The organism is Bacillus sp. MHSD_36 (assembly GCF_030757775.1).
Taxonomy (GTDB): domain Bacteria; phylum Bacillota; class Bacilli; order Bacillales; family Bacillaceae_G; genus Bacillus_A.
Window position 1 is genome coordinate 1,382,257 of sequence record NZ_JAVBIS010000001.1, and the last position, 115,343, is coordinate 1,497,599.

Here is a 115,343-nt window from a genome sequence, read left to right on the forward strand (position 1 = left end):
CTGTCGTTAATACCAGCTAAAATTACTGCTTGGTTTCCAACTGGAACACCAGCATTCGCTAACATTTCACATGCTTTTTTCGACTCTTCAGTAATTTCAATAGAAGTATTGAAATGTGTATTTAACCATACTGGATGGTATTTTTTAATAATGTTACATAAGTTTTCTGTAATACGCTGCGGGAATACTACTGGCGCTCTCGTTCCGATACGAATAATCTCAACGTGCGGAATCTCACGTAAATTTTTTAATACATATTCTAAAATTTTATCGTTAATAAGAAGACCGTCACCACCCGAAATTAATACATCTCGTACTTGTGGTGTTTCGCGAATGTAAGCAATTGCATCATCTAATTGTTTCTTCGGTACACCCATTCCAATTTGTCCACTAAAACGACGACGTGTACAGTAACGACAATACATCGAACATTGATTTGTCACTAAGAATAATACGCGGTCTGGATAGCGATGTGTTAACCCTGGAACTGGTGAATCTTCATCTTCATGAAGCGGATCTTCTAAATCGTATTTTGTTTTATATAACTCTTCCGAGATCGGTACAGATTGCATCCGAATCGGACAGCGTGGGTCATCAGGATTCATTAACCAAGCATAGTACGGTGTAATATTTAACGGGATCGTTTTCGTTGAAATTTTAACACCTTCTTCTTCTTCAGGTGTTAAGTTAATCACTTTCTTTAAATCATCTAACGTTTTGATCGTATTCGTTAATTGCCAAACCCAATCATTCCATTGCTCTTCAGTAACCTCTTTCCATAATTCGATATCCTTCCAGTGACGATTTGGTTTGTATACATCATGTAACATTGCTATTCCCCCTTTTTATACGCTCATCCTTTATATAAGCAATAGTTATGCCAACTTTACTTTATTGATAAGTAAATGTACGGCGAACCCTATTACATAAACGAAAAAATATTTTTGAGCACTGCATGAAAGCCATACATACTATCATATTCATTACTTTTTATATATGTAAACGCTCTTTTATTGGTGCAAACACACAAAAACCGCCAATTATTCGGCGGTTTTGTCGTACTTACTCAGTTTATATTGAAGCGTCTGTCGAGGGATACCTAACATTTTTGCAGCTTGTAATATATTCCCTTCCGTTTCAATTAACGCTTGATCTATTAATTCTTTTTCCGTTTGATGAAGTGCTTCTCTAAGTGGCAATATACTCTTCTTCTGCGGAAGACTCTCTTTCCGAAATGTACGCGGTAAACAATTGGCTGTTAATGTATTCCCTTCTGCAATTATGACAGCATGTTCAATCGTATGTTTTAGCTCCCGAACATTTCCAGGCCATTGGTAACCTTGTAGTCTTTCTTTCGCTTCCTTATCCATTTGAAGTACACCTTTTTTATAACTTTTATTATATTCTTTCAAAAAATAAGATGCTAATAATAATACATCCTCCGTTCTTTCACGGAGCGGTGGAATATATAATGAAAAGACATTTAATCGATAGTATAAATCAGTGCGAATTTTATTCTCTTTTAAACATATTTCTGGTGGCTGATTCATTGCGGTAATAACGCGAACATCTACTTTTCTCGTCTTATTATCACCAATACGACGAATCACACCATCTTCTAATACACGTAGCATTTTCGCTTGTAAATCGAGTGGCATTGAATTCAGTTCATCTAAAAATAATGTCCCTCCATCTACAAGTTCAAATAATCCCGCTCGTTCAATTGCCCCAGTATAGCTACCTTTCGTCGTTCCAAACAATAAACTTTCTAATAGAGACTCTGGCAATGCTGCACAGTTTTGTGCAATAAACGGCTTGTTCTTCCGTTTAGAAGCTTCATGAATCGCTTGTACAAATAACTCTTTCCCAGTCCCCGTTTCCCCATATATTAAAACATTCGCATCAGTTGGGGCTACTTTTTGTGCTAATTCTTTCGTCTGTTTAAAACGAGCATCATTCGTCACAATCGTCTCAAATGCAACATCCTTTTTAATTGCTTTCTTTCTAGATGATCGCTTTATTTTCGACTGCAAATCGACTATTGTATCGGTAAGTTTTTGTACTGTGGAATAATCTTTTGCAATTTCAACAGCTCCAGCAATATTTCCATCTATAAAAATAGGTAACGTCGTATTTACAGTACAAATGTCTTCTCCATTTAAATTTTGATAATGCTGCACTTGATGAACGATTGGTTTTTTTGTATCTAACACTTTCATCAATGTACTTGTTTCCCTAGATAAAGAAGGAAACGCTTCTAACAAATGTTTACCTAACACTTTTTCAATTTTTGATCCATCGTGTTTTGCAGCTACAGTATTATAGAAAATTGTAATACCATTTTCATCTACTGCGTGTATAGCCTCATCAATACTGCCCAAAATCGCCTCAATGACTTCTTGTGTCGAAACTGCTAGCAATGTCATCCCCCCTCTTGCCGAAAATTCAGCAAATACCGTGCCGAATTTTCGGCATACCTATGTGCGATTATAAGCATGACGATTCCGTTCTATTTTTATACCGTGCTATTTAGACAAATCTTTCACCCAAATATTCATGTCTTCCAACTTATCAAAAATGTAGCAATTGTTCGCCAGTCGCCCTGAATACGTATAACCTAACTGATGAAAGGCCGCATTCATTCCGAAAGAAAGAGATCGAGCAATTGTATAAGAGCAGAAAATCGATCTTTCTTGCAGTTCTTCTTCTAACCTAATCAATAAACTTTTCATAAACCCATGTTTACGATATTCGGGTAAGGTAGCACAATTCGTTAATTCTGCATTGCCTTCTTTTATATTCATTTCTGCAGATGCTGTACTAATTATTTTCCCCTCGAATTCATACACATAGTAAATTGTATCGTCTTCTCTCATCGTTTGTTTTACATAACTCGCTTCGTTTAAAGGAGTCGGATACACTTCAAATACTTTCCCAAATACAATTGCTAATTCTTCTGCATCCTCTTCTGTCGCTTTTCTTAATAGAAATCTCTCTGGGACTATTTTTTCTTTTACTTCTTTTGCTTTTACACCGCTTAAAATGGTATCTTCCTCAGCCCAATGAATACTATTTCGTCTTTCATCATTATTAAATTTCACGAAGAAGTATGCATCGTGACCTTGAAAATAATGTGGTATTGTTGCTTCTAATAAAAAACCGAAAGAGAGCCATGTTGAAACATGCTCTCCCTTTCCTTTAACAATACATTTAGTGAAAGAATGTTTCTCTGCTAATTCGTCAATTGTTTGGATAATCCTCTCAATATTTCCGGTGTAGTGGTCTACTCGAATACGTTTATTAAAGTAATCTAAAACACCTTCTACTGTATAGCCGTTCGTCTGCTCTCTAAAAGATTCATAGTATTTCATTTTTTCACCTCACACCAATCTAGTAATGTACATGCAATAATTTTTGCGGCAGCTATCATTTTATCAACTTCTATATATTCGTTTGGATAATGTGCTACTTTCGTTTCTCCGGGACCAAATACTATCGTTGGTACACCTGCGATTTTTGTAAATAAACCTCCATCAGTCCCCCACGGCGATGCTTCAATAATCGGTTCGTTCCCTTCGATTTCAACAAAGTTATGTCCAAGTGTTGTAATTAACTCATGATTTTCTTCTAGTTCACCAGGAACCCATCTCGCACCAAACCATTCTACTTCTACGGGATTTTCAACAAACCAATTGTCCACATCATTTAATTCAGCGATCCAATTCTCGAATTCTTCTTTTGCTGCCTCTATAGTCTCATTCGGCGCAATACCACATCTTCCTTCTAAAATTAACGAATCAGGAACAGAACTTGGCCAGCTCCCACCTTCTATTTTCCCAATATTAATTGGAATTGGAATTGGGATTCCTTTAAATAACGGGTCTGTAATTCGGTCATTTCTCTTCGCTTCCAGCTTTCTTAGATGCTCTACAACAAACATGCTTTTTTCAATTGCACTTACTCCTTCATAACGTGTTCCACCGTGTGCTGCTTTCCCTTTCACATGTAGACGAAACCACATAGAACCTTGTTGTTTCGGGAAAAACTTCATATTTGTCGGCTCTGGAATAATGACACCATCCGCTTTATATCCTCGTAATATAGTCGCTAATGTTCCTGCTCCGCCGCTTTCTTCTTCTATTACACTTTGAAAATAAATATCTCCTTTTAATTCAATACGAGATTCAATAATTGCTTCCATTGCAAGCATTAGCGCAACATTGCCGCCTTTCATATCCGTTGTTCCACGGCCGTATATACGATTTCCTATTCTCTCACCACTATAGGGATGATGGTCCCACTGGTCCACATCTCCTTCTGGTACAACATCAATATGTCCATTTAATATCATAGATTTCCCGTCGCCACTTCCTTTAAGCGTCGCTACAATGTTCGGGCTATCCGAAAAACTTGTACGTGGTGATACAAAATAAGGATGATCTTTCATTTTAGAAAATGAAGGTTCCCAAATATCAAGATTTAAACCTAGCTCACGCAATTTTTCAATCACAATTGCCTGCGCACCACTTTCATCACCAGATACGCTCTTTTCTTGAATCAATCGTTTTAAAAATTTTACGCTCTCTTCTTCTTGACTCTCAATATAATCACAAACTTGTTTTTTTAATTGCTCCATATATTACATCTCCCCTCATTCAATTACTAGTAAGTTAGAGCCAATTTCAAACTCCGCTTCTGTATGTTGTCTTATATCTTCCACTGTGTATGGGCTCATTAATTCTTGTAAAATAAGTCCACTCGACGTCACTTCCATAACCGCCATATCCGTAATAATTAAATCTACACAATTCTTTGAAGTTAATGGTAACGTACACTCTGAAACAATTTTTGCATTTCCGTATTTATCAACATGATTCATAACAACAACTACACGCTTCGCTTTTTGTGCTAAATCCATCGCTCCCCCAATACCTGGAACGCGTTTTCCTGGTACAATCCAGTTCGCCAAATCACCATTCTCACTCACTTGTAATGAACCAAGAATCGTAATATCTAGTAAACCTTTCCGAATCATCCCAAATGCTGTGCAACTATCAAAATAACTCGCTCCAGTAATAAGAGATGTCGGCAAACCTGCTGCGTTACATAAATTTTCGTCTTCATTTCCTTTGCTTGGTGTAGGGCCCATACCTACAATTCCGTTTTCCGCATGAAACATAACGTTTATATCATCAGGCAAATGGTTTGGTACAAGCGATGGTATACCAATACCTAAATTTACAATCATGCCATTTTGTATTTCTTTCGCTGCACGTCTAGCAATTTTATCTCTCACTTCTACGCCCATACCCATTTCCAATTCACTCCTTCCGACGGTACGATATAATTTACAAATACTCCTGGGACAACAATTTCTTCTGGATCTAAACTTCCAAGTGGAACAATTTCTTCTGCTTCTACAATCGTTATATCCCCGGCCATAGCAACGTGAGGATTCATGTTACGAGCGCTCTTATCAAACACAAGGTTACCGAACGGATCCGCTTTTTTTGCATATACAATCGCAACCTCAGCAGTTAATGCTGTTTCAACTAAATATGTCTTACCATTCATTTCAACAGTACGTTTTCCTTCTTCTACAATTGTATCAACACCTACATCAACTAATACGCCACCAAGCCCTACACCACCAGCACGAATACGCTCTGCTAATGTTCCTTGGGGAGAAAACTCAATTTGTAATCTTCCTTCGTTTAGCTGTCTTCCTGCATTTGGGTTTGAACCGATATGAGAAGTAATTAATGATTTTACTCTTTCATTCGTAACGAGACGACCGATTCCTACATCAGGAAATCCTGTATCATTTCCTATTAAATTTAAATTTGTAACTCCTTTTTCTAAAATCGCCTGTATTAAAGAAGGAGGGGATCCAATCCCCCCAAATCCTCCAAACATTAATGTCATATCATCGTGAAACAAAGAAATTACTTCCTCTATCTCTTTTAATTTATCGAATGTATTTGTAATAGTTGTCATACGATACTATGCCCTCCTTTTTGCATCATTTCTTCTACACTTTTTGCAAAAATTGAAAGTAATTCATCTAACTCGGAATATGTAGTTGTCATTGGCGGTGCCACAAGCAGTGCACTATCTTCTTTTCCTGCTTGCCCTGAAACAGCTTGATATAAAAGAAGACCATTTTTAGCTGCAACTGAAATAAGTTCCGACGCCTTTGTAAACGGTTGCAATTCTACTCCAATTAGCAAACCTTTTCCGCGCACATCAGCAATGATTGTCGATTGTTGCTGAACTTTCTGCAATCCTTTTATTAAATACTCTCCCTTTTCCGCTGTTTTTTCAGGTAGATTATGTTTCTCCATATATTCAATAACAGCTAAAGCTGTTGCTGCAGATAATGGATTTGCACTTAACGTATGCCCACTCATAACAGAACGTGTTCCCCGTAAAATCGGCTCCATTACACGGTCACTTACAACCGTCGCTGCCATCGGTGTGTATCCAGCTCCTAACCCTTTACCAAGGGTCATAATATCCGGTTCTACCCCCCAATGCTCCATCGCAAACCATGCGCCAGTACGACCAAGCCCAGTCATTACTTCATCAGCAATAAATAAAATATCATAATGACTACAAATATCTTTAATAACTTTATAATATTCTTTCGGTGGAACGACTGCTCCTCCAGCTGCTCCGATAATCGGTTCAGCGATAAAAGCTGCGATATGTTCTGCACCAATTCTTTCAATTGATCTTTCTAGTTCAGTTGCACAAGCAAGTTGACAAGTTGGATATACCTTTTGCACCGGACATCTAAAACAATATGGAGCTGGAATAGTTGGATAATCTTCTAAAATTGACACGAAACGTTGTCTACGTAGTGGATGCCCAGACATTGATAAGGCTCCCATCGTAATACCGTGATAACTCATCCATCGTGACAAAATTTTATGTTTCCCTTGAATACCTCGCTCTTGAAAATGTTGAATTGCAATTTTCATAGCTGTTTCATTTGCTTCCGTACCACTATTCACAAAAAAGCTCCAGTTCAAATCTCCTACACTTAAATCGCTTAATTTCTTCGCTAATTTTTCAGCTGGTTCACTCGTAAACTGTGATCTATAAACGAAAGCAATCTCCTCTGCTTGCTTTTTGATAACGTCCGCAATCTCCTTTACGCCATGCCCAATACCTGCCGTAATTGCCCCTGACGACCCATCAAAATATTTATTTCCGTTTTGATCATACAAATACACACCTTTTCCATGTGAAATCATTGGATACGGCTGACCAACAAGTGGTTTAATTAAGTAATCGCGCATAGCGCTCCCCCATTTCTCCAATTTGTATATATATATGAAGAAAATTGACGTTTCTTTCATAAAAAAGAACCCTCTGCGAAAGCAGTGAATTTATCAAAAAACTATTATAAAATATACAAATGAGTGCTAAATATTATTTTAAAAACAGAAAATTCAGAACTTAAAATATAGACCAACCCTTATCTATACGCTCAAATAACCCTCCCTTATATAAAATTAACTCTCCACTAAAAATTTTTCTAACATAATGCCAGCTTCCCTCAAATGCCGACATTGTGTAAACTTCGACGAAACTCCCTTTAAACTCCTTCCTATTCTCCTACTTTATATTGCATATTTTTAAACAAATCTCGACAATTAATCCTACTAAATGCATAGCAATTATTTTTATAGAAACCAATATTTCACATACATTTCGCTCTATTTTATACAAAAAAAGAACCGATTAACCACATTAATCAGTTCGGCACGACGCTCTTTTATCGATTAATACCGTCACTTGCTAACGTAAATAGAAACAATAGTATTACAAAATCAAAATTCATCCTACAGCATAAAGCACAAAACCATCCATAACTCCATTCACAATTCCTTGCGGGATATCCCCATCCCAAGATTTCATTCCTTTCCTCAAATTCAAACTACCTTTCCTTTATAATTTATGTAGGACAATTATCACTTTGTATGTGTATTTGCCTATAATTAAAAAAATCCCTAGTTTTCTAAGGATTTGGGACATGTTTTCGATATTTCACTTGTTTCACTCTTACGTTTTCATTTCGAAATACAAACTGCATCAGCTCATTTGGAGGGAATTTTTTTGTCCGCTAGAAATTTATAACTCGCGTTCCCCCAAACTACACTTATCCGTAAAAATACTTATTATTAATTTCCTACCTTACTCTTTTAAAAACAATTTTCTTGCATAACCCCTTTCTTACTAAGCATATAGTTTTAATGATGACAAAGGAGGAATGTTCATGTCTCAATCTGAAATCGAAAAATATGGACAAGAAGCTGCACGTTACGAACAGCTCGCTCGATACTATCAATTTCATAATCCGAAAAAATATGTAGAACTATATATGAAATATTACGATGCGCTTACGAAACTTGTACAGGCATATGAAAAAAGAGATTCACAAGAAGCTGCTTTACCATCACATATAAGGTTTTTTCACTCTGCTTCAAATACACCTGCGGTTGACATTTTAGTAAATGGACAAAAGGTTATTAAAAATATTTCATTTAAACAATTTAGTCCCTATTTAACATTAGTACAAGGTAAGTACCGTATAGATATTGTTCCTGTCGAAAGTGAAACTCCCATCTTTTCAGCTTTAGTACCGATAATGGGAAATCACTCTTATACTTTTGCTGCAATAAATAGTGATCATCATCTACAATTACAACCTATTCTCGATAATACTCATTTACCATCAGGTCAAGCAAAAATACGGTTTGCGCATTTTTCTACAGATACCCCTGTTGTAAATGTAAGTTTAAAAGGTGGAGATCATTTATTTGAAAATGTACTTTTTAAACAAATAACAGATTTTTTAGAAGTTAGCCCAGGTACAGCAGATATTGAAGTTTCACTCGCAGATAATTCAAGTGTTTTGCTGACTATACCGAGTTTCAAAGTAGAACCGAATATTATTTATACCATTTCACTTTTAGGTTATTCAACGAAAGACCCTAAATTAGAAGCCGTTATACTTACGAATTAAAACAGTCTACACCATTCATTTGGTGTAGACTGTTTATTTTTGAAATGCAATTTGAAATTCTGTCCAATCGTTATCTGAACGACACATGATGGACCCATTATGTTTTTCTACAATTTGTTTACATACAAATAACCCAATACCGGTTCCTAACTTTTTAGTAGTTACAAATGGTTCAAAAATCGTTTCTACATTTTCAGCCGGAATCATTGGTCCGTTATTTTTTATTACAATTCGAATCGATTGATCTTCTTCAAATACATCAATGATAATTTTTCGTTCTTCTTTCATTGATTCAAGAGCGTCAATTGAGTTCATTAATATATTTAAAAATACTTGTCTCACTTCACTGCGATAACCTGTAAGAGGAATTGGATATGGCAAATTCTTTTCAATCGAAACATTTGCATTGACCAAACTCGGATATAAGAACTGTATAATATCTTGAAATAAGTCATTAAGCCAAAATCGTTCTGATTCAGTCCACATTTCTTTTTTCGATACGAGTAAAAATTGCGAAATACGAAAATTTAATTGGTCTAATTCATGCGAAATAATATCTAAATACGATAAACTAGGATGATCTGCCTTTAATAGTTTGACAAATCCCATAATGGACGTAAGCGGGTTACGGAATTCATGTACAAAACTAGCTGACATTTGCCCTAAAATTGTCAGCCTTTCCTTATGTGTTTCGTTAATATACTGCTGTTTTTCCTCTAAATTTCTTGATATAATTTCCGAATATTTCAAAACAGTGTAATAAATTAATTTGTCAAAACAAGTATGTATTTGAGCCATAATTGGTTTCAATTCACGTGCGCTAACATCTAACTCACACATCGCTTCGAAAAGCTCATTTCTTCCCACATTTGCGTTATAAACAAAATCACCTATATTCGCATCTGCCCCTGCACGTTCAATTGCTATTTTCTCGCATAATGGCTGAAGATAATTTATATCTTTTTCTTCCATAGTAAGTTCGATAATAAATTCTAATAAATCCACTCCATTTTGAACTGCTTCTAGTCTAAATGGATCTTTATCGGAAATTATCATTTTGTTTTTCCAGTTCTCAACGAATTGGTGCCTGTTGTTTTTCAAGTGCGAACAAAATACTTCTTTAATATCCTTATCGATTGGAAAAACCTCCATTCCTCCATTTCCATGCGACGAACACCCTTTATATTTTGAATATTAACACAAAAATCATGATTCGTTAATAGATTATTGTCACATTTTGTTAATATGTGTTGATAAAATTTTTATAACTTTATTAATTGTTTAGATTGATACATTCCATTTTCCTTCCTTTCATTCAAAGTTTTTTATATTCAATGCGACTTTTTTTGCATCCTGCTCCATTCTTTCGTACAATAGAAAATGAAAGGTGTGAAAAATATGGTAAATAAAAATGTGGAAGATTATCTCCAAGAAGGCATTTATGGCCAAAAGCAGAACAAACCAGAAGAACGTAATATGTATTTAACTACATTACGTGAGCGTGTAGAAATCGCTTTAACTATCGGTCAAGTAATGCAAAGTAATGTATATTCTGAAGTAGCTAGTAGCATGCGCTCTTCTCAATCATTACAAATATTCCTAAATGGTGGCATTGCTTACCCACATTTATCTAAATACATTAAATTAGCAAATGAAAAAAATGTTCCTTTTACAATTGTTCAAAATAAAGGTATAGAAACACCAATCGGTTTAGTATTATCTCATAGCACTGCTGTCGACAAAGAACAAATTTATGTAGAAGATGCTATTTTCAAACAAGAAATGAAGTAAAAAGTACACTTGATTAAATGAAATCATTCTAAGAAATGTAAAATAAACAAAAAAACGAGTATGGAATCGTAAACATTTCCTACTCGTTTTTTTGCGATGTTTAAGTTCTATTTACTTTATTTTTTAATACATACTAATTTCATTTCTGTCATTTCTTCTATTGCATATTTAATTCCTTCACGCCCCGTACCACTTTCTTTCACACCACCATAAGGCATATGGTCTACCCTGAACGTTGGAATATCATTTATCATGACACCACCAACTTCAAGCTCATCAATTGCACGCATAGCTTTAAACAAATTATTTGTAAATACGCCTGCTTGTAGACCATAACGTGAATGATTTACTTGCTCTATGGCCTCATCAAATTCTTTAAATGTATTTACGGTCATAAGTGGACCGAATACTTCTTGGCACTGTACAGATACATGCTCTGGAACATTCGTTAATACAGTTGGTTCAAAAATCCTTTCATCACGTTTGTTACCACCATATAAAACATTCGCTCCTTCTTTAACTGCTTCTTGCACCCAGTTATCGATACGCTCGACATCTTTTTTCGAAATTAAAGCTGATACATCCGTTTCCTCAAGCAGCGGATCACCAACAACAACTGTTTCCATCGCTTTCTGTAACTTAGATAAAAATTCATCCATTCTCTCTTCATGTACAAAAACACGTTGCACCGAAATACAAACTTGTCCATTATTAACAAATGCTCCCCATTTTACTCGTTCAATTAATTCATCTGTTAATTCTACATCTTCATCAATAATAACAGCGGCATTCGATCCTAGTTCTAACGTAACTCGCTTTAACCCAGCCTTTGCCTTAATGCCAATTCCAACTTTCGGACTTCCCGTAAAAGTAATGGAAGCAACATCATCATTTGTAACAAGCGCTTCCCCTACAGTCGAACCAGGACCAGAAATAATATTTAAAGCTCCTTTTGGCAATCCCGCTTCTTCAAATAGTTCAACTAAAGCGTAAGACGATAGAGGCGTTTGATCAGCTGGTTTTAATACAACTGTATTTCCGGCAGCAATTGCAGGGCCGACTTTATGTGCCACTAAATTTAATGGGAAATTAAATGGTGTAATAGCCCCTATAACTCCGATTGGCTTTCGCATTGTGTATGCAATACGCCCATCTGCACCAGGTGCTGCATCAAGCGGCAATGTCTCGCCATATATTCGCTTCGCTTCTTCCGCTGCAAATTTATATGTCTGAACGGTACGGTCTACTTCTCCCCTCGCAGCACGAATTGGTTTTGCAGCCTCTTTTGCAATAATCTCTGCAAATTCTTCTCTTCTTTCATCCATTTTTTTGGCAACCTTCTCTAAAATAGTCGCACGGTCATATGCAGATAATGTATTCATTTCTTTCATTGCATTTTTTGCAGCAGTAACAGCCTCTTGTACATCTTCTTCCGTTCCTTGTGCAATTTCTGCTAATGTCACTTCAGAATATGGTGCGTATAATGGTTTATACGTGTTTACAGACTTCCAATCTCCATTTATATATAAATGCTTTTTCATAATTCTTCCCCTTTCAAATATATGTATACAACAATACTTCACCTAGTGAAAGGTCTGGCTTATGTCATTGTATCATAGCCTTTATTCTGCCAAAAACATTATGCTCAAAAAAACTCTGCCATCTAGCAGAGTCTACGAACTAATTTGTTCTTGTAATGAAATTTGTTTTTCATCTTCTAAAATAACAATTGATTCTACAGTTTTTGTAACTTCTAGTCTTTTTATATAATGTCCATCTAATTCTTTCACGCAAAACTTATAATTTTCAATTTCAATGAAGTCCTCTTCAGCAATGTCTATATTCTTCGTTAAAATCCATCCACCTATTGTATCAACACCATTATCATCAATCGTTAAACCTAATAACGTATTTACTTCACTAACAAGTACTTTCCCCTCTAGTATCGTTTTCGTTTCACTAACTTGTTGAATTTCTGGCTGTTCATCTGTATCAAACTCATCTTGAATATCTCCAACTATTTCTTCTAAAATGTCTTCAACAGTAACAAGTCCAGATGTACCACCATATTCATCTATTAATATAGCAATATGTGTTCTTTCTTTTTGCATTTTTAAAAACAGGTCGTGTATTGGAATAGAGTCGATAACTAAAATGATCGGTCTCATATATTGCTCTACTTTCTTATTACTAACCGCATTATACTGCACAAAATCTGTAAAAATATCTTTAAAATTTACAAAGCCTATTACGTGATCTTTGTCACCATCAACAACTGGATATCTCGTATATTTTTCCCGGGACATTTTTTGCAAAGCTTCTTGAGCAGGCATTTCTTTGCTTATTATATGCATCTCTGTTCGGGGTACCATTATTTCTTTTGCAATACGATCATCAAATTCGAAAATTTTATTTACATATTTATATTCAGACTGATTAATCTCTCCATTTTTGTAACTTTCTGATACTAATAACCGTAATTCTTCTTCTGAATGGACTTCATCGTGCCCTTTCGGCGGTTTCAGCCCTAGCAACTTCGTAATCATTCGGGCTGATCCATTTAGGACCCAAATAAACGGAAACGCCATACGATAAAAGAAAATTAACGGTTTAGCAACAAATAAACTCACTTGCTCAGCTTTTTGAATCGCAAATGTTTTTGGGGCCAATTCCCCTATTACAACATGTAAAAATGTAATAAACAAAAACACTAAAATTACAGCAAAAACATCTGCTAGTTGAGTAGAAATGTTCAAATTTACAAAAAGCGTGTCAAACATTTGCTTTAACGCAGGTTTACCAAACCACCCAATTCCTAGAGCTGTAACTGTTATTCCTAGCTGACAAGCAGATAAATATTCGTCTAAGTTTGTAATGACTGTTTTCACAGATGCTGCGCGATTATTTCCTTCTGCAATTAAATAGTCAATTCGTGAACTTCGCACTTTAACAATTGCAAATTCTGCTGCAACGAAAAATGCCGTTATCGCAATTAAAACAATCACTATACTTATACTATATATGTCCAAATACTTTTCCTTACTTACATTGTAAGCAAGGAAGCCACCTCCTACTTAATTTTATTCAAGTGAAGTAAGCATTCTAATACTCTAACAAAATTCTACATTAGCAACCACCTTTTTATATATTATATGCATACATAAAAAAGATATTTATCATTATGATAATCTAATTCATTTCCCTCCGTCAAATGATTCTAAATCTTAAGATAAAAGGTTTTTATATTCACGATATATTCTTCCTAGCTTCATTTCGTGAAAAAACACTTTCTTTGCCGATTCCACACTTCTTTTGTCACACTAGAAGGTAACTTACTTCATAGATCGAAATCATTCAACAGGATATATATAGGAGGGATTATTTTGGAATATAAAACACCATTTATCGCAAAAAAATTAGGTGTTAGCCCTAAGGCTGTTGTCCGGATTGCACAACAATTAAATCTTACGATAGAAAAAAATAAATATGGTCACTTTATTTTTACACAAGATGATTTAGATCAAATGTTAGAATATCACCTTTCACAAATAGAGCAGTCCCAAAACTCTCACCCTACTCAAAAAACATCATCAACCGATGTTGAAGAATTAAAAACACAAGTAAGTACAATCGTTCAAAACATATCATCACATGATTTTGAGCAATTAACAGATCAATTAAATACAATTACGAGAAGGCTAGATCGAATGGAAGAACAAATGCAGGATAAGGCAAATGATGTTGTTACGTACCAACTTTTACAACATCGCCGTGAAATGGAGGAAATGTTAGAGCGAATTCAAAAGCTAGAATCTGCCCTCAAGAAAGAAGAACCAATATATATTACTCCTGATACAAAACCAACATATGAGCGTGAAAAGAAACCGAAGCGCCGTAAAATGATTTTTAGTATTTTTGGATTATAATTTTTAGACCCTTATTAAAATAATAAGGGTCTTTTTCATGAAGAATGATTTCATTTTAAAATAGTATTCTCTTTATCATACATATTCATTTCTTTTTATTTGGTTAACATAATATTCTTACTGTATTCTGCGATTAATGCCTGTGCATGAGCATTTCCTTGAATTACATCTCGAAATTCTTTTAAAGAATACAAATGCGTAGCCCCTTTCCGGGCATGGATTCGTACTGGTACACCTTGTAAATTATCATGAAACTGAAATGGCTTATCTATCGGTTCAATTGGAAAACCGAGTGTTAATAAATACATATACATTCTTTTTGTAACTGCTGCAATATACCATTCTGCTTTCGTTTCTAATGCATGCATAAATAAAATAGCTGTTAAACGTTTGAAATGTCCTCTCCCACGAGACGTTTTCGCAATACTTAACTTACCTATTTCATATACATTTTTCAAATCTTTCACTAAATCATTTTTAGAAAACGGATAGAAAAACTCAGAATTCGACTGCTCTGGTACCGTATACTTAATACATTCTACTGTACCGATATGATGTTCATCTTCTATTAATAAAAATCGTGATGGATTTAAATTACGTTCTACAAACATTAAGTTTCTTTCTTCACAAAAATCTCCCCACAGTTGCTCGAACCAAAAATGTTCTTCCTTTGTTTGGACACGCTGGAACATATTTACCCGCCTTTCCCATCGCCGCTCTGTTTTGATAACGCTTTCACTATCTATCATATAAGAACAAATCTTCGTATGCAACTAAAAATATTTATGACTTATTATATTCTGCAAAACGAATTAAATTCCATCTTAATCGTCTTTTATCCCTCATGTACGGTTCTTCTAACAACATATTTATATTACTACCAAATTCATACCGTATGGAACTTTATTCCACACTGCATATAATTCTTCTTAATCTAAAAAAATCCTTTATAAAAAAGGATTTCTTTTACTTCTTCATGCTTTTTAACCACTTCTCAAAAATTTGTACCATTCCATGTTTTCCAGCTAATTTCTCTTCCCCTTGTTTCGTTTTATATGGATATAATTGCAAGAACACACCACATCCAGACTCAATTTTTTTACTATGCATATGACTTCCAGGATATACACAAATAACTTCATAAATGGCCCTTCGATGATATACCCGCTTTCCATCTTGTTCTTCTACATATTTTATAGACCAGTACTTATACATTTGCTCAGTTGCTTTCGTATTTCCAACGTGCTGAAAAATATTGTACATTGGGCTATACTTCACTTCAATAATAATAGAAGATTGATATACATATTTCTCTTCTTCCTTTACATAGCAGTCTAAGCGAATATCCGGCTTCTTCGTGTCTTCTCCATTATAAAAATTACTCCCTTTACTTAATGCTATAAGAGGATGTGTTTCAATTAAATCATTAAATGCGACATGTACTCTCATATCATCACGTTGTAAAACTACTGTCGTGCCATCTTGTAATCCATCTACATAAAAATGTTCTTGTATTTGTTCACGAATGGATTTTCTAGCTTCAAAACCAATTTGCTCTAACATGGAAATAACGATAAAAAAAGCGTAATATTCATACACTAAAAATGTTGGCTTATAAACAAATAATAAAGATGGAGATTGATCTGTATATTGTGGAAGTAAATCTAAATGCTGTAGTAGTTGTTGATGTGGTATCGGTAAATTATGTGAGTTCATCTTACCCGTTTCTGCAACCTCTCTCCAAAATGGAGAATGCATTAAAGTTTGAAAGTATTGTACACTTTCATGTACAAAATGCGCTAGTATTTTATATTCTTGTATCTTCATGGAACTTTTTCGTAAATCCGCCTCTTTTAGTAAATGAATATTTTTATATTTTTGTTTCTCTCTATCTGTCACTGATCCATTACGCTCTATTGTTTGTATAATCGTTTTTACAGCTTGAAATTCTTCTGATTTTTTCTTCTTTGCTCTTTCTAATATATCAATTGTTTGACGTAAAAAACTTTCAGCTTCAAGTAAATAAAGATAGAATTGCATCGCTTTAAATTTAAGAAATGCATTCTCCTTACTATTTTTTTGTTCTATGAATTTACGATTATAATATTTTGCATACGGTTTTCTTTCCGCCACTACGGCTCCCTTTCCCGTTACTTTCCGCTCCTTTTCTTCCCATTTATATTCATGTATAAACTTTGAACTCGATTCTATTTTCTTAAAAATTTGCTTTATCTTTTTCATTTTTTGTGGCAACTTTCTAAGTAACACTAAATAAGAAGAATCTTCAATATCACTAAGAGCAGAGAAAGTCTTTTTATAATAGCCTCTATCTAAAATCAACTCATTTAAAATTGACTTCACATAGTTTTGAATCATTTCAAATTGATCATCGAAAAAATTTTTTGGTACGACTTGAAAAGCGCCATAATACGTTTGATCTTCTATATTTACCTCAAAATGATACAAACCACAACGCCATGGATAAAAGAATTCTGTTTTTCCATGTTCATATATTAATACCTTTTGTTTTTTATCATTTATTTCATATTTTGTCTCTTTTATATTCTTCTGTCCCTCATAGACTTTATTCCATATAAAAGTTATATTCATTGGGTTTTCATAATGGTACTGCAATCTGATTGGTTTTAATTCTTGCACTTTATAAATACATTGAGCTATCGCTGTTGCAGATGTACAAAGACGATTTAATAAAATATAGTCTCCTTTTGACTCCGTTCCAATAATTATCTTTAATACAAAAGGAAGCGTTTCTTTCGTATCAACGATTTCTGTTTCATATCGCCCATCATTTTGCATACCCATACAACTCCAGTTCTCTACGCTTTTCTCTTATATATGCTATAGAGTGTTCAAATGTAGATACTCTGTTTGCAAGTGGAGATTGCAAAAGAGGTACTAATGTCGCTCCCCTTTTTACTTCTTCAGAAAGTAAAGAGCCTACCATCATTTCAGTCCCTCTTATTTTCGTCAATACACGTTGCTTTATTTGTAAATCAAACCCCTCTTCTCTACTTATCATATAGGAATGATTATTTTGGAACGGTATATTTTGCAAGTAAGCAGCTATTGCGGTTGCACATCGAAAAGAAATCCCCTTTGACGCATCATGTGATGACAATGCAGCATGTAACTTATCTAATAGCTCTAACTCTTCCCCAGAAAACACCTCAATCATCGTTTTATTCCTAACCCAGTTTATACGAAATTCTCCTGCAGTTACTTGCAGAGGTGGTTGTAATACGACTTTCTCTTGTTCCATACACATCTCACAAAACGGAATCTTTTGTAATGTTATTACATTCGTCCGATCTAATAATCGATCTGAGAGCTCTTTCGTTGTTTCATCAAAATTTATAGTACCTACAAATATAATATTTTCTCCAATTTCAATTGTTGGTGGAATTGGATTTTCTTTTTCTTGTACACCTTCATATAAATTTAAAATACGATTTTGCTTTTCAAGTTGAAGAACAGATAGAAATGGAGTAAACCAATGCTCAATATGTGACATATTCATTTCATCAAAAACGATTATATACAGCTGATTTTGATTTTCTTTTGCCTTCATTAGCGCCCTAACTAATTTTGTTTCACTTTCAATATAAGTACCATTTGGGTGAAGATAACCGAGTAAATCCTGCGGTTCTTGATACGATGGCGAAATTGGGATCCAAACCAATTCTTCCCCATATTGTAATCCAAGTGCTTCTGCATAAGCTTGTAAAAAACGGGATTTGCCCGCACCCGGTATACCACCAAGAATCGTTAACATATTTGTTTTCACGCTTATATGAAAATTATAAATGTCCGTTTCATCCAAATATAGCCCTTTATTACGCACAAAACTTTTTACATATTGTAAAAAGACAGATTCACGCTCATCCCATTCCCATTCATCCTTTTGCACTTTTATTTCCTCTACTTCTACATGCTTACCTTCTTCAGTCATTCGTTTTTTTAATTGCTCATGCATATGATTACTTACAAAATACAATTGATCTTCTACCGCTATTTCTACATGCTTCATCCAGTCATTAAAGTCTATATACTTACATTCCCGTTGCTGTTCAAAATATGCGATTGAGCTAATTGATGAAGACTTTAAAGATATATTTCCGTATAATCTTCCATCGTGCCACAATAATTCGGGAGGTTCAAAGTCTTTCGGATATTTAGGCATTAGAAATGACAAATAACCATTATTAAGTTTTCTTTCTAAAGATTCTCCTTTTTTATAATCGGAAACTTTAGGTACCGGAATCATTTTATAACCGTTTGCTATTTCTCTCGGTTCTTCTGTACAAATTAATTCCACGTATATATGTCCTCTTTCATAATAAAGACGAAACATAACCAATTGTTTTTCTAATTTTTTTTTCTTTAATTCCGAAAAGACTTTTTCATTCTTTTTATTACTACATAAACCTTCAAATACATATGGTTCATTTTTAAGTTGTTCTTGTAACGTATATGGTATTGGCGATAGGCATTGTACAAAGAAATTCTCTCCATTCTTCTCACTTTCTGATTTTGTAAACTTTCCGATAAACCTCATATAGTACATTCGTTTTATAAAACTTGGCTGAAGAGCTTTATGTAATTTCACCTTCATCACCTTCTTTTTTTCATACTATTCTTAGTGTATGAAAGAAACGAAAAACTAGAAACAAAAAACCTGACGTTATCCGTCAGGTTCACAATAAAAACGTATATTAATGAGATGGAAATGCTTTTTTCTCTTGTAAAATGGCATTATGAGCAATTTTCATTTTTGCAAGTACATATCGTAAACGATCTTCAGCGTTTTCATCTTTATGTTGCTGTAATTCCGCCAAATTCTCTACCGCACTCGCTAAATTTTCAATTACCCCTCGCAGTTCAGGATGATGATTAAAAAAAGATTCTTGCACTAATACTTTCCTTACTTCACTCGCTAAATCAACAATTCTGGTCAACCTTTCTTTTTCTTCCATTTTCATCCCTCCTGAATATCTTATGTATTAAATATTCTCTAGACAAAGAAAAAAGCCCTTTAAATGAAAAGGACTTTTACATTTTTATATTTCCAGTTAATAACATATAAATAGATGTGACAGCTGCAACTACAATTGCCCACATTACATATCTCTCTATACCAGTAAAACAACGATTTCCTTTTTCTTTTCTTGCATACATATAAACCATGATCCCAATTCCATATACGATTGAAACAAGCAATAAATTTTTCAAACCAGCTGCATAAATAAGCCATACAGAGTACATAGAAGCAATTAAAGCTAATGAACCGTTTTTTACTTTTGCATCTTTTAGTTCATTTGTAATGACTAATTTGAATTGGAATAATGCTGATAATAAATATGGTACTAAAATTGATGTTGACGCTATGAAATACATAATTTGATATGTTGATTCTGAAAACAGAACGATTATAAATATAACTTGGGCAACGCCATTTGAGATCCATAATGCCATATGAGGCGTTTGTTTTTTATTTGTTTTCGTAAAGACTTTCGGAAACACGCCATCTTTTCCTGCTACATGGGAAATTTCAGAAACAAGTAAAAACCAACCTATTAATGTACCTACAAGTGAAGCAACTAACCCGATGTTAATCGCTACTGCGCCCCACGTCCCAACAACATGTTCTAATACATGTCCCATTGACGGCGTTTCTAAAACAGAAAGCTCTCCTCTTGTCATCGCTCCCATTGACAAGACAGAAATTAAAATATAAATAGACATTACTAAAATAAGTCCTAATACTGTCGCTTTACCGACGTCTCGACTATTTTTCGCTCTTCCAGATAATACTACTGCTCCTTCAACCCCAATGAAAACCCAAAGAGTTACAAGCATAGTATTTTTCACTTGACCAAGTATAGAGGAAACTGAAATAGTTCCTTCTCCCCAAAAATCATGTGTAAATGTATCCCAGCGAAACGCTGTTACCATTACAACAATAAATAATACGATTGGAACCAATTTCCCTATCGTTGCAATAACATTCATAATAGATGCTTCACGAATACCAAATAAAATTAGAAAATGAAGTGTCCATAATAAAAGTGATGCTCCTACGATAGACGCAACACTATTTCCGCCTTTAAAAATTGGGAAGAAATAACCTAATGTACTAAACAGTAACATGATTGTTGCGACGTTTCCTAAAATTCCTGCTAGCCAGTATCCCCATGCGCTGTTAAATCCAATATATTCACCGAAGCCAGCACGTGCATAACTATAAATTCCGCCCTCAAGCTCTGGTTTTTTTCTTGCTAACGTTTGATATACGAGCGCGAGTGGAATCATTCCCATCGCTGTAATACACCAGCCAATTATTATAGAGCCACTATTTGCTCCTACTGCTAAATCATGCGGTAAACTAAATACACCGCCACCAACCATTGTTCCGACTACTAATGCAATTAATGGAAAAAATCCTAACTTCTTTTCTATTTGTACCACCCCATCTGTCATTCTAGGTGTTATGTTCGTTCAACTATTAAAGTCACCTTTTTCTCTAATAGACGTTTCTTTTATATTTTTTCAGGAAAACATTACTTATTCTAAAAGAAAATGAAGAAAAATGGAATACTTTTTTGAAAAAATGTATAAGTATGCACAAAAAAAACCGTTCATTTTGTAATGAACGGTCATTTCATACATATAAATTTGTATATTTCTTGTAAAATTAACGAAGTAAATTCTCTTTTTGTAAAAATTGTTTCGCTACTTCTTCACTACCTTTTCCATTCACATTTACTTCATAATTCATTTTTCGCATTTCTTCATCTGTAATCTTTCCAGATAATTTATTTAATACTTTTTCAAGTTCAGGATATTTTTGTAACGTCTCTTTTCTTAATAAAGGTGCACCTTGGTACGGTGGGAATAACCCTTTATCATCTTTTAGCACTTTAAGTCCGTATTGTTCCAATTCACTATCTGTTGAATATGCATCAATTACATTCACATCCCCTGATTGAATTGCACTATAACGTAATTTCGGTTCCATCGTTTTCACATTTGAAAATTTATAGTTATATAATTTTTGCATTCCTTTATAACCGTCTTCACGATCAGCAAATTCTAATGTGAATCCTACTTTCGCATCTTGTGCAATTTTTCCTAAATCAGAAATTGTATTCACATTATTTTGATCTGCTATTTTTTTCGGCATGGCTAGAGCATACGTATTGTTATACTCCATCGGTTTCAACATAACCATATTATATTTCTTTTCCATTCCAATGCGGGCTTGTTCATATACTTCATCACGATTTGTGCTTTTCGGCTCTTCTTTTACGAAAGTAGATAAAGCTGTTCCTGAAAATTCAGGGTATATATCTACTTCTCCTGATTTCAATGCTTCAAATACAAATGCTGTTTTTCCAAGACCTGGTTTTAATTCTACGTGTAAATCAGTATCTTGTTCAATAAGCTGCTTATACATTTGAATTAAAATTTCTGGTTCTGATCCAAGTTTGCCAGCAATAACAATATCTTTCTTTTGCGTGTTCCAAAGAAAGGGAGCGGCAATCATGATACAAACAATACATATCGTCAATATAACACGCTTAGAAGAGCGTTTAGAACTCTCAAGCACTCTAAGTACTACATCAAAGAATAAAGCGAGTAACGCGGCTGGTACAGCCCCTAAAATGATAAGCGCATGATCATTCCGATCAATACCAAGTAATATGAGTTTTCCGAGTCCACCAGCACCTATAAGAGCTGCTAACGTAGCCGTTCCAACAATTAATACCATCGCCGTACGAATACCGGCCATAATAATTGGTAATGCAAGAGGAAATTCTACCTTCCACAATCTTCTCCAGCTATTCATCCCCATAGCTCTCGCTGCTTCAATTAAAGATTCATCTAATTCCCTTATTCCCGTATATGTATTTCGTAAAATAGGTAATAGTGCATACACAACTAATGCAATAATGGCCGGGAGTTTTCCAATTCCTACCAACGGAATTAAAAGTCCGAGTAGTGCAAGTGATGGCACTGTCTGCATTACTGCAGAAGTTCCTATAATAAATTCAGCCATTCGTTCTTTTCTCGTTAATAAAATACCAAGCGGTACCGCAATAATTACTGCAAAAAATAATGATATAAGCGATATTTGTAAATGTTCACTTAATGCAGTAAGTAATTCTACTTTTCGTTCTTGGAACGTTTGTATAAAATCAGTCACTGTTTAGCCTCTTTCCTTCATTTGTTCAACAATGTAATTGACAATATGACGGCTTGTTAAAGATCCAACATATTGGCCATTTGCTTCAACTGGAACTACTTCGTCAGCTCGCACACGAACTAATGCATCTTGTAAAGAAGAATGTAATGATAGTGCTTCTCCTTCTACCCGCATACTTTCATCAAGTGGCAATACATCTTCTATACTTTTCCCCTCATACCAAGGTCGTCCACGATTTCCAATGAACTCTTCTACAAATTCATTTTTCGGATTATGTATAATTCCTTCTGGTGTATCTAATTGAACTATTTTTCCTTCTTTCATAATACAAATACGATCTCCAAGTGATAATGCTTCTTGCATATCATGTGTTACGAACACGATTGTTTTTTGAATCTTTTTTTGCAACTGTACAATATCCTTCTGAAGCTGTTCCCTACTTAATGGATCTAACGCACTAAATGGTTCATCCATAAGAACGATTTTCGGGTTTGCGGCTAATGCTCGCACGACACCGACACGTTGTTTTTGCCCTCCTGACAATTCATCAGGCATACGATCACGATATACATCTGGATCTAGCCCAACCATCTGTAGCAACTCATCGACACGAGCTTTTATTTTTTCTTTGCTCCAATTTCTCATTTCAGGAACGACTGCAATATTTTCAGCAATTGTCATATGCGGAAACAAAGCAATTTGCTGCAACACATATCCTATATCCCATCGTAATTCATTAATATCGTATTGTTGAATATTTTTTCCATCGATTAAAATTGAGCCTTCTGTCGTTTCAATTAAACGATTAATCATTTTCATTGTCGTTGTTTTCCCGCAACCACTCGGACCAATAAGGACAAAAAACTCTCCCTTTTTAATTTCTAAATGCAATGAATCCACTGCTTTTGTGCCATCTTCATATGATTTTGACACTTGATTAAACTGAATCACAAATACAACTCCTTTATCGTTGTTTCCTTTATTTTGATGGAATATGGAATTCATTTCAAATGATACGCATTATTCTACAAAAAAAGAGCTCACATTTGAGCTCTAACGGTCGAACAATATTGTTTTCATTATAGCGGCATATTCACGCACATACATTTTTCTCTTAGAACGCATTGGCGTTTCAGCAGCTAGTGCCTCCATCTTTATCCCTAAACGCTTTGCAATTATTTTCGTTCTATACAAATGATACGTATTACTTACAACTACCGCATGTTTCACATCATATAAATCCATACTAAACTTTAAATTCTCATACGTATTTGTAGATTGATCTTCTATTAAAATACGACTCTCATCTATACCATGCGCCATTAAATAATTTCTCATACTATGAGCTTCCGGTATATCTTCATCTTCTCCTTGACCACCTGAAACAATTACTTTCGCTGTAGGATGGGAAACTAAATATTCCAAAGCTACATCCAAACGGTTTTGAAGAGATAAAGATGGTCTATCTCCAAATAACTTTGCACCTAATATAAGAACGTATGGAGAAGAATTACTCAATTTTTCACGAGCAACCTGCTTCATTCGAAACGTCATATAAAGAATGTATAGTGGTGGTAATAATAAAATTATAAGCAAAATCCATTTGTTCATAAATCAATTTGCACTCCCTTTCTTTTTATTATATAGAAAAAGAAAGGAAGGCAGAAGTGTTTTTTAAACGATCGATTTATTAGAAACACTCGCTTCGAATTTACGTTTTGAGATTACATAGTTTATAGCAATTCCTAACGAAAGGATCAATATGAAACTTAGTAAATAAAACGGTACCATGACACCTACTTTAGAAACACCAGCTGTAAACAACATTAACAATACAATGCGAATTCCTGTGCCAATTAACCGAAATAAGCTATCCACTCTTCCCATTACTTCGTTTAGAATTTCCTCCATCATCAATACATTTCTCGCCACTCTTGTACCCGCATTTCCAATTGCATGAAAAATTGCAAGTCCATATAACAACATTACGGAAGGTTCAACAATCATTACGGTAATTGAAATTACATATAGGAGCATTGTCATGACGATTGAAATTTCTATTTTGACATATTTCATCATAATTGGAATACTAATTCCGGCAAGAACCGCTCCGACACCATACATCATACCTTCTATTGCATATACAGAGGCACTAGCTTTTAATATATCTGAAATATATACCGGGATTAAATAATTTGCCATCATAACACCGATAAACGGCATATAAGTTGCAAGTAAAAACCAAAAGAACTTAGGACGCTTTTGCATAAAATGAATTCCTTCGAATAATTGTTTCTTAAATGTTACTTTTCTTTCCACTTCCTTTTTCTTTACATACGGTATACATAAGAAAAGGACGAAAGCTCCTGCAAAAGTTAACATATCTACTAACAAAATCCATTTCAAAGAAATAATTTCAATAAGGAAGCTAGCAGCAGCTCCTGAAATAACTTGCGTTAACTGTCCTTGTATTTCCATTGTTCCACTTAAATTTTTATAATGTTCTGCTTGAAATATCTCTTGGTTGAATGCAAATATGGTAGGATAAAATAATAAATAGTAAAACGATCCAGCTATATATATAAGAATATAGTGGATAGAATGATAAGGTTGCCCAGTAAATCCCCATATCACCATCATTCCTATAACGACTATCCCAATACCTTCATTACATAATAATAAAGATTTTCTTGAAAAACGATCAATACTTTGCCCGATAAACGGTGTTAATAAAAACATAATAAGAGTTGAGATGATAGATACATAACCAAACGTTGTCTCTCCCCCACTCTCTTTAATTAACAGCCATGGAATCGTTATCATTACAATACCGGAACCAATAGCTGATAAACTATTGGCCCCTAGTATGAAATACAAGCGGGAATCTTTATACAGAGATGACATATCACTCAACTCCTAGTTGTTTTTTCACCTCTTTATATACACCCATATATGCTTTTAATTCTTTAACTAAATCATGAATTAATGGTTTTGCATCTTCTCCCAGTTCACCGTCTTGTACATGAAGTCCATCAAGTACAACTTGTTTTGGGATTGCATTTGCGTATACCCCTCTAGCAACAGTACGCATACTGTTTAATGCGTTAATTCCACCTTTACCGCCCCCTGCAACTGCAAGTAATGCGACAGGTTTATGGACGAATTCACTACTGCTTAAGTAATCTAACGAATTTTTCAGCGCTCCACTCATTGCATTATGATATTCAGGTGTACATAGTACTACACCGTCTGCCGCTTTCACTAACGCCTTTAAGTTTTTTACTGCTTCTAATTCACGTTGTGATTCTTCCCCATTATATAAAGGCAATTCCTCTACTGCCAAATCATATAACTCCCCTTCAAATTGGTCAGCAATATATTTTGCCACCACACGAGTTCTACCGAATTTTCTTGGCGTACCGTTAATAACGACTAGTTTCATAATCATTTCTCCCCTTTGGTTTCAAGTTATACTTATATATTATCAGAAATTTCTATACAAAACACAATATAAAGATGGAATTAGCTTGATAAAATAGTATGATAAACAAAAAAAGAACTCATACGAAAGTATGAGTTCTTCACAATTACTTTTCTTCTCCTTTATGGCTCAGTATGTCTATGCTTCCTTTCGCTTCAAAATGGTTATATGCTTTTTCTGCTAATTTCATACGTTCTTCTGGTAATTTTATATATGTCATAACGTTTTCTATTATTTTTTCGTACGGAGTAAATACAATTCCCGGCCACTCCATCTCGTCCTCAGGATTACTAGTTTCCGAAATAATAAATTTCTTATTTGCTACCGCATAAGAAACTCGAGGAGTTTCGAGAATGCCCGATAAGTAAAAATGAATATTTAATATAATTTTAGACCTAGCAATTAACTCATTTCTAACTATTCCCCACGCATTATTTTTAAAAACAATATTTAAATGTGGGGCAACTGCTTTTAATTGGTTAAAAATAGCCTGCCGCCTTGGGTTAAGAGCACCTATAAACAGTATATCAATGTCTTCAGCTAACTCTTCATCGAATGCATCTTTCTTTATTTCTAGAGTTGGGGCATAGTTCATTTCCACATGTTTTATTTCTTTTCCTACTCCTTTTTGTTTTAACCATGCTATATTTTGTTTACTATAATCCCAAATTTCCTTATCTTTTAGTAACATTAAATAAAAGGGATGCGCATAAGGACTTCCTTCATATAGCTGTTCTAAATTATAAATAATTGCATTTCTCGGAAGTAGATTCGGGTTATGTGCATATGTATGCGCTCCAAAAACAATTGTATTCTTCACATTTTCTAGTATTGTTTCTGATATAATTGCTGTATTTCCCTCTTGCTCCAATCGCCATTTCAAAGCTCGCGCGACATCTATAAAGCTACCATACGTCTTTGGGCATATAAAAAGGCAATAATCATATTCTTTATTCAAATAAGCTTCCATTAGTCTTAAATTATTTTTATATAAATCCACATCCGGATATTTAATTAAAAGATCCCTTGCATGTTTTTTTGCTACTTTATACATTCCGGCATAATAAGCAGCAATGCACCTTCTTAATTCGATTTTCTCCCGATTCTCTTCTGCTACGTCCATGTCTAAAAGAAGATTTGCGATACAATACGCTTTTAAATGATCACGATCATAATAATAATCTAGTAGTGGCATCAATTCTTCATACGTATTTCCATGCACAGATTCCCCTAACTCTAGCGCCCATCGTATTAATTCCATTATTACTCCACTACTCCTTTAACCGAAATTGTATTTAATAAAATTTCGCATTACTTTCAACCATATTTGCTATATGCAACGGTAGCTCTTCTTTTTTCGATTCCAAAAATTTTTGTGATACTGCACCTAAATGCTTTTTATGAGGTATATAAAAAGCACTTATAGAAATCTCATAGTCAAATAAGTAATCATACACATGATAATCTACAAATAGAAGATCATTTTTTGGAAAAGGAATTTCCTTTCCTTGCAACGCATACATCAAGGCAATATTATTTTGAGATTTTAATCGATACATTCTTGCAAGTTGATATAATGGCTCAGCCCGAGTTGGTCTATATTCCCACGCTTTTTGAAAATAAAAAATAGCTAATGCTGTATATTGCTCTTCTTGCATCTTAGCATTTTCTTTTTCATCCGCTTCCGTTACTTCATATTGTTTATTTGCTGAACGGTTTGCTAATTGTTCATAACAAAATCCTATTCGCAATAACGAATAGAACACCTCTTCAACCCATCCACCTGCTTCCACCCGTTTTTTATACCATTTAATCGAATCTTCAAATTGACTTAAATGAAAATAAGTTTGAGCTAAATAAAATAAATATCTTATATGCAAATCTGGCGTTGTCTCTGGATCACTCAATCCTTGTAACAACAACCTCTCATCTCTCTCAAATTTATCAGCTTTACTACCACCATCCCCAGGATCGTTAACGACAAGTGTCTCTAACCTGGCTACCCTCGTATTATAATCCGCGCCAACCTTAGAGCGATCTACATCCCAATACTCATGAGTAACACCGACAGACTTCCATGGTAAAGAAGCTTTCAAAAGGCGTGTAAGCCAATACTTAATATGGATATCATATTGCAATGTAAGATAATGGTCTTCCGTTAAACTAGTCTTATCAAACTCGGGATCAACTTCTAATATCATATCTGCATCTAATATTAATAAATAATCTGCTTCTGGATATGTTTTTTGTGCCAATGAAACTGCTAAACTTCTGTTATAACCAAAGTTTTTGAATGGTTCATGATGTACTGTGCCAGGGATTTCATTTTCTTTACACCAATTTTCAATAATTTCAGGTGTATGATCAGTTGATCCCGTATCACAAATAGAAACAAAATCTACAATTGATTTTGTAGCATTTAAACATCTTTCCATAATTCTAGACTCGTTTTTAACAATCATACAAAGACATAATTTTTTTTCTTCCCCTGCATTCTTGACTTTCTCATTTCCCATTTAACCACCTCATATTTTATTAACACGCTCTTTTCCTATGTAACACCATTTCATAGCTACACTGATGACATAATCATCCTTTTACTATTTATGAAAACTTCATTTTATTTATTCTTACTTTTATGTTAGGATATCTTTCATGCTGCACTATATATTTGATACAATCAGTACAAAATGAATATACAGTACTTAATATGGAAAGTCGTACAGCTCATAGTTTAAGAGGGGGGGGTATTTTGTTGGATTACATTTGGTTAGATGACAAATCACCAATTTTAGAACAACTACCAAGCAACTTTAAGTCTGCTGCTATATTACTTCATCCTTTTGTCCAAATGCCTTTAGGGTGGGAAAACTCAGTAAGAAAAAAACCTCACGAGCACATATATCCAAGTGCTGAAGAAATTATGCAAAATGGGAAATCCGTTTCTTGGAAGGAAATGATGTCTTATAGTGGACTAGATTCATACGCAGAACTAGCAATAGCCATGTTGACTTCCATTAATGCCTTTTCAGAAGAATATAAAAGAGATGGCTTAGCTGAAAAGCTACATTCAAACTTTAAACAAGACCTTTATTATCCAACGGAAGATTATACATCTATATTTTTATTACAAAATTTACTTAAACTCCTCGGTTCAAAAGATGCAAAAAATCTATATTTCTCTGAACCAATCTTTGATACAAACGAATCATTACAGATAAATGATACAACCCCCTTAAATATTTGGGAATTTTTCTGTAGTGAGTTCATTATTACTAATGAAAACATGGATTATGCATTCATGAGTATGTTTGATTCCTTTACAACTTTTTTATTAGCGAAAGACGAAAATATAGAACATATTGTTCAATCAATACATGTTGAAGCTATCATATGCGATAAAAAAACAATGATCGATTGGTATTTTTAAAGTAGAGATTTCTTACAGTATCAAAAAAAGAAACTTGCGCCTTTGCACAAGTTTCTTTTCAACAATCATTTCCTATTTTTTCACAACTTCATGTCCACCGAACTGATTACGAAGAGCTGAAACTACTTTTCCGTGGAATGTATCATCTTCTTGAGAACGGTAACGCATAAATAATGACATTGCGATTACCGGTGCTGCTGCTTGCAGTTCAAGTGCTGTTTCCACAGTCCATTTCCCTTCTCCTGAAGAGTTCATCACACCTTTAATACCATCTAGTTTTGGATCATCTGCAAATGCCTTTTCAGTTAAGTCCATTAACCAACCGCGGATAACCGATCCATTTGCCCATACTTTTGCAACATCTTCATAATTGAAATCAAAATCACTTTTATCTAACACTTCAAATCCTTCAGCGATTGCTTGCATCATACCGTATTCAATACCGTTATGAACCATTTTTAAGAAATGACCACTTCCGACGCGGCCTGCATAAGAATACCCATTCTCTACTGCTAAATCTTTAAATAAAGGTTCTAATTGATCGTAAATTTCTTTTTCTCCACCAACCATTAAGCAAGCTCCGTATCTAGCTCCTTCCACACCACCTGATGTACCGATATCAACGTAATGTAAACCAAAGCTTTTCGCTTCTTCAGCACGGCGTAACGTATCTTTATAGAATGAATTTCCGCCTTCAATAACGATATCGCCTTCCTCTAATAATGGATATACATCTTTTAATACTGACTCAACAACTTCTCCCGCAGGTACCATTACCCAAATTGTACGAGGGGCTTCTAATTCAGCGATCATTTCTTTCAATGTATGACGTGCAGTAATGCCTAAAGCCCCAGCCTTTTCAACAAGCTCTTTATTTACGTCATATACAACAACTTCATGTTTGTCTTCATATAAATGTTCTGCCAATGGGAATCCCATTTTTCCTAATCCAATTAAACCTAGTTTCATATTAATCAATCTCCCATTCTATACAAATATATTTAATAACGAAATGAGTCCAAGTGCTACAACAGATAATATTGTCTCCATTGCAGTCCATGTTAATAATGTTTCTTTCACAGTCATTCCGAAATATTCTTTAATCATCCAAAATCCAGAATCATTTACATGTGATAAAATTAATGACCCTGCACCTGTTGCAAGTGCTAGTAGTTCAACATTTACACCTGGTATACTTGCTGCAATTGGCGCAACAATACCAGCTGCTGTCATCATAGAAACCGTTGCCGATCCAGTTGCGATTCGGATAAGTGCCGCAATTCCCCAGCCTAATAATATCGGTGAAATATGAGATTCTTTCGCCATTTCTGCAATTGTCGTTCCAATTCCAGAATCTAATAATACTTTATTAAATGCGCCGCCTGCACCAATAACTAACAGTATGTTCGCAATAGGCCCAAGGCAATCGTTTGTAAATTGTAATACTTTATCCTTTGAGAAACCTTTTGCATAACCAAGACTAAAGAAAGAGTATATCGTTGCAATTAATAACGCGACGATTGGATCTCCAATAAAGTGCAATACTTGTGCAAGTTGACTTGTTTTGTTTAGTGCTACTTCCGCAATCGATGCACCTAGCATTAGAAATACTGGAAGTAAAATTGTAAACAATGTATTTCCGAAACTAGGAAGCTCCTTCTTCTTATCTCTTTCAATAAATTGCTCCGCTATATCTAATGGTACTTCTTTATGTATACGAGCACCAATCCATTTCCCGTAAAGCGGACCTGAAATGATTGCAGTTGGAAGTCCGACGATTAAAGCATATAAAATTGTCTTCCCTACATCTGCTTTAAAAATACCTACTGCTGCCATCGCTGCTGGATGCGGTGGAACGAGTCCGTGTACAACAGATAAACCTGCTACTAGTGGTATACCAATTGTAATAAGTGATACCCCTGTTTCTAACGCAATTGTAAATACTAATGGAATTAACAGTACAAATCCAACTTGGAAAAACACTGGAATCCCTACTAAAAATGCAACGAACATCATTGCCCAGTGAACACGTTTCTTTCCAAAACGATCAATTAATGTGTTAGCAATTCGTTCAGCGCCGCCAGATTCGGCCATCATTTTTCCAAGCATCGTTCCTAATGCTAATACTATCGCTAAAAACCCTAACGTATTACCAAGCCCTAGTTTAATAGAATCGATAATCCCTGGATCTTTTGGTGAAGTTCCAATCAATGGCATTCCCATTGCTAGTCCTACACCAATTGCTGTTAAAATTAATGCGACAAATGGATGCCATTTTACTACTGTAATAAGTAAAAGTAGTATGACAACTGCCGCTAGTACGATTCCAACTACCATTTCTCCCAATCCCCCTATTGTTTACGTTGGAAAGCAGCTATACAATCAAATTCTTCTTTCAAGCGATTGTAAAGTCGTTCATACATATAAAACATTTCTAAATATATAGCCGTATTTTCTTTATTCGGTACATGATGATGAACGATATCAATCCAATCCTTTACCTCTTCAAGAGAATCAATTTTTCCTACAGCATATAAAGCAACTGCTGCTGCCCCAAGCGCAGATGCTTCATGACTTTCAGGAACAAGCAATTCTTTTCCCATCATATCGGATAACATTTGTCTCCAAAATGCAGATTTCGCAAAGCCTCCTGAAACGCGTATTTCAGTAAGTGGACCTGTACAATCCCTGATTGCGAGTGCAACAGAATATACGCTCATACAAACACCTTCCATGACTGCACGTATAAAATGTTCTCGTTTATGCTGAAGGTTTATTCCAAAAAATGTACCACGAGCATTTGCATTCCAGTACGGTGCACGCTCTCCAGATAAAAACGGTAAAAATAGCAATCCACCTGCTCCAGCTGGTACACTTTCCGCATATTTAATTAATAAATCATACGGATCAATGCCAAGTTTCTTTGCTACTTCTTGCTCTGGGCTACCAAATTCATCACGTAACCATCTCAGTAATATTCCGCCATTATTTGTTGGTCCGCCAATCACCCAGTGCTCGTCTGTTAATGCATAACAGAACGTTCTACCTTTTTCATCTGTATTAACACTAGATGAAATTGTTCGAACTGCACCACTTGTTCCTATCGTAATTGCAGCTGAACCAGGAGATATTGCCCCAACTCCTACATTCGCAAGAACACCATCACTTGCACCAATAACAACTGGAGTATCTTCACGAATACCCATCTTTTGTGCTAATTCCGGTTTCATACCCGATAAAATATATGTGGTTGGCACAGGTGTTGATAATTGTTCTGGTGACATATGTAATAACGTTAAAACATCTTCATCCCAGTTTAATGTTTCTAAATTAAATAACCCAGTAGCTGATGCTATTGAATAATCTACTACGTAACGTGAAAACAATTGATACATAATATACTCTTTAATGGAAATAAATTTATATGCGCTCGCATATAATTCTGGCTCTTCCTCTTTCATCCACAATAATTTAGAAAGTGGGGACATCGGATGAATTGGTGTACCCGTTCGTCTATAAATTTCATGACCATTCATATGTTGTAATAGTTTTTCTGACTGTTTCGTACTTCGATTATCTGCCCAAATAATAGAGCGTGTTAACGGCGCACCGTTTCCATCTACTGCAATTAATGCGTGCATTGCAGAACTAATACCAATTGAAGAAATATCTTCTGGTAACACGTTACCTTTTTCGATGGCAACGCTTACAGTTTTATATACAGCGGTACATATCACATCAGGATCTTGCTCAGCCCATCCGACGTTCGGTTGAATAATTGGATAATCTACTGCATGTGATGCAACGACTTTTCCTTTTTCTGTGAACACAACCGTTTTCGTACTTGTGGTACCGATATCAATCCCGATTACTCTCCCCCTTGTTTCCATGCGAATCTTCCCTTCGTTTCTAGCAAAATATGTTCTAGTAAACCGTTTACATGAATTAGTATATAAAATATTTTTTCTTTAATCAAGTTTTAAAAAGAAAATTTTTTTCACAACAAAAAATAAATCCCCTCATTCTATTTCCCCCGCGGTAAAGTTGCGTTATATTCGTTACGCAACACATACATAGTCCTTCCTTACGTTCTACTCATTTGCATGAAAAAAGCTGAGTAGCAATATTCATTTTTAGGGGGGTACTTAACATCAATCTAAGAAAAACACTCTTCCTTTTATCTTAATAAATATAGAGTGCGTATCCTACTATCACTTTATTAACTTGTAAATATATGTTCCATGCTATAAAATCTAATAGTATTTGTATTTTTCAGAAAATAAAACAATATTTTCAGACTTTATTGTATACTGTTGTAAAAAGATGTCGGAGGGATTTAATGTTACATAAAATATCTCAATTCACAATTAAGCTTTCATCCATTCTTTTATCACTGTTACTATTATTAAATTTACCTTATTTATTTATCACTCAACAAGGATTCACCTTTCAACCAATGTATTTTTTTAATCAGATTGTTACTATGTTAAAACAGGTTTTCTCACCTGAATCATTGTTGGTTATGGGATCAGACCCAAAGTTTGGTCATTTAAAAACAACACCATTATTTCCAACTGTTTTAGAACCTTACCTATATTCGTTTATTGTATTATTTGTAGCCTTTTTGCTTGCGCTCTTTATCTCATCTAGCATGGCATTTTTTTATTTTTTAGCAAAAGATTATATAAAAAAATGGATAAACCGAATTGTGTTCATATTAGAAGCTGTCCCTGATATGATGATGATGATTTGTTTGCAAATATTTTTCATATGGTTACTGCGGAAATTCGGGGAATTACCTGTCACCATTATTTCTTTTAATGAAAATCGAGCTTATTTACTCCCTATTTTATCTTTAGCTGTCTTACCTACATTACAAATGTTTCGGATGATGGTGTTATACATAAAAGAAGAACATGGAAAACACTACGTAGAGGTTGCATATGGAAAAGGACTTTCATCAAGTTATATACTATGTATTCATTTATTCAAAAATATATCTATCCACTTCTTCCATCATTTAAAAACGATTTTTGTTTTCTTACTTTCTAATTTATTCATTTTAGAATTTGTATTCAATATGCAAGGCATTATTCAATTTTTATTTAAAAAGGCATTTATTTCACCTCCAGCTGCATTTATTATACTTGTCATGATTATTTTACCGTTTTATGTTATTTTTCAAATAATCTCATTCATGATGAATAGATGGCAAAAGCAATTGAAAGGAGCAGCTTTATGAAATCTATTTGGAAATCAAAACGCTTTTTAATCGGCTTTACTTATTTATTCATACTTGTTTCAGCTAGTTTTATTTATAGTTGGTCCTTTAAAGATAACATCCCAAAACCTCCTCAGTTACTTTACAATGACAATAACGAATTAATTGGAAAAGCTCCCTTTCCACCATCATTAATACCGCCTTTTGGATCGGATCGTTTTGGAGAGTCTGTTTTCTTACAAATTATAGAAGGTGCAAAATTCACCATTTTATTAGCCGTGGTAATTAGCTTATTTCGAATTTTATGCGGAACATGTATAGGAATACTCTTAAGTTTATATGCTTCAAAATTGAAGAGATTTTTCCAGTCATGCTCAGAAGTTTTTTATTATATTCCAACTTTATTTATCGCATTTATACTCATTACGCCCGTTAATATTGTAATCACATCAAATGCTGATAGATTAGACCCCAATATTTCATTTACGCTTTATCAATTACTTGTACTTATTTTCGTAGCTCTGCCTACACTTTCTTTATATATATCATCAGAGGTTGATGAATTTATGAAACAAGATTACATTTTAAGTTCACAATTACTAGGTGCTAGCCGTGGTCATATTATCAAAAAACACTTACGGGTCTTATTACTTGACCGCTTATTCGTATTATTCATGGAACATATCGTTCAAACTCTCATACTCGTTATCCATTTAGCATTGCTTGACATTGTAATTGGTGGCGTACAAATGCGGGAACTCTATGACGGAGTGCTTAAACCTGTTTCTCTTTCTAATGATTGGGCAGGACTTATTGGATTAAATCGTTATGAAATGAATATTTCATGGTGGATTATTTTGTATACTCTCGTTTCATTCTTTATTACGATTCTATTTATTAAGCTTATGACAATCGGGATTCAAGATGCACTGAAAGCAAGAGATACGCAAGTTGTAGCAATTCAAACCGTTCCAGATCATAAAAAGTTTGTTAAAAGTAAAGATTCTTTTTCATTTGTAGATAAAGTGAAACTTTAATCCTTTCTCATTACTCGATATTGATAGTAGTGGAATGCAAAGAAGATGATCCCTGTTGGATGCAGGGATCATCTTCTTTCTGTCGTCTAACTTTTTTTCATGTCTTTAGCTAGACTCATGCTTTTTATATTTAAAGTGAATTATTTGCAATCACAATTATGCTGTTTAAAATCGATTACCATACGTCCTTGAATTCGACCTTGTTCCATTTCTTCGAATACATGTTGTACTTTATCTAGAGAACAAGTTTGAACAACCGGTACCACTTTACCTTCTGCACCGAACATGAATGCCTCTTCTAAGTCTTTACGAGTACCGACTAAAGAACCAACTACTTCAATTCCATCTAGTACAAGTCGCGGAATGTTTAAATCCATCGTTTCTACTGGTAAACCTACTGCAACGACTTTACCACAAGCACGTACCGCATCAACTGCTGAGTTGAATGCTACTTTAGAAACGGCTGTAACTACAGCAGCATATGCACCATCAAACTCATCTTGAACAATCTTATCAGCAGGACCTTGAGAAATTGGATTGATAGTCATATCAGCGCCAACCTCTTTTGCTAAGGCTAATTTATCGTCATTAATATCTACTGCAATTACCTTTGCACCAAATACGTTTTTAGCATATTGAATAGCTAGGTTACCTAATCCACCACAACCATAGATGACGATAGGTTGACCAGGTTTAATCTCCGATACTTTTATTGCTTTATATGTAGTTACACCCGCACATGTAATGGATGATGCTTGAGCAGGATCTAATCCTTCTGGTACTTTCACCGCATAATCTGCTGTAACAATACATTGTTCAGCCATACCACCATCTACTGAATAACCAGCATTCTTAACTTCACGGCAAAATGTTTCTCTACCCGTTACGCAATATTCACAACGTCCACAAGATTGGAACATCCAAGCAATACTTACACGGTCACCTATCTTTAGTGAAGTTACATCATCAGCAATTTTCGTAACAATACCAATACCCTCATGACCAAGAATACGGCCATCTGTATTTCCAAAGTCATGATTTGCAACGTGTAAATCAGTATGACAAACTCCACAATACTCTACATCTACTAGCGCTTCACCTGAGTGTAACGGACGTAATTCCTTTTCAATAATTTCAATGTTTGCTTTACTATTTTTATTGACTACTACTGCTTTCATATGTGATCTCCCCTTTAGTGTTTTAGAATTTTAATGAGTTCATCTCACAACTTCTGTCTTCACTAGTTTGGCTAATCATTATGCCAAATTTAAGTGTTCAATCATCATTACATGTTCATCATAACATGACACTTCAAAAACAAATTGTGAAATTATGAACAATGTTTGAATTATTAACCAAATGTCTTCTTTCTATATTTAAAGAAATGCGAAAAATATAGAGGTTGAAAATATTATTTTAAGCTTTGGAGATTAAAAGTAGTATATTTCTATAGTCAATTAGAACTATTACATCTAGTGGATATATCAACAACCATTCACCAATATAAAAAGCCTTCTATTATCACATTTAGGTCATACACTTTAAACATAATAAAATCAAAGACAGGAATATATTTATTCCTGTCTTTTTCTAATGTGGTAAGACCGCACATATCCATCTATTTAAGAAATTTCTCTTATAATTCTTAGTATAAAAACGGAATAATTCGCCAAGTCTTGGACTGATATTGTTTATATTGTTCACCAAACAGCGTAATGAGAATTCTCTCTTCAATTTTTATACGATACGAATACACAAGGAAAAATAAAATAATATTTATGATAACGGCAATGAATGAAGAGGATGATATAGCAAATCCTAAAAAGGTCAAAAAAGAACCTAAATAACCAGGATGACGAACATATTTATATAGGCCGTTTTGAATTAACTTATGTCCCCCTTGCATTCCGACATTCCTACTGTAAAATCTTCCTAAAATTTTCATTGAATAAAATCTTATCCATACACCAATTAACGCAATAATAACACCGAAAAAAAGCAATGAATGAATCTTATTTACTGTAAAGAAATACAAAATCTCTGGAATGGTTAACATTAATGCAAAAACTACTCCGATAAAAAAACTAGAGCCACGATTTTGTTTTTCTTCTTTAATAGGTGAACTTCTATAAAATTCTAATAATAAATACAGAAAAATAGGTAAATAAGCTATAAGAAACATAATTCTTTTTCCTTTCAATAAAGCATCTTATAATTAACTCACTTTTCCACCAATCTGATTTGTCAGTTTTTCGTTCCGCTAAATTTTATTGTTCTAATCGGTCTATTAATAAGCTACTAATGTAACAGATACCTCATCTGAATCCACTAAAAGGGAAGCTTTCTTTTCCCCTCATTAAAAACTCTTCAGGACTTTATCCTCCTCCCAAAACCAAACAAACGATTCAAATTTCATATCTACATTATACGAATTGAGTTGAATATTCATTCTTATTATTCATTATGCAAGTAAAAAAAGGATAATCAGCCCCATAATGGACTAATTACCCTATCCGTAATTATCTAAATTTAACATTTAAATTGCCTTTTATATTCGTTTCATCGAAATTGTTTCACGTATACTTTGTAAATTTTGCAACGTTTCTTCTTGGCGTTGTAACGATAACCCAACGTACAAAGTATCTAATAAACTTAACTGTGCTAATCTTGATGAACTTGCTTCTGTGCGGAATTCCGTCTCACGTGTTGAAGTGTATAATGTAATATCAGCAAGTTGACTTAATGCTGATTTCTGATAGCTCGTAATTGCAATAATGCGAGCTCCCCTTGCTTTTGCTACTTCTAATGCTTCCAGTAACCCTTTATTGCTACCAGAATGAGAAATTGCAATGACCACTGCCTCTTTCGTAAGTAAACCCGCACCCATAATTTGAAAATGTGAATCTGTATGAGCAATACAAGAAATACCCGTTCTCATAAATTTATGATATGCATCCATCGCAATAATACCAGAACCACCATTTCCATAAAACTCAATACGGCTTGTATCTTGCAATACTTTTACAGCTTTCTCTAGAGCTGTATCATTTAGCAAATGTAATGTATCTTGTAGTCCTGTAATATGCGAATGGAAAACTTTTTTAGCAACAGTTACCATACTATCTTCTGGCGATACTTCTTCATGAATATTTTGCATAGGAGTATGTACAATTTCACGAGCTAATGTAATCTTTAAATCTTGAAACCCTTGAAATCCAAGGTGCTTACATAAGCGGAATATCGTAGCTTCAGAACTATTCGTAACTTCAGCTAATTCTGTAATAGATTTATGTACAACATCTTGTGGATGTTTCAATATATGTTCGGCAATACTTCGCAATTTCGGTGATAAACCGTTTAACGAAGCCTGAATCTTTCCAATCCCACTTCTTGTACCCGGCATAGTATTTCTTCCCCTTCCATCGTAGCTTAATCCCGTAAAATCCAATTGGTACAGGCTAATAATCAGTTGGGATGGCCCCCACTGATTCAAGTTTCACTTTATTGTACCTAATTATTGAAAGAAGAAAAACCTTTATTTGGCATCGCTATGGTTTGTAATGTAAATCAGCGCGAATTTTGTACAGCTCTCACTGATTGTTAGCCCACAAATAGCGGGCCAACTCTATATATTCTGCCATAACATGGTACACCATTATTCATACTTACGATTCCCCTCATGTTTCACCGCATATAATGCAGCTTGTGTACGATCATCCACTTCCAATTTAGCTAAAACATTTGAAACATGTGTTTTCACAGTCTGTTCTGTAATATGAAGCTCTGCTGCAATTTCTTTATTACTTCGCCCTTTCGCAATTTCACGAAGTACTTCTTGCTCTCTTTTTGTTAACATGGAAAAAGGGTTTTCTTTTTCTTTCTTAACTGCTGATCGTCCTAATAGTGCCGGTGTTACTTTCGGATGAAAATTCGCATTCCCTTCATGTACTGCGATAATTGAAGCTACAAGTTGCTCAGGTTGTACTTCTTTTAATTGATAACCATCTGCTCCAGCTTCCAGTGCTGGTAAAACATAATCTTGCTCCGAAAAACTGCTTAATATAAGTATCTTTATTGTTTTATCATATTGTTTTATTCGTTTTGTTGCCTCAATACCATCCATCTTCGGCATTGATAAATCCATTAATACTACATCTGGTCTTTCTGTTCTGACGAATGTTAATGCCTCTTCCCCATTTTCTGCTTCCCCAACTATTTCAAATTCTTCTCTCGTTTTCAAAAAGAAGACAAGTCCTCTTCGGACAATATGATGATCCTCAACTAGTAGTAATTTAATCTTCAACCTTCTTCTCTCCTTCAAACTGGCAATTGAATTTCAATTTTTGTACCCTTTTTCAGCTCAGTCTTTATTTGAAATGATCCTCTCATTAACTGAATACGTTCCTTCATACTTTTTAAACCGAGCGCTGACTCTCTTACGTGATCTTGTATAAATCCTATTCCGTTATCCTCTATATAAAAATACAACTGGTTATTTTCTATTTTTAAAAGAACATTTACTTTTTCACATGAAGCGTGTTTTTTACAATTATGTATTGCTTCTTGACTAATACGCCATAAAACTTCTTCTATTTCATCTCCAATTGAAACCATTCCATCAATTCGAACTTCCACGTGAATCCCTAACAACTTCCCATAATTTTTAATTGCCTCCGCTAAACCTTTCTCCAATCCTTCCGGTCTTAATTGCCAGATTAAAAGTGTCATTTCTTGTAATGCTTCCTGTGATAATTCTCCAATATAACTCAACATCTCTTGCAAGTCTCTATCTTGCGTCATATTTAGAGTACCTTTTGCTGTTAGCATAATAGAAAATAACAATTGTTTTACTGAATCATGTAAATCACGGGCTAATCGATTTCTTTCAGCTACCACTACATATTTACGTTCTTTCTCTACTAACTGAATACGTTGTATTGTCGTTCCTATTTGAAATGCAATCGATTCTAATAATGCTAATTCTTCCTCTGAAAAATGTGTTTTTTGAGGTGAGGCTACATTTAATAGACCAAACTTCTCCGATCCAGACCTAAGAGGAATCGTCGCATGATGCGTAACATCTTCTGTCTCTCCCCAATTACACTCAATCGCATCCTCTATTCGCTTACATTCAATAATATTTGTCGCTTTTTCCAATCTGCCATTCACAAAACGCTCTACACACCAGCAGTCTCCTTCACACATTGGCTTCTTCTCTTGCCACGTAAGAGCTGGTGGTAAGTTTTCATCTACAAGCATTCGGTGCTTTCCACTTTCATCAATAAAAAAGATCCACCCTGTTTGCAAATTCATAACTTGTAACAATGTATGTAACACTTTTTCCAACATGTCTTGTAAGTCTGTTGCTTCATTTAATAATTCTGCAATTGCTTTTAATGCTTCTAAACGATGCATCTCTTTTTCTTCAAAGTTCATTTTCATCACCATCTACCATTATAACATTAAGAAATTTCTAAATTCTACAAATAAAAAAGAACTGAATTCCTTCAGTTCTTTCTTTATATCGATCATTTTATTATTGTTTATTCTACTTTAGCTGTCCGATACAGATTGTCCACCATGGTTATGCTGTAAACTCTCAGTAATAACGAACATATTTGTTGCTGGCATTTGCACTTGATTCTTATGGAACATAGACATTAATTCAAATCTTACTTGTCTAGAAGTTTCAAAATAATCTTCTGGCTTTATTAAGCCTGTAATACAAAATTCATATCCAACGTATTTAAGATTTGGATTTAAATCTGTAACACCAACATATTTAAATGGTTCCACAGCTTCCCCTTCTACTTTATAAAGATTTGAAGCGAATTTTTCATTGCAATTCACACAAACTTCTTCTAACAACTCCTTAACTCTTGTTGGATCTTCCTGATAACTTACCGTAATTCGTTCAATTACGCGCATCCATCCTTTATTAAAATTTTGTATCGTTCTAATCTCTCCGTGTGGTATCGTAAGAAGTTTTCCTGACCATTCACGAATTTGCATAAAACGAATACTAATTTCCTCAATCGTTCCTGAGTTTGTTCCGTTAAAAGTAACAAAATCGCCAACACGAAACTCTTTATCCGCTAATCTGGCAAAGCCTAATATAACATCTTTTAACATCTGTTGTGCAGCAAAGCCGATAACAACCCCCGCTATCCCGGCACCTGCAATGATACTTTTTATATCTACAAATTGGCTAATTAAATAAATGATTAAACTGATGATAATGATATATCTAAAAATAGATCGAATTACACTTTGAATCGTTTGCTCTACCTCTTCATCAAAAAAGCTTGATTTTCTAAAAAACCAATCAATAATGCGGTTGATTACAAAAGAGATAATGATTAAAACGAAAGCAAATAGTAAAAATCTTAAAAGTAAAAACTCCCGTACGTAATTAAAAAATTCTTCAGTATACGTTAATAAACTCATCTAACCACTTCCTTACTAATTAAAAAATTTATAATCGGCTCAGTTTGTTCTAGAAAATTCTATTATCCTAATCTAAAATACCACTACTCTTACTATGTATTTTGACTTTATTACTAATTGACTTTAAGCAGTATGTCTAGATGTTCTTTTCCATTCCCTTTAAATATACCCTTTTTGATAACCTAAGGGGAGCCAATGGTAAACTTTTTTCAACTCATTACGATTTATTAACTACATAAAAAAAGAGCTGAATTTATCAGCTCTTTTATTCGATATTAATTGTTGTCTTACTGCTTTTTTCTTCTCTCAATTTTGGCAATTCAATTGTCAGTACGCCATCTTTATAATTTGCTCTAACATTTTCTTCCTCAACTTGTTTAAAACTAAAGCGTCGAGTTACAGAACCTATAGAACGTTCTTTACGAATATATATGCCATTCTCATTTTTTTCTTCTACTTCATTATGATTAGTTGCTTGAATCGTTAATACATCTTGTTCAAAATCAACTTGAATGTTTTCTTTTTGAAAACCTGGTAAATCTGCTTTCACAGTATATTTATCAGACTGCTCATGAACATCTACTTTAAAAGCATCCATGTTCATCGGTTTAAAAAAAGCATCTGTCATCCCTTCTAATAAAGAAGGACCAAAATCAAAAATACCATTTTGACGTTTTGTTATCTCTGGAAATAAATTACGCATATTTTTTCCTCCTTATTATTTATGAATAAAAGATTATCTCTTTCTGTCTTTATTATAACATTTGGTCAAAAAAGGTCAAAGGATTTGTTTGACCTTTTTTGATGTATATTTTACCAAATACAACAAATAAGTTGCATGATATCTCTCCCCTTTTAAAGAGGAATATATTTACATAATAACGAATAGTTTATTTGCTCTTATTTTTTCTTACGGAGGTTATATACAATGGGATATATTGAAGAACTTAGAGAAGTTGTCGGATCAAGACCACTCAATCTAGCAGGAGTTGCTGTAGCTGTTTTCAATGAACAAGGACAAATATTACTACAACAAAGACGAAGTGGTATTTGGGCTGTCCCTGGTGGATTCGTTGAACTTGGAGAATCAACAGAAGAAGCCGGAAGACGAGAAGTTCTTGAAGAAACAGGCATTGAAATAGGCTCTTTACAGTTAATAAGCGTATTTTCCGGAAAAGAATTTTTTGTAAAATTACCGAACGGAGATGAATTTTATCCTATAACAATTGCATATCTTTGCAAAGACATTATAGGTGGTACGTTGAAAGCTGATGGATTTGAATCATTACATGTACAATTTTTTGATTTAAATGCGTTACCCGAAAACATTAGTCCGTTCATAAAAAAACTAATCGAGCAAAACCTCGTCTCAATTTAAAAGTAAAAAGAGACCTTTTTTAAAGGCCTCTTTTTTCACTTCACTTCTGCATGTAAGCATGACTTAAAATGTCCAAGTGCAAATTCATGTCCTTGCTCATTAAAAGATGCAACCGCCTTTTCAAAAACAACAATTTTAAATCCTTTATTATAAGCGTCTACGGCTGTGTGAAGAACACAAATATCAGTGCAAACACCTACGAGATGTACTTCTTTTATTCCTCTTTCTCGTAACTTCATCTCTAAATCTGTTCCTGCAAATGCACTATATCGTGTTTTATCCATATAATATACATTTTCTGCATTTTTATATGTTTCGTACACTTCTTGTAATTCACCAAACAAATCTCTTCCATTTGTACCAGCTATGTTATGCGGCGGGAATAACTTTGATTCTGGATGGTATTCATCGTTTTCTTCATGTTTATCAATCGCAAAGACAACGTAATCTCCATTTTCAATATATTGCTTCGTTATATGGACAATTTCCTTCTCAATTTCTTGTCCTGGTTTCCCGCATGTTAAAGCACCTTTTTCAGCTACAAAATCATATGTATAATCAATATTAATAAGAGCTCGTTTCATAACCACTATCTCCCCTTCTCCTGTTTCACAGTAAACAATAGAAAATTTGTTATTACGACATCGTATGTACTATTCGACATTTCAAACGAAATACCTACATTTTTCATGTAAAGCTTACCTTAATCCAAGTTTATCATATAATAGGTAGACAATGATAAAACAAATAGCCCCTATTAACAAGTCGTGAATTTGATAGTCAAGCGTAATTCGAGTCACCTCTTGGATCATAAACCAAATGACTGGCATCGTTAAAATAATCAAGATGATACGAATACACCGATTCACGTCTTCAGCCCCTTTCTCTATCATAGTATTAACAAGTGCTTTCTTCCTACTTAATCGTATTAGAAAACAAAATAAGTGATTTACTATTACATCCTCTAGGATAAACAAAAAAGCACACTACTTTTTGAGTAATGTACTTTTTATTCTTCTTATGACGCTGGTTTTGTTTCGAATGTTGCTTGATTTAAACTAATAACCTTTCCTTTTGGGTCATTGTTTTCATACTGAACTGCAGTAATTGTATGACTACCTGTCTCAAGCGTCTTTTCTTTTAATTGTACTGTTGTCTGTGTTGTACTAGTTACTTCATGTTTATCTGCATATACTTGATCTACAAATATAAATGTTTCTTTGTCACTTTGAAAATTAGAAAGCTCTAATTCAACATGTTGAATTAGAGTATCCTTTTTGATGAATACAGCTGGTATATTGCCATTTTCAGAAGTACCGTCTGGTGTAATAACTTTTACTTTTCCTTCTCCGACTGGCACTGCTCCTTCAGGAAATGCAACTATATTCTCATTACTTGCGTTTACAACTTGTTCTTCCTGCTTTGATTGCGCATCCTCTTTTTCTTGTGGAGCACCGCAACCTGCTAATAACAATACAGACAATCCAGTGATTATGAATTTTTTCAAAATTCATCCCCCCTGTCGTTTCATTATAATTTATTATACAAAAATAACTTTTAAATTTTAAGACTATTTTCAACACTTTCATGAACAAATTGAATCTTGCCCACGAATAATGTATCATACTTTCCTTAATAGAACATTATTTTTTTTTATGAAATAAATAGTAATTCCCGCTTATCTATCATTTTAGCCCAATAGATTCATTACATACCTGTCCAAAATAAAAAGACATTGTTCATTCAATGTCTTTTTATTTTAAGCTTTAAAAAACAAATGTTGTAATTTCATCTACTTCTTTTCTTGAAAGTTTCTTCGGCTTATCTTTTGGAAAACCGAGTGAAATAACCATATTTATTTGTTTTTCATACTCAATTTGCAAATATTGTCGTAGTTCGTTTTGAGCTAACAATACCGGTCCTGTCATTGGACAAGTGCCAAGCCCTTTCGAATGTGCAGCCAACATTAAGTTTTGTGCCGCTAAACAGCTACTCTTAATTCCTTCTTCTTCCCAAACTGAATCTGGAACAAAAGCAATTGGATCGAATATCTTTTCGCGAAATTTTGATTCATATGGCGTTGCCAAACACACGATTAATACTGGTGCATCCGAGAAAGCTGTTGCATATGGTCCGAAAGAACGTGTAAGTAATTTCCCTGCTTTCTCTTCTCCGTTTTCTGCCGCTTTTGCCGCAAGTTTATGTAATGCATCCCATGTCATTTGTTCAATTTCTTTAATTTTCTCTCGGTTCATAATGACTAAGAACTCCCAAGTTTGTGAGTTTGTATCACTCGGTGCATAACGCGCACAATCAATAATCTCTTTTATATCACTAGTGGATACTTCTTGTTCCGTGAACTTTCTAACACTTCGTCTACCGTGAATTACTTCTTTTAAATCTTCATAATTCATACATTAAATCCCCTTTTTACAGCGTTTTCAAATCTTGTCCTATGCTTGAATTATATCATGAAAAAAAGCTGGAGGAATACCAGCTTTTTTTCTTCAATATTAGTTCGTAACTTTAAACAAACGAATACTTTCTTCATATGCAATTTGAAGTTTATTTGTAATCGGTCCTCTTTCGCCGACTCCAAACTGTTCATCCCCTATTTGAACGACCGGGAATATTTCAAGTGGTGTCGCTGTGAAGAAGCACTCATCAGCCTCATATACTTCTTGTAGTGAAAATTCTCGTTCTTCTACTTCAATATGTAACTCTTTCGCTAATGTAATAACGTAGTGACGTGTAATACCATGTAGAATGAAATTGTCAGCCGGATGCGTAATCAATTTATTATTTTTCACCATAAAGAAATTTGAATGACACCCTTCCGTTACAATTCCATCTCGTACTAATATCGCTTCTTGATAGCCTTGTTCGTTTATTTTATTTTTAATCATAATATTTGGTAACAGATTTAAAGATTTTATATGACAAAATTTCCAGCGTATATCCTCTTCTACAGTAACTTTTATTCCTCGTTCCATTGCAGCAATTGGTCTTGGAAACGAAACAATATTTGCAAAATATGTTGGTTGCATATTGGAATCATATACATGATTCCGCGCTTGAGCACCTCTTGATATTTGCAAATATACATTCCCATCCTCTTGAAATTGATTTTTTTCAATCATTTCATGTAACGCTTCTACTAACTCCTCCTTAGTAAACGGTGGAGTTAGTTTAATTTCTTCCATAGAATTAAAGAATCGTTCTAAATGTAAATCTAACAAATGTGGCTTCCCATCATATAATCTAAATACCTCGTATATACCATCACCAAATTGAAAGCCTCTCTCCTCTAATGGAATCATCGGCTGTTCTTCCTTCGTATTTACAATTCTTCCGTTAAATAAAATCCAATCTTTATGAGTAGCTTTCATTTTCCCCACTCCTTTATTCCATGATTGGTATAATTGTACAACTTATTCATGCCTAAAAGAAGGAATTTTCTGTATTTTAACAAATAAAAAAGTACATCACCCGTTTAAAGTGATGTACTCGGCCATTCCTTTACTTTAGAAAATATTTTTCAATATCATCTAACATAAGGTTTGCAGCTACAATACCACCTGCTGTATTCCAAATCACTTCGTCTACTTGGAATACTTTATTATCTTTAGAAGCCTGTAACCGCTTAAAGAGTGGATCTTCTGTCCATTCTTTCGCTAACGTGTTGCCTTCATTATTTTTATCTGCATCTTTATCAGATGTGAAATAGAATAAATAATCCCCATCCATATTTGGAATTTGCTCTTTTGTAATTCCTTTTATCGCAAATTCATCTTTATCTTGTAGTGGTGGTCGTTTAAATCCAATGTCATGTAATACAACGCCTGAGAATGAATTTTTTTGATAAATACGAACATCACCTGGGACGAAGCGAATAATGGAAACTTTAGAGTTAATTTTATCTCCTAATTGTTCTTTTATTGATGTAATACGCTTTTTATAATCATTAAGAGCATTTTGCCCTTCTTTTTCTTTATTTACAGCTTTTGTATAAAGCCTAAAATTTTCTTTCCAATCACCGCGCAATGTTTCAGCATATACAGTTGGTGCAATTTCTTTTAACTGCTCATATATTTTTTCGTGACGCATTTTATTTCCGATGATTAAATCTGGCTGAAGCTTCATTACCGCCTCTAAATTAATGTCACGCTCAGTTCCTACTACTTTCGTATCTTTTAGCTCTTTTGCTAAATGAGGATACCATTCATCACCAGCTCGTGGTTTTGTTGTTCCAACTGGCGTTATTCCAACAGTTAAAAGTGCCTCAGCACCCTCATTTGTTAAAACAACAACTCTTTTTGGCGTACCATTTACTGTCGTTTCGCCCATTGCATGTTTTATCGTATATGAATCTTTTGCTTTAGCTGATGTATCTTTATCTTTCTTCTGTTCTTCTTTACCGCACCCTGCGATTATAACCATTAGTAACATAATGCAAAGTATAAGAATATTTTTATTGCGTGTCATAAGTCCTCCTAGTTGAAATTGATTATCATTTACACCTTAAAGAGTAATGTATCTCTCATACATTGTCAATAGATATATTAGAAAACTTTTTCAATATATATAATTCGGATCTCATTTTTATTCAAACTCTTACTTGTTTCTACTCATATTTTTTAACCGTAACATATGAAAAATAAACGGACAAAAGAACGTAATTGTAATTCCAGTCAATACATAACGTAAATAAAAAACCGCCTTATGTAAGGCGGTTTCTATCATTTTGCTTTAACCAATTTAAAATAAATATATACGATTGATAGTGAATATAACGTATGCAAAATAAAAGAAATAGAAGGGCTATTCCAGTGCTACTATACAGCAAACCAAATTTTAAAAAAACATTTAAAAGTGGTGGGAAGTTCGTTATGTTTTGTAGTGTAATAAGCATACTAAACAAAAGGAAAAACACTGGAGCATATTGTAATTCATACGGCTTTCTCTTCTTATTCATTCTTTTTCTAATAAACATATGAATTAGCTCTGCTACTAAAAAACACCCTCCAATTAATACAAGACCAGAAGTCATCGTCATACATCCACCTGCCTTATATTTATCTCACATAGCCAGTCATCGCTATATTTTCTTTACATATATTCCATCTTCCACATTAAATCCAAAACTCTCTATGAAAGATTTAGCTTGTTCTGTTAATTCCGTTTGTAATACCTTTATCTCTTTCACATTTCTTTCTTTCATCATCGTTTCAAATGTAAAATACGTATTTGTCCCATAACCGTAACTTTGATAATCAAAGTGAATGATTAACTGCGATAAAATTGCACTCTCCTCTTGTACACTATAATCTATTACACCAATATATGTATCATCCACTTTCACACAATACTGTACTTGATTCTCATTTAAACTATGTGAGCGAAACATTTCTTTAACAACGCCTTCATTATCTACAGTTACTTTTTCAAACGTAATCATATGTTGTCCATCCTTTTATTATTATTGTATCAATAATACGTCCTATTTATGAAAAAAACCTTAAGACCATATGTGATCTTAAGGTTTTTCTAATTAAACTAAGCTATACGCACGTTTCGTTTCTTCGTGGAACTTATTCGTATCGTATTTATGCTCAACATAAATTTGATGCCATACCATAAACGCAAGTACAGTCCAAATTTTACGGCTATAATCGCCTTTATCCGCACAATGTGCTTCCAGTAAGTTTAATACATACTGTTTGTCGATTAAATGCTCTGTTTTACTCTCGTTTATAATATTAATAGCCCAATCATGCATTTCGTCTTTTAACCAGTGACGAATTGGTACTGGGAATCCAAGTTTTTTACGATCTAATACGTGATCTGGAACGATTCCGCGTGCTGCTTCACGTAAAATAGCTTTCGTAGTTCCGTTAGCAATCTTAAATTCAGTTGGAATTTTAGATGCAACATCAAATACTTCTTTATCTAAGAACGGTACACGAAGTTCTAATGAGTTTGCCATTGTCATTTTATCAGCTTTTAATAAAATGTCACCGCGTAGCCATGTGAACATGTCAATGTACTGCATTTTGCTTACATCATCATAATCTTTAATTTCGTTATACAATGGTTTCGTGATATCCATATAGTTAACACTTTCATTGTAATACTTCATTAATTCAGCTTTTTCTTCTTCACGGAAGATTTTCGCGTTTCCATAGTAACGCTCTTCAATTGGCGTACATCCACGCTCTAAGAAGCTCTTACCTTTAAAGCCTTCTTTAAGAGCACCACTTAATGCTTTTAGAACGCTCTTACCTGGGCTAGGAATGTAAGAGAACATTTTTAGTGAATTTGGCTCACGATAAATGTTATAACCACCAAATAGCTCGTCTGCACCTTCGCCTGAAAGAACAACTGTTACATGTTTACGTGCTTCTTTTGCAACGAAGTACAATGGTACAGCTGCTGGATCTGCTAAAGGATCATCCATGTGCCAAATGATTTTTGGGAACTCATCCATAAACTCTTTCGCTGAAATGAATACGTTATGGTTTTTAACGCCTAATTTCTCAGCAGTTTCTTTTGCAACATCAACTTCACTGAAACCACGTTGCTCAAAGCCAACAGAGAATGTTAAAAGATTTGGGTTCATTTCTCTTGCGATAGAAGCGATGATAGATGAATCGATACCACCAGATAAGAATGAACCTACTGGTACATCACTGCGCATATGCACTTTTACTGAATCATATAACACATCACGAATTGCTTGGATATGCTCCTCTTTCGTTGCACTTGAAGCATTGAAATAAGGTTTCCAGTAGCGATGGATTTCCATCTCTTTACCGATTTCTTTTACGAAATAATGACCAGGTTCGATTTTATTAACATCAATTGTTAATGTTTCTGGCTCTGGACCATATTGGTACGTAAAGTAATGTTGTAGTGACGTTGGATTAACGCCTTTATCTTCCATCACATGCATAATACTTTTCTTCTCAGAAGCGAAGAATGTAGTATCACCTTGTTGTGCAATGTATAAAGGTTTAATACCGAAATGATCACGTGCACCGAAAAGTTTCTTCTCTTCACGATCCCAAATCATAAATGCAAACATACCACGTAGGTAGTCTACACATTTTTCTTTCATATGTGCATACAATGCAATGATCACTTCTGTATCAGATTGCGTTGCAAACGTTGCACCTTTTTCAAGTAACATTTCACGTAATTCTACATAGTTGTAAATTTCACCATTAAAAATAATTACATATCGATCATTTTCATAAGTTAGCGGCTGATGTCCTGCCTCTAAGTCAATGATACTTAAACGGCGGAAGCCAAATTGTACATGTTCATCACGAAAATATCCTTCGTCATCTGGACCACGGTGGAAAATCATCGTGTTCATATTTTCAAATTGATGTTTTTCTGTTTCTGAAAACTCTCTAGGGTTTTCACATAAACATCCTACAAAACCACACATACTTCTTACCCTCTTTCAGTTTTCATTCTGTCTCTATACTACTATATCAACCCTATTTATACTAGCATAATCAACTGAATATGGCGACCAAAAACTATAAAAAAATCACTCCATTTCACATTTTTAACAAATTTTTATGAAAACATGAAAATTAGGCAATCACCTTTCTCCGCTTTTGTCATATGATATTGCAAATTGATTTCTAGGAGGGAATACCATGAGTGAAGAAAAAAAAGACTCTTCTCGCCCACCGGTTCGCAATTATTTAAAGCAAATTGACGATTTCTTCGAGCAAACACCACTTCGCAATGTAATTGCTGATTTAAATCATTTTTTCCAAAAAGGAAACCGTTTATTAACATTCCCTGTAGATTTATACGAAGTTGGCGAAGAACTCGTTGTTACAGCTGAACTACCAGGTATACAAAAAGAGCAAATTCAAATTGAAATACAAAGTGAATACTTAAAAGTCTCTGTAAAGGAAGAGATACTGGAAGAAGAAGAGCAAACATCCCATAACTATTATCGCCGAGAACGTTCCATTTCAGAAGCATCAAGATTAATTAAGTTGCCGTATTCAATTAATAAAAAAGCGGCGAAAGCTTCTTATCAAAACGGCGTATTAGAAATTCGGGCACCGAAACTTCCACAGCAACATGATATTTTATCCATAGACTAATGTAAAAAAAGAAGGGTGCTTTAATTGCACCCTTCTTTTTAATCTGCTAATCGCTTCATATCACGTATAATGTCTTCATACGGCGTGTTACTAATGCCACTATACTTTTTCATTACTTTTCCGTTTTGATCAATTAAATAAAATGATGTACCATGTATAACTTGACCATTCTCAGGTTTATCTACAAGTGATTGGAAATTATCTTTTGAAAACTTCGTAATATCCTCTAATGAATAACCCGTTAATAAATTCCAGTTACTAGTATCCTCTGTAAACTTTTGAATGAAAGCCTTTAAATTCTCAGGCTTATCAAGGTCTGGATCTACACTAAACGAAACAAACTGAACGTCTAATTTCTCTTCTTTTGCCATCTTTTGCAGTTTTGCCATATTAGCAGTCATTGGCGGACAAACTGTTTGACAGTTTGTGAACATAAAATCTGCAACCCAAACTTTCCCTTTTAAATCTTTTGTACCAAATGGCTTTCCATCTTGATTTGTAAATTGGAATGTTTCTAAATCCCAATTTAATGGTTTACGAAGCTTTGAACCTGATCCACTACATCCAGCAAGTACAAAGAGACAAAATACAACCATAAGACCAATTATTTTTTGATAACGCTTCATTTATAAACCTCTTTTCTCTATCCTAAATTTAAATAGGTTATGTTTATCATAACAAAAGTTAACACTACGAGAAAATTGTTTACTACATTTGTTCACGAAATCGTACGAATTTACGTATGTTACTTCTTTATTTCAAGCGAATTACTAGACAAACTATATTTTTTTACTATTATTTCTCTAAGTAAAAGTTGTAAAACCCATTGTATTGTTACTTTTGTAAATACATCTCCCTATTTTTTAACAATTCTTTAAACATTCATCCATGTTATACACTGTATTCCTTAACAACATTTCGGTACAATACAATTACAAAGATTTTAAATGAGGTGATGTTCATGACAAAACGTTATGAAAACATGGGTAATGTGAGCACAAAAAAATCAATTCGTTCCTTTATACGTTGGCGAAAAGAGCGAAAACAAAATAAAAAGGACTTTTCTTTTTTAGTAGAACAATCACCTGTTAAACAAAGTAAATTCCTACAAAACAACTTTGAAAAAACGACTGTAACTTGGATTGGTCATTCTACATTCCTTATTCAAACGAACGGACTAAACATATTAACAGATCCAGTATGGGCTACTAAATTAAAATTAGTTCCGAGGCTTACTGAACCTGGACTTTCTATACAAGAACTACCTAAAATTGATATTGTCCTCATTTCGCACGGTCATTATGATCATTTAGATTTTTCAACGCTTCGCCAGCTAAATGATGATGTACTATACCTTGTACCAATTGGACTAAAAAAATTATTTACTCGCAAAAAATTTACTAACGTAGAAGAGTATAATTGGTGGGAGAATACAACGATTAATGATGTTTCCTTTCACTTCGTCCCTGCTCAGCACTGGACGAGAAGATCATTATTTGATATGAATACATCTCACTGGGGTGGGTGGATTATTAATAATGAAACAACGGAAGAAACCATTTACTTTTGTGGAGACAGTGGTTATTTTAAAGGTTTCAAAGAAATTGGCAAACGTTTTTCAATTGATATTGCCCTTATGCCAATTGGAGCATATGAACCAGAATGGTTTATGAAAATATCTCACGTTTCACCTGAAGAAGCAGTGCAAGCTTATTTAGATTTAAATGCTACACACTTTATACCCATGCACTACGGAGCTTTTGCACTAGCCGATGAAACACCCCGCGAGGCAATAACAAGGCTTCGAAATGATTGGAATTTACGTATGTTACCGTGGGAACAACTGCATGTACTCTTTTTAGGTCAAACTTTCACTTATAATGGTGTAACAAATGATAAGCAAACACATGAAACAATTGAAACGTTACAAGTATAACATAACTACTTATTTTCTATATGCAACATATACTATAGAAAATCATAAAGTGAAACTTTAATCAGTAGGTGTTTTTTATGAATGAATATTTACAGACTCGCTATATTATTAGCGGTAGCGCCTGTATAGCCCTTCTTATTTCTTACTTTCTATTCACATAAAGTGAAACTTTAATAAGCAGGAGTTCTCCATCTCCTACTTAAACAATCGCTCGTAAATAGAGGTATAAAAAAAGCTACTTGAAATTTATTTCAAGTAGCTTTTTTATTACTCTGCTAAATACATAAATCCGATTGCACCCGGACCTGTATGCGTACTAATAATAGGCGTTGTAAAGAAAATTTCTGATTTAGCAAATCCACTTACTTTTTCTACAGCCGCTTTTACATTTTCAGCTAAAGGAATTGCTTTCGCATGTGGAATTGCCACAGCTTTCACAACTTTTCCAGCTGTATCTTCCTCAAATAACTTAGCTAACGTTTTTACAATTTGACCTTGGCTACGTACTTTCGTTACAGGGTTATAAACACCATCTTCAAGACTAGCAATTGGCTTTATATTAAGTAGCGAACCGATAAACGCTTTTCCTTTACCGATACGCCCACCCTTCACTAAGTTTTCTAATGTATCTACTACCACATATAAACGAGTATTCTTTCTTACTTCATCTACACGTTTTAAAATTTCTTCTAGTGAGCGTCCTTCATTTGCCATTTTCGCAGCTTCAACTACTTGATATGCTAAAGCATGTGTAATAAATTGCGAATCAACAACTGTTACTTTTGTGTCGGTCATTGATGCAGCACTATTTGCAGTTGCTACAGTACCACTCATTCCACTTGTCATATGAATGGAAAGTACTTCACTTCCATCTTCCCCTAACTTGTCATACATTTCTACAAATGTACCCATTGCTGGTTGTGATGTTTTTGGTAGTTCCTCTGATTTAATCATTTCTTCAATAAATTCATCTGGTTGTAGATCAACGCGATCTAAATATGTTTGTCCATTTACAGAAATTGATAATGGTAGAACATGAATGTCATATTTCTCAATTACTTCTTGTGATAAATCTGCCGTTGAATCTGTTACAATTTTAATTTTTTGCATATTATATTCTTCCCTTTCCAATACGCTCTCCTTGTTATTATACTAGTATTCCCATTGCTTTCAACAATTTGGAACGAAATTTCATCAAATTAATTATATTTTCATATCTAAAATAAAAAAGACAGAGCTCCTAACCCTGTCCACACTCTATATCATGCATTTTTTTCAAGAGTATTTGTTTTATATACATTTAAATAATCATTCCACTTCAAACAATTTTGTAAATATTCACGGAAAGAATACGAAAATCTTGGGTGTTTTTGTTTTTGAATTTTTGCAATAAATAATTGAAGACGAGACTGAATTAGAAACGATAATGGATGCTGTGCCTGTAGAACAGGGATTTCAAATATTTTAATACACTCCCCTGTTGAATGAGTGAAATAAAAACTTTTCGTAATCACAATATCAATCCTCTTTTTCATTGGATTTTTGAACTTCTTCTACTTTACGCTGTAACACGTTGTTTAAAGTGGCGACTCCTATGAATACAAAAGTATCCTTAGACAATCTCTGTAGTCCTTATGGTTAGAAGATTTATACTCTATTCATCTCCACCTAATCCATCCCCCATCCTAAATTTCTAATAAGACGAGGACCCGTTATCCGTATATTGCTTAATATATTTAGTATAAACTTATAAAAGCGCAAAGTTTGTCTAAATTTTGGAGATTCTATAATTTTTTTCTTCTCTATATTGTATACGTTTATAGCTAGAGTATAACAAATAAATAAAAAAAGTGCCTTTATAACGAGGCACTTTTCGACTGAATTTCTTCTTCTCTTTTCTTTTTTCGCTTACTAACAATCTTTGATAAAGCAATACTAATTTCATAAATACAAATAAGCGGTACCGCAACTAAACTATGAGATAAAAAATCTGGCGGTGATATACACGACGCAATGATAATCAATGCTACGTAAGCATACCTTCTTATTTTTATTAGAAGTTCCGCCGTCAATAGTCCAATACTTGTTAAAAACATTACTACTACAGGCAATTCAAAAATTACAGCAAATGGAACTGTTAAATTAAGAACAAAATGAAAATACTTTTCTGTCGTAAACATCGTATTAAACATTTCATTACCTATCGTAGTCAAAAAATGAAATAAAAACGGCATTACAACGAAATATCCGAAGCATAAACCTGCAATAAATAATATAGACAATACCGGTATATACATTACTGTCATCTTTTGTTCATTTGGATGTAAACCTGGTTTTACAAATAACCAAATTTGTATAGCAGCAAAAGGAATTGTACAAACGATAGCAAATACTGTAGCAATCGAGAAAAAAATCCACAATACATCACTTGGACCGAGAACAGTTAATTTCATTGGTAAATCTTTTACAAGCCAAAAATAAATATCCTTCGTAAAAGTAAATCCAACAATTAAAAATAGTACAAAGGATAACACTGTATATATTACTCGTTTGCGAAGCTCAACTATATGTTCTACTACACTCATTTCCCGATCTTCCATCTCGTTCACCACACTTTATTTATCCATTACAAGGAAAATTCATTACATTTTTTCTTTCTTTTCCTTCTCTTGAAATGCATCGTCAGTCAATTCTTTCGTTGATTTTTTGAATTCTTTTAACGTTTCCCCTAAAGCCTTTCCGATTTCCGGCAATTTTTTCGGCCCAAATAAAATAAGTACAGCTACTAAAATTAAAATTAATCCTGGAAAGCCAATATTTGAAAACATTTCTCCATCCCCTTTATTAGTAGATTCCTTGTCCTACTATTGCATAATTTTATTTTGTCAAAAAAGTTTGAAAACGTCAACAAAACCATTGCTTTTTGTCAAAAAAATTCAAAAATATAATCAATTATACAAATTTCATTTTCTATTGCTCTTGTGTATGATATGGTAAGGGAAATGATATATTATTTTATAATAGTAGAAAGGATTGGCATTATGACTGAAAAAATGACACGAATGACCCAATTTGTAAAAGAAGAAATTGCAAATGCAATCACACATGGTATCGGTGCCATTTTAAGCATCCCTGCCTTAATCATATTGATTATTCATGCTTCTAAGCATGGTACCGCATCAGCTGTTGTTGCATTTACGGTTTATGGTGTAAGCATGTTCTTACTGTACTTGTTTTCGACATTGTTACATAGCATTCACCATCCAAAAGTAGAAAAATTATTTACTATACTAGATCACTCAGCCATTTATTTACTAATCGCAGGCACATATACTCCTTTTTTACTCATTACGCTTCGAGGACCATTAGGCTGGACGTTACTCGCTATTATATGGACACTCGCAATCGGGGGGATCATTTTCAAAATTGTCTTCGTACGTCGCTTTATTAAAGCTTCAACGTTATGTTATATCATTATGGGATGGCTCATAATCGTTGCTATTAAACCACTTTATGAAAATCTAACTGGGCACGGTTTTTCACTACTGTTAGCGGGCGGAATTTTATATTCTGTAGGGGCTATATTCTTCCTTTGGGAAAAGCTACCTTTCAACCATGCCATTTGGCATCTTTTCGTTTTAGGTGGTAGTGCGATGATGTTTTTCTGCGTACTCTTTTATGTCTTACCAACAGCATAATAAAAAAGGTTTCAGCTTATATAAGCTGAAACCTTTTTTATTATTTATGTAATTGTGATGCGATAACATCTTGTGTATGCTTCGTTAACTCTTTAATATCCATATTCGCATACTCTTCAGGTGTAATCGGCTTAGAAATTGTTACTGTTGCATGAGCTCGTTTCATACGGTTTCCATTCGCTTCAAACATTTTATATGTCCCATCTAATGTTACAGGTAAAATTGCTACACCAGATTTTACTGCAAGGTGAAAACTTCCAGCCTTAAACTCTCCGATTTCGCCACCTTTACTTCTCGTCCCTTCTGGGAAGATTACGATAGAATGTCCATTCTTTAATAGCTCGATTCCATTTTTAATCGCTTGAAGTGATTGACGACGATCGCTACGATCCATAAATACACAATTCATAAGTTCCATCCAAGTTGGTACAATCGGGAACTTCTTAATCTCTGCCTTTGAAACGAATCCAATTGGTTTATTTAAGTAACCTAGTAAAACTGGGATATCCATATTACTCTGGTGATTACTTACAACTAGTACTGGCTTGTCTTTCGGAACATTTTCTATTCCCTTTACTTCTACTGTAGATCCGGCTACACGTACCATTTTCTTACCAAACCAATTTGTCGTTTTATACACAGCATTATCTTTTTCTTGTGGCGACATCGTATTTACTTGTCTTTTAAGACGCCACATTCTCGGTGTAATCGCAATTACGATTACAATTAAATAAAAGATTTTAAAAAACGTTTGAACCATACAGAACCCCCACCTATTATCATTCCGACCTTCATTATACTAGACAAACGAAGGAAAAAGAAGAAAAAAGTCCAAACAACAAGTGTTTGGACTTTTTTAAGTATTATAGATTAGAAACGTTTTGCTAATTCACGAGCATTAGCAATTGCTGCTTCTTTAATTTCTTGTGCTTTTTCAGGGTTTGCATTCATACCTTCAACTGCAATATATTCAGTTTCATTTACACCAATGAATCCTAATACTGTTTTTAAGTGATTGCGGCCGAAGTCTACAGCTGCATATGCTCCTTCAGAATAAACGCCACCTGTTGCTTGAATATGAAGTGCTTTTTTTCCTTCTAATAAGCCAACTGGACCATTTTCAGTATACTTGAATGTTTTACCTGCAATTGCTAAGTTGTCTAAGTATGCTTTTACTACTGGTGGGTAGCTAAAGTTCCACATTGGAGTTACAAATACATAACGATCTGCATGCATAAATGTTTCTAGGTTTGTGTTCATTGCTGCTACTTTTTGTTGTTGAACTTCAGTTAAAGTTTCAAAGCCTTCACCTGCTGCAAATTTACCCCAAGCAGCAAATACATCTGCATCGATTGCTGGTACTGTAGTGTTGAATAAATCAATTGTTACCACTTCATCTTGTGGATGCTCATTTTTGTAAGCTTCGATGAAAGCTTCCCCTACTGCCATTCCAAAAGAACCTTCTGCTGAATTTGGATTTGCTGTAATAAATAATACTTTTGTCATTGTATTCTCTCCCTTTTACATATCTTATCTTTAACATGAGATTTATAATTCAAAAGTAAATAACTTACCTTATGTAAGTATAATACAAAAAGTTATATCTCATGTCAATAAAAAATAGCTACTTTTTTTTCGTAAGTTAATGATTTATTTTGTTTCTTTAAAATTGAGTATAAAGATAGTAAGAATTTTTTCATACAAAAAGGCTATCTCTATAATTTATAGAGATAGCCTTTTATTACAATTTATTTTTGAAAAACATGTTTCACTTTTTCAGCAGGAATATTACTTCCGCCTCTACCTTTTACATCTTCAATCATCATCGTAATAACCATATCTGGTGAATTTAAATCAAATGCAGCGAACCAGCCTAGTTCTTTTCCTTCGGCCTCTTTCGATACTTTTAATTCCGCTGTACCTGTTTTTCCAGCAAGAGTCATTCCATCAACTTTAGCAATTTTTCCAGTACCATCTGGATCATTAATTACTTTCGTCATAGCAGTTTTTAATATATCCTGATTGCCTTTTGAAATGACATTTTCTTTCCAAACTTTTGGTTGCTTATCTGTTTTAATAATATATGGAGAAGGGATGTTTCCATCATTAACAATTGGCGCATACGTTAATGCTAAATGGAGCGGTGTCATTAAGACTTGTCCTTGTCCATAACCTGTGTCTGCCATTTGAATATCATTTTTAATACCATCATTGGCGATTTTAGAAGCTGGGAATCCATATTCAATTGGTAATTTCTCATCGAATCCGAATTTTTTCGCTCCACTCATAAATTTATCTTTTCCGATTTTCAAAGCTTCTTGTGCGAAATAAATATTATCCGAGTATTTCATTGCCTTATCAAAATCAATCGGATTTGCATCTTTTACACGCGTTACATAATAATTACCCCAAGAAGAATCTTTTGTCCATTTTAATCCTTCAATTTTCAATTCTTCTTTTGGATCGATTGTTTTCGTTTCAAGACCGATTGCGGCTGTAATCGGCTTAAATACAGATCCTGGAACTGATAATTGTGTAAATCGATTCGTCATCGGTTTTTTCGGATCGTTATTCCATGCATCGCGTTGTGCTTTTGATGTCCCTCTTGCAATTATGTTAGGATCATATGCTGGACTACTTACAAGTGCAAGTGTTTCTCCGCTTTTCGGATTAATTGCCGCACTTGAACCAGCCTCGCCTTTCATTTCATTATAAGTTTTTTCTTGAACAGCACTATCAATCGTTAAAGTTACATTTTCCCCATCAACAGCATCTGTTTTTGCTAAATTTTTAATTTCTTTCCCTTGTGCATCTTCTACAAAGACACGGCCACCTTTTTTACCGCGCAGCTTTTCTTCCAATACTTGCTCTAAACCAGCTTTACCTACTGGATCATCTGCTTGATAGCCTTTCTTTTGTAGCGTTTTTAAATCTTCAGCATTCACTTTTCCAATATAACCAGTAAGATGTGCTGCTGCTTCCCCTAACGGATATGTACGAACATTTACCGGTTTTGTTGAAACACCTGCTAAATCAATGTACGTATTTTGTGTTGCCCCTTCAGGCAAAATTCCAATTGGTACGAGATACCCTGGTTTTACCCATTTAGCAGCTAGTTTTTGATCAATTTCTTCTACAGACATATTTAATAACTTCGCTACTGTCTCTTTCGTTTGCGGGGCAGTATCGTCTAATTTTTCTGGAACTATTCCAATTTCAGAAGCTTTCCCATTCGTTGCAAGACCTTTTCCATTACGATCGTATATTTCACCACGTTTTGGCTCTGTCGTTTGCATACGCACTTTACTATCTTTTGTCATACCTGGGAATATAAAATCAGGAGTCCAATCTATTTTCCAAGATTCTTTATCTCCATCTTTTTCTTTCACCATTTTTGCTTCATGGGCAAAATTGATTTTACCCCCAACTGTATCCATGCTTACTTTAAAAGGAACAGGACCTTCATCTTTTTTATCTTCTTTTACTTCTCCTGCTTCTACTTTTAAGTCTTTCACTTCAATGCCAGAATAAATTTTTTCATATTTCTCAGTGAATTCTTTCTTTGAAATATCTTTTTTTGCCTTTTCTGATAATTGATCATACATTTCTGCAAATTTTTGTTTATTCCATGCTTTTGCATATGTATCAAATACTTCTTGTGGTTTTTCTTCTTTACCACATCCGACTAACATGAATGTTAAGCAAAGAAAAAGAATCCCCCATATCTTTCTCAATCGATTCTCCTCCTCTTTCTATCTTAATACTCTTGAAAATTTTAGCATTTTCACATGCTCCCTTTCATTATAGCACTATCGAATCTCATCTATAAACCTATATTGATGGATATAAATAAAAAGATTGATGCGAATATTCACATCAATCTTTATGATTATTGTTGCTTTTCATATATATGATAATAGTACGTATACGGATTTTTTTCATCCGTTAATCCTTTTTCAACAAAAGTTTCTTTCCAATTTGTCATATCTATTTCTGGGAAGAATGTATCTCCTTCAAATGCATGATAGATTTTTGTTATATATAACTTGTCTACGTAAGGTAAAAAGAGATCATAAATTTGAGCTCCACCAAAAATAAAAATCTCTTGTTCATTTTTGCATAGCTCAAACACTTCTTCTACAGAATGTGCTACTTCACAGCCTTCAACATGATACCCTTCATTACGAGTTACAATGATATTACGTCTTCCAGGCAGTGGTCTACCAATCGCTTCATAGTTCTTTCTTCCCATAATAAGCGAATGCCCCATCGTTGTTTTCTTTACATACTGTAATTCACTTGGTAATCGCCAAGGTAAATTATTATCTTTACCAATTACTCTATTCTCGTCCATTGCAACCATAAATGAAACAATCATCTTTTCATCTCCTCTACAATTATACTGCAACCGGTGCTTTAATTGCTGGGTGTGGATCATATCCTTCAATCGTTAAATCTTCCATTTCAAAATCAAATACAGATTTCACATCTGGATTTAATGTAAGTTTCGGTAATGGACGTGGTTCACGTGCCAATTGCTTTTCTACTTGCTCAAAATGATTCGTATAAATGTGAGCATCTCCAATTGTATGAACAAATTCTCCTACTTCAAGTCCGCATTCATGTGCAATTAAATGTGTTAGTAGTGAGTAACTTGCAATATTAAATGGAATTCCAAGGAATATATCCCCACTTCTTTGATATAGCTGACAAGAAAGTTTACCGTTCGCTACATAAAACTGGAATAACGTATGACACGGTGGTAAGGCCATACTTGGTACATCTTCAGGATTCCAAGCAGATACAATTAGACGACGTGAGTCTGGTGTTTTTTTAATCATTTCAATTACATCTTTTAATTGATCAAGTGTCTCACCAGCTGTCGTTTTCCAGGCACGCCACTGCTTACCGTATACGTCTCCTAAATAACCATATTTATTTGAGAAATCATCATCTTCTAAAACGCTCTTTTTAAACAATTCCATTTGCTCATCGTACTGAACTTTAAATTCCTCATCTTGTTGTGAGCGAAGACCGAAATCAGTCATGTCAGGACCCGTATACTCGTCACTTTCTACCCAACTCTTAAATGCCCATTCATTCCAAATGTTATTATTATGCTGCAATAAATAACGAATATTTGTATCACCTTTCATAAACCAAAGCAGCTCACTTGCTACAAGGCGAAACGGCACTCTCTTTGTCGTTAATAAAGGAAAACCTTTACTTAGATCAAAACGCATTTGATATCCAAATACAGACACAGTGCCTGTCCCTGTACGGTCTTCTTTCTTCGTACCATGCTCCATTACATGGCGGCATAAATTTAAGTATTCATTTTCAGCATGTTTCATATGTAGAAAAACCTTCTTTCAATCTTATATGGAATTTATCATAACATGAAAAATGGTAAATTTAATAATCTTAATTAATAAAATTTCTTATGCTAATTCTTACAAAATTATTAACTTTCCATATTTTAAAAGGTTTTCATTTTCTATTACCGAAAGTATAGTGCGGTAGAACAAAATTTATATTTGGAGGTTAGAAGTATGTCTAAAATTGAAACGCCTGTTATGACTTCTTTACAAACAACGGTTGAAAAAATGATGAAGGATTTAAATGTTCCTGGTGTTGCTGTCGCTGTTATAAAAGACGGTGAAGTTATTCTTTCAGAAGGTTTCGGCTATCGTAATATAGAAACAAAAGAGGCTGTTACACCGAATACTCGATTCGCAATCGGTTCCTCAACGAAAGCGTTTGGTACACTTTCATTAAGCTTGTTAGCACAGCAAAAAAAGTTTAATTGGGATGCTCCTGTCCCGTCTTATATACCTAACTTTACTTTATCTGAACTACTTGCTAGCTCACAAGTTACAGGACGGGATTTAGCTTCTCATCGAACTGGAGTGAGTCGTCATGAGGCTCTTTGGTACAGTTCTTCCTTATCTCGAAAAGATCTCGTTGAAAAAATAAAACATTTACCACTTGATGCACCGTTCCGGACTGCATTTCTATATAACAACTTAATGTATGCAACAATTAGCTACATTGTTGAAAACATTACAAATCAAACGTGGGAGCAATACACTACAGAACATATTTTAGAACCTTTAAATATGAGACATACAAACTTCTCTGTTAACGATTCACAAACTACAGATGATTACGCTTTACCTTACATTGAAAATGACGGTGAAATAAAAGCAGTTCCATTCCGTAACATCGATACAGTTGGCGCTGCTGGGTGTATTAATTCCACAATTGAAGATATGGCAAATTGGGTACTTCTTCACTTAAACAAAGGGAATTTTGGAAATCATGAACTAATCTCCCCTGAATTATTACAACAACTGTTTACACCACATAATTCAATTCCAGATCAACCAGTTTTATCACTTCCTGAATCTCCATTAAATAGTTATGGGCTTGGTTGGTTTATTAGCGCTTATCGTGGTAAAAAAGTGATTCATCATGGCGGTAATATCGATGGATTTTCAGCGCTTGTTTCATTCATACCAACAGAAAACATAGGCCTTGTTATTTTAACGAATGCTGGAGGAACATTACTTCCTACTTATCTCGCTAATCAAATTTATGACGAACTACTTGAATTAGAATCCATTGATTGGCATAAACGTGCTGTAGAAGATACTAAAAAAATGAAGGAAATGATGAAAGAAGCAACTGAATCCCTCCCTGAACAAATTAAAGGGACTACACCTTCGCACAAGTTAGAGGATTATACTGGTACTTTTGAACATCCTGCATACGGAACATTACAAGTATACAAACGAGATGATTCGTTATATGTACAATTTATGGAAATGGATATTCAATTAGGGCATCATCATTACGACATCTTCTCCACAAAAGTTGACTTATTCCAAATGAAAATGAGCTTATTATTCGCTTATGAAATGAATGTAAGTGGTGAATTCCCATCCCTTCAGTTACATGTACCAGCTACATTAAGTACTCAGCCGCTTACATTTAAGAAAATTAAATAAGTATCTTGATGTTAAAAAATAAAGGTAGATGTGAATCACATCTACCTTTTCTATTTCATATCAATCTTTTCTGGTTGAAACCAAATTGGCTTCGATAGCTCAAAGTTTTTATGATCCTCTAAAACGACAGTAAGGCGTTCTAACGTATCATCTAACATATGTGGCGCTGCTCGTAATGACCATACAACTGATGAGAACACTGTCATACCAACGTACACCGCGTATAATTTCCAAAACTCCTCTGGTATTCTCCCATTAAAGTATCCTTCTACTTGTCCGATTGAATACGGAATACTAATGTCCCTTGCAAATAGTGCGATTTTCACGAAATCATGAAGTGGGTCGCCCCAGTCATAGCCATTAAAGTCAACAACACCTACATATTTCCCATCACGTACAATTATATTTTCTAAATGAAAATCATCGTGTTGAAATCGATTTGGGCGATTCTTTAAATATATTGCATTTTCATCTATAAACTTAATGATTTTATCATCATTTTTCACTTTTATTCCACATGTTTTATATGCCTCTACATATTTCCAATGCTTTTTCATTGCTCTTTCATACCATGGAAGTAAATCATTAGGAGCTTCATATGTATGCATTTTTGCTAAATCTTTTCCTGCCTCTATACCAATTTCATATTGTTCTTTTGGTGAATACGTAGGCAATAGCTTCTTTGCATCTTCCCCTTCTATATATGAAAAAATACTATAGCATAAGTCTTCCTCTGCCAATAAACCCATTTCAATTGGTTTTTGAGTTTGTACACTACGTTTTACCATTTCATTTAAAATTTGAAATTCTATTTTCTTTCTTTCATACTCTTTTATATCGCCTGTCCGTAATAAACATTTTTCATTATTCGCTTTCGTAATGATATATTTCTTATCTGGTGAGAAACCTTTAGAAATTTCTTCAATATTAACTGCATCTTTTACTATTTGTATATTGTTTTGCCATGCTTTAATTGTTTTCATGTATATTCCCCCTTACATTTCTACATTTGGTATATACGCTACCCAAAATTCAATATGATGAATGCCTGCACGAAGTGTATTTATATTAAGAATATGCCCCTTGTACTACTTGCACAATTTCCATCGGTGTATTGACCATATAATCTGGTGCATCTTTTTTCACTGTTTCAATAACATCATATCCCCAAGATACCCATATTACATTCACCCCAGCCTTTTTACACGCTGCTACGTCTCGCTGTTCGTCACCGACGTATAACATATCTTTCTCAGTTATTTTTTTCGATTTTAAAAATCTTTTTATCATTTTATCTTTACCGAACAAATTTTTAGAACAATATACTTCTTGTATATTTTCTATATCATTATTGTGTAAAAATGCCCGAATATGCTCTTCTGAGTTCGATGATATGACTGCAATTCCGTAGCCTTTTTTATGTAACTCATCTAATACATCCTTCATCCCATGGAACAAAATAAGATCTTTTATGGCAGGTTGATACAATTTATAAAACTCTAGTGCTAATATCGGTAGTTTATACAATGGTACATCGAGTTGTTTACATCTCTCTGGCATCGTCAATTTACGTAAATACTCAATTTCTTCTTCCCTTACCGTTTTATATCCGTGCTTTTCAGCAATTTGATTATAAATTGGTACAAATATATTTTGTGAATCTACTAATGTGCCATCAAAGTCAAAAACAATATATTTTTGCATTCCCATACTCCCTTTTCTTCTTTTTTCTAAACCTATCTTATTCAACACCGTAGTTGTCTTACCCTTCCATACACATAAAAAAAGAACAAGATTTTCTCTTGTTCTTTTTAAGAAAGCCACTTTGGTGGTACATTCGTATTCCAATAAATATTCCCTAACTCATGGTGTCCAGAGTACCCATCATCAAAACGGTGATAGTGGAAATTAAAATAGTAACCCTCTTGCGGTGGATGATCTCTCCTTACATGAAATCGCAATAAGTCATTTCCTGATTTCGTGTCATACACGTGAAAGATTTTTTCATTATTCCCACCAGCTGGTTTTTGGGAAATCGCTAATGATTGTAGTGAATCTTCTGGTACATCATTGGCAAGCTCAGCAATTGCCTCTTCAATTTTCGGTAATATTACATCTTTAAATTCATCTTCAATTACTGGACCAATTTTAGTTCCAAACTTTTGCATCGACTGCTTCTCTGCTTCTTGCATTGCATACGTAATAAAAGTATCGGTAGTTAACCTGTCATTCGTTTCTTCATATGTATAGGACGTACTCTCCAAATTTTGTTGCCCAGCTGTGCTCGTAGGCTTGTCCGCAGCTTTGGCATTATCAAGCAATATGGAAGGAGGCGTCACTAAACCAAATGTAAATACGGTAATTAAGGCGACTAAGGTTTTTCTAAACCAATTTGGCATGTATGTTCCCTCCCCTTTCACTCATTATATTTTATATAACAATTGTTTCTTCTATTATACAAAATGATTGTAATTTTTGCACTTTACAATTTTGTTAACGTTCACATATTTTTCACTTGAATATGAAATTGTAAGATTTCATACAATAAAATACAACAACAATGAGGAGGCGATCATATGTCTTTAGATGTCATGTATTCCGCCGCAAGCATACTCGTTTTAGCATATTTTCTTTATCAATGTGTGACAGATTAGAAAAAGAGCCATTTTCCGGCTCTTTTTTCATGGTAAAAATACAACCCAACCAATCCATACTATAAAAATAATCCCGGCAATTACAGCTAGTACTAAATAAAAATGAGAAAGGATAACCAACCCATATAAAAGGATTACTGGAAGTAATAAATATCGATCTGCCTTCCATCTTAACAATAGTAATTTCCCTTCATCACAATATAAATGAAGAAACATTTTTTTCGTAAATTCATTCCAATAGTCGCGCGCATAACGGGAAATTCCAACTAAAGCAAATGCAAGAATGATAGCGGCAATCCACTTCGGACTCATAATAATACTGACAGTACTTATACATACAATTTGAATATAAAATATTCGTGCACTACTTGTACGGAAAAATTCTTTTAAAAAGGATTCAACAATACGAGAATCCTTTTTCTTCCCTAAAAACTTTTTAGAACGTGGAAACATCCACGCCTTTTTATTCGAACTACTCGGTTTAGCGGCATGACCACCAACTTGCATAATCCCACTCGTCCAGCGCATACTTTCTTCTTTTTCTTTCTCAACTTCTTTAAAAAAGCAATTTTTATAATTTAATTTTTCTTTTATCAATACGATAATTAGAAAAACTGCTAGACCGATACTTAGTACAGAATAAAATGGATTTTTATAAATAAGAAACAAACTCAATCCGAAAAAGGATAGACTTATAGAAAATATTACATTTTTTATAATCCATAGTAGCCATCGTTTCCCCACACGTACATGAATAAATCTCGTTAATAACGACAACAGAAATCGAAATACAGTAAAGAATAGCCAAAATAATACGACTTGTATCTTCGTCACTCCAATACTTTTCATCAACACTGGTAACATCGCACCAACAACTACTACATTCGTTATTGCTATTCGAATAAACGTATATGTCATGCCATACTGGATTAATTTTTTCATGTGAGCGGGATACGAAATTAAAAATAAACTATCCGCTTGCTCAAAAAATGAGCGAACTCCTCTTCCATATGTAATCACATAAAATGCGAGTAGACCTAATCCGAAATAAATAGTCTCTCCCATCGATAATTCTTCCGTCCATAGTGAACGATAATAAATCCCCATAAATATAAATGCTGGAATAATAATATATAGCGCAACTGTCCAATCCGTTATAGAACGTATGGACTTCCATTTGCGGCCCAGTTCATGGCGCAATCTTTTATAAAATTGTTGTTTAATCATGTTGTTCACGCCTTACAATTACATCAAAACAGTCTAATAATGAACTCCCTGGCATTTCTGCTAACGTTTGGATCGCTTCTAAATGTCCATCTGCAACTAATGTACCTTGTGAAATGAGTAAAAATCTCTCACAAATTCTTTCAGCTGTGTCTAATACGTGCGTACAAAGTAATATACCTGCACCACGTTCTTTTTCTTTATATAAATAACTTAAAAATTCTTTCGTAGCTACTGGGTCTAAACCGATAAAAGGTTCATCAATGATATAAAAATCTGGTTCAGTTAAAAACGCCAAAATGAGCATCGATTTTTGTTTCATCCCTTTTGAAAACTTTGATAAATACTCATGTTTATGTTTATCCATCCGAAACAAATGTAATAACTCGTCCGCTTTCCTTTCCCAGCTTCCTACTTCGTTCTCGCGAGCAGCCATTAATAATTCAATATGTTCCCAGAGCGTCAAATAATCATAATATGTCGGATGTTCCGGCACGTATGCATAAGGGGTCTTCTTTTCACCGAATGATATTTCACCATTCATATTTACAAGTAAACCGAGCATCGTTTTAATCGTCGTACTTTTCCCAGCACCATTCGCACCAATAAGTGCAACTAATTCACCTTGTTCAATCGAAAAGGCAATATCATGAATTGCTTTTTCACCTATATCATATCCAGCAGAGCGGATATTCACGTCTAGCATACATTCCCCTTCTTTCCATTTCCAATATAATCAAGGAAAAGAATAACATATAACTATCTGTATATCATTATAAATTATTTATTTTCGTAGCAGGAATACATATTTTTTAGCAGAATATTTAATGTTTGATTACATTTTATTGGAGTGGATAATATGTCTTTTCAAATTCGTGAAGCTACGATAGACGATATAGATGCACTTTGCTCTTTAACAACAGAACTAAAAGGTTCCTCTATTTCGTATGAAGATATGAACAATCGATTACAATTCGTACAAATGAGTCCTTTTGATTTTCTATATGTTTATGAAGAAGAGGACACTATATTTGGATTACTTGGGTTTCGTATACGTGAAAATTTAGAAGATGTAACTCGGTACGGGGAAATTTCAATTATTAGCGTTGATTCTACAATACGACGGAAAGGCATTGGGCAAATATTAATGGATTACACAGAGCAATTAGCAAAGAAACATAATTGTATCGGCACATGGCTAGTCAGTGGAACAAAAAGGTTAGAAGCACATCCTTTTTACAAAAAATTAGGATATGAAGTGAATGGCTATCGATTTGTGAAACATTTTTAAACTACTTATAAATGGAAAGGACTATAACTATGACAAACATTCAAGCTATTTTTATTGATCGTGACGGTACAATTGGTGGTGATACTACAATACATTATCCAGGCTCTTTTACATTATTTCCTTTTACACAAGCAGCCTTACAAAAACTAAAAGCTAAAAACATAAAAATTTTCTCCTTTACAAATCAGCCAGGTATCGCAGATGGGATAGCGACTGTAGCTGATTTTGTACAGGAATTAAAAGGATTCGGCTTTGATGATATTTACGTATGTCCTCACAAACACGGTGATGGTTGTGAATGCCGGAAACCGAGTACAGGTATGTTGCTGCAAGCAGCGAAGAAACATGGGCTTGATTTAACACAATGTGCTGTAGTTGGTGATCGCTGGACTGATATCGTTGCAGGAGCAAAAGTAAACGCGACAACAATTTTAGTACGAACAGGCGCTGGCTATGATGCTTTACATACACACCGAGACAAATGGGCACATATTGAACCAAACTACATTGCAGAAAACTTTGAAGATGCAATAAATTGGGTTTTAAATTAACTATAATGCAAATTAAAAGAGACGCCTTCAAAATGAAAGCGCCTCTTTTAATCTAATATTTTTTAAAAAGTTAATTCATAATGGAAATAACGATTATCTCTCAAATAACCATTTTCAGCGTATAATCGCTGCGCTGATAAATTATCAATCTCTGTTTGTAATTTTACACCTTTTGCACCATTTTCTAAGGCGAATCCTTTAGCAGCTTCTAATAATTTTTTTCCTGTTCCTGCCCCGCGCTTAGTAGCTTGTACAAATAAATCATTTAAAATCCATAATTCTTTCATCGAAATAGAAGAAAATGATGGATATAATTGTGTGAATCCAATATATTCCCCGTCTTCAACTGCCACGAAAATAACTGATTCTTTTTTCTCGATTCGATTTCGTAAAAATACTTTTGCTCCTTCTAAATCGGAATCTTGTCTATAAAACATACGATAGTTATTAAAAACTGATGCTAGTCCATCTAAATCTGCAATTGTTGCCTCATATATTCTCATTTTACTCCATTCCCCTTCCAATACTGTTTCATTATATCCGTTGCCCATTTAGGCTGTACGATTTCTTCTTTCGGCATAAACTCTTTCATTATCGGCTTTATATCCAATATAGGGGTACCATCAATAGCATCTAACCCCTCAACAATAATTGATTTACCTTCTCTTTTGATTACCTTTACAATGGTTGCTCCTATACGATTCGGACGATTTTTTCCACGCTGTGCAAAAATACCTACTTTAGGATAATCATGATTATTTCTAGGATATCTAGCAAAATATTGAATTTGTTCATCAGTTACTTTATGAAAATAAAAAACAACTTCAATATGAGAAAAATCTTCAATCCCTTGTATACTTTCTTCTGTATACAATTCAGTTAAAGTAATATAGGATTTTACTTCTCCCCACTCATCATCCTTTATTTCCTTTCTTTCATTATGTACAAATGCGATTGGTTGAACTGAAAACATACGCATTCCCCCTTAAATGTAACCACTTACATTATAAAATATTTTCTGAATGTTTTCCACACACACGAACTAGGTTACATAATATAATTATACTCTATTTCGTAAAGCGAAATTAACTGCCTCAACTGCATGTATATGAGTTGTATCAAATATCGGAATGGATACGTCTTCCTGCTTAACTAATAAACCTATTTCTGTACAACCTAATATGATTCCTTGTGCCCCTTCTTGTACTAGATCTTCTATAACTTTTTTATAATACTCTCTAGATTGAGATGTTATCTTTCCTAAACATAGTTCTGTATATATTACTTCATTTATCTTTTCTCTATCCTTTTTTGATGGAATCATTACATTTATATGATTTTCTTCTATGCGTAACTTATAGAAATCTTGCTCCATTGTATATTTAGTTCCAAGTAAACCAACCGTTTGAATATCTTTCCTTTTCATTTCTTTCGCTGTTGCATCAGCGATATGTAAGACTGGGATATGAATATTCTCCTTTATTTTCTCAACTACTTTATGCATTGTATTTGTACAAATAATTATAAAATCTGCTCCTGCACTCTGTAACGAATATGCTGCATTCCCTAATACTTCTCCTGCTCCATCCCAATCTCCATTAGACTGGAATCGTTCAATCTCTTCAAAGTCCACACTATTGATTATACATTTTGCTGAATGTAACCCTCCTAATCGCTTTTTTATTTCTTCATTTATGATTCGATAATATTCAGTAGTCGATTCCCAACTCATACCACCAATTAAACCTATCGTTTTCATAACCACTAACCACACCTACCTCACACTGTTTTTACAACCTGATTCAAACATTTTATTATGTATATTATACACAATAAAACAAGACTTTACGTTTAAAATATAAAGTCTTGTTTTAACTATTTCCAAGGAAATTTTATAAGAATATTCTGAAATTAATTATCTAATGTTTTTATAGAATCTCCATATTGATAATGAAAACATTCTCGATACAACTGTTTAATTTCATCATATGATGGCACACGTGGATTATTTGCTGGACTTCCACTTTCAATTGCATCTAATGCCATTTTAGAAACAGCTTTTTCAAATTCAACCTCACCAATTCCGTATTCTTTTAAATTTGGAATACGAAGATCAAAGCAAAGTTTTTTTATTTCCCCGAGCGTATAGTCGGCTACTTCTTCATCACAATAGGAATACATATCTTTATTTAAACAACGTCCAATTTCCGCTAGTCTTTTTACTGCACTCACTTTTGTATATTCTAAAATTGTAGGTAATAGTATTGCATTTGATATACCATGTGGTACATGAAATAACGCCCCTATTGGTCTTGACATGCCATGAACTAAGGTAACAGATGCATTTGAAAAAGCGATTCCAGCTTGTAAGGATGCTATCATCATCGCTTCTCTTGCCTCCATATTCTCTCCATCTTCATATGCAATACGTAAATATTTCATAATACTTTCAATGGCGGAAAGAGCTAATACATCTGTAAGTGATTGTGAAACTTTAGAAATATATGCTTCGACTGCATGACATAAAGCATCTATCCCTGTTGCTGCTGTAATGTGAGGTGGTACCGAACGTGTTAAAATCGGGTCAATAATTGCTACTTGCGGGGTAAAACTCGGATGCTTCATCATCATTTTTACATCTGTTCGTTTATTCGTTATTACTGCTACACTTGTTACCTCTGACCCAGTACCAGAAGTTGTCGGAATTGCAATAAGTGGTAGCGGATTATTGTCTATTTCCATATCCTTTTGGACATAATCTTCCACTTCTCCACCATTTGTATATAACACCGCAACTGCTTTCGCTGCATCAATACAACTTCCACCACCAATACCGATAATAAAATCACACTTTTCTTCTTTACTAAGAGTTAACGCTTCTAACACGTGTATATTTGTAGGCTCAGCATTTACTTTATTATATGTAATAGCAGTAATACCTTTCGTATTTAATTGTTGTATACACTTCTCAACATATCCTAAATTCTCCATAATTGTATCCGTAACTATAAACGCTCTTTTCCCGAATTTCTTAGATTGTTCCCCCAACTTTTCAAGCGAATTTCTTCCATATAATACAGACTTCGGCATACGAAACTCAGCAACTTCTTGCAAGTACTCCACCCCTTCTTCCCCTAATTAATATTTTAGTTCATAACATATCGACTTAATAAAGTCCTGTTACAGTATAGAATGCAATAACTAAAAACACAGCAAGCGTTTTCAAAATAGTAATTGCAAATATATCTTTATACGACTGTTTATGTGTTAAACCCGTTACGGTAAGAATAGTAATAATAGCCCCGTTATGTGGTAATGTATCCATTCCTCCTGATGCCATTGACACGATACGATGCATTACTTCTAATGGAATATCGAATTGATTGGCCGCTGCGATAAACTTATCTCCCATTGCACTTAAAACAATTCCCATTCCTCCTGATGCAGAGCCTGTAATACCGGCTAAAATATTTGTCGTTACTGCTCCATTCACTAGAGGATTTGTGAATGTGGCAGAAATGCCATCTCTCATAATTGCGAAGCCTGGAAGTGCTGCGATGACACCACCGAATCCAAATTCAGCTCCTGTATTCATCGTTGCCAGTAGCGCTCCACCGATACTTGTATTCAATCCAGCTTGAAATCCAGTTACTACTCGTTTCCAATATAATAATAACGTTGTTACTATACCTATAATAAGTGCCAATTCTACTGACCAGATTCCAACTACTGCACTTAATTCTACTTTTCCAAATGCTTTCATACCAATTGCAGAAAAATCAAAACCATTCGGATACCACTTCGGTATCATAATAGTAAAAACTTTATTCATTACACCTACTAAAATAAGTGGTACAAAAGCAACTACTTGTTGTGCTCTTGTAATTTTAATATTTTTAACCAGCGGCATATCTTTTTGTTCTGCTTGTAAAGAAGCTGCCATTTCAGTATTCCCATCGTTAAAACCAAAATATCCTTCTCCTGCTGCTTTCGCCTTCTTACGTCTACTCTCTAAATATAGTAACCCTAACGTAAGTACAAAAATTGCCCCTACAATACCAAGTATCGGCGCAGCATAAATGTCTGTTTTAAAAAACGTTGTAGGTATTACGTTTTGAATTTGTGGTGATCCAGGTAGCGCATCCATCGTAAACGTGACCGCTCCAAGAACGATTGTTCCAGGGATTAAACGTTTTGGAATATTCGCTTGTCGAAACAACTTAGCTGCGAACGGATATACAGCGAACACTACTACATACACACTAACACCACTATACGTTAAAATAGCACCCATTAATACAATCGCTAATATTGTACGTTTTTCACCAACTAACTCTATAATTGTCTTTGCAATCGAATCTGCAATTCCTGACATTTCTACTACTTTCCCAAAAATTGCCCCGAGTAAAAATACAGGAAAATATAGTTTAATAAAACCTACCATTTTCTCCATAAAAATATTCGAAAAGAAAGGTAATACAAAACTAGGCTCTGTCAAAAATACTGCAAATAATGCAAATATCGGTGCAAATAAAATAACAGAAAACCCTCTATATGCTACAAACATAAGTAAACTAAGTGCTAATAATATAATAACTAGCTCCAATTATACCTCTCCCTTAAACTGAAAATTCTAAATTTTATTGATAAAATCCTTCTAATCTTTTCTTTCTGACATCCCTCCTCTAATTCATACAAATTTTTTATGCTAAAAATGTCTAATTATAAGTATTCGATTACATATGAAAAATCCCTTTAAACATAAACGAATTCATCGTCATACGTTATAAAGGATTTTCAGTCTCTATATTTACTTCTTTATCAAACTATTTTCTACCAAGAAATAATGTAATTCTTTTACATCATTTACTATATGAGTCGCACCAACTTCAGTCAATTCTGTTTCACTACCATAGCCATATAAAACGCCGATTGATGCAATTTCATTCTGATTCGCACCGATTATATCGTGCTTTCTATCTCCAATCATAACAAGTTCTTCTTTATTAAGTTCTTCATTTGTTTGTAAAATATGAGCAATGATTTCTTCTTTTTTTATTCTTGTACCATCTAAATTACTTCCAATGATACCTTCAAAATAATCCGTTAGTTGAAAATGATCTAGTACTTGTTTTGCAAATACAGTAGGCTTTGAAGTTGCTATAAATAAACGATTTCCGTTATCTTTTAATTGTTTTAAAAGATTTGGAATACCATCGTATACCTTATTTTCTAACAATCCACGCTGCTTTAAGTATTCTCTGAAATAAAAAACAGCGCGTTCTACTTCTCCTTCATTCATATTGTATCTCTCTATGAATGATTGCTGAATGGGCGGTCCAATAAATGAATTTAACTCTTTTATATGTAATTCTTCAATACCAACCTTTTTTAATGCATACAGTACTGAATTAATAATCCCTTCTTTCGGATCAGTCAATGTTCCATCTAGATCAAATAGAAATGTTGTATACATGTTTTCTTCCCCCACTTATTTTACTGTATATATAGCATTGTTTCCTATCTCTTTATTATACCATTATTATCCTTTTTTCTGAAAATTCCTTTTCCTTTGTCATATACTTTCAGTTACAAAGTGTAATATATATGATAAAGTAAAAAAGTTAAAATTATTTTAATAGAAACTGGTGAATCTAATGTCAATTACGTTAATTGTTATAATGGTTTTCACAATTGTTATTCACGCGGTTGAAACAAGTTCTTATAGTATTCGATTAGCTGGAGTGCGTTTAAAGAGAATTGCTGTCGCTTTGTCTGTGGTAGGCATGGTGTTACTTATTTCAAGAACATCTAACATGCTACAAGCCTTTTTAATCGGTGGGATTGTCGATGAGGCAAAACGAGACACATCCATAAATTTAGAACATATTATACGGCTCGTTCTATTATCCGCCTCTGTCGGTACATTGATTGCGATTATACTATATCCAACTTTGACAAAACTATTTGGATACGTCATTCAAAACTTTGAAACAGACGGTTCTTTCATTCGAATGATGAAAACAAATAACATTCAAAAATTAAAGTACACAAAAAAATATGTACGCTTCCCAAAATTAGAAATGATTCATAGACTACGCATTGGTGGTATTCCAAAACGTATTATGCTTATTAACATGTTTGCTACTGCTATATATACAGCTGGTGTTCTTTCAGCCCTATATGCTTCTTTTTTACTTCCAGATTACGCGACAAAAGCTACTACAGCTTCTGGCCTTATTAATGGTTTTGCTACCATTTTATTAACAGTGCTACTAGATCCACGTATCGCTCTTTTAACAGAGCGAGCTCTTCAATCAGAAGAAGGTGCTGAAGCAATGAGTAAAATGTATGGCTGGTTAATGATTTCTAGACTTTTCGGTACGTTATTAGCACAACTATTATTCATACCAGGTGCTTACTGGATCACATGGATTATAAAACTAATGAATTAAGCCCTCAATTAAAAAAGTAGGTGGGATAACAAATGACAATACAAACAGAGCAAGATATAATTCGATTAATAGAAAACGATGAATGGATGATGGATGTATTACAAATGGCAAAATCACTAGAGTTACCTGATTGGTGGATTTGCGCCGGGTTTGTCCGTTCTAAAATTTGGGATACTGTACATAACTACGAAGTTCGAACAGCTCTGCCTGATGTTGATGTAATTTATTATGATAGTCTACATAAAGATGAGATGTACGAACAATCATTAGAAAATAAATTAAAGAATATTGATGCTACGATCCCTTGGTCGGTAAAGAATCAAGCTCGTATGCATGTAGTGGGTAATATGCCACCGTATTCTTCTTCTGTTAATGCTATTTCTAAATTCCCTGAAACAGCAACGGCTTTAGGTGTTACATTAGACGAAAAAAACAAAGTTATATTAACAGCTCCGTGCGGCATTGAAGATGTTCTTTCCTTACAAGTGAGACCAACAGCTCATTTTCTGGAATCGAAAGAGCGTATACATATGTACAAGAACAGAGTTATTAAAAAGAATTGGCAAAGTAAGTGGCCCAACATCACAATCACATATCCATAAATTAAAAAAGGGTGCTTCTCATTTATAGAAGCACCCTTTTCTTCATTTCAAAAAATGTATGACTGTGTCTGCGAATCTATCTGCTTCCTCATAATGAGGTGAATGACCGCTCTCTTCAAATGCGATATACTTACCGTTTCGAGCTTCTTTATTAAACGTTTCAATTTGTTTTTCACACGTTACTACATCATGTTTTCCTACAATTAATAACATTGGGTTTGTTATATCTTTTATCTTAGGTAATAATGAAGTATGGAATGCTCCTTCTAATTTTAATTTATCAAAATGAATCTTGGAGCGATTTGAAAATACTTCCCACTCTTCATCACTATACAAACTCTCGTCTGTCACATCTTCCTTATTATTGTAAATCTCCATTCTATTTTCTTCTAGTTCGTCACTTAGTCTTATATAAGCTTCTAACAACTCTTCTGAACTAGCATTGCTAGATGAATAAGCAAGAGACTCTTCTGCTACTTCTTCTTTTCCATACTTTTTTAATAAATGCCCTGTCTTTTGTAACAAGGCCTTACTTGTTAACCCGAAATCGAAAGTTGGTCCTTCAAATATTATTTTCTCTATTGAACTTGGATATATCGATGCATATAACAATGCTACATATCCACCGAAAGAATGTCCAATTACAGACCACTTCTCAATTTGCAATACTTTATTTTCTCACAGCCTTCAATTAAATCTTTTAGTCCAAAAGCTTCGTCCTCAATAATTTCTTCTGAGCGACAAACACCCCTTTGATCTATCATAATTACATATAAAGAATCTTTTAAACGTTCCGCTTGATGAAATGAAAAATCATAGCAACTTTCTCCCGGTCCACCATGTAAGTATAGAACTGGTTTATTTTTAGGGTTTCCATGCGTTTCAACGTATAGCTTTTTCCCTCTAATATGCATGTATTTTCCTGCTTCTATCAAATTCGCCTTTATGATCATCACCTTCTTTTTACTGAATATTATAACACTTCATCTTAAATAATCCCTATTACATTTAAAAAGACGATGATGATTGCGAGCGGTGCTACAAATCGAAGTAAAAACGCCCAACAAGTAAATACTTTCTTTCCATAATTTCCACCTACAAAAAACTCTGCTTCTAGCACCTTCTTTTCCATTTTGAATGAAACGAAAATACTAATAAATAGTGCACCAAGTGGCATTAAAATATTACTAGATAAGAAGTCTACTGCATCAAAAATATTCTTTCCAAAAACCGTAATATCACTCCATACTCCAAATGATAAGGCTGATGGTATACCTACTAAGAAAATGCCGAAACCGATCATCCATGATAATTTCGTTCTTCTTTCTTGTTCACCATTTGTCACTGCTGAAACAACTGTCTCTAGTAGAGAAAATGCCGATGTTAATGTCGCAAATGTAAATAGTGCAAGAAATACTGTTAAGAAAATTCCACCGAATGGAATTTGACTAAATACAGATGGTAATACAATAAATAGCAATCCAGGCCCTTCTGTTGGCTCCATTCCTAATGAAAATACGGCCGGAAAAATTGCAAGTCCTGCAAATAATGAAACAAATAAATTCAATCCAACAATTGTTATTGCTGATTTTGGTAAACTTTCTTTTTTATTTAAATAGGAACTATACGTAACCATAATTGAAATCCCGATACTAATCGCAAAGAATGATTGCCCCATTGCGAACAAAATACTTTCCGAAGTAACCTTTGAGAAGTCCGGTTGTAAGAAAAACTTCACACCTTTCATTGCATCATCAAGTGTTAACGAACGAATAATAAGAGCGACAAATAAAACGAACAATGCTGGCAACATATATTTACTTGCTTTTTCAATTCCGTTTTGTACACCCTTTGATACAACCCATATCGTAATGAACATAAAAGTGAAATGTCCCATAATCGCCCAAGTCGGATTTCCAATTGTTTCAGTAAATAATGCTCCGTAATTTTGTCCCGGAGTAATAAGTTGTCCCGTTACTCCCCTGAATAAATAAATTAACACCCATCCACCTACAACACTATAAAACGAAAGTAATATAAAACACGTTCCGACGCCAAGGCGTCCAATCCAGTGCCACCCTGTATTTGGTGCAATACTTTTAAATGCTCCAACCGCTTGTTTCTGTGTACTGCGTCCAATCATAAATTCAGCTATAAGTAGCGGTAACCCAATTAGTACAGTAAATAATATAAAGATTAAAAAGAATGCTCCTCCCCCGCTCTTGCCAGCGATATAAGGAAACTTCCATATTGCACCTAGTCCAATTGCTGATCCTGCTGCAGCCATTATAAAACCTAATTTCGAAGTCCATTGCTCCGTCTGTTTCATCTTATTTTCCTCCTAATTAAATCATTTTATATAAATAACTAAATTATATAGACCAATTCGAATAAACCCTCCATTTCTATTTCTATAAAATAAAAAATGGCTTAGCGTCTCTATATAAAGAGACGCTAAGCCATTTACTTAACGCGGTACCACCCTTATTGATTCCATTATGAATCCACCTTAGTAGTAATCGTTTGATTACAAACCTAATATCGAAGGTTAACCGTTAAGATTTACTAAGAATGTGATTCCGTTCCACCTTACTGCTCCTAGGCGAGTTCAGGATGTCATTTGACTATGTCACACCAACCCATAGCTCTCTGTACAAATATACGACCTTACTACTCCTATTCAACACATTTTAATATTTAGAATATATTTTCTTTTGAAATTAATATGAAGTATATCGGTTATATTTGTAACTGTCAAGGGACATATTAAATTTTAATGAGAAAATGCGGAACTTCCTTCCCTATTATTAAGGGATAAGCCTTGTACAATCCCTTGGAAAAGCGCTCGCCTCTCGTACATTTGTTAATTCTAATAGTTTGTATACAACTCTCTCTAATCCAATTCCAAAACCACCGTGCGGGGGACAACCGTATCGGAAGGTGTTTAAATAAGATTGAAATGTATCTGGATGTAATCCTTTTTCTTTAAAAGAAGCAAGTAACATTTCGTAATCATGAATTCGCTGTGCCCCTGAAGTTATTTCTAATCCTTTATATAGTAAGTCGAATGAATCCGTAATAGATGCATTCTCTTTATTCGGCATCGTATACATCGGCCTAACTTCTTTCGGATAATGTGTAATGAAAACAAACTCGCTCTTATATGTTTCTTTCACATATTTCCCTAGTAGCTTTTCACCTTCTGTATCTAGATCCCCAATTGGCGATTCTTTCTGGTACTTACTTTTCAAAATTTCTTGCGCTTGTAACAATGTAATTTTCGGTATGTCTGTAATAACAGGTACTTCTATTTGTAATAGTTGTAGTTCCTTTTCACAGTTTTTCGCTACGTGTTGAAACATATATCGTAAAACATCCGTTTCTAATTGCATCACTTCATTAAAATCATGAATAAATCCAAGTTCTACGTCTAACGATATATATTCATTCAAATGACGGGAAGAATTATGATGCTCCGCTCTGTAAACAGGTGCAACTTCAAAAACACGTTCCAACCCTCCAGCTACCATCATCTGTTTATAAAACTGAGGCGATTGTGCTAAATAAGCTTCTGTTTGGAAGTATGGCAACTTAAAAACATTTGCTCCCCCTTCTGCTCCTTGTGAAACAATTTTCGGAGTAAATATACGTGTAAAATCGTTCTCTATAAGAAATTCACTAAAGCCCTGAACGAGTGTAGATTTCACTTTAAATATCGCCGCGATTCTCTCATGTCTTAATGATAATACCCGCTCATTCAGTAGCTGATCTAAGCCAACTTGCAATTTCTTTTTATTTATTTCAAATGGAAGTGGCTCTGCGCCATTTAATATTTTCACTTCGTGAGCGAGCACTTCAACTCCTAATTCTGTTTTCGAAGTCTCTACTATTTGACCTACTACTTGAACGACACTTTCCACATCTATTTTATATCCAGCTAACTCATTTTCTAATACACATTGCATAACTCCTAATCGATCTCTTATTAATAAAAAACTAACATTACCTAGATGACGAATCTTTTTTACCCATCCTTGAAGTAATACAACCTTTCCGCTTTGCTCCATACATTCTTTTGTGAGTGAACGCTTCATTACATTTCCCTCCAGTAAATTTATAGTTATTTACGTTATTGTTGTTGTCATCGTCATCATCCACGGTCACTCACCTCCTTTCAAAGAATACAAAAATCCGCCCCTATAAATAGGGACGGATTTTTCCGCGGTACCACCCAAATTGTCATAATGACCATCTTAGCCCTGATAACGGTAGGTACCGTTTGCTTTTACTAATTATCACGTTCAAAGCAACACTCACGGGTGTCTTTCCATCATGCGGTATCGCAATCTTCTCAGCAATCGATTGCTCTCTGTAGACCTTTGCGTCATGTACTTTTCCTGATCATCACTTTTTATATTTACAGAGTATTCTATCTCTTTATTTTATAAAACGCAAGCCTTTTTACATACATTTTCATTTTTTATATCCAATTTTGTACAATCTCCTCTAAAGCCATACCACGTGAGCCTTTTAATAGTACAACATCATTTTCCGTTATAACTTTTAATACTTCCTCTGCTATCTTGGCTTTATTATTAAATGACTGTACCTTTCCTGTATCATATTTCTTTCTTGCTTCCTCCGCTACAATTTCAGCTAACCCTCCATAAGTAAATACATATTGAATGTTCTCTTCATTTAACATTTTACCAATTTCTCTATGATATGTTTCAGCTTTCTTGCCTAACTCCAACATATCCCCAATCACTATAATTTTTTTCTTATAGGCATTTAATTTCTGCAACGTTTCAATTGCAGCCTTCATGGAGGAAGGACTGGCATTCCATGCATCGTTAATAATTGTAAAACCTGTTTTAGCGGTTAAAAACTGAAAGCGCATTTGTGTAATATTTATTTGCTGCAATGCTTCTTGTATTTTTTCTATAGGGACTTTGTAAAATTGACCTACAGCGATTCCGACAATCGTATTAAAAATATTATGTTTTCCATGTAAGGGAACATCATACTGTATTTTTGAATTATTTAATTTAAAATGAACACCATATTCATCTAATTGTACGTTCGTTGGAAACAAATCATTTGTATACTTTCCACCAAACGACTTACTTTCTATACCTAGCGTATTAATATATTGAGAAAGTAATGGCTCATCACCATTATATAAGAACAGTCCCTCATCATTTAATCCGTCTACAATTTCAAATTTAGCCTTCGCAATCTCTTCTCTTGATCCAAGCGTTTCTAAGTGTGACTGTCCAATCATTGTAATGATTGCTACATCTGGCTGTGCTATTCGTGATAAAATTCGAATTTGTCCTTTTTTACTCATTCCCATTTCAAGTATTAAGAACTCGGTATTTCGTTCCATTTCTAAAATTGTTAACGGCAAACCGATTTGACTATTAAAATTACCTTTTGTTTTATGCACTCTATAAGTTGAACTTAAAGTGCCTCCTATTATATCTTTTACCGTAGTCTTGCCATTACTACCTGTAATTCCTATTACTTTTACATTTATCTCTCTTCGATAAAATTGTGCCAATTGTTGCAAAGCAAACAAAGTGTCATCCACAAATATAATTGGAATCCCTTTTGGCGGAGTACCGTAAGACTTTTTCCATAAGGAAGCGACAGCTCCATTATCCATTGCCTCTTTCACATACTCATGCCCATCTTTCACCCTAATGATTGGAACAAATAAATTTCCTTCTTTCATGCTTTTAGAATCTATGCAGACACCATGTATCTCTATAAGATGAAACGATTCTTGTAATCCTTCTCCATTTACTACTTCTTCAAGTTTTTTCAAATTCATTTGAATCAAAGTATCACCTTTTCCCATTTAATTACATATTTACTGTTTTATTTACGCATATTAATAAAAATTTTATAGCGAGGTGTGTATATGCAAAAAGCGATTAGTTTCTTTCTCCTATTGTTTTGCCTAATTGTAGTGAATGAAACGTACGCCTATTCACCAAAATCTTTACCAATCTCCCAAAACTCTGATCAATGGCAAGTGAATATTGCTGAATCAAAAAAAGTAAACAACAAAAAGCTTCAAGCTAAAAAAGACGAATTTCAAACATATCAATTTTCAGTAAAAAATGTTGGAAACAGTGAAGTATATAACGTACAAGTCGAAGTATTCCGCAACGAGCCAAAAACAAAAACGAAATATGAACTCTTCTCTCTAAAGGAAAGCCGTTTGGCAAGTGGAAAAACTGGATTTGAACATGCTAATTTTCCAGTTGCTACAAAAGCGGATAAAGTTGATGTAATTATTACTTGGCAAGAACACCCTTTCCACTCCATGCGAAATGGTCAAAAAGTGGAGTCTAGAAAATTTAAAGAGCATTTTGTTTTTAAAGACGTGAAAAAATAAACAAATGCATATAAAGTGAAACTTTAATCAGCCCTCACCAATCGGGCTTTTATGGGCAGCCCGACCCCCACCTAACTTCTTTGCTTTCGCTGAATTTTGAGGTGAGGGTCTTACTGCCCGTTAAATGCGGGATAAATTCACACTACCATTCATTTAGCTACCTTTACTAGTACCAGTTCATAAGCAAATTAAAAAGTCGTGGCTTATAAATGCCACGACTTTTTATATTAATTCGTACTAATTCCTCTGGCTGCCCAAATACGGTCGATATCAGCGGCATGTTGTCCGCCATATAAAAGAGCATCCGCTTGCTTAATCGCTTTTGCTCCATCACTGAATTTAGAGTTTGGTGTTAACGACCAGTGCGATTGTAAAATAATTTTCGTTGCAACATCACGACCAAATGCTTGCGCCATCTCATATTGTCCTTGAGCCCAAATTTCTCCATCATCATGTACTTCATTCGTAATATCTTTCGGATACACTTTATTATTATCTAATCGGCGTAAGCACGTTGGATCTGAACTAGAATAAGCAGTCGCATCCCATTCTCCAACACATGCTTTTCCGTAGCCTGTTGTCGATACTGCATCTTCATACGTAGCACCTAAGAAATCACCAAATCCTTCTCCCATCGCTCCACCTTCTGCAGAACTACCGAAGCCAGGAACTTGGTTATCTTGAATTGAATGTCCATATTCATGTGCGATAATACCCGCATCTTCTGCATCATCTACTCCGCCAGTACCAAAGGTTAAAGCTTTCGTTGTCGGAGAATAAAATGAGTTGTCCGCCGTTGTTCCATTCACATTCACTTTAATAGAGCGATTATTAATATTTTTAAAACCTAGACTTTGAATGTAACGTTGTAATGTATCGATATGATAATACGACATCACATCTTCAAAGCTATCATTTGCACGTGTATAGTTAAATTGTAAGTTTGTAGATTTCGTTTTTGCTTTTGAGGAAATCGTTACATACTCTCCAATTAAAAATCCTGTCCCATCTAAACCTTTTAACGTAACAGTCTTTAATTGGTTCGTTAATGCTGTTGAATCTGCATCATTGTTATCTTTTAAACCTACTTTACTACCGCTAGATACGACTGGATTAGGTAAAAATACTTTTCCTGATCCTTCTGCTTTACGGTTTATATCAACTTTTTTAATTAACTTTCCATTTTCTGCATCAATAAATGTTTCCCATGCACCAAACGGATTATTAGAATGGACTACAACTTTATATACTGGACGAGCAATTCCCTCTTCTACAATATATCCGAATTCTTTCTCCGTAGGAGCCCATAAGTTTTGTTCACTTACTTCTCCAACATACGCCATTGATTTTTGTATTGCATCTTTTTCACTAATTTTTGTAGTAGCTTCCTTCACACCTTTAACAGATTGATAATCAGAAACAGCAAGTACTCCCTTTCCCTCTCCGTTAAGAGTAACTGTAATTTGTTTAGAAAATACAGGCGCACCATTCACAACTTGTTGGAACCTAACATATGAAGCTACTGACGTTTCTGTTGTAGAAATATATTGTAAGTCTGAAAGGTCTGATTTTAATCCATACTGCGAAGCATTTTCTTTTAAATATTCAGTTGCTTTTTTCTGCGGCGAATAAGCTTCTAGCTTTACTTGCTGTTGTTTTTCCAATGCCGAAACTGTAGAAATTGTCCCCATTACTAACGGCACAGTCATTGCCATTGCCACCATTTTTTTATTAAACATAGAACCACTCCCCCTAATAAAGTAGCTCAACCTTATCCCATTACCACTAGGCAATCATTCCCCACAAAATGGGAGGATAAAAATTGAATCTACGAGTAATTCTCTATGAACATTTCTATTACCTTTCCATTTAGGGTGAGTGAAATTTTCTCAATATTTATGTGTGAAATAAAAACAATACTTTAGAAAGAAATTTACACAGTATTTTAATTAGCGTGGTGTGGAGAAAAAATTTTACTAGAGGGATCAATCGAATGGATTATGAGGAAATTAGCCGGATAAATATCCATCATACAAAAAAGGAAGTTGGAATCATTCCAACTTCCTTTTCTTTAATTAGCTGAAGTTAATTTAATGCGGACTTTTGTCTCACCTAAAGAGAGTTCATCGTCTTCATTCGTTAAGTGATCAAATGTAAATCTCTTAACGAGTAAATTTTCTTCTAATAAATCTTTATAGTTCGTTAATGTTCGCTTTAGTTCTTCCTCTGTATCAAGAATAACATCGACTCGTAAATTAACTGGTAAATTTAGTTGTTTACGGTATTCTTGAACCGCTCGAATAAATTCACGTGCCACTCCTTCTTGTAACAATTCTTCCGTTACATTCGTATCTAACATAACTGTATATTGTCCGTTAGTTGTATTAGAAAATCCTGATTTTGCAACTTTCTCTACTACTACATCTTCAGCTGTTACCACTACTTCTTCTCCTGATGTAGCTTCGTAAACTGCTCTTCCTGTAGATACAAAGTTTTGTACTTCTTCTTGTGACAGTTGTTTTAACCAACCATTTACTGCATTCACACTTTTACCAAACTTCGGCCCAGCTGCTTTAAAATTCAGCTTTAATTGATAGGACGTATATTTCGTTTCATCAAGTTCAACATGAAACGCCTTCACATTTAACTCATCCATGACGATATCACGATAAGATTCCCAATCCATATCATTTTCATTATGTGCTAGTAATACAAGTTCGGCTAATGGCTGTTTTACTTTTAAAGAATGCTGATTACGGTTACTTCTTCCAAGTTCAACAACTTGTAAAACTGCATCCATTTCCGCTTCTAATTTCGGCTGAAGTAGTGATTCATTCACAACTGGATAATCCTCTAAATGAACGCTATTTCCAGTTAAATTTAAATGAATATCTTCAGCGACAAACGGTGTAAACGGTGCAATTAATTTACTAATTGTCACAAGCACTTCATAAAGTGTATCATACGCAGCTGCTTTTTCAGCATTCATACCAGATTCCCAGAAACGATTACGTGATCGTCTTACGTACCAGTTACTTACTTCATCTACAAGCGTCGCGATTTCACGAGCTGCATTCGTAAATTGATAATCATCAAGTGCAGTTCTCACTTTTTTCGTTGTACTATGCAATCTTGATAATACCCATTCATCCAATTTCGTCCGCCTTACATCATACGTTTCTTTTGGATTATACTCATCTAAATTTGCATATAAAACATAGAAGCTATACACATTGACTAATGTATCTACAAACTTAGATTTTGCTTCCAGTACTGTTCGTTCAGAAAAACGTTTCGCATTCCACGGAGCACTGTCAACAAGTAGCGCCCATCTTAAAGCATCTGCACCAAACTGATTTACTAAATCAACTGGATCTAGTGCATTCCCTTTACTTTTAGACATTTTCTGTCCTTCTTCGTCTAATACATGCCCTAGTGATAACACTCGTTTATAAGGCACCTTCCCTGTATATAGTGCTGATACTGCTAATAAACTATAAAACCAGCCGCGTGTTTGATCAATACCTTCTGCAATTACATCTGCTGGGAACTGTTCTTCAAATAACTCTTTATTTTCAAATGGATAATGATATTGCGCAAATGGCATGGAACCACTATCAAACCAAACATCAATTACTTCTGGCGTACGATTCATTGTACTTCCGCATTTTTCGCAGCATACTTGCACTTCATCTACATACGGCTTATGCAATTCTAAATCTTCAGGTGTTTCTTTCGTACTATGCTTTCTTAAATCAGCAATGCTTTTCGGTGCGAATTGATGATCGCAACTTTCACATTCCCATACGTTTAATGGTGTTCCCCAATATCTATTTCGACTAATATTCCAGTCCACCATATTTTCTAAAAACTTACCGAAGCGTCCATGTTTCATATGATCTGGATACCAAGTAACAGAATCGTTATTTTGTAAAAATGTATCTTTAATTGCAGTTGTTCGGATTAACCAACTCTCCCCTGCATAATAAAGAAGTGGTGAATCACAGCGCCAACAATGTGGGTAGCTATGTTCATACTTTTCTTTATGATATAGTAAACCTTCCTTCGCTAAATAACGAACGATATCCACGTCACATTCTTTTACAAACTTCCCTTTCAAAAATGGTACTGCTTCTGTATACTCGCCTTTCTCATCTACAACATGCAAGAATGACAATCCTTCACTTTGTACGACTCTATAATCGTCCTCCCCATATGCTGGAGCGATATGAACAAGTCCTGTACCACTATCTGCTGTAACAAAATCCGCTGCGATAACTCGGTAACCATTAGTAACTTCCTTCATTGGAAATGGCGGCATATAAGATGTATTTACTAATTCTTCACCTTTATAAACAGATAGTACTTCATAATCTTCTTTTAATACATCTTGTACACGTTCTTTCGCAACAATGTATACATGATCTTCTTGTTTCGCTTTCACATATTCCATATTTGGATGTACAGCAAGCGCAACATTTGCTGGAAGTGTCCAAGGTGTCGTTGTCCAACCTAGGAAATACTCATTTTCACTATCTTTCACTTTGAACTTAACTGTTGCACTTAAATCTTTTACTGTTTTATACCCTTGTGCAACCTCATGTGAACTTAGTGAAGTTTGACAACTTGGGCAATATGGTGAAACTCTATGTCCCTTATACAATAAACCTTTTTCATGAATCGTCCCTAAAATATGCCATACACTTTCAATATATGGATTCTCTAACGTAACGTATGGATCATCCATATCTACCCAATAACCGATACTTTCAGTGAATTCACGCCACTGCTTCTCATATGTGAATACACTCTCTTTACACTTCTGAATAAATGGCTCAATTCCATACTCTTCGATTTCATATTTACCAGAAATACCGAGTTGCTTCTCAACACCTAATTCTACAGGTAAACCGTGTGTATCCCATCCTGCTTTTCTTAACACTTTATAACCAACCATCGTTTTGTATCTTGCTACTACATCTTTAATTGTGCGTCCAAGTGCATGACCTACATGCGGTAATCCATTCGCCGTTGGTGGTCCTTCATAAAACACAAAAGATTGTGCGCCTTCTCGATTCTGAATTGATTGCTCGAAAATACTTTGCTCGTTCCACTGTTTACGAATACGTGTTTCTCTCCCTACAGCTGACTCTTTTACATCTACTTTCTTCATCTACAATCACTCCTTTGAATATTTTAAAGCACACAAAAAACCCGTCCCTATGAAGTAGGGACGGGTTTAACCGCGTTACCACCCTAATTCTATTAGCTCTTCGCTAATAGCACTTAGCAACGTACTATCATACGTGTTCTTTGTAACGGTAGACACCCGTCCGGGCTTACTCACTTTCAGCCTCGGCTCCTCGGAGATGATTTTCAAATAACGTCTGCACACCGGCTTTCAGCAACATACCGGCTCTCTGGGGAACAGTACACTATTTTACTCTTTCTCGTCTTCAGATTTGTATACTTTGTTAAAAGTTATTTTATGCCATTGGGCAATAAATTGTCAACTAATTCGAAATATATTTTATTTATATCCTTTTCCCCTATTCTTATACAATTACTTTTCAAATTCTCGCAATGCTGCTAAATTTTCATTATCCTCGATAAGTTCAGCAAAAAATCCCGACTCATCCTCACGAAGTACAATTTCAAGTTCTTTCTTCGCCTCTTCATTTCTGTTTAACTGTGCTAAATAACAAGCACGATCGTATCTCGCTAACAAATCACTCGCATCAATTTTCAATGCTTCATTTGCTATTTTCTCTGCCTTTATTGTTTGGCCGGCACCATGATAAGAAGATGCTAAAGAAAGAAGAATTGCTGTTTCATTCGGATGATGTATAGAAGCATTTTCTAATACGTGAATCGCCTCTTTAAACCGTTCTTGACTTTGATATATTTCTCCTAAAGCAAGAAACGCTCTACTTACAAACGGTGTTTGCTCTGTTAATTGTAAAGTAATCTTTTCTGCTTTTCTTTCTTCTCCCATTTTAAAGAATATTTGTGCTTGTAAAAGAAGCGTATCATAATCATCTGGTAACTCTCGAACCATTTGCTTCGTCAATTCGGAAGCATCCCGTAACCTATCTTCTTCCTCACATTCTATGAAAAGATTTACAAGTTGCTTCGCTACATCGTAATCCCATTTACTTTCTAATGCTGTTTGCAATACATCTATCGCCTCTTTATACATCGCCACATTCTCGTAAAATAGTGCAAATCGCTGCGCTGCCATACTATTTTTTTGATTTAACTTTAATGAGATTTCATATAAATCAATAATTGTAGTAATAATCGAAATTTCTTTTGTACGGTTTTTCATACGATAAAAAGCTCTCGTAATTATGGATCTCTTCGGCTGTTCATTTTGTTGACGTTCAATCCATCTTTCCGTCACCGCAGATGCCGCATACATAAATGCCATACTTCTTTCAGCTTTTTTCACTTTTAATGTATGAAGAAAATCTCGTATGTTAGACCATTTCTTATGTTGTTCTATCGCTTTTACATATACATCAAATATACGTTCATTATTCACATCTTTTTGTATCACTTTCGTCGCAATTTCAATTGCTTTTGCATTTCTTTTTTTCACTAATACTTTTGCATAATGATATAGAACTTCTGCATGCTCACTATCTAATTGTAGCGCGTATTCAATCTGTACTTGTTCTTTATCTATTTCATCCATCGCTCCATACACATATGCAATCGCATCTAATCGCCATATTTCAGGTACCTCGTCCGCTAATTGTTCTAGCTCAGTCAGCAACTCTTTCTGAAGATTCATTTCTACTGAAAGCTGTGCCAAATATTCCATATTAATATGCAACGGCTCTTCTTTCATCGCCTGAACCATATGACTTTGTTCTTTAAAACGGTTTTCTTCTTTTTCGTATATTTCCGCAAGCTGTAAATGTACACCAACGAAATTCCCATCAAGCTCTAAACATGTTTCATACGCTTGTTTTGCTTCCCTCAATTGTCCTAATGCCATAAGTGTTTCACCAATTCGGTAATACGGTAATGCCGTTTCTTTTTGTTCTATCGCCTTATTATATCTTTTCATCGCCTGGCCGTACTGTCCAATCGATTCATATAAAATACCTGTATAACAGCCATATTCACTTACGTCATTTCTTTCTTTTTGTAACGTTCTTAAGAATGCTATTCCTCGTTGTACAAATACCGTTCCTTTAATTCGATTCACATATTCATCTAGCGCACTTGCTACATTATATTCACTCTGCTTTATACCACTCTCTAACTTAGACAATGCTACTTTAAATCCTTCTTCACTTCCACCAAGTTCAACCTCAGCATCCCATAAAACCATTCCCGCGTTCATAAGAAAATCTTGGCTCTTTTCAATTTGTTTTTCAATACTGAGAATATATTCTTTCGCTTCCTTATATTGTTCTCTTGCCATATAAACTTGCGTAAGTCCGAAATGAGAATAAACATCATCATGATTTTCTTCTAAAGCGCGAGTATACAATGTTTCTGCTTCTTCCAGACTATCATTTTGAAAATGATAGTCACCGAATTTTACGTATAGAGGTGCCTTATCGTCACAATTCTCAATACCTTTTAATAAAATTTCTTTCGTACTTTCCTCATCCTTCAAATCAGACTCGTATATTTCTGAAAGTTTCGTATAAATGTAAGGGGCATTACTATCCAAATGGATTGCTACTTTAAGCCCTTTTATCGCTAAATGTAATTTCCCTAAATGATGCGCACATCTCGCTCGCTCATACCATACATGGGCCTCATTTTTGTATTCTTTTAACAAATCATTAAAGATTTCATACGCTTCTTCATATCTTTCTAAATCTATTAATATTAACCCGTGATTCGTTAAAGTGAATCTTTCAGGACTACGCTCTAAAGCTACTTGAGAAAACTGCAACGCCTTTTCAGATTGATCGATATACATATATGATAAAGCGAGAAAACTCCAAGCAATCGGCTGATCCGCGTCTAATTGTAACGAGGAACGAAAACTTGAAATTGCTTCTATATAACTTTCCTGTTCAAAAGCATACCTTCCGTTTATTAAATGATATAAGGCACGATTATTTTTCTTTTCAACACTCGCGAGCATGTGCCCAGCTTTTTCTAGCTCTTCAAGGCGAATAAAGCACTGCGCACCATGTAATTTAACAAAATCTGAGTTCGGAAACTTCTCCATTAACTTTTCAATACAAGATATAATAAACTCGTTATCTACTTCAACATCTAAGTGCTTAACCGTATATAACCACGTATTCGGATTATCACTCGTCTCTTTTAAAAATTGTACTAAGTTATGAATCCCCTCTTTATCATGTTCATCTAAATGATCCGTAAGAGAAAAAATAGATTTAAAATAATGATTTTCTTCTTCATTTAAAAATACTAGTTGCTCCTTCTTTTCTTTCGGAACAAACGTAATCGCTAAACACCCTGTGTAACGATATTTTTCTTGCAACTTACTATATTCCACAATAACTGGTTCGATAAAGTTTGGATCTTGAACATAAAAAGCTTGTAACGTATCATCATATCCAGCTAGCACTTGCACATGTGAAGCATGCTCAATATCTATACTTAATAAAACAGGAATTCCTTCGTCGAGTAACCTCTTATAAATTTCCTCATTCCCTTTAAAATAACGATATTCATAACCTAACTCTTCTAAATAAGAAACAGTATCTGAAAACTTGGATCCTGTCATATCAAAAATAGACTCTGCTATTTCATCTTGTGTATATTTTTCTCCCCATAACTGCAACATCATTTCTAAACTTGTCGGCACACAATAGTTATCCTTTTGTACAATCGGAACTATAGGCAAGTGAACCTTTTGGCCATCTGGATTTTTTTCTAAATTATGATATAAAGACTCTTTTAAACTTTTTTCTTCTTTTAATAACTGTTGTAAATCTACAAGTTTATTCATTTTGTAAAGCGCTTCTGCACGTAAATGTACAAAGTAAGTTTTATACGCATGATAAGGAAGCTGCTTATTTATATTATCAATTACCACTGACATTTCTTCATACTTCCCTAAATCTAATAAATATTTCACCTTTTCAAAATGAAAATATGGTACTTGCGGGAACTTTACAATCGCATCATCAATTAGCTGTAATGCACGTTTTTGTTCTCCCTTATTCGCATATAACTGTGATAATAAATAGGTAGATAACTCTTCACAATCTTTATGTTGCATACCAGCTATAAATTGTTCTTCTGCTTTCTCCCATTCACCTGTATGCATATACACGTAGCCCCATTTATCAAATACGGCTCGTGCACTGTACTCCTCTGCCTTTTGCATATAAAAAAGAGCTTCTTTATTTCGTTTCATTTCTAGCAAACATCGTACTAACGTAAAATATGTTTTCGCTAAAAGATCAACGTCTATCTCTTCTTTATTTACCTCTTCTAATGAGTCTTTTAACAACTGTTCTACTTCAAGTATTTTCCGCTCATCAATTAATTCATCACAATATAAAGAGAGCATTCTCATATTTGGGAATTTTTTATATGCGTAGCGAATGAGGAATGAACTGTATTGGTGCATTAGCCCTTCATCAGTAAGACGTATTAATATATCAAACTCCTTATGTGAAGGAACACTAGCAAGCCAATTCTTCAAATAAGATAAAGTATTCTTTTCTTTTATATATGAAATTTCATTATTTATTTCCTGTAATCCATCTATAAATCTCTTGTCTTTCAAACAAGCATCTAACTGCTTAAAATCTAGCATGTATTCACCTCGAATAATTATTTGCACTGCTACTTGCTTAGATTTTACACATCATATTGTAGGTATTCAACTAAAATCTCCTATAATGGATAGTATTATTTAATATTATTCGAATTTATAACAAAATATAGTAAAAACGATTGTTTTTCTCTTTATTTTGTTTGATTAAATGGAATAACGTTACATGCGGGTCTTATCTTTCGAAAGCGGAAATCAGTACATGAAATTATATCGGCGATAATTCAAATATATCAGCGATTCTTAAAATATATCGAAGATTTTCAAAATATATCAGCGATTATACGGTGGATATCGATTTATCGACAAATAATGACACCCCGCAACATAGCTATCTTTCAACATTCTACATCACCAAATGTAATTTTCATATTCGGAGCATATAATAAAGAAGAGTGCATTTGAAATGCCTTAAAAAATCGGAGTTCAGCTTCATATTGGGCTAGCGCATCATCATATGTTAATCCTCTAGCCATTAAACGCTCTATAAATCGTTGTTTATCACCTGGATTTCCTGCAATCCCCTCTTCTTTTAATGAGTGATACAACTTTTCTTTATCATTATGATGCATATTAGAATCTAAAAAGTTCACTTTATCACTTACTCTACATTGAATATTTTTTACGCCTAGTTCACTTAAATACATCGGTATTTTCATACCAATATTTCCATCTCTTCCGCTTCTCTGCGTGTCACTTTCAAATAACTTCTGCAAAATGCCTAACCTAATAATTTCCGATTGATTCTCTCCATCTAAAAAGTATGAAGACATATTTGATATCCAATGTGGCTCAAAACAAATTATTTTCCCTCCACTTTTAACTGAATGTATCATTTTTTGTAGCATTGTTTTTGGTGAACTCATATGTAATAAGAAGGCATGACAAATTGCTATATCATATGTATCGTTCAATTCAATTTCTGTAGCATCTCCCTCAAGAAATTCTGTCTCATATGGAAGTAAACGAAACAACTCTCTCGCTTTGGCAAGTAATATTTCTCCACTATCAATACCTGTATACTTTGAACCTCCTGGAAGTAACGGCATTAATACTAAGCCTAAATAACCATATCCACAACCGAAATCAACAATATGTACTGGCTTAGTAATCTTCCAAACTGTATTTACTAAAAAACTTACATAATCGTCGTTGTAATATAAATCTCTCGTGTTTTTTAAATATATTAGTTTGCTGTTCCAATCATACTCTTCCAAAACCTACGCCTCCTTTTATATACAAAACTATAGTTCTCCATTTGATAAACAGATTCCTATGTTTCTAAAAATTTTAGCGCTGTTGGGTTCTAATTAAAACGTTATATTGCGCATGCTCTTTACCCTCCGCCTATTCAACAAATTAATCTTGAAAAAGTAAAAAGGATTACATACCTGAAACGATATACAATCCTTTTATAGTAATATCGTAATAAACAGAAGATTAGTTAGTACAATCACAATCCGAGCAATCAGTACAATCTATTACGTCACAATCTAAATTTCTCTTTTTTTTGCTTCTTTTCAAATAAAAATATAGTAGTACCATAAATAATATGCAAATAACAAAAGCTATTGTTGCTTCTATATATTTTTCATAAATGATAAAACCAATTCCACTTCCACCTGATATAAAAATTAGAATTATGTAAATCCAGAACATGTAAGTATTTACCTCCGTTAATATGTGGTTTAAGATATAATCCATATAATACTAGATGCAATAAATAGTCCCATACCATTTCCGCTTAATAAGCCGGTAGTTACTCTTAACAAATTTGTGCTGCTTCGCCATTTCCACTTTTGGCTGAATCCATCGATTAATAATGGAATTTGAGCAAAAAAGGATAGCAATAATGAGAGATTAAACGAAGGTGTTATTAAAAAGTAAATTGGAAACATACAGACACCAATAAGCATACCTGTGCATCGTGCACATAAAGGTATGTATTTTTGTAGTTTAAGAAAACTCCTTTCCGATATTCTATGACAAGGAATATGCAAAATAAAACCTCGAATCAATACAGATCATCCTCTCTACAAATATTTTAATTGATTTCACAACATAATTATAGAGTTGTTACACTTCGTAACATATAACTTCTTATAGTTTCAAGGTTTAGTCGACAAAATAAAAAAAGACAAATTAGGTTAATGATCTCCTAATTTGTCTTTTTTTACTATAGCTTTATTTTACATCTCCTCAGGAGCCTCCACCCCAAGTAAACGTAATCCCTCTTTTAATACAACCGTCACAGCATACACTAATGCGAGTCTGCTGTCTTTCTCTTCGCTCTCTTCCAATATACGCACATTTCCGTAATATTTATTGAACGATTGTGCTACATCTAATACGTATTTTGAAATGATTGATGGCTCATTTTTGTTGAAGGCTGCTTCAATTACTTGTTGGAATTTATTCAGTAATTTTACGACGCTCCAGCTATGATCATCTTTTAATGCGAACGTACACGTTTCAAATTCTACACTTTCTTTTCTTAAAATAGAGCAAGCACGTGCATGTGTGTACTGTACATACGGTCCTGTTTCTCCTTCAAATTTCAGCATATTTTCTAATGAAAATTCGATATTGTGCATACGCTCATTTTTTAAATCGTGGAAGATAACTGCGCCAACACCGACTTGCTTTGCTACTTCTTCTTTCTGTTTTAAGTTTGGATTTTTCTCTTCAATATTTTGTTTTGCAAGGTCAATTGCTTCCTCAAGTACTTCTTCAAGTAAAATAACTCTTCCTTTACGTGTCGACATTTTCTTACCGTCTTTTAAAATGAACCCAAACGGTACATGTTCCATGCCCTCAACCCAAGTATAGCCAAGCTTTTTTAATACAGTGAAAAATTGATTGAAGTGTAAACTTTGTTCCGGGCCAACTACATATAACGCTTTATCAAATGCATATGTGTTTTGACGGTATAACGCTGCCGTTAAGTCACGTGTTGCGTAAATCGTTGCACCATCGGATTTTCTAATTAAGCAAGGCGGCATTCCCTCTTCTTCTAAATTAACGACTAACGCGCCTTCTGACTCTTCAAGCAAATCATGCTCTTCTAAAATCCCAATAAAATCTTCCATTAAATTATTATAAAAAGCTTCTCCTTGAAAATTAGTAAATTCAACACCGAGAAGTTCATAAATACGAGAAAATTCTTTTAAGGATTCGTGACGGAACCAATTCCAAAGCTCAACAGCTTCTTCATCACCTTCTTCTAATTTCTTAAACCAAGCGCGTCCATCTTCTTCTAATTCTTCATCGTCTTTTACCTCTTCATGGAATTGCACATATAACTTAAATAGTTCACGTATTGGATCCTCTTTAACTACTGCTTCATTCCCCCATTTTTTATAAGCGGTAATTAACTTTCCAAACTGTGTGCCCCAGTCTCCAATATAATTAATTCCTACAACTTCATAGCCACATTTTTCAGCGATATGTTTCAGTGAATTTCCAATCATTGTAGAACGTAAATGCCCCATTGAAAAAGGTTTCGCGATATTCGGAGAGGAATAATCGATAACTACCGTTTTTTCACAACCAAAGAAATTTTGACCGTATTCTTCTTTCTTCGCTAAAATCGTTTTTAATACTGCATCACTTACAGTTTCACGATTAAAAAATACATTTACGTAAGGACCAACGGCCTCTACTTTCGTAAAAAATGGATCACTTAATTTTTCTGCAACTTCCTTTGCGATCAGAGCTGGTGATTTTTTATATTGTTTCGCAAGTGAAAAACATGGAAATGCTGCATCTCCGAATTCATCTTGTTTCGGTGTTTCAATTAAATCTAAAATTTGGTTTTGCGTTAATTCATTCGTAAAAATATTAGATAAACTTGCTGCAAACTGTTTTTTATACTCCATACTACAACCTCCTTCATTTTTAAAACACAAAAAACTCGTCTCTAAAAAAGAGACGAGTTTAAACCCGTGGTACCACCCTTGTTGTTCATTACGAACCACTTTCCCGTTTATAACGAGGACAGGGGGCCTCGGCTTACTCTACTATTCGTTCAAGAAGCATCTCCGAAGTGCGCTTCATCTTTTTCTTCCGCACTAGGCTCACACCATCCCTAGCTCGCTTTCCTTCTAAAAAAGACTACTCTCTTCATCACAGACAGTATATTTAATTAATTATTGCTTATTATACATCTTTTCAAACAATTAGCAAGGGTCAATTACACCAAAGTGAAACTTAGCACTTTTTCTTTTATATACGTGAAAATTATGTTTTTCAAATCTAGAACTACGGAAATGATCTTTCAGTACGACACGCTTTCTCGCCACACGCCTGGCTTCTGCAATTGTTTCGTCAGTAATATCATGATACAAAGCGAAGTGTTTTAATCCTTTTATTCCATCTGATTCTATAACAGTTTCTTCAAACATTGGATCGAGGTACACAACATCATAACTATTGTCTTCACATTGTGTTAAAAATGCGTAATGCTCCGTTTGCTTCACATCGATTCGTTGCATTGCCTCATCAATTTCAGAAACAGATGAAGACCATGTTTTCAAACCATTCTCCATAATATAAGCCATATACTCATTGCCTTCAAGTCCCGTTACTTTTCCGCTTTCACCAACAATATAACTAGCTACAATACTATCTGATGCCATACCGAGCGTACAATCTAACACTGTCATTCCGCTCTCTAATTGCGTGGCTTGTACAAACGGGTCGTGTTCTCCGCGCATTAATCTTTTCACACGAAACATCGCTGAGTTTGGATGAAAGAAAAACGACTCTTCCGTTCCTTTTGGATAAATAGCTAATCGATTTTTTCCTACAACAAGTACATCTTGTCCATATTGCTCATGCAGTTTATGTACTGGAATGTCGTTTCGTTTAACGAATGAACCATTTAATTCTACCGCTACCTTGTTTGCATAATCTGTCATTTCTTTATTTGTTCTTCCTGCTGTTGTTACGATCATTGTTTCACCTCTATATAAAGAAAAGAGGGAGATTTACTCTCCCCCTTCTTTAGCAATTCTTTTCGAAAGCTTGTTCTAAGTTCGTAATAATTTCGTCCATAGTTGCACCTTCAATTTCATGACGGTGAATGAAGTGAACAACTTCTTTTCCTTTTAACAACGCCATAGATGGTGAAGATGGAGGAATTTCTCCGAAGTATTCACGCATTTTTGCAGTAGCATCTTTATCTTGACCTGCGAATACAGTTACAAGATGATCAGGTTGTTTTTCAGCACGAACAACTGCTTGACCTGCTGATGGACGTGCTAAACCAGCTGCACAACCACAAACAGAGTTTACAACTACTAAAGTTGTACCTGTCGTGTTTTCCATAAATTCTGTTACAGCTTCTTCTGTAGTTAACTCTTCAAATCCAGAACGCACTAATTCTTGGCGCATTGGGATTACCATTTGGCGCATGTATTCTTCATAAGCATTTGACATCTTGTAATCTCTCCTTCAACTTTCATTCCAAATTCATCATATCACGCTCTATTACTTAGGTGCAAAAGAAAGATTACGATGATTTCATTTTTTTGTAGGGATTTCACAAACCCCACCGCGGCAATGTCCAACTGGGACAAGTTTTCTATTGTTAGCGATATAATCGTATACTTTACTTCCAAATCCAAGTACGATAGATAACTTTATAAAAGGCACTACAAACCAGTAAGATGGAACAGCCTTTGCTAATACATGTATGCTATGAATTCCGTCATACCACTTATTATTTTTTGAAATATATAATCTTTGTTCCATCTTGCTTTGTAGTTCTTGAGAAAGTTCATACTTCTCAACTACATCTTCATCTCGAAATGAAACAAATTTCATCTTACCCTTTTTATCTAATTTTTTCGTACGTTCTGCAACCGCCGTACACATCGGACACCAACTATCATAGAAAACAATCATACATTATTCCCCTTTACGAGACTCCGTCATTTGTTTCCATACAGAACCTTTTGCTTCTTCTCCGCCTTCAATACGCTCTAATGCTAGACGTGCTTGCATCGCTACTTCAAACTCTGGATCATCTTGCGCTACTTTTAATGCTGGAATCGCACTTTCGTCTCCTAGTTCAAATAAGAACATCGCTGCACGCCAGCGTACTAATTTACTTGAATCTTTCAGAGATTTAATCATAACAAACATCGCTGCCGGATCACCTACGTCTGATAAGCAATCACCCGCTGTACGACGTACACTTACTGAACGATCTAATAGCGCTTTATATAATAACGGCAATACTTCATCACCTTTTACCATACCTAAATACGCTGTTGCTAAACGGCGTATTGAAACTTTTTCATCATCTAACGCCATCTTCAACACTGGAATATCTTCTTCTGTAGGATCCATTTGTTCTAATGCTGCAAAACGTTTTTTCCAGTCAGCATCTTTCATCATCTCTTCTGTTACTTTATATGGCTCACGCTTTTGAATCGTTACTTCAACAGCACCTGCTTGATTTAATAATTCTTTAACCGTTTCATTTACACGTTCTTCTGAATAAGCAGCAACAATTTCTTCTACTACTTCTTTCCCGATTTCTTCAAAATTACCGTAACGTGTACTTTGTTCCACCCATTTACGCTCTTTTACAACGTTTGGTGCAGACATTTGAACTTTCATAATTGATTCTTTAAAACGATCTGGTAAACCAACACGTTCTTCCGTCGTTCCATCTGTTAACTTTACTTGCATTGGAATTGTAAAGAACATTTGAACGAACACTTTCACTTCTCCAAAATGAGCAAGTTGTTGTTCTTCACTTTCTTCTACTACTTCTTCACCGAAAACAGCACGAACTTGTTGTAATAAAACTTTCCAGTCAAACTTCGCATTTCGCTCCACTGCTAAAAAATCGGCTACATGATATACACCTTTAATACCTTCAATCTTCAAAATTTCTTGCACTTGCATTGGTGCTTGTTCTTTATTTTCATTTGTATAATTATTACGTGCTCCTGATGGTAATACTTCATTCAAAATAACTTTCATTGTATTTGGACTTGGCGTCGGTTCAATTGCTTTAATCTTCACGTAAAAAACTCTCCTTTATTGCATGTTCTTAGCTGTATTGTAACATGTTATCACTCTATACTCCTACTGGGATGCTTAATTTTACTCTTTACTTTTCTACATTTCTGGGAAGTTTCATTCTATTTTCACCTAATCGTTCCATAACTATAGTTAAAAGTATAATTGACAATTACATGAAAAGGGATTAACCTTAAATCACAAAATGACCATGGTCATTTTTATGAACAAAGTCATTCGAAGGTGGAGTGATAACAAATGAACAATGTCATAATTATTGGTGGCGGTATTGCTGGTCTATGCGCAGCAATTTCCTTACAAAAAATAGGGATTGAAGTAAAAGTATATGATAAAAACACTGAGCCTACTGTTGCTGGTGCAGGTATTATCATTGCTCCGAATGCAATGCAAGCACTTGAACCATACGGAATTTCTGAGAGAATAAAAAAATTCAGCAACGAAAGTGATGGCTTTAAGCTTGTATCCGAAAAAGGAACTATTTTCAATAAATTGATTATTCCAGCTTGTTATCCAAAAATGCACTCTATTCATAGAAAAGATTTACATCAATTACTACTTTCTGAACTACAAGAAGATACTGTCGAATGGGGAAAAGAATGTGTAAAAATAGAACGAAATGAAGAAGACGCCTTAAAAATAGTATTTCAAGATGGTAGTGAAGCATTTGGCAATATACTCATTGCTGCCGATGGTATTCATTCTGTCGTTCGAAAACAAGTAACACAAAGGGATAATTATCGTTATGCAGGATATACGTGTTGGCGCGGCGTAACTCCTACTAATAACATTTCTTTAACGAACGATTTTATTGAAACTTGGGGAACAAACGGTAGATTTGGTATCGTCCCTCTACCAAATAACGAAGTATACTGGTATGCGCTCATAAATGCGAAAGCTAGAGATCCAAAATACAAGGCTTACACAACAGCAGATTTATATAATCATTTCAAATCTTACCACCATCCCATACCATCAATATTAAATAATGCATCAGACGTTGATATGATTCATCGTGATATTATAGACATTACACCAATGAAACAGTTTTTTGAAAAGCGCATCGTCTTTATTGGGGATGCAGCTCATGCTCTTACTCCTAATCTAGGTCAAGGTGCTTGTCAAGCGATTGAAGATGCGATTATTTTGGCTGAATGTATTAAGAATAATGCTCACTATCGCCAAGCATTTATGGAATACGAACAAAAAAGACGAGATAGAATTGAAAAAATCTCAAACACTGCATGGAAAGTTGGAAAAATGGCGCAAATAGAAAGTAAACCTTTAACTATAGTAAGAAACGAAGTAATGAAACGTATCCCGAAATGGATTTCTGAGAGGCAAGCACATGAACTATACAACTTTCATTTATAACAAAAATAAGAAACAGCATTCTCTACCCTTCTTTCAATTACATTTAACTTAATCATAAAGTAAGATTTTATTTGAGATTATCTAGTGAACAGATATAATTGTTTGTGTTAGGAGTAGATTATATGCTGAGAGAAACGAGAAAAAAAGAATTAAAAGAACTTATATTCCTAAAAGCAGTACAACTCTTCCAAGAACGCGGGTACGAAAATGTAACGGTTCAAGATATTACTACTGCATGCGGGATTGCAAAAGGAACCTTCTTCAATTACTTTCCGAAAAAAGAAAACATATTATTATTTTTAGGTGATTCTCAAATTGAACTATGGAATGAAAGTTTAAAAACATATGAAAATGTAGAACATCCAAAAGAAAGAATTAAACTTGTTCTAGGAGACTTACTAGACCGTTTTACTGGACATGGTGATTTAATGAAGCATGCCGTCTTTGAGATTATAAAGTCTAATTACTTAGTAGAAAATGAAGTGAAAAGTATACAACAGCTACAACAAGGTTTGTCTTCAATTATTACAGAGGCGAAAGAGACAGGAAAATTAAACAGTCAATGGGATATACATATTATCACTTCTACTATTATGAGTACTTATTTTTATACATTAATGTCCCATTCACTATTACATGTAAATGAAGTAAATGCGAAAAATATACTCAATCAACAATTAGATGTTGTTTGGGAAGGGATTAATCCAAAATGATGGAGGGCTATACTACTAAGCCCTCTTATTGTGATGCCCCCTCCCGCCTTTTCTCCAAAAATGTAATATTTTCAATCACAACTTCCGTTATATATATTCTCTTTCCTTGATCATCCTCGTAATTCCTCGTATGAATACGTCCGGTAATTCCAACAAGTGAACCCTTCGTACAATATTCAGTTACATTCTCAGCTGCCCTTCTCCATACGACGCAATTAATAAAATCTACTTGTTGCTCACCTAAACTATTTCGAAAACCTCTATTCACCGCAACACATACTCGTGCATACGCGACACCTTGCTTTGTGTAGTATAATTCTGGCTCCTTTGTCAATCTACCGATTAATACAACTCGATTCATCATAAGTTATACCACCTCACATATTTTTCTTCATTATAAAGAAAAATGTGTGAAGGGTAAAAAGCTTAAAATAATATACTTTATAATAAAAAAATATATTTTTATATCTTATAAAAACAAAAAAGAAACCTTACATATTTCAAACATGTAAGGTTTCAAAAATTTACACTTCACTGCATGAAATGTAATATCCACCGCGAGCCATCTTTATCTCAACGCGGTACATTACATTTTCTAAGTAAAAAGTAATCGGTTTAACTTTACTCTCAAATTTTAGTCTTTCATTACATTCAGCCGCATATCCCTCTATTGCTGAAGTAATAACTTCTGATGATGGATACGTTAAAGCATCATCTAGTTCTATGAAAAAACTTTTAGAAAATAGTTTTTTCATAATCCCTTTCTTCTCTTTCATCATATTCCATCCCCCTTTAACTCAAGTTACTAACATCCATATTATACCATACCATCGATTTATCTTTAAAAATAAAAAAATCCTGCATTTTTCATGCAGGATTTTTTATTAGTCATTTTTCGTAAAGTAAGAAACGAAACGAAGAATTTCTAAGTATAACCAAACTAATGTAAGCATTAGTCCCATCGCAGTGTACCACTCCATATATTTCGGAGCTTGACTACGTACACCATTTTCGATTAAATCGAAATCTAGTAATAAGTTTAATGCAGCAACTACGATAACAACTGCACTAATAATAATACCGATTGTACCACCTTGGTGAATGTACGGAACCGTTACACCAAACATGTTTAGTAGAAACACGACTAAGTACATAACCATAATTCCAAGTGTTGCTGCCATCACGCCTGTACGGAATTTATCCGTTACTTTTACTACGCGTGTTGCATATAACACTAACATTGCAAATAGAATTGAGATTGTTAGTAATACAGCATTTAAAACGATAGAATCGCCAAACTTCATTGTATAAACCGCTGAAATACTACCTAATACAACCCCTTCTACCGCCGCATAGATTGGTGCACCAAAAGGTGAAATACGCGGGAAGAACATAGACGCAAATGCGATGATTGCCGCAACGATTAAAGCACCAATTAATACTGGCATTTTCATCGTACCCTCTATCATCTGTATGTATGAATAGACAGACGTTGCAAGTAGCAAGATAAGCATAATAAACGTTTTGCCTACTGTTCCGCCAATAGTCATCGCAGAAGCACTTGCTCCTTCTTTACGGAATGCCTCTTTTTTCAACATTGGATTAGATGTTCTCATTTTTTCCCTCCTAAAATAGGTTCTACCAATAGTGTAAAGTTTTTCTCTTTACTTTTCAATATATGCAGCTTGTTTTTATTTTAATCCTTCAACAATATCCGATAGTTCACTCCATCTTTCCATCGTTTTTTCTAGCTCTTCTTCTGTTTTTTGTTGTGCTTCAGATAATTCTTGTGCCTTTGTGAAATCAGAACCAACATTTGCAAGCTCTTCTCCAATTGACTCAAGTTTTTCTTCAAGTTCTGCAATTGTATCTTCAATTGTTTCCCATTCGCGCTGTTCGTTATATGAGAGTTTACGCTTACGTTGTTGCTTCGGTGCTTCTTCTACTACTTTTTTCTCTTTTTGCACTTCCGCTTTCTCAATAAGTTCTCTCGTTTTTTCCATTTCTAAGTAATCCGTATAACTACCTAGAAATTCGCGCACTTCTCCTTCTCCCGTAAAAATGAACAATTCATCTACTACTTTATCTAAGAAGTAACGGTCATGCGATACAGTTAAAACGACACCTGGGAAATCTTCTAAATAATCTTCTAACACCGTTAATGTTTGTGTATCTAGATCATTCGTAGGCTCATCCAGTAATAGTACGTTCGGTTCTCCCATTAATATACGTAATAAGTATAAACGTCTTCTCTCGCCACCAGATAATTTGCCAAGCGGTGTACCATGTGAATGTGGCGGGAATAAGAAACGCTCTAACATTTGAGACGCACCAATTACTTTTCCGTCTGTCGTATGAATGACTTCCGCGATTTCTTTAATATATTCAATCATACGTTGATTTAAATTCATCTCTTCATTTTCTTGCGTATAATAAGCAATTTTTACTGTTTGTCCAACTTCAATTTCACCACTATCAGGAGATATTTTACCTGCAAGCATATTTAATAACGAAGATTTCCCGCTACCATTCGCTCCAATAATTCCGATACGATCGCCTGGTTTCACAATATGATTAAAGTTGTTCAATACAGTTTTATCACCGAATTTTTTCGTTACATCTTTTAACTCGAGTACTTTTTTCCCAAGGCGACTACCACTAAGCGCAATATCAACTGACTGTTTTGCAGCTGGTCCTTCTTGCCCTTTTAACTCTTCAAAACGTTGAATACGTGCCTTTTGCTTAGTCGAACGAGCTTTTGCACCACGGCGAATCCATGCTAGTTCGCGGCGATATAAGTTTTGACGTTTTGATTCCTGCGCAAGTTCTTGTTCCTCACGAAGTGCTTTCGCTTCTAAAAACGTACTGTAATTCCCTTCATAACTATACAGTTTTCCATTGTCTAATTCGAAAATACGATTCGTCACACGATCTAAGAAGTAACGATCATGGGTTACAAGTAATACTGCACCTGTATATCGTGCTAAATATTCCTCTAACCACTCAACTGTCTCATGGTCAAGATGGTTCGTAGGCTCATCTAAAATTAATAGATCTGGTGTTTCAATAAAACATTGTGCCATCGCAATACGTTTTTTCTGTCCACCAGATAAATTTCCAACAATTGCTGTAAAATCAGTAATTCCTAGTTTCGTTAATAACGATTTTGCGTTCGCATTTGCTTCCCACGCACTCATCGCATCCATACGTTGTTGCACTGCAAATAATTGTTCCTGTACTTTTTCATTGCTTGGATCTTTTTCAATATGTAATAGCGCCTTTTCATAGTCACGAAGAAGACGAATTAAAGGTGTATCACCATGGAAGACTTGCTCTAATACTGTTAATTGCTCATCAAACTCCGGTTGCTGTGATAAATAACTAATTGTATACCCACGCGAATGAGTCATATCACCTGTGTCAGCAATTTCAGCCCCTGCAATAATTTTTAATAAAGTTGATTTACCTGTACCGTTTACACCGATAATTCCGGCACGTTGTCCTTCTGCAATACTAAATGATAATCCATCAAATAACGGTTTTTCTCCATATGATTTTGATAAATTTTCCACAGTTAACATTTTCATATTTGTGCATTCCACTCTTTCATAAATTGTTCAATAAACTGTTCCATATAACGATGACGAACTTCCGCCTCTTGTTTTGCTGCGTTCGTATTCATTAAGTCTTTTAGTTTCAAAAGTTTTTCATAGAAATGGTTTAAAGATGGATCGTTATTTTTTCTATATTCATCTTTCGTCATCACTTCACGAGGCGGAATAGTTGGATCATACATTAATCTCCCTTTCGCTCCACCATACGCAAATGTGCGAGCTATTCCAATTGCACCAAGAGCGTCTAAGCGATCCGCATCTTGAACAATCTTCCCTTCAAGTGACTCCACTTTACCGCCATGACCACCTTTATAAGACATATTGGCGATGATATGAAGAACATGTTTACTTTCCTTTTCTTCCACATGTAACTCTTCTAACCAATCAGAAACTTTTTTCATTCCTTCTTCTTCACTTTCATTTAACTTCTCATCAGCAACATCGTGAAGTAATGCTGCCATTTCAATTATAAAACGATTTCCTCCTTCTTGCTCGGATAAAGAAATCGCCAGTTTATGTACGCGCTCAATATGATACCAATCATGCCCACTCGCATCTTTTTCTAAAATATGTTTTACAAAAGTAATTGTTTTTTGAATCTTTTCTTGTTTTGTCATTTTATCTTCACCCAGTTACTTATTGTAACACGCCCGCATTTTTTCATCACATATTTTCTTGTCCGCCCATACACTGGGTGGTAGGCATCATCATGAAGGAGGAATAAACATGTTCTATAATAATCAACCGCCTTACCCACAACAACCATTTTACCCTCAGCAACAGGAAGAACGGTATGAAGAACAATATGAGGAACAAGAACAACAATATGAACAAAATCCATACACAACACCACAAAATCAAGAAGCTAATTATCAACAAAACGCATACGACACACGTCCAAATTATGAATATCCTCAAAATCCATATGCAGCACCACAAAATCAAGAACAACAATTTCAACAAAACCCATATGCAATAACTCAAAATCAAGAAACTGAATATCAACAAAACGCATACGATACACGTCCAAATTATGAATACCCTCAAAATCCATATGTAGCACCGCAAAATCAAGAACAACAATTTCAACAAAATCCATACACAACTCAGCCTCAACAACCACAATATCAGCCGCAAATGTACCAACCAAACTATGACGCGCGTGTTTCACCCCCAGCACCACAAACAATTGATCCGGCACAACCACAAATTTTACCACCAGGCCCAACACTTGATATTACACAACCGCAAATCTTACCGCCTGGACCGATTACAGAACCAACGCAACAACAAATTCAACAAGTTGTCGGTACACAGTTTTTACCTTTAAAGAAACCTGTACTAGATTTTGTAAAACCTTGGGTAGATTACGGTTTAAATGAAGCAAAACATACATCACACAAACACGCTCTAACAGAAGTTGCTGCGATTATGTTTTTAGTTGGGAAAGGATTCAACCCGACGATTGCACATTATATTGTGGAATCTTGGGAGAAGAATGAGCAGTTTTAGGGTTGTTTATTTTTTGTTCAGAAAAACTATAAAAGCGTCGCAAATGCCTGTTATACAAGCATTTGCGACGCTTTTCATTTATTATATTCTACTTCAAAAGGATATTTCATATTTTTTCACATGTTTTTATATTATTTGTGAGCAAATAATAACCTTTTAATTAAACTGTATTAAATCCCCTTGATAAATAGGTATTAGCGTTCCCATTCTTGAACATTTGCTTATTTCAACAAAATTGTAAATAACTTAATGGACAAGTTTTATTTGGAAAGTGAATCTATGGGTGCATAAAAAAATCTCCCATACCTTGAGGAACCAATAAGGGGATTTTTTACAACCGTAATACATGTTTTCATATTGTTAAAACGTCCAAAATTTCTCTTAAGGATGAGAAAACTTCATATCTTATTTATTTAATTTATGCTATGGTACAATATGTTAATTAATTACAATACTTTCTAAATGGAGGATACATAATGAAAGCAACGAAACTCGTATCATTAGCAATACCTATTTTATTATTAAGTAGGTTGTGGGATAGGAGATAAAGGTTCTACCCCTAAGACTGAGGAAACTAGTAAAGTAATGTCGAAAACAGTAATATCTGAAAAACATTATCCGTATTATATTTGTGAGCAACTGGTAGAGTTTCAATACAAGAAGGACTTAATAGTGTTAAAACTAGGAGAAGCTACAAAGAATAATAAGGGGTATAAAGATGTATTCAAAACAGCAGACGATATGGTTCAAGCCTTAGACCGTATGGAGAACATAGAAGTACCTGATAAATACAAAGACATTCATAGACTCATACAAGAAGGAGTAACAGATGCAAGAAAGGGAACAAATTTAATACAAGACGCTAATAAAGAAGATGGACAGGAAATTCAACTAGCTATATTAAAAAGCACTCCATATATGTCAGGAGTAGATGGAGAACAGTGGAAAGAAGCAATTTATAAGTTAAACCAGGAAACTAAGGATGCCTACGCCAAAGCACTTGATAAGCAAATGGAAGTACATACAAAGTAATAGAGTAACTTGTAATAATACATACTTGATATATTATTTGATTTAGGGGCATCTTCATAAAGGTTGTACGCTCTATATTTAAAAATTTTCGTTTAATAGGTCTGATTATAAAACCAATATTAAAGGCATTATCTAAAAGTAAATTTTAAATATCATAGCAATAAAAAGGAGCCAACTCATAAAGCACTGTCCTTGATTCTTATGGACGAAGACGGATATAAGAAAGTAACTAATTAAAGTAAGGAGTAATGTACATGAAAATTAAAGTACTATTAGCAAGCGTAATCGGACTGATGCTCGTATGGTGTCTATCAGCTAAGGATACTATTACTATAGAAGAAGGGTTCACACATCAATTAGACTTTGAAAATAAGTTGAAAGAATACTCAAACGGTATGATTGAGATTGAGGATTCAAAGATAGAGTATCGTGAAAAGGAAAACGACAGAGTTTATTCCGCAAACTGGAATGGATTCACGATTTATTCAAAGATGGGTAAGAGTGATTGGGTATCAAATTCCGTTTCAGTTACAACAAACATGAGAGTATTTGAGGATAAGACAAAATATGAACAGTATCATAAACTAATGGAATGTTTGATTCGTATTGCAGACACAAAACTATCTATAGAAGAGATAGATAAGTTAGTCGCTAAAGGGGGAGACGAAAACGAGTCACCAAACACGTATGATTTTGGATATGATAGGTACGTAGGAAAAGACAAGACAAATCACATTAGTTTTACCATAACGGATAGAAAATGATAAGACCATAGTGATTGGTCTTATTTTTTGTCTCCTTTTAACCAATAGCATTTTGAAAAAAGCTATGCAACAAATAAAAAAAGCCGCCAATTAAGGACGGCCCTTGTTTTTACTTCACATACACATAGGCTTCATTCGCTGTTACATAGTATGTTTTGCCTTTGCTATTGTGTACTTTATATTGTAACGATCCATTGAAAATGACTTTCATATCAATTGTGAACCCTAAGCCTGCATCTACAGAGCCAGCAACATCTTTATCCTGCCAAGATGGAGCATCATGGCAACGTAGATTGTTAACTTTTGAAACAACACGCTTTCCAACAATAGAAGAATCTACTGTGCTTTTCTAAGTTTTCTTTCAAGGCTGTCATTCTCCCAACCTCGCTTTAATAGGATTATTTTGTTTTAATTCCATTTACTCTTTGCTAAAATTTAGTAAAAAACATCATGTTAATAAAGAAGCAATCATGAAGCATACTATAAACTTATGGTCTTTTATTTTTTCATTTATTTGTGTTGGTTTACTTGTCCTATACTTTGAAAATGAATCTATTAATACAGCGATGAATTGGAGTTCTACCGAACCAATATTTTTTTTACTAATATTAACAGCTTGGACATTCATTGGTGGCCTTATAGGAATGAATACGTCAACTACTGCGAAAACAACGGTTAGAAGTATAATTACAATCACACTTACATTGTTCTTACTTTTGTACTTAATATTACTAGTGTGTTTTAAGTATCTTTAATGGCATCGTAATTATTAAATTCATTTTTTTGATTTAAATATGATAAAACTAAATATTACGTCAATAATGTATATGACATTAGGTCTTCTCCTTGTTCCCTCTTAGAGAACCAAGCAGTTAGTGTTTGCTAGCTTCCCTTTTATTTTTATAAGTACAAACACAATTGCAGACAAGACATACACTATTTTATATTCCTTTCTTTTTATAATGAAGTGTAATACTCTCACAAGAGCGCTTTTTTAAAGTGCTCTTTTTGCGTTTTAAATACTTACAAAATGAATGGAGGCATTTATGGATGCAGAATCTAATGATTTATTTTGTAAAGAATTATTTAATGCGCTAGAACAAAATTCAAGTATAAAAAATTTTGGTAGCACTGATTATGAAGAAAACCGCCGACTTTCAATAACATTTTTAAAAGAAATAGTTAAAACTATTACATTTCCAGTTAATCAAGGGAGGCTCTTTTTCTCTAAGGGTGGTAAAATCGAAGCAGTTAAGCTGAACACTCCTGAACTGTTCGATAATTCAGAGAGATCATTAACTATTTGAAGATTTCTAATTAGATATGCAGATTTTGTATTAGTTGAGGATAATTTAGAATTCGGGATAGTTATTGAGCGCACTGAATACCACTACGAATTCAGTATGTGGGGCGTATCAACAGTTTGAAATACGAAAACACCAAAAGACCACCTCTGTTAAAAGTGGTCTTTTTATTACTTTGTTTATCAACCTTTTCAAATTCCTTTTGTTAACACTCTTTATTAAGACCTTTTCTTCCTAGGACCAATAATTAATTTAATCGCCGTTCTTTCTTGGTCATTAATAGTAACCTCTTGAAATGCTGGCACGAAGGCTAAATCGATACCACTTGGAGCAACAAACCCTCTTGCGATTGCAATTGCTTTAATCGCTTGATTTAAAGAACCAGCCCCAATCGCTTGAATTTCTACATTTCCACTCGTTCTTAGTACACCTGCAATTGCACCTGCCACTGAATTTGGTTTTGATTTTGAAGATACCTTTAATATATTTTCCATGTAAGTTGCTCCCTCTATAATTTAATTACTCCTTCGTTACGGTATAAAATATTTCAACGTATCTTTAACTTCTATTCACATCAAAAGTAAACAATGCTACATATGTACATTCATTCGATACTTTTCTTCTTCTTCCTGCCCTATTACATAAATAAAGAACAATGACTATAAACTCTAATATATAAATATTCAAATAATCAAGGATACTGGTTTTACTTTTACAGGTGTAACCTTGAGCCTCTATTAAACCTGCCAAGAGACTCCTTTGATCTTTTCACCAAATCATTAACCTTTTCTTCTTCAAAAATTGTTACAACTACTACTGGATTTCAATATATTCAAATTTTATACTTCTAAATCTATCACCTTATATATAAGACAAGCATAAAATACTATGTGTATACAATTCATTCACAACAGGGGGTAATATATTGGGTTCATACTATCATTCTTCAAACTCTAATAAAAAATGTTCATGTAAATCTTCTTCTAGCTCATATAAAAAATGCTTATGCAATTCCTCTTCTAGTTCCTGTAAAAAAAGCTGTCCGGCATACGGCACTTTTTGGCAAACAGAGTTTATAACTGTTCCTTTTGGAGATCCTTTTCCATTTAATCACGTTGGCCCTATAGCAGGAGGAGTTTCCTTACTAAATCCTACTACTATACAATTTAGTCAAGCTGGTGATTATAGGGTTTCTTTCATTTCAACGATTAACACTACTGTAAATCCTGTGTTTCCACATATTCCAGTCATGACTATATTTCTAAATGACAATCCACTTGCTAATAGTCAAGGTGACTTTGCTTTTCAAATGAATACTTCATCAAATAACGAATGCCTTCAATTAGCAGGTGAAACGATTGTTACAGTACCAGCTAATGCAACTCTTCAACTGAAAAATAACAGTGGTTTTAATCGTCAAAGTATTGCAACTTGTGATAATGGTATCAATGCAGTTGAATTAACAGTTATAAAACTAAGTTAATAATCATCTTCACATTCAGATGCTATTTCAGCATCTTTTTTTATTGAATAATGCTTTTCTAACCTAATAAACATGAAAAAAGTACCGAACTCTTCTACTGCAAAAGTTCGGTACTTTTTATATTAAAAGCTTCTCATTCCTTCTTAATTCTCCACATAAAATGACTTAACAATTGTACGACTATAAGGTTGTCCTTCTTTATTCATCCCTTTTATATCCATCGTAACGTTATATACTCCTGGTTGCTTTATGTCCTTCAAAGCACCCGTAAATGTATTATTATTAACATTTTGTAATTCACTATATTCAGAGACTAGTTTTCCTTCTTTATTCACGACTCTTACTGTTATAGAAAGATCCCCTTTCATTTCAGGTGCCATAGGTGATTTTTTCAGTTTATACTCAGATTTATTCGCTTTAACTTTTGTAGGCATTTGAAGAACAAATGGCGCGCCAGTCTTGTAATCGCTTACAACTAGATATGCATCTTTCGACTGCTTCGCCATCATTTTAACTTTCCATTCTCCTACATCCATTTTATCAAATTTAAATGTTCTAATTGTCGCACCATTAAAGAAAGATTCACCTTCGCCAGTAGTTATAACGCTATCCTTATTTGTATATTTTTTTCCTTTTGGTGATATCATTTGTACTTCTACATCAGACGAAGCAGTTAATATAGAAACGATTCCTTCCGCTTTTTTATCAACCGCAACAGTTTGCTCTATCCACTGATTTTGTGGCAATTCTCCTCCTAAAATGTTTTGGTTTGAAGTTGTATTTAATTGTTCTATGTTTTCATTTGAACTAGTGCTGGATGCTACTAAAGTTGGTACGGCTACATTTGATGTACGTAAATATGGCTCAATTCGCGAGAAAACAGCAGATCCTTTTCGTATGTTATCATGATCAAATCTGGAATCTGTAAATAAATGAGTTCCATACGGCAACTTAGCACTCCATTCATTTACTAGTCCATCATTTGAACCGTATGATGACAAATATAACCCGCCCATAGATAACGCAGAAAATACTGGTCCCCAGCTAGTCCCAGTAGCTGTATAGTAACGGTTTAATTTAGCTGCTGGATTATTATCAATCGTTGAACGAAATTTTGCCATTTCCCCCATTTGTAATGAGTACGTACCATCATCTTTTTGACCTAATATAGAAGCAAGCCATCCCGCCCACCAACTATATGATAAATCAGCTAAGTTTGATCCATGATGTGGTGTCGCAAGCGTGATAACATTTCCGACAAATCGATTTGCACCATATCCTACTAATGCAGCCTGTGTATCGATACCGCCTTTACTATGTGCTACAATATTAACTTTTTTACCGAAATGATTATATATTTCTTCTAATTTTTGTGCTAACAATTTTCCGTTATCCCACTGACTAGCTGATCCTTTTCCAGCAGCATCATATAATTGTATAAAAACTGTTTGATAGCCTGCTTTCAAAGCATAGTCATACATATCATTTATATCGTGATACACTGTCTTACCATACCAACTATCAGCATTCCCATTCCTCCCTTGTACAAAAAGAATTGGAGGTTTATTCTCATCATAATTAGCAGGTTTTTGGCCTAAAAACCAGTCTCCAGGTGTAAAGACTTCTTGATCTGGAAAACCTGTTTTAATCTCTTTTACAACTTCTGCTCGCACATTTGTGCTAATTATTGGGACCATGATAAAAAATACAATTAGTAAGGCAACATATCTTCTCATCAATCGCATGTTACTCCCCCCACTTTTTTTGAAAGAAGGTGCTCTTTGTAATATTTTTTTATCTTCCCTCTTAATACTAGATAATCTTTTTACTTAAACAAAATCTTGTCTTTATTCCCGTGAGATTACTAGTACCCCTTCTTCCTTAACACACGTTATTCTCTTTGTTTCTATCTCTTCCTTTTGAGAGAACACTATAAAAAAGTTTCTCAATAATTGTTAACCGTACTAAATCCAAATATCTTTAAATCATTATTGTCTATATAAAGTATACAAATCTTGAAAAAACTTTAGTAAAAAAACACTTTATTACCACCTAGTTATAAAAAAAGATTAATGAAGATATGTCCTTTTATTTAATTTAATATAAAACAAACGAATAGAAGCTTATGCTGTAAGACTTTCCTACGATTAAATATTAAACTGAAATTTCTAAATAGATAGTAAGGTTTCCAGAAACATATATTATGATAATTTTCACAGACTTGAATTAAACTTTTAGAAGTACTAACCTATCGGTGAGCAGAAGAAAATTCTGTAAAAAGAAAGGAGAATGCTTTATGATGACCAATTTACAAAAGGAATTTTTTAAACGACTAAAAATTCCTGCAAAAAAAATAACATTTAATGATTTAGATGAAATTCTCTTAAAAATGGGCTTGATTCTCCCCTATGAAAATCTCGATATTATGGCTGGTACTATTAAAGACATCTCAAAAAATAACTTAATAGAAAAGTTACTTATTCAAAAACGAGGCGGTCTTTGTTATGAATTAAACTCCTTATTGTATTACTTTTTAATGGATTGTGGGTTTCAAGTATATAAAGTAGCCGGTACCGTTTATGATCTTTACGATAATAAATGGAAACCCGATGATGGTCATGTCATTATCATATTAAATCATAATTATAAAGATTATGTTATAGACGCAGGTTTTGCATCTCATCTACCTTTACATCCAGTCCCTTTTACCGGAGAAGTCGTCTCTTCTCAAACGGGAGAATATCGAATTCGCAAACGAACTACCCGAAAAGGTACACACATA

At 34.3% G+C, this 115,343-nt stretch carries 104 protein-coding genes, 6 pseudogenes and 4 other annotated features (2 of these 114 only partly in view); of the genes and pseudogenes, 24 read left to right on the plus strand and 86 right to left on the minus strand.

Going from position 1 to position 115,343, the window contains the following annotated elements; all coding sequences use genetic code 11:
* The 7 genes from kamA to Q9B79_RS07320 all read right to left on the minus strand — a co-directional run.
* On the minus strand, positions 1-830 hold the 5' portion of the coding sequence (kamA, locus tag Q9B79_RS07290; RefSeq protein ID WP_306183193.1) for a lysine 2,3-aminomutase. It extends 592 nt beyond the left edge of the window; 830 of the gene's 1,422 nt are visible here — the first part of the coding sequence; its start codon is at positions 828-830; the stop codon falls past the left edge of the window.
* Positions 831-1,040: 210 nt separating this feature from the next.
* Complete coding sequence (gene rocR, locus Q9B79_RS07295; RefSeq protein ID WP_306183194.1) at positions 1,041-2,426, minus strand: arginine utilization transcriptional regulator RocR; 1,386 nt, start codon at positions 2,424-2,426, stop codon at positions 1,041-1,043.
* A gap of 99 nt (positions 2,427-2,525) precedes the next feature.
* Positions 2,526-3,371: a putative beta-lysine N-acetyltransferase gene (gene ablB / locus Q9B79_RS07300; RefSeq protein ID WP_306183195.1), complete on the minus strand. Its 846-nt coding sequence runs from the start codon at positions 3,369-3,371 to the stop codon at positions 2,526-2,528.
* Positions 3,368-4,636 carry a peptidase gene (locus tag Q9B79_RS07305; RefSeq protein ID WP_306183196.1) on the minus strand — a complete coding sequence of 423 codons (1,269 nt, stop codon included), beginning with the start codon at positions 4,634-4,636 and terminating at the stop codon, positions 3,368-3,370. Before Q9B79_RS07305 ends, ablB begins: the two co-directional genes overlap by 4 nt.
* A gap of 15 nt (positions 4,637-4,651) precedes the next feature.
* Positions 4,652-5,314: a CoA transferase subunit B gene (locus tag Q9B79_RS07310; protein WP_306183197.1), complete on the minus strand. Its 663-nt coding sequence runs from the start codon at positions 5,312-5,314 to the stop codon at positions 4,652-4,654.
* Complete coding sequence (atoD, locus tag Q9B79_RS07315; protein ID WP_000208097.1) at positions 5,299-5,997, minus strand: acetate CoA-transferase subunit alpha; 699 nt, start codon at positions 5,995-5,997, stop codon at positions 5,299-5,301. Before atoD ends, Q9B79_RS07310 begins: the two co-directional genes overlap by 16 nt.
* Entirely contained in the window at positions 5,994-7,304 is a 1,311-nt protein-coding gene (locus Q9B79_RS07320) for an aspartate aminotransferase family protein (protein WP_306183198.1), read from the minus strand. The genes atoD and Q9B79_RS07320 overlap by 4 nt, the downstream gene beginning before the upstream one ends.
* Positions 7,305-8,284: 980 nt before the next feature.
* Here Q9B79_RS07320 and Q9B79_RS07325 point away from each other — a divergent pair.
* Positions 8,285-9,034 carry a DUF4397 domain-containing protein gene (locus Q9B79_RS07325; protein ID WP_306183199.1) on the plus strand — a complete coding sequence of 250 codons (750 nt, stop codon included), beginning with the start codon at positions 8,285-8,287 and terminating at the stop codon, positions 9,032-9,034.
* A gap of 33 nt (positions 9,035-9,067) precedes the next feature.
* Here Q9B79_RS07325 and Q9B79_RS07330 read toward each other — a convergent pair whose 3' ends face one another.
* On the minus strand, positions 9,068-10,186 hold the full coding sequence (locus Q9B79_RS07330; protein ID WP_306183200.1) for a BA2291 family sporulation histidine kinase: 1,119 nt from the start codon (positions 10,184-10,186) through the stop codon (positions 9,068-9,070).
* 246 nt (positions 10,187-10,432) lie between these two features.
* Between Q9B79_RS07330 and Q9B79_RS07335 the strand changes: the two genes are divergently transcribed.
* Positions 10,433-10,825, plus strand: coding sequence for a YueI family protein (locus Q9B79_RS07335; RefSeq protein WP_000247570.1), 393 nt, complete (start codon positions 10,433-10,435; stop codon positions 10,823-10,825).
* Positions 10,826-10,941: 116 nt separating this feature from the next.
* Here Q9B79_RS07335 and Q9B79_RS07340 read toward each other — a convergent pair whose 3' ends face one another.
* Positions 10,942-12,366 carry an aldehyde dehydrogenase family protein gene (locus Q9B79_RS07340; protein WP_306183201.1) on the minus strand — a complete coding sequence of 475 codons (1,425 nt, stop codon included), beginning with the start codon at positions 12,364-12,366 and terminating at the stop codon, positions 10,942-10,944.
* Positions 12,367-12,498: 132 nt separating this feature from the next.
* Positions 12,499-13,854, minus strand: a complete 1,356-nt coding sequence (locus tag Q9B79_RS07345) for a hemolysin family protein (RefSeq protein WP_306183202.1) — start codon at positions 13,852-13,854, stop codon at positions 12,499-12,501.
* A 354-nt stretch (positions 13,855-14,208) separates the two neighbouring features.
* On the opposite strand from Q9B79_RS07345, the gene racA reads away from it, so the two are divergent.
* Positions 14,209-14,751: a chromosome-anchoring protein RacA gene (gene racA, locus Q9B79_RS07350; protein WP_306183203.1), complete on the plus strand. Its 543-nt coding sequence runs from the start codon at positions 14,209-14,211 to the stop codon at positions 14,749-14,751.
* A gap of 95 nt (positions 14,752-14,846) precedes the next feature.
* Here racA and Q9B79_RS07355 read toward each other — a convergent pair whose 3' ends face one another.
* From Q9B79_RS07355 to Q9B79_RS07410, 12 genes are all read right to left on the minus strand, one after another.
* The gene (locus Q9B79_RS07355; RefSeq protein ID WP_306183204.1) at positions 14,847-15,443 is read right to left on the minus strand and encodes a hypothetical protein; all 597 of its coding nucleotides are present in this window, start codon (positions 15,441-15,443) and stop codon (positions 14,847-14,849) included.
* Between the two features lie 274 nt (positions 15,444-15,717).
* A complete protein-coding gene (locus Q9B79_RS07360) occupies positions 15,718-17,568 on the minus strand; it encodes a hypothetical protein (RefSeq protein WP_306183205.1) in 1,851 nt (616 codons plus the stop codon).
* Positions 17,558-19,378 (minus strand): AAA family ATPase, encoded by a 1,821-nt coding sequence (locus Q9B79_RS07365; RefSeq protein WP_306183206.1) that lies wholly within the window; start codon positions 19,376-19,378, stop codon positions 17,558-17,560. Before Q9B79_RS07365 ends, Q9B79_RS07360 begins: the two co-directional genes overlap by 11 nt.
* A gap of 106 nt (positions 19,379-19,484) precedes the next feature.
* Positions 19,485-19,745 (minus strand): LemA domain protein, encoded by a 261-nt coding sequence (locus Q9B79_RS07370; protein WP_263704706.1) that lies wholly within the window; start codon positions 19,743-19,745, stop codon positions 19,485-19,487.
* A 76-nt stretch (positions 19,746-19,821) separates the two neighbouring features.
* Positions 19,822-21,249, minus strand: a complete 1,428-nt coding sequence (gene arcD / locus Q9B79_RS07375) for an arginine-ornithine antiporter (RefSeq protein WP_306183207.1) — start codon at positions 21,247-21,249, stop codon at positions 19,822-19,824.
* 214 nt (positions 21,250-21,463) lie between these two features.
* Positions 21,464-22,975 carry an ABC transporter permease/substrate-binding protein gene (locus Q9B79_RS07380; protein WP_306183208.1) on the minus strand — a complete coding sequence of 504 codons (1,512 nt, stop codon included), beginning with the start codon at positions 22,973-22,975 and terminating at the stop codon, positions 21,464-21,466.
* Positions 22,976-22,978: 3 nt separating this feature from the next.
* A complete protein-coding gene (locus Q9B79_RS07385) occupies positions 22,979-23,926 on the minus strand; it encodes an ABC transporter ATP-binding protein (RefSeq protein ID WP_306183209.1) in 948 nt (315 codons plus the stop codon).
* 102 nt (positions 23,927-24,028) lie between these two features.
* Positions 24,029-24,586 (minus strand): YdcF family protein, encoded by a 558-nt coding sequence (locus Q9B79_RS07390; RefSeq protein WP_306183210.1) that lies wholly within the window; start codon positions 24,584-24,586, stop codon positions 24,029-24,031.
* 63 nt (positions 24,587-24,649) lie between these two features.
* A complete protein-coding gene (locus Q9B79_RS07395; RefSeq protein WP_306183211.1) occupies positions 24,650-25,879 on the minus strand; it encodes an MFS transporter in 1,230 nt (409 codons plus the stop codon).
* A gap of 1 nt (position 25,880) precedes the next feature.
* Positions 25,881-26,417, minus strand: coding sequence for an NADPH-dependent FMN reductase (locus tag Q9B79_RS07400; RefSeq protein ID WP_306183212.1), 537 nt, complete (start codon positions 26,415-26,417; stop codon positions 25,881-25,883).
* Positions 26,418-26,562: 145 nt separating this feature from the next.
* Positions 26,563-27,717 carry a CgeB family protein gene (locus tag Q9B79_RS07405; RefSeq protein ID WP_306183213.1) on the minus strand — a complete coding sequence of 385 codons (1,155 nt, stop codon included), beginning with the start codon at positions 27,715-27,717 and terminating at the stop codon, positions 26,563-26,565.
* 34 nt (positions 27,718-27,751) lie between these two features.
* Positions 27,752-28,972: a tetratricopeptide repeat-containing glycosyltransferase gene (locus tag Q9B79_RS07410; protein WP_306183214.1), complete on the minus strand. Its 1,221-nt coding sequence runs from the start codon at positions 28,970-28,972 to the stop codon at positions 27,752-27,754.
* A 139-nt stretch (positions 28,973-29,111) separates the two neighbouring features.
* Here Q9B79_RS07410 and Q9B79_RS07415 point away from each other — a divergent pair.
* Positions 29,112-29,886: pseudogene (locus Q9B79_RS07415) on the plus strand (DUF2711 family protein).
* A gap of 72 nt (positions 29,887-29,958) precedes the next feature.
* On the opposite strand, the gene gnd reads toward Q9B79_RS07415, so the two are convergent.
* From gnd to gntK, 3 genes are read right to left on the minus strand one after another with little or no spacing between them, the layout of a single operon-like run.
* The gene (gene gnd / locus Q9B79_RS07420) at positions 29,959-30,855 is read right to left on the minus strand and encodes a phosphogluconate dehydrogenase (NAD(+)-dependent, decarboxylating) (RefSeq protein ID WP_000765992.1); all 897 of its coding nucleotides are present in this window, start codon (positions 30,853-30,855) and stop codon (positions 29,959-29,961) included.
* Positions 30,856-30,873: 18 nt separating this feature from the next.
* On the minus strand, positions 30,874-32,223 hold the full coding sequence (locus Q9B79_RS07425) for a GntP family permease (RefSeq protein ID WP_306183216.1): 1,350 nt from the start codon (positions 32,221-32,223) through the stop codon (positions 30,874-30,876).
* Positions 32,224-32,237: 14 nt separating this feature from the next.
* Positions 32,238-33,776 (minus strand): gluconokinase, encoded by a 1,539-nt coding sequence (gene gntK / locus Q9B79_RS07430; RefSeq protein WP_306183217.1) that lies wholly within the window; start codon positions 33,774-33,776, stop codon positions 32,238-32,240.
* Between the two features lie 449 nt (positions 33,777-34,225).
* Between gntK and Q9B79_RS07435 the strand changes: the two genes are divergently transcribed.
* Positions 34,226-35,128, plus strand: coding sequence for an ABC transporter permease subunit (locus Q9B79_RS07435; RefSeq protein ID WP_306183218.1), 903 nt, complete (start codon positions 34,226-34,228; stop codon positions 35,126-35,128).
* Positions 35,125-36,144, plus strand: coding sequence for an ABC transporter permease (locus tag Q9B79_RS07440; RefSeq protein ID WP_306183219.1), 1,020 nt, complete (start codon positions 35,125-35,127; stop codon positions 36,142-36,144). The genes Q9B79_RS07435 and Q9B79_RS07440 overlap by 4 nt, the downstream gene beginning before the upstream one ends.
* A gap of 140 nt (positions 36,145-36,284) precedes the next feature.
* Here the strand turns inward: Q9B79_RS07440 and adhP are convergent, their stop codons facing one another.
* The 7 genes from adhP to Q9B79_RS07475 form a co-directional block, all read right to left on the minus strand.
* Positions 36,285-37,322: an alcohol dehydrogenase AdhP gene (adhP, locus tag Q9B79_RS07445; protein ID WP_306183220.1), complete on the minus strand. Its 1,038-nt coding sequence runs from the start codon at positions 37,320-37,322 to the stop codon at positions 36,285-36,287.
* Positions 37,323-37,789: 467 nt separating this feature from the next.
* Positions 37,790-38,326, minus strand: coding sequence for a methyltransferase family protein (locus Q9B79_RS07450; protein ID WP_306183221.1), 537 nt, complete (start codon positions 38,324-38,326; stop codon positions 37,790-37,792).
* A gap of 366 nt (positions 38,327-38,692) precedes the next feature.
* Complete coding sequence (locus tag Q9B79_RS07455; RefSeq protein ID WP_306183222.1) at positions 38,693-39,547, minus strand: MurR/RpiR family transcriptional regulator; 855 nt, start codon at positions 39,545-39,547, stop codon at positions 38,693-38,695.
* A 252-nt stretch (positions 39,548-39,799) separates the two neighbouring features.
* Complete coding sequence (locus Q9B79_RS07460) at positions 39,800-40,447, minus strand: response regulator (protein WP_306183223.1); 648 nt, start codon at positions 40,445-40,447, stop codon at positions 39,800-39,802.
* Positions 40,448-40,461: 14 nt separating this feature from the next.
* Positions 40,462-41,580 (minus strand): two-component system sensor histidine kinase CasK, encoded by a 1,119-nt coding sequence (gene casK / locus Q9B79_RS07465; RefSeq protein ID WP_087980298.1) that lies wholly within the window; start codon positions 41,578-41,580, stop codon positions 40,462-40,464.
* A 117-nt stretch (positions 41,581-41,697) separates the two neighbouring features.
* Entirely contained in the window at positions 41,698-42,591 is an 894-nt protein-coding gene (locus tag Q9B79_RS07470) for a mechanosensitive ion channel family protein (protein WP_306183224.1), read from the minus strand.
* Between the two features lie 265 nt (positions 42,592-42,856).
* Entirely contained in the window at positions 42,857-43,294 is a 438-nt protein-coding gene (locus Q9B79_RS07475) for an Hsp20/alpha crystallin family protein (protein WP_306183225.1), read from the minus strand.
* 225 nt (positions 43,295-43,519) lie between these two features.
* Here Q9B79_RS07475 and Q9B79_RS07480 point away from each other — a divergent pair, with 225 nt between their 5' ends.
* Positions 43,520-43,969, plus strand: a complete 450-nt coding sequence (locus Q9B79_RS07480; protein ID WP_306183226.1) for an NUDIX hydrolase — start codon at positions 43,520-43,522, stop codon at positions 43,967-43,969.
* A gap of 35 nt (positions 43,970-44,004) precedes the next feature.
* On the opposite strand, the gene Q9B79_RS07485 is transcribed toward Q9B79_RS07480, so the two are convergent.
* The 10 genes and pseudogenes from Q9B79_RS07485 to asnB form a co-directional block, all read right to left on the minus strand.
* Entirely contained in the window at positions 44,005-44,553 is a 549-nt protein-coding gene (locus Q9B79_RS07485; RefSeq protein WP_306183227.1) for a cysteine hydrolase family protein, read from the minus strand.
* Positions 44,554-44,667: 114 nt separating this feature from the next.
* Entirely contained in the window at positions 44,668-44,862 is a 195-nt protein-coding gene (locus Q9B79_RS07490) for a hypothetical protein (protein ID WP_306183338.1), read from the minus strand.
* 125 nt (positions 44,863-44,987) lie between these two features.
* On the minus strand, positions 44,988-45,476 hold the full coding sequence (locus Q9B79_RS07495; protein WP_306183228.1) for a putative periplasmic lipoprotein: 489 nt from the start codon (positions 45,474-45,476) through the stop codon (positions 44,988-44,990).
* A 259-nt stretch (positions 45,477-45,735) separates the two neighbouring features.
* A complete protein-coding gene (locus Q9B79_RS07500; RefSeq protein WP_306183229.1) occupies positions 45,736-46,383 on the minus strand; it encodes a nitroreductase family protein in 648 nt (215 codons plus the stop codon).
* Between the two features lie 99 nt (positions 46,384-46,482).
* Complete coding sequence (dat, locus tag Q9B79_RS07505) at positions 46,483-47,358, minus strand: D-amino-acid transaminase (RefSeq protein ID WP_306183230.1); 876 nt, start codon at positions 47,356-47,358, stop codon at positions 46,483-46,485.
* Between the two features lie 130 nt (positions 47,359-47,488).
* Positions 47,489-48,454, minus strand: coding sequence for an ABC transporter substrate-binding protein (locus tag Q9B79_RS07510; protein WP_306183231.1), 966 nt, complete (start codon positions 48,452-48,454; stop codon positions 47,489-47,491).
* A 129-nt stretch (positions 48,455-48,583) separates the two neighbouring features.
* Positions 48,584-48,685: pseudogene (locus tag Q9B79_RS26965) on the minus strand (phosphatase PAP2 family protein); the annotation flags it as partial.
* Positions 48,686-48,689: 4 nt separating this feature from the next.
* Positions 48,690-49,019 carry a hypothetical protein gene (locus Q9B79_RS07515; RefSeq protein ID WP_306183339.1) on the minus strand — a complete coding sequence of 110 codons (330 nt, stop codon included), beginning with the start codon at positions 49,017-49,019 and terminating at the stop codon, positions 48,690-48,692.
* A 48-nt stretch (positions 49,020-49,067) separates the two neighbouring features.
* Positions 49,068-49,427: a GNAT family N-acetyltransferase gene (locus Q9B79_RS07520; RefSeq protein WP_306183232.1), complete on the minus strand. Its 360-nt coding sequence runs from the start codon at positions 49,425-49,427 to the stop codon at positions 49,068-49,070.
* Positions 49,428-49,520: 93 nt separating this feature from the next.
* Complete coding sequence (gene asnB / locus Q9B79_RS07525; protein WP_000333816.1) at positions 49,521-51,422, minus strand: asparagine synthase (glutamine-hydrolyzing); 1,902 nt, start codon at positions 51,420-51,422, stop codon at positions 49,521-49,523.
* A gap of 217 nt (positions 51,423-51,639) precedes the next feature.
* On the opposite strand from asnB, the gene Q9B79_RS07530 reads away from it, so the two are divergent.
* Positions 51,640-52,101, plus strand: coding sequence for an Hsp20/alpha crystallin family protein (locus Q9B79_RS07530; RefSeq protein WP_001288087.1), 462 nt, complete (start codon positions 51,640-51,642; stop codon positions 52,099-52,101).
* A gap of 38 nt (positions 52,102-52,139) precedes the next feature.
* On the opposite strand, the gene Q9B79_RS07535 is transcribed toward Q9B79_RS07530, so the two are convergent.
* Complete coding sequence (locus tag Q9B79_RS07535) at positions 52,140-52,727, minus strand: SCO family protein (RefSeq protein WP_048528837.1); 588 nt, start codon at positions 52,725-52,727, stop codon at positions 52,140-52,142.
* A gap of 335 nt (positions 52,728-53,062) precedes the next feature.
* Between Q9B79_RS07535 and Q9B79_RS07540 the strand changes: the two genes are divergently transcribed.
* The gene (locus Q9B79_RS07540) at positions 53,063-54,037 is read left to right on the plus strand and encodes an MBL fold metallo-hydrolase (RefSeq protein WP_306183233.1); all 975 of its coding nucleotides are present in this window, start codon (positions 53,063-53,065) and stop codon (positions 54,035-54,037) included.
* 267 nt (positions 54,038-54,304) lie between these two features.
* Here the strand turns inward: Q9B79_RS07540 and Q9B79_RS07545 are convergent, their stop codons facing one another.
* The 4 genes from Q9B79_RS07545 to Q9B79_RS07560 all read right to left on the minus strand — a co-directional run bounded on the left by Q9B79_RS07545 (position 54,305) and on the right by Q9B79_RS07560 (position 56,865).
* Positions 54,305-55,147, minus strand: coding sequence for a DegV family protein (locus Q9B79_RS07545; RefSeq protein ID WP_025991670.1), 843 nt, complete (start codon positions 55,145-55,147; stop codon positions 54,305-54,307).
* 152 nt (positions 55,148-55,299) lie between these two features.
* Positions 55,300-55,551, minus strand: a complete 252-nt coding sequence (locus tag Q9B79_RS07550) for a DUF2535 family protein (RefSeq protein ID WP_000629015.1) — start codon at positions 55,549-55,551, stop codon at positions 55,300-55,302.
* A gap of 342 nt (positions 55,552-55,893) precedes the next feature.
* Positions 55,894-56,637: a twin-arginine translocase subunit TatC gene (gene tatC / locus Q9B79_RS07555; RefSeq protein WP_098670200.1), complete on the minus strand. Its 744-nt coding sequence runs from the start codon at positions 56,635-56,637 to the stop codon at positions 55,894-55,896.
* Positions 56,638-56,679: 42 nt separating this feature from the next.
* Positions 56,680-56,865 carry a twin-arginine translocase TatA/TatE family subunit gene (locus Q9B79_RS07560; protein WP_000492443.1) on the minus strand — a complete coding sequence of 62 codons (186 nt, stop codon included), beginning with the start codon at positions 56,863-56,865 and terminating at the stop codon, positions 56,680-56,682.
* Between the two features lie 213 nt (positions 56,866-57,078).
* Between Q9B79_RS07560 and trhA the strand changes: the two genes are divergently transcribed.
* Entirely contained in the window at positions 57,079-57,735 is a 657-nt protein-coding gene (gene trhA / locus Q9B79_RS07565; RefSeq protein ID WP_306183234.1) for a PAQR family membrane homeostasis protein TrhA, read from the plus strand.
* Between the two features lie 40 nt (positions 57,736-57,775).
* Here trhA and Q9B79_RS07570 read toward each other — a convergent pair whose 3' ends face one another.
* The 5 genes from Q9B79_RS07570 to Q9B79_RS07590 form a co-directional block, all read right to left on the minus strand.
* The gene (locus Q9B79_RS07570; protein WP_306183235.1) at positions 57,776-58,495 is read right to left on the minus strand and encodes a lysophospholipid acyltransferase family protein; all 720 of its coding nucleotides are present in this window, start codon (positions 58,493-58,495) and stop codon (positions 57,776-57,778) included.
* Positions 58,496-58,605: 110 nt separating this feature from the next.
* Entirely contained in the window at positions 58,606-59,241 is a 636-nt protein-coding gene (locus tag Q9B79_RS07575; RefSeq protein ID WP_283791093.1) for an FMN-dependent NADH-azoreductase, read from the minus strand.
* A gap of 242 nt (positions 59,242-59,483) precedes the next feature.
* Positions 59,484-61,469, minus strand: a complete 1,986-nt coding sequence (gene pbpC / locus Q9B79_RS07580) for a penicillin-binding protein 3 (RefSeq protein WP_306183237.1) — start codon at positions 61,467-61,469, stop codon at positions 59,484-59,486.
* A gap of 155 nt (positions 61,470-61,624) precedes the next feature.
* Entirely contained in the window at positions 61,625-62,113 is a 489-nt protein-coding gene (locus Q9B79_RS07585; RefSeq protein WP_306183238.1) for a dihydrofolate reductase, read from the minus strand.
* A 19-nt stretch (positions 62,114-62,132) separates the two neighbouring features.
* Complete coding sequence (locus tag Q9B79_RS07590; protein WP_306183239.1) at positions 62,133-63,089, minus strand: thymidylate synthase; 957 nt, start codon at positions 63,087-63,089, stop codon at positions 62,133-62,135.
* A 198-nt stretch (positions 63,090-63,287) separates the two neighbouring features.
* Here Q9B79_RS07590 and Q9B79_RS07595 point away from each other — a divergent pair, with 198 nt between their 5' ends.
* The gene (locus tag Q9B79_RS07595) at positions 63,288-64,745 is read left to right on the plus strand and encodes a serine hydrolase (protein WP_306183240.1); all 1,458 of its coding nucleotides are present in this window, start codon (positions 63,288-63,290) and stop codon (positions 64,743-64,745) included.
* Between the two features lie 50 nt (positions 64,746-64,795).
* Here the strand turns inward: Q9B79_RS07595 and Q9B79_RS07600 are convergent, their stop codons facing one another.
* From Q9B79_RS07600 to Q9B79_RS07620, 5 genes are all read right to left on the minus strand, one after another.
* Positions 64,796-65,728, minus strand: coding sequence for an aminoglycoside phosphotransferase family protein (locus Q9B79_RS07600; RefSeq protein WP_306183241.1), 933 nt, complete (start codon positions 65,726-65,728; stop codon positions 64,796-64,798).
* An 85-nt stretch (positions 65,729-65,813) separates the two neighbouring features.
* A complete protein-coding gene (locus Q9B79_RS07605; RefSeq protein ID WP_046955676.1) occupies positions 65,814-66,449 on the minus strand; it encodes an HAD family hydrolase in 636 nt (211 codons plus the stop codon).
* Positions 66,450-66,556: 107 nt separating this feature from the next.
* Complete coding sequence (locus Q9B79_RS07610; RefSeq protein ID WP_306183242.1) at positions 66,557-67,144, minus strand: YpjP family protein; 588 nt, start codon at positions 67,142-67,144, stop codon at positions 66,557-66,559.
* A 282-nt stretch (positions 67,145-67,426) separates the two neighbouring features.
* Positions 67,427-68,626, minus strand: coding sequence for an ABC transporter permease (locus Q9B79_RS07615; RefSeq protein WP_306183243.1), 1,200 nt, complete (start codon positions 68,624-68,626; stop codon positions 67,427-67,429).
* The gene (locus Q9B79_RS07620) at positions 68,619-69,329 is read right to left on the minus strand and encodes an ABC transporter ATP-binding protein (protein WP_306183244.1); all 711 of its coding nucleotides are present in this window, start codon (positions 69,327-69,329) and stop codon (positions 68,619-68,621) included. Before Q9B79_RS07620 ends, Q9B79_RS07615 begins: the two co-directional genes overlap by 8 nt.
* 153 nt (positions 69,330-69,482) lie before the next feature.
* Here Q9B79_RS07620 and Q9B79_RS07625 point away from each other — a divergent pair, with 153 nt between their 5' ends.
* Positions 69,483-69,914, plus strand: coding sequence for a GNAT family N-acetyltransferase (locus Q9B79_RS07625; protein WP_306183245.1), 432 nt, complete (start codon positions 69,483-69,485; stop codon positions 69,912-69,914).
* A 29-nt stretch (positions 69,915-69,943) separates the two neighbouring features.
* On the plus strand, positions 69,944-70,465 hold the full coding sequence (locus tag Q9B79_RS07630) for an HAD-IIIA family hydrolase (protein WP_306183246.1): 522 nt from the start codon (positions 69,944-69,946) through the stop codon (positions 70,463-70,465).
* Between the two features lie 62 nt (positions 70,466-70,527).
* On the opposite strand, the gene Q9B79_RS07635 is transcribed toward Q9B79_RS07630, so the two are convergent.
* From Q9B79_RS07635 to Q9B79_RS07660, 6 genes are all read right to left on the minus strand, one after another.
* A complete protein-coding gene (locus Q9B79_RS07635) occupies positions 70,528-70,968 on the minus strand; it encodes a GNAT family N-acetyltransferase (RefSeq protein WP_046197531.1) in 441 nt (146 codons plus the stop codon).
* Positions 70,965-71,438: an SAM-dependent methyltransferase gene (locus Q9B79_RS07640; RefSeq protein WP_076868184.1), complete on the minus strand. Its 474-nt coding sequence runs from the start codon at positions 71,436-71,438 to the stop codon at positions 70,965-70,967. Before Q9B79_RS07640 ends, Q9B79_RS07635 begins: the two co-directional genes overlap by 4 nt.
* A gap of 87 nt (positions 71,439-71,525) precedes the next feature.
* Positions 71,526-72,224, minus strand: coding sequence for an aspartate/glutamate racemase family protein (locus Q9B79_RS07645; RefSeq protein WP_306183247.1), 699 nt, complete (start codon positions 72,222-72,224; stop codon positions 71,526-71,528).
* Positions 72,225-72,376: 152 nt separating this feature from the next.
* On the minus strand, positions 72,377-73,579 hold the full coding sequence (eutG, locus tag Q9B79_RS07650; protein ID WP_306183340.1) for an alcohol dehydrogenase EutG: 1,203 nt from the start codon (positions 73,577-73,579) through the stop codon (positions 72,377-72,379).
* A 52-nt stretch (positions 73,580-73,631) separates the two neighbouring features.
* Entirely contained in the window at positions 73,632-75,071 is a 1,440-nt protein-coding gene (locus tag Q9B79_RS07655) for a GntP family permease (protein ID WP_306183248.1), read from the minus strand.
* A gap of 204 nt (positions 75,072-75,275) precedes the next feature.
* On the minus strand, positions 75,276-75,941 hold the full coding sequence (locus tag Q9B79_RS07660; protein ID WP_306183249.1) for an HAD family hydrolase: 666 nt from the start codon (positions 75,939-75,941) through the stop codon (positions 75,276-75,278).
* A gap of 181 nt (positions 75,942-76,122) precedes the next feature.
* Between Q9B79_RS07660 and Q9B79_RS07665 the strand changes: the two genes are divergently transcribed.
* Both Q9B79_RS07665 and Q9B79_RS07670 read left to right on the plus strand, forming a co-directional pair.
* On the plus strand, positions 76,123-76,920 hold the full coding sequence (locus Q9B79_RS07665; RefSeq protein WP_306183250.1) for a lipid II flippase Amj family protein: 798 nt from the start codon (positions 76,123-76,125) through the stop codon (positions 76,918-76,920).
* Positions 76,921-76,952: 32 nt separating this feature from the next.
* A complete protein-coding gene (locus Q9B79_RS07670; protein ID WP_306183251.1) occupies positions 76,953-77,522 on the plus strand; it encodes a nucleotidyltransferase family protein in 570 nt (189 codons plus the stop codon).
* A 42-nt stretch (positions 77,523-77,564) separates the two neighbouring features.
* On the opposite strand, the pseudogene Q9B79_RS07675 reads toward Q9B79_RS07670, so the two are convergent.
* The 4 genes and pseudogenes from Q9B79_RS07675 to Q9B79_RS07690 all read right to left on the minus strand — a co-directional run bounded on the left by Q9B79_RS07675 (position 77,565) and on the right by Q9B79_RS07690 (position 83,385).
* Positions 77,565-78,436: pseudogene (locus tag Q9B79_RS07675) on the minus strand (alpha/beta fold hydrolase).
* 74 nt (positions 78,437-78,510) lie between these two features.
* Positions 78,511-79,851, minus strand: a complete 1,341-nt coding sequence (locus tag Q9B79_RS07680; protein WP_306183252.1) for a sodium-dependent transporter — start codon at positions 79,849-79,851, stop codon at positions 78,511-78,513.
* 115 nt (positions 79,852-79,966) lie between these two features.
* Positions 79,967-80,215, minus strand: a binding site (T-box leader).
* 114 nt (positions 80,216-80,329) lie between these two features.
* A complete protein-coding gene (aspS, locus tag Q9B79_RS07685; RefSeq protein ID WP_306183253.1) occupies positions 80,330-81,616 on the minus strand; it encodes an aspartate--tRNA(Asn) ligase in 1,287 nt (428 codons plus the stop codon).
* 108 nt (positions 81,617-81,724) lie between these two features.
* Positions 81,725-81,936 (minus strand) — a binding site (T-box leader).
* A 66-nt stretch (positions 81,937-82,002) separates the two neighbouring features.
* Positions 82,003-83,385, minus strand: a complete 1,383-nt coding sequence (locus Q9B79_RS07690; protein WP_306183254.1) for a UDP-N-acetylmuramoyl-tripeptide--D-alanyl-D-alanine ligase — start codon at positions 83,383-83,385, stop codon at positions 82,003-82,005.
* A gap of 63 nt (positions 83,386-83,448) precedes the next feature.
* Between Q9B79_RS07690 and Q9B79_RS07695 the strand changes: the two genes are divergently transcribed.
* Positions 83,449-83,928, plus strand: coding sequence for a hypothetical protein (locus tag Q9B79_RS07695; protein ID WP_306183255.1), 480 nt, complete (start codon positions 83,449-83,451; stop codon positions 83,926-83,928).
* Between the two features lie 227 nt (positions 83,929-84,155).
* Here the strand turns inward: Q9B79_RS07695 and Q9B79_RS07700 are convergent, their stop codons facing one another.
* The 11 genes from Q9B79_RS07700 to Q9B79_RS07750 form a co-directional block, all read right to left on the minus strand.
* Positions 84,156-85,667, minus strand: a complete 1,512-nt coding sequence (locus tag Q9B79_RS07700) for a M36 family metallopeptidase (protein WP_306183256.1) — start codon at positions 85,665-85,667, stop codon at positions 84,156-84,158.
* Between the two features lie 332 nt (positions 85,668-85,999).
* Positions 86,000-89,101, minus strand: coding sequence for an isoleucine--tRNA ligase (gene ileS / locus Q9B79_RS07705; protein ID WP_306183257.1), 3,102 nt, complete (start codon positions 89,099-89,101; stop codon positions 86,000-86,002).
* Between the two features lie 53 nt (positions 89,102-89,154).
* Positions 89,155-89,394, minus strand: a binding site (T-box leader).
* Positions 89,395-89,491: 97 nt separating this feature from the next.
* Positions 89,492-93,694 carry a bacteriocin-processing peptidase family protein gene (locus tag Q9B79_RS07710; protein ID WP_306183258.1) on the minus strand — a complete coding sequence of 1,401 codons (4,203 nt, stop codon included), beginning with the start codon at positions 93,692-93,694 and terminating at the stop codon, positions 89,492-89,494.
* Positions 93,695-94,050: 356 nt separating this feature from the next.
* On the minus strand, positions 94,051-94,929 hold the full coding sequence (locus Q9B79_RS07715) for a class I SAM-dependent methyltransferase (RefSeq protein ID WP_306183259.1): 879 nt from the start codon (positions 94,927-94,929) through the stop codon (positions 94,051-94,053).
* Between the two features lie 223 nt (positions 94,930-95,152).
* Positions 95,153-95,371: a hypothetical protein gene (locus Q9B79_RS07720; RefSeq protein WP_062821094.1), complete on the minus strand. Its 219-nt coding sequence runs from the start codon at positions 95,369-95,371 to the stop codon at positions 95,153-95,155.
* 29 nt (positions 95,372-95,400) lie between these two features.
* Entirely contained in the window at positions 95,401-95,730 is a 330-nt protein-coding gene (locus tag Q9B79_RS07725) for a DUF2085 domain-containing protein (protein ID WP_306183260.1), read from the minus strand.
* Between the two features lie 171 nt (positions 95,731-95,901).
* Positions 95,902-97,590 carry an arginine--tRNA ligase gene (gene argS, locus Q9B79_RS07730; protein WP_306183261.1) on the minus strand — a complete coding sequence of 563 codons (1,689 nt, stop codon included), beginning with the start codon at positions 97,588-97,590 and terminating at the stop codon, positions 95,902-95,904.
* Positions 97,591-97,635: 45 nt separating this feature from the next.
* Positions 97,636-97,850: a binding site (T-box leader), on the minus strand.
* 40 nt (positions 97,851-97,890) lie between these two features.
* Positions 97,891-98,667: a class I SAM-dependent methyltransferase gene (locus Q9B79_RS07735; RefSeq protein WP_306183262.1), complete on the minus strand. Its 777-nt coding sequence runs from the start codon at positions 98,665-98,667 to the stop codon at positions 97,891-97,893.
* Between the two features lie 49 nt (positions 98,668-98,716).
* A complete protein-coding gene (locus Q9B79_RS07740) occupies positions 98,717-99,151 on the minus strand; it encodes a BrxA/BrxB family bacilliredoxin (protein ID WP_000063712.1) in 435 nt (144 codons plus the stop codon).
* Positions 99,152-99,235: 84 nt separating this feature from the next.
* Positions 99,236-99,619 (minus strand): thiol-disulfide oxidoreductase DCC family protein, encoded by a 384-nt coding sequence (locus Q9B79_RS07745; protein ID WP_306183263.1) that lies wholly within the window; start codon positions 99,617-99,619, stop codon positions 99,236-99,238.
* Between the two features lie 3 nt (positions 99,620-99,622).
* The gene (locus Q9B79_RS07750; RefSeq protein ID WP_306183264.1) at positions 99,623-100,750 is read right to left on the minus strand and encodes a conserved virulence factor C family protein; all 1,128 of its coding nucleotides are present in this window, start codon (positions 100,748-100,750) and stop codon (positions 99,623-99,625) included.
* 255 nt (positions 100,751-101,005) lie between these two features.
* On the opposite strand from Q9B79_RS07750, the gene Q9B79_RS07755 reads away from it, so the two are divergent.
* Together Q9B79_RS07755 and Q9B79_RS07760 are read left to right on the plus strand one after the other, a co-directional pair.
* On the plus strand, positions 101,006-102,139 hold the full coding sequence (locus Q9B79_RS07755; protein ID WP_306183265.1) for an FAD-dependent monooxygenase: 1,134 nt from the start codon (positions 101,006-101,008) through the stop codon (positions 102,137-102,139).
* Between the two features lie 122 nt (positions 102,140-102,261).
* Positions 102,262-102,852, plus strand: a complete 591-nt coding sequence (locus Q9B79_RS07760) for a TetR/AcrR family transcriptional regulator (protein WP_306183266.1) — start codon at positions 102,262-102,264, stop codon at positions 102,850-102,852.
* A 25-nt stretch (positions 102,853-102,877) separates the two neighbouring features.
* Here Q9B79_RS07760 and Q9B79_RS07765 read toward each other — a convergent pair whose 3' ends face one another.
* From Q9B79_RS07765 to Q9B79_RS07785, 5 genes are all read right to left on the minus strand, one after another.
* Positions 102,878-103,216, minus strand: a complete 339-nt coding sequence (locus Q9B79_RS07765; RefSeq protein ID WP_306183267.1) for a single-stranded DNA-binding protein — start codon at positions 103,214-103,216, stop codon at positions 102,878-102,880.
* Between the two features lie 160 nt (positions 103,217-103,376).
* A complete protein-coding gene (locus Q9B79_RS07770) occupies positions 103,377-103,631 on the minus strand; it encodes a DUF4318 domain-containing protein (RefSeq protein ID WP_098668970.1) in 255 nt (84 codons plus the stop codon).
* Positions 103,632-103,736: 105 nt separating this feature from the next.
* Complete coding sequence (locus Q9B79_RS07775) at positions 103,737-104,468, minus strand: Bax inhibitor-1/YccA family protein (RefSeq protein ID WP_001260642.1); 732 nt, start codon at positions 104,466-104,468, stop codon at positions 103,737-103,739.
* A 75-nt stretch (positions 104,469-104,543) separates the two neighbouring features.
* Entirely contained in the window at positions 104,544-106,439 is a 1,896-nt protein-coding gene (locus Q9B79_RS07780) for an ABC-F family ATP-binding cassette domain-containing protein (protein ID WP_098668971.1), read from the minus strand.
* Complete coding sequence (locus Q9B79_RS07785; protein WP_306183268.1) at positions 106,436-107,083, minus strand: HD domain-containing protein; 648 nt, start codon at positions 107,081-107,083, stop codon at positions 106,436-106,438. The genes Q9B79_RS07780 and Q9B79_RS07785 overlap by 4 nt, the downstream gene beginning before the upstream one ends.
* Positions 107,084-107,192: 109 nt before the next feature.
* Between Q9B79_RS07785 and Q9B79_RS07790 the strand changes: the two genes are divergently transcribed.
* From Q9B79_RS07790 to Q9B79_RS07800, 3 genes and pseudogenes are all read left to right on the plus strand, one after another.
* On the plus strand, positions 107,193-107,978 hold the full coding sequence (locus Q9B79_RS07790; RefSeq protein ID WP_306183269.1) for a hypothetical protein: 786 nt from the start codon (positions 107,193-107,195) through the stop codon (positions 107,976-107,978).
* A gap of 476 nt (positions 107,979-108,454) precedes the next feature.
* A pseudogene (locus Q9B79_RS07795) lies at positions 108,455-109,010 on the plus strand (hypothetical protein).
* Between the two features lie 254 nt (positions 109,011-109,264).
* Complete coding sequence (locus Q9B79_RS07800) at positions 109,265-109,774, plus strand: hypothetical protein (RefSeq protein ID WP_372339541.1); 510 nt, start codon at positions 109,265-109,267, stop codon at positions 109,772-109,774.
* A gap of 109 nt (positions 109,775-109,883) precedes the next feature.
* Here Q9B79_RS07800 and Q9B79_RS07805 read toward each other — a convergent pair.
* A pseudogene (locus Q9B79_RS07805) lies at positions 109,884-110,123 on the minus strand (N-acetylmuramoyl-L-alanine amidase); the annotation flags it as partial.
* Between the two features lie 685 nt (positions 110,124-110,808).
* Between Q9B79_RS07805 and Q9B79_RS07810 the strand changes: the two are divergent.
* Positions 110,809-111,201, plus strand: a pseudogene (locus tag Q9B79_RS07810) (YxiF family protein); the annotation flags it as partial.
* A gap of 95 nt (positions 111,202-111,296) precedes the next feature.
* On the opposite strand, the gene spoVS reads toward Q9B79_RS07810, so the two are convergent.
* Positions 111,297-111,572 (minus strand): stage V sporulation protein SpoVS, encoded by a 276-nt coding sequence (gene spoVS / locus Q9B79_RS07815; protein ID WP_097952820.1) that lies wholly within the window; start codon positions 111,570-111,572, stop codon positions 111,297-111,299.
* A gap of 431 nt (positions 111,573-112,003) precedes the next feature.
* On the opposite strand from spoVS, the gene Q9B79_RS07820 reads away from it, so the two are divergent.
* Positions 112,004-112,561 (plus strand): preprotein translocase, encoded by a 558-nt coding sequence (locus Q9B79_RS07820; protein ID WP_306183271.1) that lies wholly within the window; start codon positions 112,004-112,006, stop codon positions 112,559-112,561.
* Between the two features lie 143 nt (positions 112,562-112,704).
* Here the strand turns inward: Q9B79_RS07820 and Q9B79_RS07825 are convergent, their stop codons facing one another.
* Positions 112,705-114,306 (minus strand): esterase/lipase family protein, encoded by a 1,602-nt coding sequence (locus Q9B79_RS07825; RefSeq protein WP_306183272.1) that lies wholly within the window; start codon positions 114,304-114,306, stop codon positions 112,705-112,707.
* A 551-nt stretch (positions 114,307-114,857) separates the two neighbouring features.
* On the opposite strand from Q9B79_RS07825, the gene Q9B79_RS07830 reads away from it, so the two are divergent.
* Positions 114,858-115,343: the 5' portion of an arylamine N-acetyltransferase family protein gene (locus Q9B79_RS07830; protein WP_306183273.1), read on the plus strand. Its footprint extends 354 nt past the window's final position; only the first 486 of its 840 coding nucleotides appear in the window; it begins with the start codon at positions 114,858-114,860; its stop codon lies beyond the right edge, outside the window.

What these genes read in the sequence shown, in the direction of transcription:
- rocR (WP_306183194.1), bottom strand. Translation starts at nt 2,426, where the DNA reads ATGACATTGCTAGCAGTTTCGACACAAGAAGTCATTGAGGCGATTTTG.
- ablB (WP_306183195.1), bottom strand. Translation starts at nt 3,371, where the DNA reads ATGAAATACTATGAATCTTTTAGAGAGCAGACGAACGGCTATACAGTA.
- Q9B79_RS07305 (WP_306183196.1), bottom strand. Translation starts at nt 4,636, where the DNA reads ATGGAGCAATTAAAAAAACAAGTTTGTGATTATATTGAGAGTCAAGAA.
- Q9B79_RS07310 (WP_306183197.1), bottom strand. Translation starts at nt 5,314, where the DNA reads ATGGGTATGGGCGTAGAAGTGAGAGATAAAATTGCTAGACGTGCAGCG.
- atoD (WP_000208097.1), bottom strand. Translation starts at nt 5,997, where the DNA reads ATGACAACTATTACAAATACATTCGATAAATTAAAAGAGATAGAGGAA.
- Q9B79_RS07320 (WP_306183198.1), bottom strand. Translation starts at nt 7,304, where the DNA reads ATGCGCGATTACTTAATTAAACCACTTGTTGGTCAGCCGTATCCAATG.
- Q9B79_RS07325 (WP_306183199.1), top strand. Translation starts at nt 8,285, where the DNA reads ATGTCTCAATCTGAAATCGAAAAATATGGACAAGAAGCTGCACGTTAC.
- Q9B79_RS07330 (WP_306183200.1), bottom strand. Translation starts at nt 10,186, where the DNA reads ATGGAGGTTTTTCCAATCGATAAGGATATTAAAGAAGTATTTTGTTCG.
- Q9B79_RS07335 (WP_000247570.1), top strand. Translation starts at nt 10,433, where the DNA reads ATGGTAAATAAAAATGTGGAAGATTATCTCCAAGAAGGCATTTATGGC.
- Q9B79_RS07340 (WP_306183201.1), bottom strand. Translation starts at nt 12,366, where the DNA reads ATGAAAAAGCATTTATATATAAATGGAGATTGGAAGTCTGTAAACACG.
- Q9B79_RS07355 (WP_306183204.1), bottom strand. Translation starts at nt 15,443, where the DNA reads ATGTTCCAGCGTGTCCAAACAAAGGAAGAACATTTTTGGTTCGAGCAA.
- Q9B79_RS07360 (WP_306183205.1), bottom strand. Translation starts at nt 17,568, where the DNA reads ATGCAAAATGATGGGCGATATGAAACAGAAATCGTTGATACGAAAGAA.
- Q9B79_RS07370 (WP_263704706.1), bottom strand. Translation starts at nt 19,745, where the DNA reads ATGGAAGAAAAAGAAAGGTTGACCAGAATTGTTGATTTAGCGAGTGAA.
- arcD (WP_306183207.1), bottom strand. Translation starts at nt 21,249, where the DNA reads ATGACAGATGGGGTGGTACAAATAGAAAAGAAGTTAGGATTTTTTCCA.
- Q9B79_RS07390 (WP_306183210.1), bottom strand. Translation starts at nt 24,586, where the DNA reads ATGAACAAATGGATTTTGCTTATAATTTTATTATTACCACCACTATAC.
- Q9B79_RS07395 (WP_306183211.1), bottom strand. Translation starts at nt 25,879, where the DNA reads ATGTCATCTCTGTATAAAGATTCCCGCTTGTATTTCATACTAGGGGCC.
- Q9B79_RS07400 (WP_306183212.1), bottom strand. Translation starts at nt 26,417, where the DNA reads ATGAAACTAGTCGTTATTAACGGTACGCCAAGAAAATTCGGTAGAACT.
- Q9B79_RS07405 (WP_306183213.1), bottom strand. Translation starts at nt 27,717, where the DNA reads ATGGAATTAATACGATGGGCGCTAGAGTTAGGGGAATCTGTGCATGGA.
- Q9B79_RS07410 (WP_306183214.1), bottom strand. Translation starts at nt 28,972, where the DNA reads ATGGGAAATGAGAAAGTCAAGAATGCAGGGGAAGAAAAAAAATTATGT.
- gnd (WP_000765992.1), bottom strand. Translation starts at nt 30,855, where the DNA reads ATGAAACTAGGTTTAATTGGATTAGGAAAAATGGGATTCCCATTGGCA.
- Q9B79_RS07425 (WP_306183216.1), bottom strand. Translation starts at nt 32,223, where the DNA reads ATGGTAGTTGGAATCGTACTAGCGGCAGTTGTCATACTACTTTTACTT.
- gntK (WP_306183217.1), bottom strand. Translation starts at nt 33,776, where the DNA reads ATGGAAACAAGGGGGAGAGTAATCGGGATTGATATCGGTACCACAAGT.
- Q9B79_RS07435 (WP_306183218.1), top strand. Translation starts at nt 34,226, where the DNA reads ATGTTACATAAAATATCTCAATTCACAATTAAGCTTTCATCCATTCTT.
- Q9B79_RS07440 (WP_306183219.1), top strand. Translation starts at nt 35,125, where the DNA reads ATGAAATCTATTTGGAAATCAAAACGCTTTTTAATCGGCTTTACTTAT.
- adhP (WP_306183220.1), bottom strand. Translation starts at nt 37,322, where the DNA reads ATGAAAGCAGTAGTAGTCAATAAAAATAGTAAAGCAAACATTGAAATT.
- Q9B79_RS07450 (WP_306183221.1), bottom strand. Translation starts at nt 38,326, where the DNA reads ATGTTTCTTATAGCTTATTTACCTATTTTTCTGTATTTATTATTAGAA.
- Q9B79_RS07455 (WP_306183222.1), bottom strand. Translation starts at nt 39,547, where the DNA reads ATGCCGGGTACAAGAAGTGGGATTGGAAAGATTCAGGCTTCGTTAAAC.
- casK (WP_087980298.1), bottom strand. Translation starts at nt 41,580, where the DNA reads ATGAACTTTGAAGAAAAAGAGATGCATCGTTTAGAAGCATTAAAAGCA.
- Q9B79_RS07470 (WP_306183224.1), bottom strand. Translation starts at nt 42,591, where the DNA reads ATGAGTTTATTAACGTATACTGAAGAATTTTTTAATTACGTACGGGAG.
- Q9B79_RS07475 (WP_306183225.1), bottom strand. Translation starts at nt 43,294, where the DNA reads ATGCGTAATTTATTTCCAGAGATAACAAAACGTCAAAATGGTATTTTT.
- Q9B79_RS07480 (WP_306183226.1), top strand. Translation starts at nt 43,520, where the DNA reads ATGGGATATATTGAAGAACTTAGAGAAGTTGTCGGATCAAGACCACTC.
- Q9B79_RS07485 (WP_306183227.1), bottom strand. Translation starts at nt 44,553, where the DNA reads ATGAAACGAGCTCTTATTAATATTGATTATACATATGATTTTGTAGCT.
- Q9B79_RS07490 (WP_306183338.1), bottom strand. Translation starts at nt 44,862, where the DNA reads ATGATAGAGAAAGGGGCTGAAGACGTGAATCGGTGTATTCGTATCATC.
- Q9B79_RS07500 (WP_306183229.1), bottom strand. Translation starts at nt 46,383, where the DNA reads ATGAATTATGAAGATTTAAAAGAAGTAATTCACGGTAGACGAAGTGTT.
- dat (WP_306183230.1), bottom strand. Translation starts at nt 47,358, where the DNA reads ATGAAAGCTACTCATAAAGATTGGATTTTATTTAACGGAAGAATTGTA.
- Q9B79_RS07510 (WP_306183231.1), bottom strand. Translation starts at nt 48,454, where the DNA reads ATGACACGCAATAAAAATATTCTTATACTTTGCATTATGTTACTAATG.
- Q9B79_RS07515 (WP_306183339.1), bottom strand. Translation starts at nt 49,019, where the DNA reads ATGACTTCTGGTCTTGTATTAATTGGAGGGTGTTTTTTAGTAGCAGAG.
- Q9B79_RS07520 (WP_306183232.1), bottom strand. Translation starts at nt 49,427, where the DNA reads ATGATTACGTTTGAAAAAGTAACTGTAGATAATGAAGGCGTTGTTAAA.
- asnB (WP_000333816.1), bottom strand. Translation starts at nt 51,422, where the DNA reads ATGTGTGGTTTTGTAGGATGTTTATGTGAAAACCCTAGAGAGTTTTCA.
- Q9B79_RS07530 (WP_001288087.1), top strand. Translation starts at nt 51,640, where the DNA reads ATGAGTGAAGAAAAAAAAGACTCTTCTCGCCCACCGGTTCGCAATTAT.
- Q9B79_RS07535 (WP_048528837.1), bottom strand. Translation starts at nt 52,727, where the DNA reads ATGAAGCGTTATCAAAAAATAATTGGTCTTATGGTTGTATTTTGTCTC.
- Q9B79_RS07540 (WP_306183233.1), top strand. Translation starts at nt 53,063, where the DNA reads ATGACAAAACGTTATGAAAACATGGGTAATGTGAGCACAAAAAAATCA.
- Q9B79_RS07545 (WP_025991670.1), bottom strand. Translation starts at nt 55,147, where the DNA reads ATGCAAAAAATTAAAATTGTAACAGATTCAACGGCAGATTTATCACAA.
- tatC (WP_098670200.1), bottom strand. Translation starts at nt 56,637, where the DNA reads ATGGAAGATCGGGAAATGAGTGTAGTAGAACATATAGTTGAGCTTCGC.
- Q9B79_RS07560 (WP_000492443.1), bottom strand. Translation starts at nt 56,865, where the DNA reads ATGTTTTCAAATATTGGCTTTCCAGGATTAATTTTAATTTTAGTAGCT.
- trhA (WP_306183234.1), top strand. Translation starts at nt 57,079, where the DNA reads ATGACTGAAAAAATGACACGAATGACCCAATTTGTAAAAGAAGAAATT.
- Q9B79_RS07570 (WP_306183235.1), bottom strand. Translation starts at nt 58,495, where the DNA reads ATGGTTCAAACGTTTTTTAAAATCTTTTATTTAATTGTAATCGTAATT.
- Q9B79_RS07575 (WP_283791093.1), bottom strand. Translation starts at nt 59,241, where the DNA reads ATGACAAAAGTATTATTTATTACAGCAAATCCAAATTCAGCAGAAGGT.
- Q9B79_RS07585 (WP_306183238.1), bottom strand. Translation starts at nt 62,113, where the DNA reads ATGATTGTTTCATTTATGGTTGCAATGGACGAGAATAGAGTAATTGGT.
- Q9B79_RS07590 (WP_306183239.1), bottom strand. Translation starts at nt 63,089, where the DNA reads ATGAAACATGCTGAAAATGAATACTTAAATTTATGCCGCCATGTAATG.
- Q9B79_RS07595 (WP_306183240.1), top strand. Translation starts at nt 63,288, where the DNA reads ATGTCTAAAATTGAAACGCCTGTTATGACTTCTTTACAAACAACGGTT.
- Q9B79_RS07600 (WP_306183241.1), bottom strand. Translation starts at nt 65,728, where the DNA reads ATGAAAACAATTAAAGCATGGCAAAACAATATACAAATAGTAAAAGAT.
- Q9B79_RS07605 (WP_046955676.1), bottom strand. Translation starts at nt 66,449, where the DNA reads ATGCAAAAATATATTGTTTTTGACTTTGATGGCACATTAGTAGATTCA.
- Q9B79_RS07610 (WP_306183242.1), bottom strand. Translation starts at nt 67,144, where the DNA reads ATGCCAAATTGGTTTAGAAAAACCTTAGTCGCCTTAATTACCGTATTT.
- Q9B79_RS07615 (WP_306183243.1), bottom strand. Translation starts at nt 68,626, where the DNA reads ATGATTAAACAACAATTTTATAAAAGATTGCGCCATGAACTGGGCCGC.
- Q9B79_RS07620 (WP_306183244.1), bottom strand. Translation starts at nt 69,329, where the DNA reads ATGCTAGACGTGAATATCCGCTCTGCTGGATATGATATAGGTGAAAAA.
- Q9B79_RS07625 (WP_306183245.1), top strand. Translation starts at nt 69,483, where the DNA reads ATGTCTTTTCAAATTCGTGAAGCTACGATAGACGATATAGATGCACTT.
- Q9B79_RS07630 (WP_306183246.1), top strand. Translation starts at nt 69,944, where the DNA reads ATGACAAACATTCAAGCTATTTTTATTGATCGTGACGGTACAATTGGT.
- Q9B79_RS07635 (WP_046197531.1), bottom strand. Translation starts at nt 70,968, where the DNA reads ATGAGAATATATGAGGCAACAATTGCAGATTTAGATGGACTAGCATCA.
- Q9B79_RS07640 (WP_076868184.1), bottom strand. Translation starts at nt 71,438, where the DNA reads ATGTTTTCAGTTCAACCAATCGCATTTGTACATAATGAAAGAAAGGAA.
- Q9B79_RS07645 (WP_306183247.1), bottom strand. Translation starts at nt 72,224, where the DNA reads ATGAAAACGATAGGTTTAATTGGTGGTATGAGTTGGGAATCGACTACT.
- Q9B79_RS07660 (WP_306183249.1), bottom strand. Translation starts at nt 75,941, where the DNA reads ATGTATACAACATTTCTATTTGATCTAGATGGAACATTGACTGATCCG.
- Q9B79_RS07665 (WP_306183250.1), top strand. Translation starts at nt 76,123, where the DNA reads ATGTCAATTACGTTAATTGTTATAATGGTTTTCACAATTGTTATTCAC.
- Q9B79_RS07670 (WP_306183251.1), top strand. Translation starts at nt 76,953, where the DNA reads ATGACAATACAAACAGAGCAAGATATAATTCGATTAATAGAAAACGAT.
- Q9B79_RS07680 (WP_306183252.1), bottom strand. Translation starts at nt 79,851, where the DNA reads ATGAAACAGACGGAGCAATGGACTTCGAAATTAGGTTTTATAATGGCT.
- aspS (WP_306183253.1), bottom strand. Translation starts at nt 81,616, where the DNA reads ATGAAGCGTTCACTCACAAAAGAATGTATGGAGCAAAGCGGAAAGGTT.
- Q9B79_RS07690 (WP_306183254.1), bottom strand. Translation starts at nt 83,385, where the DNA reads ATGGGAAAAGGTGATACTTTGATTCAAATGAATTTGAAAAAACTTGAA.
- Q9B79_RS07695 (WP_306183255.1), top strand. Translation starts at nt 83,449, where the DNA reads ATGCAAAAAGCGATTAGTTTCTTTCTCCTATTGTTTTGCCTAATTGTA.
- Q9B79_RS07700 (WP_306183256.1), bottom strand. Translation starts at nt 85,667, where the DNA reads ATGTTTAATAAAAAAATGGTGGCAATGGCAATGACTGTGCCGTTAGTA.
- ileS (WP_306183257.1), bottom strand. Translation starts at nt 89,101, where the DNA reads ATGAAGAAAGTAGATGTAAAAGAGTCAGCTGTAGGGAGAGAAACACGT.
- Q9B79_RS07710 (WP_306183258.1), bottom strand. Translation starts at nt 93,694, where the DNA reads ATGCTAGATTTTAAGCAGTTAGATGCTTGTTTGAAAGACAAGAGATTT.
- Q9B79_RS07720 (WP_062821094.1), bottom strand. Translation starts at nt 95,371, where the DNA reads ATGTTCTGGATTTACATAATTCTAATTTTTATATCAGGTGGAAGTGGA.
- argS (WP_306183261.1), bottom strand. Translation starts at nt 97,590, where the DNA reads ATGGAGTATAAAAAACAGTTTGCAGCAAGTTTATCTAATATTTTTACG.
- Q9B79_RS07735 (WP_306183262.1), bottom strand. Translation starts at nt 98,667, where the DNA reads ATGATCGTAACAACAGCAGGAAGAACAAATAAAGAAATGACAGATTAT.
- Q9B79_RS07740 (WP_000063712.1), bottom strand. Translation starts at nt 99,151, where the DNA reads ATGTCAAATGCTTATGAAGAATACATGCGCCAAATGGTAATCCCAATG.
- Q9B79_RS07745 (WP_306183263.1), bottom strand. Translation starts at nt 99,619, where the DNA reads ATGATTGTTTTCTATGATAGTTGGTGTCCGATGTGTACGGCGGTTGCA.
- Q9B79_RS07755 (WP_306183265.1), top strand. Translation starts at nt 101,006, where the DNA reads ATGAACAATGTCATAATTATTGGTGGCGGTATTGCTGGTCTATGCGCA.
- Q9B79_RS07760 (WP_306183266.1), top strand. Translation starts at nt 102,262, where the DNA reads ATGCTGAGAGAAACGAGAAAAAAAGAATTAAAAGAACTTATATTCCTA.
- Q9B79_RS07765 (WP_306183267.1), bottom strand. Translation starts at nt 103,216, where the DNA reads ATGATGAATCGAGTTGTATTAATCGGTAGATTGACAAAGGAGCCAGAA.
- Q9B79_RS07770 (WP_098668970.1), bottom strand. Translation starts at nt 103,631, where the DNA reads ATGATGAAAGAGAAGAAAGGGATTATGAAAAAACTATTTTCTAAAAGT.
- Q9B79_RS07775 (WP_001260642.1), bottom strand. Translation starts at nt 104,468, where the DNA reads ATGAGAACATCTAATCCAATGTTGAAAAAAGAGGCATTCCGTAAAGAA.
- Q9B79_RS07780 (WP_098668971.1), bottom strand. Translation starts at nt 106,439, where the DNA reads ATGAAAATGTTAACTGTGGAAAATTTATCAAAATCATATGGAGAAAAA.
- Q9B79_RS07785 (WP_306183268.1), bottom strand. Translation starts at nt 107,083, where the DNA reads ATGACAAAACAAGAAAAGATTCAAAAAACAATTACTTTTGTAAAACAT.
- Q9B79_RS07790 (WP_306183269.1), top strand. Translation starts at nt 107,193, where the DNA reads ATGTTCTATAATAATCAACCGCCTTACCCACAACAACCATTTTACCCT.
- Q9B79_RS07800 (WP_372339541.1), top strand. Translation starts at nt 109,265, where the DNA reads ATGAAAATTAAAGTACTATTAGCAAGCGTAATCGGACTGATGCTCGTA.
- spoVS (WP_097952820.1), bottom strand. Translation starts at nt 111,572, where the DNA reads ATGGAAAATATATTAAAGGTATCTTCAAAATCAAAACCAAATTCAGTG.
- Q9B79_RS07825 (WP_306183272.1), bottom strand. Translation starts at nt 114,306, where the DNA reads ATGCGATTGATGAGAAGATATGTTGCCTTACTAATTGTATTTTTTATC.